Below are 91,495 nucleotides of genomic sequence, written 5' to 3'. Positions count from 1 at the left end.
TCACCCAAAACCACCCGACCGCCACTGACCAGCGGGGTGTACAACGCCGTCACCGTCAGATCGAACGCCACCGACGAATGCAGCAACGCCGTACCCGACGCATCCGGATACACCTCCCGCGCCCGCTCCAAATACGCCCCCACCGACCCATGCTCGACCACCACACCCTTCGGCCGACCCGTCGAACCCGACGTGTAAATCACGTACGCGGAGGTGTTGAGATCGGTGATCGCCGGTACCGGTTCAGCCTCATAGGCGTCAGCCGCCGCGAGGGCCGCCACATCGTCGATGACCAGCACCGGCCGCGCGTCGCCCAGGATGTGCGCTATCCGCTCCGCCGGATACTCCGGATCGACCGGCACATACGCACCACCCGCCTTCAGCACACCCAGCAGCGCCACCACCAGCTCCACCGACCGGGGCAACACCACCGCCACAAACGACTCAGGCCCCACCCCCTGCCCCACCAGCCACCGCGCCACCCGGTTCGACCACGCGTCCAGCTCCCGGTACGACAAGCCACGATCCCCGGCGACAACAGCCACCGCGTCCGGCGTCCGCTCCGCCTGCTCCCCGAAGAGCACGGGCAACGACACACCCCGCACACCCCGCGACTCACCATTCCACCCGACCAGCAACCGCTCCCGCTCCACCGCATCGAGCAACTCCACATCACCGATGCGGCGGTCCGGCTGTTCCACGACCCACTCCAGCACCCGCACCAGCCGTTCCTGGTGGGCGGCGATTTCTCGTTCGTCGTAGAGGGCCGGGTCGGCGTCGAACTCCACGCGGATCCCTGTGCCGGAGCCTGCCGCGCCATAGAAGTTGATCTTCAAGTCGTTGACGGGCCCGGTGGACAGGGGGTGGGGGGTGGCCGGGCTGTCGCCGAAGAGGAGCTCGTCGACGTAGGCCACCACGTTGAGCGTCGGGCCGAGGCGGGCCTGGCGGCCGCCTGAGAGCCCGAGTTCCCTGACCAGTTCCTCGCCCCGGAACCGCTGGTGCCTGACGACATCGGCCAGCGAGCCGGACACCGACGCGACCAACTCCGTGAACGTGGTCCCCTGGGTGGCGGCCACCCGGATGGGCAGGACGTTGACCATCGCACTCGGCGTGGTCAGCGACACCCGGCCGGTGCGGCCTGCCAGAGGCATCGAGAAGGTCAGGTCCGTCCGGCCGGTCAGGCGGTGATAGAGGACGGCGGTGGCCGCGATGGCGACGGCCGGCCACTGCGCGCGGAGCCGGCCGCCCAGCGCGGTGAGCCGATCGGCCAGGGCGGTCGGCAGCGTGAGGATGCGGCGCAGACTGCTGTGGGTGCTGCCGGCGGAACGTCCCGCGAGCGCCACCGGGTCGGGCATCTCCTCGAACAGGTCCAGCCAGTAGGCCCGGTCCTGGGCATAGCGGCGCGAGCCCGGATAGCCGGCCTCCTCGGCGATCACCCGGTCGAGAGTGGCGAAGCCGGTCGCGGGGGGCTCGGTACCGGCGATCAGGGCGGTGTAGAGGGCCGCGACCCGCGCGCCGTACACGGACTGGCCGAACGCGTCGAGGACGGCGTGGTGGTAGCGGTGGAAGTAGAAGGACCGGTCGTCGGCCAGAAGCAGCAGGGCCTGATCGCTCAGGGGGCCGCGGCCGAGGTCGAAGGGCCTCCGCATCTCCGCGTTCATCCACGCGTGCGCCGCGGCCTCCGGGTCCGCCGCGTCGCGCAGGTCGCGCACGCGCAGGGACGTCGGCTCGGCGGGCGCGACGAGCTGGCACAGCCGGGTGTCGTCGGTGTGGTCGGTGTCCTCGGTGAAGTACGACCGCAGCGCCTCGGTCTCGTCGACGGCCCGCCGTACCGCCTCGTGGAGGACGTCCGGATCGATCGGACCGTCGATCTCCAGATAGGCGCCGCAGTTGTAGAGGGGACTGTCCGGCTGCAGTTGCTGGGCGACCCACATGCCCAACTGGGCGGCGCTTACGGGTCGACGGAGCGTACGGGCGGCGTCGGACATGACGGAGCGGTCCTCTCGGTTCTGCGGAGTGGCGGACTGCGCGGGGTGGGATGCGGTGGCGGATGCGGCGGGGTGTGCCCGTCAGGCGTACTGGGCCAGCTCTTTGACGAGGGCCTCGCTGAGTGCGTCGATGGTGGGGTTGTCCCACAGGAGCGTCGGGTCGAGGGAGACGTCGAAGTGGTCCTCGAGCTCTCCGGCGACGGACAGGACGTACAGCGAGTCGAGTCCGTAGTCGGAGAGCCGCACGCTGGTGTCGATGGTGTCGGCGGGCCGTTCCAGATGGGAAGCGATGCAGTTGGTCAGCCATTCCCGCAGGCTCTCGACGGTGTGCTGCTCGGCGTGGGGGTTGGACATGGGTGTCTCCTCTGCATCGGTGGTCGGGTGTCCGGGCGCGGCGGCTAGGGACGGTCGGGGAGGGGGCGTTCGGCCAGGTCGAAGGAGTGGCCGGTGTCATAGCGGCGGTCGAGCTCCGCGTACAGGCGCTCCAGGGCGGCCTGCGACGGCCGCGGTGTCCCTCGCCCAGGTGTGATGAGTGCGGCACGGGTGATGAGTGCGTGGCCGGGCGCCGCGGCGAGCAGTTCGGGGTCGCACAGCGCGGTGACGGCCGGTGCGGTGGTGAGGTCGGCGACGGTCATGCCGCTGAGCGGAGCGGCGGCAACGGCGGGCTCCGGCGGGCGGCCCGGTCGGCCGCTCGCCGCGAAGAGCGCGCTCTGCATCTCGTTCAGCAGCAGGTGGAAGGCGGGGTGTTCAACCGCCCTGATGTAGAAGCGCGACCCCATGGCCAACGAGAGGCGGTCCATCGCGCCCTGGAGCACGCGCGGTACGAGGATCCGGACCACTCGGTCGTGGGCGTCCGGCCGGGCGGGGAAGGCATCGGTGTTCCGGACGGCGAGTGTGGTCAGCGTGTCGCACAGCAGCAGGTCGGCGTAGGCTCCCGCGAGTACCGCGCGCAACTGGGGGATGTCGATGGCCGCCGCACCGTACAGGCGCCGGGCCCGCAGGTGGCACAGTGTCATGCGCAGGCCGGAGTCCAGTGTGCCGACGGCCGTCGCGCCGACCGTCACGGCGCCGCTCCCCCGCTGGGCCCCACCGCCGCACCGGGTGAGCGTGGGCGATCTGCGGTACCCGGCGCGCAGGGCGTGCATCAGCGACTCCGGGTCCACGTCGCCGCTTTCGGCGCCGTCCACGCCGACGGCGCGGAAGGGCTCACCGGCCGGTGGCTGTCCGGCTTCCCGTGCGGCGAGGATCGCCCGGAAGCCGTTGGGGTTCGTGGTGTCGTAGGGGTCGCCGAGGCGCTTCTCCACGGTGGTGGCGAGGGCGACGGAGCCGGTGGTGGTGGTCACGAGACGGCCCCCTCCTGGGAGCTGGTCGGCTCCACGTGGTCGAGGAGCGAGTGGAAGAGGGCGGAGGGGCGGGCGAGGACCGCGTCGGCGAGGTCGTCGAAGACGGTGCGGTCGGCGTCGTCGACGGGCTCCTCCAGGTCGGTGAGCGCCTTGACGAGGCAGGCGAGCAGCGCGGTCTCCGGGAGGGAGCTACGGGCGCGGGCGGCGGCGCGCAGCCACAGGTGGAGCGCCGAGGCCGCCGCGAAGCACGACTCGAACCGCTCGGCGAGCCGGAACGCGTGGCCGGGGACGGCGCGGGGCGAGAACCGGATCGCCGCCAGGTCCTGGTGGAGCCGGTCGGACACGTCCAGGAGCCGCCCGGCCACAGTGGTGAGCGCCGTGGAGGCGTGGCCGCGTACGGCCAGGTCGCGCAGCTCGCCGACCGCGGCCGGCAGGCCGGCCATGACGGAGCAGCCGCCGCTGGAGACCAGGCCGAACTCGCGGGGCCGCATCGGGCGCAGGGGGGCGTGCGGATTCGTGGCCTCGGCGAGGCCCTCCGCGTCCCACCGGCCCTTCGCGTAGCCGCGGGCGATGCGGGGGAACTGTTCGATGAGGGCGCTGCGGTTGACCAGGCTGCTGCCGTCGAAGATGCCGATGATGCGGTGGTCGCGTTCCACCTTGGCGAATCCGGTGTGCGGGTCGTCGGGGCGGAGCAGTCCGTACGGGCCGAGGAGGTGCAGGAGGCGCGCGATGAGGGTGTCCACCTCGGTGGGCACATATGCCTTCGCGACGGCGGAGATGACGCTCGTCTCGCCGGCGAGGGCGTGCGGGGAGCGCGCCGCCACCAGGCCGGTGGCGTCGGCGAGCAGCAGGCCCGCGGCGGCCTCGCCCAGCTCCCGCCGCACGTACGGGTCCCGTGCGAGCCCTCCGCCGTCCTGAGCCACGAACTCGGCGGCGAGGGCGAGCGCATGGTCTCCCGCGCCCAGTGACATCGCGATGCAGCCGGTCCGGGAGAGGTGCAGTGCCTTGACGATGATCTCGATGCCCTCACCGAGCCGCCCGATGAGCGCCTCCTCGGGCAGTGGCGCGTCGTGGAACGCGATGCCGCTGATGTCCGCGCCCCGGATGCCGTAGGTGGGCACTTTGGGCAGGTGGGTGAAGCGTTCCGGGGCGAGGCGGGACTTGTCCACGAGGAAGAGGCTGAAGCCGCGCGGCCCGCCGTTGTCGTCGGTGCGGGCGAGGACGGTGACCAGGCCGGCCCGGGTGGCGAGGTTGATCGGCCACTTCTCGCCGGACAGCAGCCGGCCGCCGCCCGGGGCGGGCCTGGCGGTCAGCTCACCGCCCATCAGATCGCTGCCGTGGTGGCGTTCGGTCAGGGCGCAGGAGACGGGTGTCCCCTCCGCTATCCGCTCTCCCAGCCGGCGGGCGGCCTCCGGCTCTCCCGCGATCCAGGTGGCGGCGGCCCCGAGATAGGTCTTCCCGTGCGAGACGGCCACGGTCAGGTCGATCCGGGACACGGCCCGCAGCAGCCCCATGACGACGTCGAAGCTCTCCAGTGCGCCGCCGTGTTCGGCCGGTACGTAGTAGCGCCGCAGTCCGAACGCGTCGAGCGCCTGGCATGCCTCGGCGGGAAACGCTTCCGTCCGGTCGAGTTCGGCGAGCGCCTCGGGTGAGAAGGGCTGCCCCGGTCCGGTGAGCTCGCCGAGCAGACGGGTGAGCCGCTCGAGGGGCGCGGCGGAGGGGTTCTGGGTCGGGGTGGCCGGGGAGGCGGTGGTCGGGGAGGCTGTGGTCGGGGAGGCGGTGGTCATACGGCGGCTTCCTGAGGCTCGGGTAAGGGGCGCAGCAGGCTCTGCTCGTAGACCGCGTAGGTGGGCCGCAGCTCGCCGGCGCGGAACAGGTCGCGCATCGCACGCCGCTGGATCTTGCCGCTGGTGGTGCGGCGTACTCCGCCGGGGCGCAGCAGCAGGACCGCGCCGACGGGGGCGCCGAATTCGCGGGCGACGGTGAGCCGCATCTCGGCGGCGAGTTCGCGCAGCCGTTCCTCGTCCTTGATGCCGCGCACCTCGTGGGTGACCACGAGTACGTCATCGCCCTGCGGGCCTTCGCCCGGCACGGCGAAGCAGGCGCCGGCGAGGTTGCCCAGTTCGGGCCACTGGGTGCGCAGTTCCTGCTCGATGTCCTGCGGATAGAGGTTGCGGCCACGCAGGTTGAGGACGTCCTTGATGCGGCCGGTGATGTGAAGTTCGCCCTGGTACAGGACTCCGAGGTCTCCGGTGCGCAGCCAGTCGGTGTCGCCGTCCGCGGTCGTGGCGTGGAACTCGGCCTCGTTGGTGGCCTCGCGGTTCCAATAGCCCTGGCCGACGATGTCACCGCGGATCCAGATCTCGCCGACGCCGCCTTCGGGCAGGACCTGCCGGGTGTCGGGTTCGACGATGCGCACCTCGGCGCCGAGCGGCGGGCCGCAGCCGACGACGGCGCGGGCGGGCTCGTCGGGGGCCGCGGGCCGGAACTCGTGGCGTTCCAGGAGCTCGGCGGAGACCTGGCGCACCCGGGGGGCGGTGCCGGCGGCCCCGGCGATGAAGAGGGTCGCCTCGGCCATGCCGTAGCAGGGGGTCAGGGCGTCGGCACGCAGGCCGTGGCCGGCGAAGCGCCGCTGGAATCGTTCGAGCACGGCGGCACGTACGGGTTCGGAGCCGTCCAGCGCGTGCCGCCAGCGGGACAGGTCCAGGCCCTCGCTCTGGGCGTCGGTAACCCGTCGGCTGCACAGGTCGTAGGCGAAGTCCGGTGCCGCGGACGCCTCGATGCCATAGCGGTCGACCATGTGCAGCCACAGGTGGGGGCGTTTGAGGAAGGTGGTGGGGCTCATCAGGACGGTGGTCGACCCGAGCAGCAGTGGCGGGAGTATCGAGCCCATCAGCCCCATGTCGTGGAAGTGCGGGATCCACCCGCCGATGGGGGTGGTGTCGTTCAGTACCAGCGAGTCGGCGAGGTTGGCGGTGTTGTGCAGCACATTGCCGTGGCTGATCATCACGCCTTTGGGGTCGCCGGTGGAGCCGGAGGTGTACTGGAGCACGGCGAGCGTGTCGTGTCCGGCGGGCGCCATCGTCCATGCGTCGGGATCGGAGGCGTCGCCGTCATCGGTGACCAGGAGGGGAAGGGTGTCGAGTCCCTCCTCGGCGGCCCACGCCTCGATGTCGGCGCGGGTGGCGGTGTCGGTGAGGATCGCCACGGCGCCCGCGTCGTCCGCGATGCGCCTGACCCGGTAGCGCTCGTGCCGGTACCGGCCGGGCAGGGACGAGGGAACCGCGACGGCGCCCGCGTACAGGCAGCCGAGGAAGGCGATGAGGAAGGCCGGCCCGGCGGGGTACAGCAGGACGACGCGGCCCCCCGGCGGGACGTGGGCGCGGAGCCGTACGGCGACGCTCCTGGCCTGTGTGTCGAGTTCCGCATAAGTGAGCCGTTGCGCTCCGTCGGTGCGCAACGGGTCCGTCACGAATACGGCCGCCGTCTTTTCCGGACGATTTTCCGCATGCTCCCGGAGCACTGCGTCAACGGTGGGGGCGGTGACAATTCCCGCCATATCCGAGGCCCTGCCCTTCGTGTCCGCGAACTGAGTTTCCAGGTGCCGATCCGGCACTGTTGTGCATTTCTACCGAGGGGCCGCAACCGGGGAAAGGCACTGACAACAAATTGCACCGTGCACCCCATCCCCTCGGCACAAAACCGACCAAAACGCCCGCATCTCACCGCGATTCTGGGGCGCACCGGCCAGTACTGGCCACGAACCGCCCCGTCGGAGCCAATTCCGCGCGCTAGAGTCGAAGCGCATTCGTTCCACATGGACGACACAGCCATCCGATACCACCGCGCTCAGTCATCGCGTAGCCGGTCATGGCGGCGGATTCTTTGATCCTGCCTTTCTTCGACTACCGCTCCAGGAATTTGGCGCACCGTGCCACGCACCAGCGGGCGCACGACTCCCGGAGGAAATTCATGACCCGTAGCACGGCATTACCGGACGGCGGCGCCTTCGCTCCCGCCTGGCACGGCAGCAGCCCTTGGGCGCAACTGCTGATCCTCACCCAGCGGTCGCTCAAGGCCCATGTCGCACACCGTCGGACCCTGATCCTCGCCATGCTGCAGCCGGTCTTCATGCTGCTGCTGCTCAGCGAGGTCTTCGGCAGCATCGTCGACCTCGACCACCTGCCCGACGGTGTCTCCTACCTGGACTATCTGCTGCCCGCGCTGCTGGTGACCACGGGCATCGGTCCCGCGATCGCCTCCGGTATCGGCTTGGTCCGGGACATGGACAACGGCGCGGTGGCACGGCTGCGCACCCTGCCCATCCACGCGCCGCTGCTGTTGTTCGCCCGCAGCTTCGCCGACCTGCTGCGCACCACCGCACAGCTGGCGATCCTGCTCGTGGTGGCCGTGGTGTTCATGGACGCCGACCCGGCCGGCGGCGTCGTGGGCCTGGTGGCCGCGCTGCTGCTGACCTGCGTGGTGGTGTGGGCGATGACCTGGCTCTTCCTGGCGCTGGCGGCCTGGCTGCGCAGTGCGGAGGCGCTGCAGAGCATGGCCTATCTGGTGACGTTCCCGCTGATGTTCGCCTCCAGCGCCTTCGTCCCGGTGGACCGTATGCCGGGCTGGCTACAGGTCCTGGCGATCCTCAACCCGCTGTCGTACGCGATGGACGCCTCGCGCGCCCTCTGCCTCGACCAGCCGCTGGGCGCCCAGGTGTGGTCCGCTCTGGGCGCGAGCGCCCTGGTCGCGCTGTTCGGGGCGAGCGCGGCGGTGTGGGCGTTCCGGCGGCCCCTGGTCTGAACTCATCCTCCCCTTCTCACCCCCTCCCCCTCATGAGACGAAACGGAGAGCCCTCATGCCCGAGCAGCGAGATGCCCTGCGGCGGCTGGACGCCGCCCCCGGGCCCGGCACCGACGCCGCGGCCTGGGCCACCGAACACCGCGAGGAGATACGGGCCCTGGTGGCCCGGCACGGTGCCCTGCTGGTCCGCGGGCTGGAGCTGGACAGCCACGACCACGCCGCCTGCGTGGTCCGCGGGATCATCGGCGAAGGCATGGCCGAGCGCGAGGGGTTCGCTCCCCGCGAGGAGTTCGGGCCGGGACTGTACTCCTCCTCGCACTGGCCGGCCGACCAGCCCATGTGCATGCACCACGAGCTGAGCTACGCGGCCGAGGCGCCCCGGCTGATGGTCTTCGCCTGTGTCACCCCGCCCGCTGTCGGCGGAGTCACGGCCGTCGCCGACGCCCGTGCGGTGCTGCGTGACCTGCCGGACGAGCTCGTCGAGCGCTTCGAACGCCACGGCTGGGTGCTGACCCGCCACTACAACCCGTTCGTCGGGATCGGATGGGAGGACGCGTTCGGCGCCAAGAACCCCGACGAGGTGGAGCGTTACTGCGCCGACCACGGCATCGAGGTGCGCTGGGACGCCGAGGGCGGCCTGCGCACCCGGCAGACCCGCCCGGCCGTCATAGCGGATCCCGGATCGGGCGAACGGTGCTGGTTCAACCAGATCGCGTTCTTGAACGAGTGGACGATGGCTCCCGAGGTGCGTGAGTTCCTCACCGCGGAGTTCGGCCCCGACGGGCTGCCGTTCAACACCTTCTACGGCGACGGCTCACCTCTGGACAGCGCCACCGTCGACCTCATCAACGCGGTCTACGAGAAGCACACGGTGCGCGAGCCCTGGCAGCGGGGCGACCTGCTGGTCATCGACAACGTCCGCATGGCGCACAGCCGCGAGCCCTACCGCGGCGACCGCGAGATCGTCGTCGGCCTCGGCGAACCGTTCCGTCCCTAGTCCCTAGTCCCAGGTCCCAGGTCCCAGGCCGACGGGCCACGGATGAGGGGGCGTACCCGGCGGACCCGGGTACGCCCCCTTCGTCACTGGTCCTGCGGCGTGGACGGGGCGCAGCCGGACCGTACCAGCGCGGCGGTCTCGGCCGGCCGGGTGCGGACGAAGTAGTGGCCGCCCTCTGCCAGTTCGTGGCGGGTGATCCGGTCGGAGATCGCCTTCCAGCCGCCGTACTCCTCGGTGAGGGCCGCCGTGGCGGCATCGTCCCGTGCGACCACCACCTCCACCGGGGCATCGAGGCGGTACGCCTCCGGGTCCTCGCCCACCGCGCGCAGATGCCGGCCGGCGGTCAGGACGTCGTGCTGGTAGGCGCGGGCCACCACATCGGCGCGCTCCGTCCCCAGCTCCTCCAGCTCCGTGTACACCTCTCCGGCCCGCAGCCGGGACAGCAGGCTCTGGTCGTCCGCCGTGGCCGCCCGGGTCATCTCGGCGGCGAGCGTCTCGGTGTCCCCCAGCAGCAGCGCACCGATGTAGACGCGTTCGACGGGCCGGCCCGCCTCCGCCAGCAGCCGCGCCGTCTCCAACGCGGCGGCCACACCGGTGGAGTGTCCCCACACCGACACCGGCGTGGGGACGTGCGCGACGATCTCGTCCCGTACCCACTGGGCCAGGACGGGGACGTCCTCCATCGGCTCACCGTCGCCGGCGAAGTCGTGGCCGGGCGGCTCCACGCCGAGCACGGCGATGCCGTCGCGCTGGAGCTCGGCGGCCAGGGGCCGGAAGTTGACGGCGTTGCCCCCCGCGAAGGGGAAGCACACGAGCGTGTGGTGCGGGTCCGGCACGGCGGACAGCGGCTGGAGCAGCCGGGTCGCCACCGGGCGGGCGAAGGCGCCTGCGCTGCGGGGTTCGAGCAGCGCGGCGCAGTCGGCGAGCACCGGGTGGGCGGCCAGGTCCTTCAGCGACAGCGCCCGGTCGAGTCGGACCAGGAGCCGCACCGCGGCCAGCGAGGTGCCGCCGAGCTCGAAGAAGTCGTCGGACCGGCCGATGCGCTCTTGCGGTACGCCGAGGACGCCGGCCCACAGCTCGGCGAGGCGCCGTTCGGCGGGGGTGGCGGGCGGGATGTGGGCGTGGCGTCCGGCCGTCTCCGCGGCGGGCCGCGCCAGCGCCTTTTTGTCGATCTTCCCGTTCTCGGTGAGCGGCAGCCGGTCCACCCGGTGGATATGGGTGGGCACCATGTAGTCGGGCAGGACGGTGGCCAGGAAGTCGCGGACGCCCTCCGCGGTCACCTCCTCCGAGCCGCTGAAGAAGGCGACGAGGACGCGCTGTTCGCTGGTGTCGCCCTCGGTGACCACCGCCGCCTCGCGGACACCCTCCATGGTCAGCAGCTTGTTCTCGATCTCACCGATCTCGATGCGGAAGCCGCGGATCTTGACCTGCGCGTCGCGGCGCCCCAGGAATTCGAGGCGGTCCTCGGGGAGCCATCGGCCGAAGTCACCGGTCCGGTACATCCGGCTGCCCGGCCGGAACGGGTCCGGGACGAACGCCTCCCGGGTGCGCTCCTCGTCGTTGATGTAGCCACGGCCCACGCACACCCCGGAGAACGCGATCTCGCCGGGCGTGCCCAGCGGCACCAGCGCCAGGTTCTCGTCGAGCACATAGGTGTTGACGTTGCGCAGCGCGCGGCCGACCGTCACGAAGTCGCGCTCCGGCACGCCGTGCAGCACCTCGTGCATCGGGTCGTCGGAGGTCTCGGTGGCGCCGTAGGCGTTGACCAGTTGGACATCGGGGTAGGCGGCGAACCAGCGCTGCACCAGTTCGTAGGTGAGCGCCTCACCCGTCACCGACACCGAGCGCAGGGCGCCGAGCGGGCGGGGGTGCTGCTCCAGGTGGGTGAGGAGCACTTCCAGATAGGACGGGACGACCTGCATCACGGTGACCCGGCCCTCGGCGATCTCCTCGACGAAGGCGGCGACGTCGAGCTGGGTGCGGGTGTCCATGATCCGTACGCTGCCGCCGGTCAGCAGCGGCGCGGCGAACTGCCACAGGGAGATGTCGAAGCACTGCGAGGCGATCTGGGTGACCACGTCCCCGCCACCGGCTGTCATCCCGGTGTCCTCGATCTTCGCGTAGAGGTGGTTGAGGAAGCCGGCGTGCTCGCACAGGGCTCCCTTGGGGCTTCCGGTGGAGCCCGAGGTGAAGTAGATGTAGGCGGCCTGTCCGGGCGTCACCGACACGCTGGGCGGCTCCGTGTGGCCGCCGCGCGCCAGGACGCGCGTCACCGACAGCCGGGTGAGGGGGGCGGCCAGCCGGGCGGAGACCGCACGCACCAGCGCCTCGCTGCCCGGCTCGGTCAGCGCGACGACGCAGGCGCTGCGCTCGACCTGGGCGACCACCCGTTCGACCGGGAAGTCCGGCCGCACGGGCAGATAGACACCGCCCGCCGTGAAGACGCCGAGGGCGGCCGCGATCCACTCCGGGGTGCGGTCCATGACGACGGCGACCACGTCCTCGGTCCCCACCCCGGCCTCGATCAGCGCATGCGCGATCCGGTTGACCCGCCGCTCCAGCTCCCGATACGTCCACCGGACCGTGCCGTGCTCGACCGCGATGGCGTCCGGGCAGCCGCGGGCCCGCTCCTGGAACAGGTCGACGAAGGTTGCGTCGGGCAGTTCGACCGTGGGGCCGGCGAGCCCGTACAGCTGCTTCTCGGCCTCCTCGGGTGACAGCAGGCTCTGCGACTCATGCCTCCCCTGCGGGTCGGCCGCGAGATGCCGCAGCGCGGCGAGGTGGTATCCGGCGAGGCGCCGTGCGTAGCCGTCGTCGATCGCGGCACGGTCGTGCAGCAGCCGCAGCGACAGGCCGTGTTCGTCGCGCGTCCAGGCCACGCGCAGCACCACACCGACGTCCGGGGCGGCGGGCGAGCTGTCGTCGTGGGCCGGCGCCTGGGCCGGCCCGTCCTCGTGCTCGGCCAGTCCGGACAGGTCCAGCACGGCCTCGGGCCGTACGTCGGCCGCGGGCTCCAGGCCCTTCAGCGCCCCGTGTGCGTGTGCCGCCAACTCCGCCCAGGTGGTGTCGGTGACGGACAGGGCCAGGGGACGCGCGGGGCCCGGCCCGTCCTGCGGCACACAGCCGGTGAGCAGGTCCCGCTCGGCGGCCACGGTCGCCAGGACACGGGCGTGACCGGCGAGCAGCAGGGCGGACAGGGGGGTGCCCAGTTCCGCGGCCGTACGTTCCAGGGCGCCCGTGAGCTCCGCGTCCAGGCGGGTGCCGTGGACCCCGGTGCCCGTGTCCGTCGCGGACGGTGGGGTCCACCGGGGAACGCGGGTGAACGCCTCGGTCTTCGCGCCGTCTCTCATCAGCCTGCGACTCCTTCATCCGGCAGCGCCGGCTCCTCCAGCTCGATCCTGATCAGGCCCGCGGCGGCGGCCGCGCGGTCTCCGGCCTGCTCCCCGTCCGTCCCGGTGGCGACCACGCAGCCCAGCCGGTCCTGGAACGAGTTCGTCACGCGCACGGTCCGTCCGGGGGCGGTGCCGACCGCGACGGCCACCACACCGGGGGCCGCCTGGGCGGCCTCGACTCCGCCGATGCCCGTGACCCGCCCCTCGCGCTCGTTGCGCAGGAAGCGGACCGCGGCGTGTCCCCGGCCCGGCCGCGTGGGCGTCCGGCTCTGTCCCGCCGCGCGGGCGATCACGGCGTCGACGAGGTCGATGCCGAGGGCGGCCCGTACGGCGACGGGAATCATGCCGCCCGCGAGCCGCGGGTTGACCTCGATGACGACGGGGCCGTCCGCGGACATCCGCAGTTCGGTGTGGGCGGCTCCCCAGCCGAGGCCGAGCGCGGCCAGCGCCCGCAGGGCGGTGCCGCCGAGCGCGGTGGCGACGGCGTCGGGCACGGGTGCGGGCACCTCGTGTCCGGTCTCCACGAAGTACGGCCGGGGACCGATGTGTTTGGCGACGACGGTGACGACGGTGTTGTCGAAGGTCTCGACCGAGAACTCCGGCCCTTCGACGGCCCCTTGGACCAGGATCCGGGCCGGCACCGGGTTGCCGCGTTCGTCGGTGGAGCGGCTCAGCAGTTCCTCCGCCCACTGCCGGGTCTCCTCGCGGTCCCGGCACAGCCGGACGCCGACCGAGCCCGATCCGAGGACCGGCTTCAGCACGACCGGGTGGCCGATCCCGTCGGCGGCGCGCACCGCGTCGGCCACCTCGCCGACGGACGCGCTGGCGGGCACCGGGACCCCGGCCGCCGCCAGCGCGACGATCTGCGTCTCCTTGTCCCGGCACCGGGCGATGGCGTCCCCGTCCGCCGCGGGCAGGCCGAGCTTCGCCGCCGCGTGGGCCGCGGTGGACACGAAGTACTCGGAGCTGGAGGCGATTCCGGCGAGCCCCCCGTCCTCTACGAGCCCGGTGCAGCAGTCCACCACCGCGGCCAGGTCACCGGTGTCCAGCAGCCTGGTGTCGATGCCGTCCTGCTCGACGTACACATAGCGGCCCGGGTCCCGGGTCAGCAGCACCGGCGTCAAGCCTCGCGCCCGCGCCGCCGCGCAGAACTCCCGCCCCGTTCCCGTGGTGTTGCTCTCCACGAACGCGAGCCAGGGCCCGCTCGTCCTTTTCTGCCCGGTCACCGTTCTCCGTCCCTTTCCGCCGTGGATCCGTGGCCCGCCAGGAGCGCGTCGACCGCGGCGTCCAGCCTCCGCGCCGCGTCCCGCGTCCGGCCGCGGTGGTCGGCGAGCCGTCGCCCATGGGCGGCGAGCCGCTCCCGCAGGACGCCCACGGCGGCGTCGGACTCGCCGGGGCCGCCACCGCGGTCGTGTGCCGCGACGACGTCACGCAGGGAGGACAGTTCGGTGGCCGTACCGGTGGGGGCCCCGTCGGGCAGGGCGATCTTGGTGAGTTCCGTTGCCCCGCTCTCGATCGCCTCGCGCACGGCGGCGCCCACGATGTGGTGGGCGGTGCGGAACGGAACCCCTTGTGCGACCAGCCTGTTGGCGATCACGGTGGCGGTCACGAAGCTCTCCGCCGTACGCCGTTCCATCCGCTCCACGGCCGGGCGGGCGCCGCTGACGAGCACCTGGGCGAGGAGGACGGAGTCCCGTACGGCGGCCAGCGCGGGCCAGGCCGGAGCCACGGCCTCGGTGCCGACCTCGATGGAGTTCGTGAACGGCGCGGACTTCATGGCGGAGGCGGAGGCCGTCCAGGCGCCGATGGCCGCGCCCGCCTTGGCCTTGACGTGTTCCAGCAGGAACGCGTTGCGCTTCTGGGGCATGGCCGAGCTGCCGCCGACGAGCCGTTCGGGGAACTCGATCAGCCCGAACTCCTGAGTGCTCCACAACTGCAGGTCGGTGGCGAGCCGGCTCAGCGTCACCCCGGCCGAGGACGCGGCGGCCAGCGCGCGCAGCAGCGTGTCCCGTGCGGCCACCGCGTCGATAGCGTGCAACGGTGGGCCGGCGAACCCCAGCAGGGAGGCCGTGCGCGCCGGTTCGATGGGCAGGTCCGTCCCGGAGACCGCCCCGGCGCCGAGGGGACAGCGGTCCAGCTCGTCCAGCGTCTGGCGCAGCGCGGTGATATCGCGATCGAGCGCGGTGGCTATCCCGCACAGGTAGTAGCCGTAACTGACCGGCATGGCCGGCTGGAAGTGGGTGTAGATGGGCATCACCACATCGCGGTGGGCGCGTGCCCGGGAGAGCAGGACCGCCTGAAGCCTCAGCACCTCGCCGAGCAGGTCAATCAGTTCGGCGCGCAGCCGCATCGCGGTGACGGTCGCCTTGATGTCGTTGCGGGAGCGTCCGGTGTGCAGCTTTCCGCCCACGTCGGCGCCGAGTTCGGCCACGAGATGGCCTTCGTACATCAAGTACAGACCGCGCGGTGCCGGCAGCCCGTGCAGACTGCCGAAGCCTTCCGCGCGCAGCCGTGTGATGCGCTCCAGGAGCGCGGCGGCCGTGTCGGCGGGCAGCAGCCCGCACTCGGTGAGCATGACCACGTGTGCCATGTCGATGGTGCTGATGGGTTCCAGTTCCCCGCGTATGGCGCCGGGATCCGGTTCCCCGTAGACGACGCGGCGGGTGCGCGGGCCGAGGATGTGGGTGAGCCGTCCGGTGGAGCTCACGACAGGGCCCGCTCGGCGAGGGGGTGCGTCACCCTGGGCACGACGCCGGGCACCTCCTCGTAGGAGCGGCGGCCCCAGACGAGTCGGGTCCAGCGGTCACCGGCCTCGGCGGGGGACGCGACGGTCACCGGCTCGGTGGGACGCTCGGCGAGCAGCTCGCCGTTCGCGGCGAGCCACGCGTCGTCGTAGACGGTGGCCTGGTAGCGGTATCCCTCGTCGGGCAGGATCACCACACAGAGCCCATCCGGGTTCTTCGCCGCCCACCATTGGGCGACCAGATGGGCGGCGCCGCTGGTGGGGCCCTGGAAGAGGGCGGATTCGGCGTGCAGGGCCCGGGTCTGGGCGTACGCCTCGGCCGCGCTGCACCAGTGGATTTCGTCGAAGAGGGTGTGGTCGAGGTTGGCGGGCCACAGGCTGTTGCCCAGGCCGCGCAGCGAGCGGGGCCCGTCGGGCTGGCCGAACAGCACACTGCGGTGGCTGTCGACGCCGATGACCTGGGTGTGCGAGCTGTATTCGCGCAGGCCGCCCCCGGTGCCACACATCGATCCGGCGGTGCCGACCGTGCCGACCAGGCAGTCGACGGTCCCGAAGGTGCGCACGAGTTGATCGGCCACCACGTGGTACGAGCGGGCGTTGTCCGGGTTGTTGTACTGCTCGGGGCAGAAGGTGGACGGCAGCGAGGCGCGGATCTCCGCCAACTTGGTCAGCCGGGCTCCCTGATACCCGCCGACCGGCGCGGGCTCCAGGCACATCTCCACCTTGGCGCCGAGGTCGGTCAGTCTGCGGTGGAGGTTGTCGTCGATCGCGGGGTCGCTCACCAGGATCAGCTCACGCTCCATCAGCGCCGCCTGCATCGCGAGGGAGAGTCCGAAGGTGCCCGAGGTGGTCTCGACGATCACGGTGTCCTCGGTCAGCTCACCGCGTTGCAGCGCGCGACGCAGGATGTACTGGGCGGGCACGAGTTTCATCAGGGTGAAGACCGCGCCGTACAGATTGGGGCCGAGCCGGATGAGGCGTGGCAGCATCTGGGCCTCGGTGATGGAGCGGTAGGTCAGTGTGGACAGCGGCATGGAGACTCCTCGGAATCCGGGGGCGGGCCGCGGATCGGGGATCCGGCGGACGCCCCGCGGCGGTCATGGGGGCATGGCCTGTCGGCCGGGGCCCGGGGGTGGGAATCAGGAGAGGACCGGCAGGTCGGACAGCCCCTCGGCGAGGGCCACATAGACGTCGTCGAGGGTCGGCTCGGACAGCGAGATCCCGGTGATAGCCACTCCCGCGTCGTCCAGGGCCCGTACGACGGCGGCCAGGGCGGCGGACTCGCGCACGGGGACGCAGACCGTGCCCGCGGGCTCACCGGGCTGCGGCTCAAGACCCGCGTGGCGCAGCGCGGCCCGTGCGGTCGGTTCGGCCGCCGGTTCGGCGAGGGTGGCGCGGACCGAGCTGACGCCGAGTTGTTCCTTGAGCTGGGCCACCGAGCCGTCGGCGATGGTCCGGCCGCGGCCCAGCACGATGACCCGGTCCGCGAGTTGTTCGGCCTCTTCGAGGTACTGCGTGGTCAGCAGGACGGTGGTGCCGCCCGCCACCGCCGACCGGACCGAATCCCACAGCCCGCTGCGGCTGACCGGGTCGAGTCCGGTGGTGGGTTCGTCGAGGAACAGCACCTGGGGGCGGCTGACGAAGCTGCTGGCGAGGTCGAGGCGGCGGCGCATGCCTCCCGAGTACGTGGCCGCCGCCCGGTCGGCCGCGCCGGTCAGGGCGAAGGTCTGCAGGAGCTCATCCGCTCTCGCCCGCGCCTCGGTGCGGCTCGCACCGAGCAAACGGGCCACCAGGATGAGGTTGTCCCGGCCGGACAGGTTCTCGTCCACCGCGGCGAGCTGTCCCGTCAGGCCGATGCGCCGACGTACCTCACGGGCCTCGCGCACCACGTCGTATCCGGCCACCCGCGCCGTGCCCCGGCTGGGCGGCAGCGCGGTGGCCAGGATGCTCACCAGCGTGCTCTTGCCCGCTCCGTTGTGGCCGAGCAGGCACAGAACCTCGCCCTCCCCGATCCGGAAGCTGACACCGTCCAGCGCCCGTGTGCTGCCGTAGGACCGGCTTAAGTCCGTCACTTCAATCATCGCGCTATTCACCGGATGTCATTCCTCGCAGGAAGCGGATCGGACAATGCATGAGAGGCTGGGAAGTTCCTACATTCGCCGCTCATTACCCTGCAAGGCCCATACAACAAGTTGCCAGACGGTGCGGGGGAGTTCACGAGAGCCGACTCGTCCTGACAGGTTCTGACCGCTGCCGGGCGATTACGCAGGCTGCGAGTCCTCATCATCGACGGGGTCCACATACGGCAGCAGACCGAGCTCCACCGCGCGGGCCCCGGCCTGAAATCGTGAATTCGCACCGAGTTCACGAGTGATTTCGGCTACGTTCCTTCGATAAGTGCGGACCGACATGCCGATTTCCCGTGCCGCGGCTTCGTCCGTACGCCCCGAACTCAGCGCCATCAGTATCCGCCGGGCCATGACGCTTCGGGTCCGGACGCTGAGGCGGCGGTGGTCCTCGAGCGCCGCGCTGCCGTTCCAGGAGATCGTGAACAGGGTGCGCAGATTGCGCAGCACGGCCGGCGCCCGCACCAGCACCGCCTCGCGCGAGAGTTTGTCCGAACCGGACCACACCACGCTCACCGAGCCGTCGGCGAGCACCATTCCGTGCAGCGGCTCCCCGATGAGTCTGACGTCGACTCCGGATGCGTACTTCTCCAGACACTTCAGGAGGTACCGCTCGTCCATCAGCCCCACCCGCCCCAGCAGACGCACGTCGACCCCCCGGGCGACGGCCCTGCCCAGCAGCGCGACAAGCCGGGCGGCCCGCTGGTCGTCGCCGCCGGTGAACACGACGGAGAGGCTCTGCTGCGCCGACTCGATGACATGCTCGGCGGCGTCCACGCTCTCCTCCGGCTCCATCTCGGTCAGGAGCCGTTCCTCGCTGCGATGGCGGTCGACGGCCGACTTGACGAGTCGGCCGGCCTCCAGGAGCATGCGCTCCATCTCTCCGCTGAAGACCGCGCCCCGCGGTCTTAACAGCGCGATATCAGGGTCTGGTTCGGGTTCCGGACCGGTGGAATTCTTAGCGATGATGAACGCGTCATTGCAAGAGCTTGGCACAGCTCCCCCTGAAGCCTGGGATTAACGTCCTAAACCCGGCGTTGTCGCCGAAAGGAAGGGTTGCGACTCACGAGTGCACCATGGGATCAAGGCAGTTCAAGGAGAACAGGCAGCTCGCTGTTCGACCACACCGTCCGCGCTCGGAACGTGGCACGCACTTTCCATGGGCACCTTGTCCCCCGCGAGCAAAGACGCGACGATCTCACCTTGACCGACCATGGCGCTGGACTATACCCATCCGCTCCCAGCGCAGAGAATGGTTGAACCCCTAAAGACAATGGGGGAAACCTCATTGTAGAGTGCGGATTCTCGCCTCCAGGCAACGGGAAACCCACACTCGGCATCACCCCTGGGGGAAACCGGAGCCACTGCCACCGGCCGACGGGCTCCGGCGGCCCACTGCGGGGAACCGCCGGAACCCACTATTCCGATTCAGGACAACTGGCCGTCGTAGTCAGGCAGCTTGAACGTGCGCTCGGCGTGTCCCCCGACGAGATCGCTCTGGTTGTTTCCAATGTTGGCGATGATGGAGTAGCCCAGGGACTCGATCTCCGCCCGCTTGGCCGTCTTGTACTCGGTCGGGTCACCGAAGATGTCACCCAGTGACCGCTGGTACAGGCCGGTGATCGGGTAGCCGACGTGCACCAGGTTGCCGCGGGTCACCTGCTCGAGGATGTCCGGGCGCGCGGTGATGAAGAAGATGCCCACTCCACGCTCGTTCGCGTAGCGGGTGAGCTCCAGGACCCGCTCGACGGCGGGAGTCGGCGGGAACAGCTGGAAGTACGTCTCCAGCGAGGTGTTGTCCACGTCGAGGACGATCGCCTGCTTCTGTCCCCCGCCGTTCTCGATGCGCTCCTGTATGTAGGGAAGAGCCTGGTCCATCACCTTGTCGACGTCGTTCTTCCACGTCTGGTAATCGACGGCCGCGGCGGCGCTGGGGGCCGCGGCCACCGTGGTACGCGCCCGATCCGCCCCGAGGGCCTGCGCGTCCACCGTCCCCGCCAGCCCGAGCACCGCCGCCGTGGCGACAACCGCTCCCACCCGTGCCTTGCGTAAAACCGCTCTCATGGTCGCTTCCTCCGTTGCCTCAGCCGTGGCCGGCGGCCACGATCGGCTCGAAGCTAAGGCCGCCACCGATGCTTCGGCGAGCCCCTGGCCGCAACCGGAGCGAGCCACTCTGACCGCATACACCGGCCGTGGACGCAACCGCGTGCTTCTCGCCGGACCGGCCGAAATCATGGCAAGTAGCTGCCATCGGGCATGAGCCGTGGAGGTGGGATTAGGGTGGAAGTGTCATCGCGCGGATGTCCGTCACAGGCCGATGAACGGATCGAAGCAATGCCCAGAGCCACCAAGACACCACCTCCCACCAGCGCAGACTCCCGGGCACCGGCTCGGGCCGCGAGGAGAGGATCCCACGGGCCGCGCGCCGCGGCCGACCGCGCCTGCGCGCGTCATTCGGTGACCGTCCACTTCGGGGGGCGGCGGGTGGAGCTTCCGTCGGAGGAACAGCTCTGCTTTCTCGCGGGCGTCGGCCTTCTCGCCGCGGTCGAGATCATCGAATGGCCGGTCGCGGCGGCCATAGCGATCGGGCACGGGCTCGCCCACAGCCAGCACGGCAAGGCGCTGCGCGAGTTCGGAGAGGCCCTGGAAGAGGCATGACAGAGTACCCGCCGGACTACCCCGGGATGATCGTTCCGGTCGGGCAGGTGGAGCCCGTACCGCGCCGTATCCGCGGCTACGTCGGCGGTCGCCTCGTCTTCGACACCGTGCGGGCGCGCTATGTGTGGCTCTGGCCGGGCTATCCGCAGTACTGCGTTCCTCGCGACGACATCGGCGAGGGGGCGCTGGTCGACGAGGGCCGGAGCCTGACGCTGAAGGTCGGCGGAGCGCGCCGCCAGACCCTCCAACTGGGCTCGCTCACCCGCCCGGACGCGGCATGGGAGTGGGCCGAGGATGCGCCCTCCGGCATCGTCGGCCATGTCACCTTCCGGTGGGAGGCCATCGACGCCTGGTTCGAGGAGGACGAGCAGGTGTTCGTCCACCCCAGGAGCCCCTACACCCGCGTCGACGCACTCCGGTCGGGCCGCGGCGTCCGCGTCGAGCTGGACGGCACCGTGCTCGCCGACGCCCCGAACTCGGTGATGGTGCTGGAGACGGGGCTTCCGACGCGCTACTACCTGGACCGGGTGTATCTCGACTGGACGCGCATGGAGCCCACCGACACCGTCACCAGCTGTCCGTACAAAGGGACGACGAGCGGCTACTGGGCTGTCCGGACCGACACGGCCACCTACCCGGACCTCGCCTGGGCCTACGACTTCCCGACCCGGCAGGTGTCTCCCATCGCGGGGCTGGTCGCCTTCTACAACGAAAAGGTCGACCTCTACCTGGACGGACGGCCGCTCCCCCGCCCCGCCCCGGTCAACAGGGCGATCTGGGAGAAGGAACAGCGATAGGCGGCAACACCCCGATGACACGGTGGTTCCGTCCCCACGGCCGTGGGGACGGAACCACCGTGTCATCGGGGAGCGTCATTTGACGCCGATATGCGCTCCGGGACCGAGCGGCAGGTCCAGGCCGTAGAAGATGCCGAGGATCGCCAGCCACACCATCAGGAACGGCACCACGAAGATGGCGAGCCGGGAGATGAGCGTCCCCAGGCGGGCTTCCGGTTCGTATTCACGGACCATCGCCAGGATGAGGAGGAGATACGGGTTCATCGGGGTGATGGCGCCGGTCGCCGAGTCACCGATACGGAAGGCCGCCTGGCTGAGCGCCGGACTCATGCCCATCAGCATGAACGCCGGGATGAACACGGGACCGACCAGGGACCACAGGGCGGATCCGGAGAGGATCACCAGGTTGAGGCAGGAGGCCAGCAGGACGAACGCGATGATCGCCCAAAAGCCGGTCACACCGATGGCGTTGAACAGCGCGGCGGCCTTCACCGCCAGCAGCACCCCGAGGTTGGACCAGGTGAAGAGCGCGATGACCTGGGCCGCGAAGAACATCATCACGATGTAGCCGGACATGTTCTTCACCGAGTCCGTCATCGTGGTGACCACGTCCTCGGTGCCGGTGAGCTTCTTGACCGTGAAGCCGTAGGTGAGCCCGGCGAGCAGGAAGGCACCGAAGAGGACCGGGACGACACCGCTGAGCACGGGCGAGGGCACGAAGGCGCCGCCCTCTCCGCGCAGCGGGGCGCCCGGTGGCAGCCAGAGCGCGAGGACCGCCGCCAGGTACAGGCCGACGACCGCGCAGGTGTACGCGAGCCCCTTGCGCTGCACCGGGGTGAGCGTCAGGTCCTCCCGCGAGGTCTCGCCACTCTCGGCCGCCTGGTAGGGGGCAAGGCGTGGTTCGAGGACGCGGCTGATGAGGAATCCGCCGAGCAGCCCCAGGACGACACTGCTGGCGGCGGTGAAGAAGTAGTTGATGAGCACATGGATATGCAGGCCCTCGGCGGCCGGGAGCACCGAGGCCGCCTGCTGGGTGATGCCCACGTACAGGGCGTCGAGCGAGCCGATGGTGAATCCGGCCGCGTAGCCCGCGGTGACACAGGCGAAGCCGCCGATGAGGCCCGCCACGGGATGGCGTCCGGCGCTCTTGAACACCAGGGCCGCCAGCGGGGGCAGCACGATGGCGCCGACGTCGCTCATCATGTGCGCCTGGCTGGCGATGACCGCCACCGCGTACGGCAGCACGGCGCGGGGCACCCGGGCCAGCGAGGCCCGCATCGCGGTCTCCAGCAGGCCGGTCTTCTCCGCGAGTCCGACCACCATCATCAGCACCAGGACGGCGCCGATCGGCGGGAACGTGGCGAAGTTGGGGATCAGGTTCTCCAGCAGCCAGCGCAGCCCCTCACCGGTGAGCAGCCCGCCGATGTCCCTGGTGTCATCGGTGCCGGGGACGGTGACGGAGACGCCGATGAGGGCGAGGACGGTGGAGAGGACGGCCAGCAGCACGAAGAGCCCGGCGAACAGGACGATGGGGTTGGGCAGGGCGTTGCCGGCCCGTTCGATGAAGGAGAGGACACGGTCGAGGCCGCCGCGCCGCTCCTTGTCCGGGGAGGTGCCCTCGGGGGCGGGCAGTCCGGTCACCGCCGGCATCAGGGCCGCCTTCCGGCTGGCGTGGCCGACGGCAGGAGGCCCTTGGTGTCCTTGCGGACATGGCCGTCCTGCACGACGCACACGACGTTGGCGGGATCGCCGAGCACACCGATGTCCGCGAGCGGGTCTCCCTCGCAGACGATGAGGTCGGTGACGCGGCCGGGGGCCAGCGTGCCGAGGCGGTCGGCGACGCCGAGGAGTTCGGCGGCGGTCCGGGTGCCGGCCACGATGGCGTCCATCGGGTCCATGCCCAGGTCGACGAGGTAGCTGAGCTCCATCAGGTTCTGTCCGTGCGGGCAGACGGCGGCGTCGGTGCCGAGCGCGATCCGGGTCCCCTGCTCGATGGCGCGGGAGATGTTCTCCTTGGTGATGCCGGACCAGCGCACCTTCTTCTCGTAGTGATAGGGCTCCATGGTGGCCTTGTCGATGCCCGCGTAGACGGTGGAGAGGGTCGGGACGACGAAGACGCCGCGCTCCCCCGCCATCTCCCGGGCCCGGTCGTCCAGGCCGTAGCCGTGCTCGATGCTGGTGACCCCGCCGCGGATGGCGTTGAGGATACCCGCGTTCCCCTGGGCGTGCGCGGCCACCGGCTTGCCGCCGTGGCGCCGGCACTCGTCGACCACGGCGCGGATCTCCTCCTCCAGGAGCCCCTCGTCGTCCGGCTGGTCATACGGGCTTCCCATGCCACCGGTGGCGCAGATCTTGACCAGGTCGGCGCCAGCGCGCAGCACCTTGCGCACGGCCAGGCGCGCCTCGTCCTCGGTATCGGCCAGCTCGGACATCTCACCGCCGCTGAGGTCGGTGCCGTCGGGCAGGCGCACATCGGCGTGGCCACCGGTGTGGCTGATGATCCGTACGGCGGTGTGCACCCGGGGGCCCGTGATCCGCCCGGTCTCGACGGCGGTGCGGTACCCGGTGGCCAGGCCGCCCAGGTCCCGGACGGTGGTGACGCCCGCGTCGAGGGTCTGCCGCAGCCGGGTGGCGGTGTCGTAGGTCACCAGGACCGGGTCGAGTTCACCGCGGCGGGCGGGCGGTGTCGCATGGGCGTAGGCGAGGTGGGTGTGGCAGTCGAAGAAACCCGGCAGCACGGTGCGGCCGCCCGCGTCGATGACACGACCGGTGAAAGCGTCGCCGGAGGCCGGGGGCGCGGTCGCCGCCGGGCCCGCGTAGGTGATCGTTCCTTCGGCGTCGGCGATGACGACGGCGTCCGCGATCGGGGTCGCCCCAGTGCCGTCGATCAACGTGGCGTTCTCCACGCGCAGAGCGGTCCTGGTGGTCTCGGACGTGGTGGCATCCGTCATGAGCGAGATCTCACTCCTCGTTGGGGGAACTGGTGGGGAGGAGTGTCGATCCATCGCGTGTTTCGGGTGTTATCATGCAGCATTCCATCGAGATTCACATGCGATACGCAGAAAAGCGCCGCCCATGCAAACGCAGGATTACGCCGCGCATGACCTCGACGAGTTGGATCGTGGCCTCGTGCACGCGCTGCAGATCCATCCCAGAGCCCCGTGGACACTTGTCGGTGACGTCCTCGCGGTGAACCCGGTCACGGCCGCGCGACGCTGGCAGCGGCTCCAGGAGGCGGGGCTGGCCTGGGTCACCGCCTATCCCCAGCTCTCCGACTCCCGGATCGTGGTGACCGGCATCGTCGAGGTCGACACCGAGCCCGGGGTCGGGGAGGACGTGGCCGAGACCCTGGCGGCCGAACCCTCGGTGGCCAACGTCAAGCTCACGGCGGGAAGCCGGGATCTGGTGATCGCGCTGCAGGCTTCGGACCTGGGTGACCTCGCCCAGCTCAGCACGGTCCTCTTCCGGGGCGCGCCTGGGGTGCGGGCGACACGTACGCATGTGACGACGGCCCTGCCCTCCGAGGGCAGCAGGTGGCGGCTTCGCGCCCTGGACGCCGCGCAGTGTGCCCGGCTCGAGGCGGCGCTCCCGCCGATCGAGCCGCTCCCGCCGGGGGCGACCGGCTGGGACCCCCTGGATGTGCGGCTCCTGGAGCTGCTGAGCGTCGACGGCCGCATGGCGATCAGCGACCTGGCGGAGCGCGCCGGGGCGCCCTTGACCACGGTCCGCCGGAGGCTGCGGGCGCTGCTCGGCTCACGGGTGTGCCTGCGCTGCGACCTCGCCCGGCCCATGTCCGGGTGGCCGATGGCCGCGGTGTACTTCGCGTCCGTACCGGCCGAGCGGCTGGAGGAGACCAGCCGGGCGCTGGCCGGGGTGCGGGAGGTCCGGTCGTGTGCGATCACGGCGGGCCCGCACAACCTGGTGATCGACGTCTGGCTGCGCGCGGCCGGTGATGTGCACGCCTTCGAGGCGCATCTGTCGAGGCGGCTGCCGCAGCTGACCATCGACGACCGCTCGGTGGTGCTGCGCACCGTCAAGCACATGGGCCGACTGCTGGACCGAAGCGGCCACAGCGTGGGCATCGTCCCGCTGCGCCCCTTCGCCACCCCGGCTCCCGGGAGTGCCGCGGCCACCTGATGCGCGAGCGCCCGGTCCGTGTGGGCATCGGACCTGTCGGGACGGGTCGGGGCTGGTCGGGGGCACACCGGACGTGAAGGCGCTTTCCGCTGTTCGTGTGCGTGCCATCTGCCGGTACCTGCGGCCGGACACGCTGGGGCGCCATGGCACCTGTGCGCGCGACAGTCCAGGCCGTTCCGCTGGTGGCTACGGCCATCGTCATGCTCGACGCGGCCACCGACTTCTTCCCGGACGCCCCTCTGGTCGGCGTCATCACACCGGTGCGCCTTGCCGTGCTGGCGGGGCTGGTCGCGACGGCGGTGACGGCGCCGCGGCTCGCCACGTTCCGCACCCGGCTCGACCCCGCCATCGCGCTGCTCCTCCTCAGCGGCATCGCCACCACCTACGTCGGCGGGCACCCCGACGCGCCGCTGCGCGCCCTGATGACCGCCCTCGCCACCTTCTACCTGCTGGTCGGGGTGCGGCGGACGCAGCCCGAGTCCTGGCGGGCGGTCGCGCTGCTCGCGCTGGCCGCCGTGGCGGCCGCGGCCACCTCGGCGTTCGCCCAGGTGACCAACGAGGTGCCGACCGGCTTCTGCCGCACCGGTCTCTTCACCGACGTCGACTGCGACAGCGGCGGGCCCGGGTCGATGATCCGCGCCACCGGCACCTTCGCCAACCCCAACCTGCTCGCCGCGTTCCTGGTGCTGCTCACCCCGATCGCCCTGCTGGCCGCGGTGACGGTCGCCGAGCGCACGGCCCGCGTCGCGGTCGTGAGCGTGGAGCTCATCGGCTACGGCGCGGTGCTGACCACCTTCTCCCGGGCGGGCTGTGTCGCGGCGGCGGCGGGTCTGCTGGTGCTCGGCGGCACGTACTGGCTCGCCCCCCGCCTCGGCCGGTGGGGGGTGCGGACGCTGACGGTCGTGGGGCTGGCCGGGCTGGTGGCCGTGACGGTGGCGCTGTGGGTGGTGTCGCGGGCCGGGGACGCGCTCGGCGTCCGTGGCCAGGCGTGGAAGGCGGCCGTCGACCTCGCCGTGGACCAGCCGCTCGGTGTCGGGCTGGGGCGGGCCGGGGACGCGGTTTCCGCCGCCGTACCCGGCGGCAGGACCTTCGTCCACGCCCACAACATGTGGCTGAACTGGCTGGCCGAAGCGGGCGTGGCCGGTCTGCTCGGAATGGTGCTGGTGACCGTGATCGCCGTCGCCACGGCGGTCCGCGCCGCCCGGGAGAAGTCCGTGGCCGGAGTCGTCGGGCTCGCCGCCCTGACGGGGTTCTTCCTCGCGGCCACGGTGGACCACCCGGCCAACCTGGACCGGATCGCCATGCTCTTCTGGCTGGTCCTCGGCCTCGTCATGGCCGAGGTCCCGGGCCGGTGGCGGGACTCGGGGACACCCGCCCAAGCCCCCGCCCGCTCGGGCCGCCGCGCGCGGCGCCGCTAGGGTCCTTCTGACGGGCCCGCGAAGCCTGGCACGGCGCCCCCAGCTACCGCTGGGAGGTGCCCCTGCACCAGACGCCGCGGGCCCCGCGGCGGCAGCCGCTGATGTCACCGGCGCGAAGATCCACCGGACAGGGCCCAGGCGGCCACCGGCGCTCTGTCGCCTGCCGCGCCGGGAGGGGTCCGGACAGCGGACCGTTCGCCTGGTCCGGCCCGCTCGGCGGCGACGAGAGTGGGCGGGCGGTTCGTGTCAATCGGAAGGCGGCTCACAGCGATGGCGAACACGGTGCGGCGGGGCTATGTGCCCAGCCCCTTCGGGCAGTTGCACTACGCGGAGTGCGGGTCCGGCGAGGCGGTGCTGCTGCTGCATCAGACGCCGCGTTCCTGGACCGAGTACGCCGATGTGCTGCCCCTGGTGGGCCGGGCACACCGGGCCATCGCCATGGACACCGTGGGGTTCGGCGCCTCGGCCAAGCCCGAGGGGCCGCACTCGATCGAGCGGTTCGCCGACGGGGTGGAGGCGCTGGCCGACGGGCTCGGGCTGGAGGCGTTCCACCTGGTGGGCCATCACACGGGCGGTGTGGTCGCGGTGGAGGTGGCCGCCCGGCTGGGCGACCGCGTCAGCAGTCTGCTGCTCTCGGCCACGGCCTTCGTCGACGAGGCCAAACGCGAGGCGGCTCCCGGGCGCCCCCCGGTCGACCATGTCGATCCGAAGCCGGACGGCTCGCATCTGGTGGAGCTGTGGAACCGGCGCCGCGGCTTCTACCGGGCGGGCGAGGAGGCCGCGCTGACCCGCTATGTGATCGACGCGCTGACCGTGCTGGACCGGGTGGAGGAGGGACACCAGGCGGTGTACCGGTACCGGATGGAGGAGCGGCTGGCGCACATCACGGCCCCGGTACTCGCCGTGTGCGCGCCGGAGGACCACTACTCGCTGCCCGCGCTGGAGAAGTTCGCGGCGGCGCTCGGCTGCGAGACCGCGGTCCTGCCCGGCGGCCACGTACCGGCGCCCGAACAGCTGCCCGGGGAGTTCGCCGACGTCGTCACCGCATGGGTGGACCGGCCTCGGCGGTGACCCGGTCCCATGTCGTCTCCGTGACGCCACGCCGCCGCAGCGCCGCCTTGCGCACCTTGCCGGTCTCGGTGAGCGGCAGCTCGCGCAGGATGTCCACGTAGCGGGGGGCGGCGAACGGGGGCAGCTCGAGCTCGCAGTGGCGGATCAGGTCGGCCGGGTCGAGGGTGCTGCCCGCGCGGGGCAGCACGGCGACCATCACCTCGTCCTCCGCCAGCTCGGACGGCACGGGGAAGACGGCCGCGTCGGCCACCGCGGGATGGCTACGGACGACCGTCTCGACCTCGCAGGAGGAGATGTTCTCCCCGCGGCGGCGGATCACGTCCTTGATGCGGTCCACGAACCGGAACCAGCCGTCGGGCTCGCGCACCACCCGGTCCCCCGTCCGCCGCCACGCGTCCGCGGGCTCCGCCGGCTCGCCCAGGTAGCCGGTGGCGAAGGCGTACGGCCGGTGGCTGCGCACCAGGAGCTCGCCCGGGGTGCCGTCGGGGACGGGGGTGAGCAGTTCGTCCACGACGCGGGCGTCGAAGCCGTCGCGCAGGGTGCCGATGTAGCCGGGCCGCTGTTCCTCGGGCGTCGTGCCGATGACGAGGTTGGTCTCGGTGGAGCCGAATCCGTCGATCAGGGTGACGCCGAACCGCTCGCGGAACGGCTGCCAGTCGTGGGCCGGTGTCGCCGGGGAGAGTCCGCGTACGGTCCGGTGGGCACGGTCGTGCGGGCCCGGGGGCTGGGCCAGCAGCATCGGCACCATGGCGCCCAGCAGATAGACCACGGTGGCCCCGGCCCCGGCCGCCTCGGTCCAGTACCGGGAGGCCGAGAAGCGGGGGGCGAGGGTGTACGCCGCCCCCACGGTCATCGCCTGTGCCAGCGCGTTCAGGGCGTTGGTGTGGAACAGCGGGAGGCAGGTGTAGAGGACGTCGTCCGCGGTGAGGCGCAGCGCGCCGGAGACGTTGCGCCCCCACCAGACGAACTGGGCGTGGGGGCAGCGGACCCCGCGGGAGGTTCCGGTGGTCCCGGAGGTGAAGAGGACGCACGCGGTGTCGCCCGGGCGGACGGGGGCTGCCGGCAGGGCGGGGCCGTGGCCCGGCCGGGGCACGTCGTCCGCTCCCGCGAGCCACAGCGTCCCCCGGTACCCGGCCGCCCGCAGCCGCTCCGCCGTCTCGTCCTCCGCGAGCACATGGGTGGGGCGGGCCTGGTCCAGGACGTTCCGCAGCCCGCTGCCGCGCAGCCCCGTGTTCAGCGGGACCAGCTCGGCGCCGAGCCAGGCGGCGCCGAGGAACAGGTCGACGAGTTCGACCCGGTTGCCCGTCATCGCCGCGATGCGGTCGCCCGGGCGGCAGCCGCGGGCCGCGAGGGCCCCCGCCATGGTGGCGGCGGCCTCTCGCGCCTGGCGGTAGGTGCGAACGGTGTCCCCGATCCGCAGGAAGGGGCGGTCCCCGTGGTCCCGGGCCGCGGTGTGGAGCAGCCCGGGAATCGTCAGGGAGGTCACCGCAGCACCTCGCGCTCGCGCAGTTCGCGGATCCGCTCCGGTGGCAGCCCCGCGACATCGCGCAGCACGTCGTCGGTGTCGGCGCCTAGCACGGGTGCCGCCGTGCGGACGCCGCCCGGTGTGCGGGTGAGCCGGATGGGCGGCCCCTCGTGCAGGAAGGCCCCCGCCACCGGGTGTTCCGCGCGGACGTAGAAGCCCCTGGCCCGGAGCTGCGGGTCCTGTTCGACCAGGTCGCGGCCGTCCTGCACCGCGCCCGCGGGTATGCCCTGCTCCTGAAGGAGTTCGGCGGCGGCGTCGGCCGGCAGGGTCCTGGCCCAGGTGGCGAGGGCGTCGTCGACCAGGTCGGTGTGGTGTGCGCGGGCGGCCGAGGTGCGGGTGCGTTCGTCGGTGGCCAGGCCCGGGTGCCCGATCACCGTGCACAGCCGGGCCCATTCGGTGTCGTCGCGGACGCTGACGGCCAGCCAGCGGTCGGCGCCGAGGCAGCGGTACACGCCCTGCGGGCTCCATCGCGGATCGGTGTTCCCGGCGGGCTCGACGGGGTTGAGCAGGCTGGTGCCCATATGGGAGGCGATCGCCTCGAGCTGGGACAGGTCGATGTGCTGTCCGCGCCCGGTCTGCTCCCGGTGTTCCAGGGCGGCGGTGGTGGCGAGCGCGGCCTGCAGACCGGCGACGATGTCGCCGTGGCCGTAGATCACCCCGACCACGTCGTCCGGGCCCCATCCGGTCAGGCCGGTGAGCCCCGAGGAGGCCGACACGGTGTCCGCGTACGACACCCAGCCGCTGCGCGGGCCGCTGTGACCCATGCCGGACATGCTGACGTACACCAGGCGGGGATTGATCTCGCGGAGGGTGTCGTAGCCGAGGCCCAGTTTGGTCATGACGGTGGCGCTGAAGTTCTCCACCAGGACGTCGCAGGAGGCGATGAGGTCGCGCAGTATGGCGATGCCGTCCTCGGTGCGGGTGTCCAGGGCCAGGCTGCGCTTGTTGCGGTTGACCTCGTTGAAGTAGCCGTTGGTGTTCGGATCGGTGTGCGGGCCGCGGGACAGATGCATGAAGGGCGCGAACCGGGTGGGGTCGGGACGGCCCAGCGACTCGACCTTGATGACATCGGCGCCGTGGTCGGCGAGCACCTTGGTGCAGTAGGGCCCGGCGAGCACCCAGGTCAGGTCCAGGACGCGGATGCCCTGCAGGGCGGGCCGCGCGGGTTCCGCGGCCGCCGCGGGCACCCGCGGGGCCGGCCGGTGCTCCTGCAGCAGCCGCTGGTCCGCGCCCCGCTCCGGGACGTCCAGCTCCTTGATCCGGTGGCCGTCCGGGAACGCGAAGGGGAAGCCCAGGTCGGTGCGGCCACCGGCGCGGAGGAAGAAGTCACGGGCGGCGAGCTGCGGGTTGCCGGGCATCTCGTGCGGCAGGTCGACCGCCGCCCAGGGCAGCTTCCTGGACTGGGCGAGCTCGGCGAATTCGGCCTTCGGCCACCGGCCCGCGAAGTCCTGCACCACCTCGAAGACGTGCTCCTGGTACTTCTTGCGCTCCACCGGGTCCTGCCAGCGCGGCTCGGCGAGGTCGGCCTCGGCGCCCTCCTCGCGCAGCCAGACGAGGAGCGCGTCCCACATGCGGGGGCTGCCGCCGAGGCCACCGCCGAGATAGCCGTCGGCGGCCCGGAACAGTCCGTGCGGCACCAGCGGATGCACCCGGCCGGGGCGTCCCGGCACCCGGTCCTCGTGCAGATAGGCGAGGGTGCCGGCCTCCAGGGCGGCGGCCGCGCACGCCTGGGCGGACACGTCGGCGAGCTGGCCCGGCCCCGTGCGCCGCGCCCGCAGACCGAGCAGCGCGGCGATCGCGGCGTGCACACCGGCGAGCTGCTCCGCCTGGTTCTCCGGAAGGCGCAGCGGCGGGCCGTCCGGGTCGCCGACCTGCGCGAGCATGCCGCCGAGCGCGGCGACCACCAGATCGGTGCCCTGCCAGTGGCTGCGGGGGCCCACGGTCCCGAAGGGGGTGACGCGGACATGGACGAGGTGGTCCAGGCCCGCGACGGCCTCCGGCGCACCGTCCGGAGTCCCGTCGAGGAGGACGTCGGCTCCCTCCACCAGGCGCCGCAGCTCCTCCGGGGACGCGGGGGTCACGGACCGTTTACCGGCGTGCCAGTGGACAAACGCGTCGCCGTTCAGTTCCCGCCGGGTCGGATCCCCCTCCTCGGGCTCGACCAGGACGACCTCATATCCGAGGCCGACCAGGAGCCGGCCCGCGAACCGGGTGAAGGGGCTGGACAGTTCGACGACGCGTACGGCCGGGTTGCTCACATCTCCTCCGCGGGATGCTCAGGCGTGCTGCTGGTTCAGGAAGCCGGTGACCGCCGTGTAGTAATCGTGCGGCCGCTCCTCCTGAAGGTGGTGGGAGACCTGGTCCATGATGTGCAGATTGCCCTTGGGGACCATGCGGGCGAGCATCAGCGGATAGTCGGGGGTGAGGAACGCGTCGTACATGCCCCAGATGAAGAGGGTGGGGGCCTGGATGGCGCCGAGCTCCGCGGTGAGGTCCTGCCAGTCGCCGCGGGGGTTGTCGGAGGCGCCGGCGAGGGCGGTCTCCTCCGGGTCGAGGCTCTGCTCGTAGCGCAGGGTGACGGTGTCGTCGGGGATGGCGCCGCCGTCGTACCACTCCAGGCGGGCGATCAGGTCCCGCATCTTCTCCCAGGAGGGGCCGGTGCCGCCGTAGTACACGTCACGGGCGTTGCGGCCGCGCCGGCCGCCCTCGGGCAGCGGGGCCAGCGGGCCGTGGAACACGGGCATGCTGCCGGTGATCGTCAGCGACCGGACCCGCTCGGGGTACTTCGCGGCCAGGTTCAGCGCGATGGTTCCGCCCCAGGAATTGCACACGAAGTCGGCGCGCTCGATGCCCAGGGTGTCGAGCAGGGCGACCGTCTTGGCGGCGTGATAGTCCCACATGGGGCCTTCGATGACGGGCTTGGCCGACTTGCCGTACTGCAGGATGTCCACGAGGAAGCAGTGGCGGTCCTGGGCGAACAGCGGTGCCACCTGTCCGAAGTCGGACCAGCCCGTGCACCCGGGGCCACCGCCGTGGAGGAAGACCGTCGGGCTGCCGCCCGACGTGCCCAGCTCGATGTAGTGGTACGTGACGCCGTCCGCTTCCGCGTGGGCGCCCTCCGGCGGCTTCTGGATGTTCATGAGGTCCATGCCCCGATGGTGTGGTGCCGGTGATCTCCGCCCAAGCGGTCCGGTCCGCTGAGCGGGCCGGTCTCGTGGTGACCGCCTCCGGGCGGTGGCTAGCCTCCCGGTTCATCGTGGTCCGCGAAAGACGTGTCCGCGGTAGTCGTCCGCAGAAAGGCAGCATATGTCCGCGTGGGAAGTTGCCGAGGAACGGGCCAGGGCGGCGATCGGCCGCCCGGAACACCGCGACCTGGGTGTCGTACGGGCCGAGGACGCGGCGGAGTTCGCGCGCTCGGCCGGGGAGACCGGCCCGCATCTGGTCGACCCCGGCCGCCCGGACTTCACCGTCCACCCGATGTACCTGGTGAGCCTGTTGCGCGGCGCGGGAGGCGCCGGCCAGGACGAGTTCCGGCCGGACGGCATGTACCGCGACGAGGTCCCGGGCACCGACGGCCTGGATGTACGGCTCATGGCGGGCGGCCAGGAGGTCCGGTTCACCGGCGAGGTGAGGGCGGGCGACCGGATCCAGGTCCGCCGGGTCCTCACGGATGTCGAACGCAAGGGCAGCGGAACGCCGTTCCTGCTGCTGACCGTCGAGAAGACGTACACGGCGGAGCGGGGCACGCTCGTCCGGGTGCGGGAGAGGTTCATCGTCCGATGAGCGTTCACATGGGGCAGCCCGTACCACCGGTGGAGTTCACCCCGGATGCCGTCACCCTGCTGCGGTTCGGGGCGGTCACCCGCAATACCCATCGCATCCACTACGACACCGGGTTCGCGCGTTCCGAGGGGCTGGACGGGCCGGTCGTCATGGCGCAGTTGCACGGCTGTCTGATGCACCGGGCCGCCATGAGCTTCGCGGGTCCGGGCGGACAGGTCCTGGAGGTCGGATGGCAGAACCGGGCCCCGGCCCTCGCCGGGGAGCGGCTCGTGGTGAGCGGCACGGTCGGCGAGGTCGATCCGGAGACGGGGCGGGTCACCCTGGATCTGGTCGAGCACGGTGGGCAGGGTGATGTGGTGTGCTGCCGGGGCACGGCCGTGGTCCTGATGGGCTGACCGCGCCCCGCGCCGGGATGAGAGCGTCGGGATGAGAGCGCCCGGGCGAGATCATCGCTCAGGCGAGATCGAGGACCACGTTGCCGATCGCCTCCCCGGACCGCAGGCGTGCCACGGCTTCCGCCAGGCCGTCGATGCGATGGTGCTCGATGGGCAGGGTGAGCTCCCCGGAGGTGAGGTCGCCCAGCATCCGCTTGGTGTCGGCGGCGACCTCCTTCCCCCGGGACATCAGGTTCACGGGCAGCAGCGACACATCGGCGAGGAGGAAGTCCGCCAGGTCCACGGTGAACTCACGGCCCGCGGTGTAGCCGACGAGGGCGACCCGGCCGCGGGGGCGCACCAGCGGCAGGGAGTCGCGCAGGACCGGCCCGCCCACGGTGTCGATCACGACGTCCACCGGGCCTCCGACCGCGTCGGGGGACAGGTCGGCGGCGAGCACCACCTTGGCGGGGGCCGGTACATGCGGCAGCTTGGCGGGGCGGCCCACCACGCCGATCACCTCGGCTCCGGCCCGGGCCGCGACCTGCACGGTGAGCGCGCCCACCGCACCGGCCGCCCCGGTCACCAGGACCCGCTCCCCGGGCTGGACGCCCGCCACGGCATGCACCGAGGCCCACGCCGTCCCCGCCGGGGAGAAGTAACAGCAGGCCAGAGCGGGGTCCGTGCCCTCGGGTACGGCCTCCACGGCGGCGTCCGGGACCAGCGCGTGCTCGCTCCAGGCGCCGTCGCGGCGCATCCCGAGGGCCTTGCCGCGGAGGAGGACGAGGCTCCCCTCGGGGTGGACGTCGGAGGCGATGACGGTGCCGCTGCCGGCGGTGCCGGGAATCGACGGCAGGTCGGGGAGGATGCCGAACTTGCCGTCGACGACGTTCAGATCGAGGTGGCTGACGGCGGCCGACTTCATCCGCACCAGGGTGTGGCCGGGACGTGGCTCGGGTACCGGCCGCTCGACGAGCCGCGGCAGGGTGCCGAACTCCTCCAGCACCAGGGATTGTGACGTCGGGTGGCTCACGTTTTCGCTCCGTATCCACGGCCCACGGCCGCGTTCGGTGGTGGCGGACCCCGCGCACGCTAGACCGCGCCCCGCTGTCCGCGCACCGGGACGGGTCCGCTCAGCGGGACGCGCCGCCGCGGCCACCGTCCGGGCTTCCGCCGGGGAGGGAGCGGTCTGCTCAGCGGACCGGATCCCTTGGGTGGATCCACGCCGCGCCGGATGCTCGGGTCCACCGAAAACCGGCAGCAGGAGGACACGCACGATGACGGTCGAGGACTCTCCCGACACGGCCACCCCCGTCCGGAGCCGCCGCAGAAAACCCGCCGAGCCCGGTCGCCAGGACTGGTCGTCCTGGCCCCATTACGACGGTGCGGCAGCGGGCTTCCGCGGCTACTGGTATCCGGTCACCTGGTCCAGCCAGGTCACGGGGAAGCCGCTGCCCTTCACCATCTGCGGCGAGCGGATCGCGCTGATCCGCGACAACGGCACGGCGTACGCCCTGCACAACCGGTGCCCGCACCGCGGTGTGCCGCTGTCCGAGGGCAACCAGCAGTTCCCGGGCACGGTCAGCTGCCCGTATCACGGCTGGACCTTCGATCTGCCCACCGGGCGGCTGTCCGCGGTCATCACCGACGGCCCCGGGTGCCGGCTGACCGGCAAGCTGGGCGTGCGCACCTACCCGGTCGAGGAGCGCCTCGGCATGGTGTGGGTGTACATCCCGATCGCCGACGAGGAGCCGCACTCGATCGACTCCCAGCTTCCGGAGGAGCTCGTCTCCAACACGTTCGTGATGGGCGGACGGATCGAGCCGCGCGGTGGCAACTGGCGGTTCGCCTGCGAGAACGGCTTCGATGAGGGCCACGCCAAGTATCTGCACCGCACGGCCCTGTGGCGGCTGTTCAAGCCCATGCCGACCTGGAACATCACCCGGATCGTGCCGCGCGGCCGGTGGATCTTCCGGGTCCAGGACGAGGTCCACTGGGACGCCGAGTTCCCGGGGGTGGGCCGCTGGTCCAACAAGCGGTGGTGGAAGATGCAGCCGCCCAAGGAGACCTTCAACATCGGCAACACCGGCAAGGCCGACAGCGTCGATCCGACGATCGAGGCGCAGGACTTCCCCGGGTTCGCCTCCCTGTCGATGCCGGGCGTGCTGCGCATCGCCTACCCCAAGTTCATCCACTACGAGTTCTACGTCCCGGTGGACGAGGACAACCACCGCTATGTCGGTGTGATGGTCAACTTCACCGAGGGCTGGGACACCCTGCGCTTCTACGCCAAGTACCTCGGGGCGATCCGCTGGCTGTTCCACGGCCAGTTCTCCGGCCAGGACGCGTGGATGGTCGATGTCACGGACGCGCCGCCGGAGAAGCTCTACCGGCCCGATATCTCGCTCACCGCCTGGCGGAACCTGAGCGAGGAGGAGTACGGCAAGAAGCTGGCCCCGGTCGACGGCGCATCCGCACCCGAAGAGAAGGCATGACATGTTCCGTAAACTGTTCACCCTGCTGCTGGGCGCCGCGATCGCCGTCGGGATCCCGCTGGCCACAAAGCGCATCGCGCGGACCACGATGACGCAGGTCCACAGGATCAACCAGTGACCGCCGACGGCCTGGCGGGACTGGATGACCGGCGGCGCTCCTGGGCCCTCGACGCCGCCCGCCACATCAGCACCGACCGGCTCCGCGAGCTGATCACGGGCCTGGTGAACATTCCCAGCCCGACCGGTGACGAGGGCCCGCTGGCCACCCATATCGCCGGCACCCTGCGCACCGCCGGCTGCCACGCGGCCGTCCAGCCCCTCGACGACCGCCAGGCCAACGCCTGGGGGCGGCTGACCGGTGACGGCACCGGCCCCGACCTCATGCTGTACGCCCCCATCGACACGCTGACGGTGGGCGAGGAGAGCGAGGACGTGCCGTGGATCGGCCCGGAGCTGCGCGAGGACATGCGGCCCGCGGCCACGGTGTACGACGACCTGGTCACCGGGCTCGGCGCCTCCAACCCCAAGGGCCACGCGGCGTGCGTGATGATGGCCATCGAGGCGATCTCGCTGGCCGGTGTCCCGCTCACCGGTGACCTGGTCGCGGCGTTCGGCGCGGGCGGGATGCCCACCAACGCCCGGCCCGTGGGCACGCGCCTCAACACCGGCCAGGGCGCCGGGTGTTCGTTCCTGCTGGAGCAGGGCGTGTGGACCGACTACGCGGTCATCGCCAAGCCCGGCTGGACCGTCTCGTGGGACGAGGTCGGACTGGTCTGGTTCGAGGTGACGGTCGGCGGCACCCACACCTACGCGGGCTCCCGCCACCGGCTCCCGTACGACAACGCCATCGCCCGCGCCGGGGAGGTGTCCGCGTACCTGGAGAAGTGGTTCGAGGGGTACGCCGAGCGGCACACTTCGGGCACGGTGGCGCCGCAGGGCATCGTCTCCTCCATCCGCGGCGGCTGGCCGCGGATGGCGGCGGTCACCCCCGCCGTGTGCACCCTGATGGTGGACCTGCGGATCAGCCCGGACATCACACCGATGCGGGCCAAGCGCGAGTTCATGGACGCGCTCGCCGCGCTGCGGGCCGCCTCGCCCGGACTCGACGTCCGGGCGGAGATGGTGCTGGCGATCCCCGGCACCCGCACCCCGCGCGAATCGTGGATCCACCGCAGCGCCACGGCCGCCTGGGAGGCGCTGGAGGGGCGCGAGCACGAGGTGATCCCCGGGAACAGCGGCGCCACCGACGCCAACATCCTGCGCGGCCGTGGCATCCCCACGGTGCGGGTCGGCATGCCCAAGGTGGCGGAGGCGCCGTTCGAGATCGACTTCGCCCGAGGCATGAACACGGTGTCGCTGCGGGCCATGGAGAAGCTCACGCGCCATCTGATCCGCACGGCCGTGGACACCGTCACCCGGTCCCGCGACGAGCTGGAAGGAGCAGGGGCATGACCGAGATCGTCCTGGGGGTCGGAGCGTCGCACAGCACGCTGATGAACACCCACTGGGAGGAGACGTACCACAAGGACCGCGCCGAGCGGTTCCGGGACGCGCTCGGCCAGGCGCGGGACGCGCTGGCCGCGGCCCGTCCCGACACGGTGATCCTCATCGGCTCCAACCACTTCCGGGGGTTCTGGCTCGACCTGATCCCCAGCTTCACCATCGGGGTGGACGAGTGCATCGCCAGCGGCGAGTCCGGCACCCCGAAGGGCCCGCAGCCGGTGGACCGGGAGCTTGCCCTCTACCTCGCGGGTTCGCTCGTGGAGCGGTCCGGTTTCGACGTGGCGTTCTCCGCCCGGCTGCAGATCGACCACGGCCAGTCGCACGCCGTCCAGTACCTGCTCGACGGGCTCGACGTCGACCTCGTACCGCTCGTGGTGAACGTCTTCGCGCCGCCGCTGCCCACCCTGGACCGCTGCGAACAGCTGGGCCGGGCGATCCGGGAGGCGGTCCTGGCGTTCCCCGGCGACCGCCGGGTGGCGGTCATCGGCTCCGGCGGGCTGTCCCACCGGCTGCCCTGGCCGGACTGGCGCGACCCGAACGGCGAGGACGAGGAGTTCATGGTCGGGGCCTGGCTCAACGGCCGGGAGAACTGGCAGGACTACGACGTGCGCCGCCGCGAGATCATCCGGGCCGCCGAGGCGTCGCTCAACCCGGAGTTCGACGAGGAAATCCTGTCCTGGATGGAGCGGGGACAGGCGCACCGCATCACCGAGTACACCACCGCGGAACTGGAGAAGGTAGCCGGCAACGGCGCCCAGGAGCTGCGCACCTGGCTGTTGATGTCCGCGCTGCTCGATCACATCCCGGGCCGGCGCCTGGCCTATGAACCGATGCCCGAGTGGCTCACCGGCATGGGGGTCGCCGTCCTCGATCCCGCACAGGCCCCCGCACAGACCCCCGCGCAGACCAGCGAAAGGCAGTCATGAGCATCTGGAACGAGCTGTCGGGCATCGACTACCGGCACACCTACGTCGAGACCGGCGACTTCAAGACTCGCGCCCTGCAGGCCGGCCCCGAGGACGGCGAGCATGTGGTCTTCCTGCACGGGACGACCGGCCACCTGGAGGCGTTCGTACGGAACATCCCGGCGCACGCCGAGCGCTACCGCTGCCACTCCATCGACATGCTGGGCCACGGCTACACGGGCAAGCCCGACCGCCCGGCCGAGATCCCCCTGTACGTCGAGCACCTGATGGCCTACCTGGACGCCGTCGGCGCCGAGCGCGCCCATCTGGTCGGCGAGTCGCTGGGCGGCTGGGTGGGGTCGTGGGCCGCGAGCGAACACCCGGACCGGGTCGCCTCCCTCCAGCTGCTGTGCATGGGCGGCACGAAGATCAACCCGGCGATCATGGAGCGGCTGAAGACGTCCACCAGCGACGCGGCCCTCAAGGACGACATCGCCTTCACCCGGGAGCGGCTGCGGCTGCTGTGGGCCCACTGGGACGAGGACCTGGGCGAGGAGCTGACCCAGATCCGCTACGACATCTACCACCACCCCGACTTCCAGCGGAACCTGCACAATCTGCTCGCGCTCCAGGAGCCGGAGGCCCGCGAGCGCAACCTGCTGCGGCCCGACCGCATGGGCCGGATCAAGGCGCCGACCCTGGTGGTGTGGGGCAACAAGAACCCGCTCGGCGACGTGCCGGAGGCCGAGGCCATCGCGGCCGCGATCCCCGGGGCGCGGCTGGAGGTGTTCAACGAGTGCGGCCACTGGCCGCAGCACGAGAAGGCCGATCTGTACAACCCGCTCAGCCTGGAGTTCCTCGCCGCGTCCTCGGCCACCTGATCGTGAGGTTCCTGCCATGACCGTAGTCCCCATCGACCAAGCCGTCAGAGCCTGTCCCGACCCGATGAACTCCGTCCTCGGCAAGGTCCGGTCCATCCTGGAGGCGTTCACCGCCGACGACGACTCGCTCTCGCTCGCCGATCTGGTGCGCCGTTCGGGAGTGGCGAAGGCGACCGTCCACCGGCTGTCCCAGGAGCTGGTCGCATGGGGGCTGCTGGAGCGGGCGGGCTGCAACTACCGGCTCGGACTGCGCCTGTTCGAGATCGGGCAGCGGGTGCACCGGCAGCGCATCCTGCGGGAGGTGGCCCAGCCGTATATGGAGGATCTGCTGCTGGCCACGCGGGAGACCATCCACTTCGCCATCCATGACGGGCTGGACGTGGTGTACCTGGAGAAGATCCTCCCCCACCGGGGGCTGAGCGAGGAGTCGCGGGTGGCGGGGCGGCTTCCGCTGTACTGCACGGCGACCGGCAAGGCGATCCTCGCCCACTCCCCCGGCAGCCTGTTCGGCGAGGTGGTCAGGAGCGGCCTCAAGCCGTTCACCCGCCACACCATCACCTCGCCGGGCCGGCTGCGCACCCAGCTTGACCGGGTCCGCGACCAGGGCATCGCCACCGAGGCGGAGGAGGTCCGGCTCGGCTATATGAGCATGGCGGTCCCGGTCTTCGGCCGCCAGAACGCCCTCGCCGGAGCCCTGTCGATCACGGCGCCGACCTACCGGGTGGACGCGATCGCCCACGCCAGCGCGCTGCGTACGGCTGGTCTAGGCATCAGCCGCTCGCTGAGGTCGGCGCTGTGACGGCGCCCGTCGTGTCCTCCCCCGCTCTGGAAGAGGTGCTGGCGCGGGCGCGGGAGCTGATCGACCAGTGGCGGGACGAGGACTGCGGCACCCCGACGGTCAAGGACTTCTGCCGTTACGCCGCCGCCCTCAACGATGGCGAGTACATCCGCCGGGCCCGCGCCCTGGAAGCGGACGGCCGGCCCGTCGAGGCGCCCGACCTGTTCCTCGCGGCCACCATGAGCTGGGAGGACGGCCCGCCGGAGGACGAATTGCGGCCGGATGGCCTCGCCCAGCGTGAGTCGCCGTGCACCGAGGGTCTCGCGGTGCGCCAGGTGCACGGCGGCCAGTCGGTGCGCCTGGTCCGGCCCCCGGTGGCCGGAACACGGATCACGGCAGCCCGTGCGGTCGTCTCCGCGCGGCACAAGCGCGGACGGTCGGGTGAGTTCGTCCTCCTGGGCGTGCGGACCCGGTTCCTGGCCCCCGACGGAAGCGAGCTGACGTCCGTGGACGAGACGATCGTGGTGCTCGACGCCACCGGAGGTGACCGATGACGGCGCCCGCTGCCGGGACCGAGTGTCCGCCGCGCCGGTACGCCCACACCAGTGTGCAGCTCTTCCGCTTCAGCGCCGTGTCGTGGAACGCGCACCGGATCCATTACGACGCCGCGTTCGCGGCGTCGGAGGGGTTTCCCGACGCGGTCGTGCAGTCGACGCTGCACGGCGAGACGCTCAGCCGCAACGCCCTGGAGTGGGCCGGGCCGGGCGCCCGGCTGGAGTCGGTGGCGTGGCGCAACGTGGCCACGGCGGTGGCCGGTGAGCGGCTGACCTGGGCCGCGACGGTGTCCTCGGTCGAGGGCGCGCGGGTCCGTCTGGACGCGCGCATCCTCAAGGCCGACGGCTCCGAGTGCGTCACGGGGACGGTGGAGGTGACGCTCGCCGGGTGAAGGCCCGGCTCGACCGGGTGCGGGAGCGGTGGAACCCAAGGCTGACGGGGGCCTTGGGTTCCACCGCTCCCGCGTGTCCGGGCCACGGTGTCCCGGCGCGGTGTCCCGGCGCCACGGATTCCTCGCCGTGTCCCGGCCATGGTGTCCCGGCGCCAGTTCCTCGCCCTGTCCCGGCAGGCGGACCGATTCCATTGGACCGTGATCCGGACCTCCCTACGCTCCTTTTCCATGAGCGTTCTCAACGTTGAGCCGGTCGCCGCGGCGGACGCGGCGGTGGTCGAGACGGACATCCTGATCATCGGCGCCGGCCCGTCGGGCCTGTACGGCGCCTACTGCGCGGGCTTCCGCGGGCTGCGTGTCGCCGTGATGGATGTGCTGCCCCAGCGCGGCGGCCAGATCAGCGCGATGTACCCGGAGAAACCGATCTTCGACATCGCCGGATTCGCCTCGGTCCGCGGTCGCGACCTGGTCGACAACCTGGTCGCCCAGGCGGAGACACACGGCACCCGCTATCTCCTCGGCCACCGCGCGACGGAGCTGTCCTACGACGACGGCCTGCCTGTGGTCCGCAGCGACCGGGGGACGACCGTACGGGCCGGGGCGGTGGTGATCACCGGCGGCGTCGGGACCTTCACCCCCCGCCCGCTGCCGGCCGGGGAGGATTTCCTCGGCCGCGGCCAGGTGTACTTCGTACCCGACCCCACCGCCCACGCCGGCCATGACGTGGTGGTCGTCGGCGGTGGCGACAGCGCCTTCGACTGGGCGGCCCTGCTGGCCCCCATGGCGCGCTCGGTCCGGCTGGTGCACCGCACCGCCCGGTTCCGCGCCCACCGCGCGTCGGTGGAGAAGGTCCGGGCACTCGGCATCGAGATCCTCACCGACTCCGAGGTCAGCGGCCTGTACGGCGGCGCACTGCTGGAGGAGGTCGAGATCCGCCACCGCGTCACGAAGGACACCACGCGCCTCCCCGCGCAGACCGTGGTGGCGGCCCTCGGCTTCATCGCCGACCTCGGCCCGCTGCGGGACTGGGGCCTCACCCTGGAGGCACGCCGGATCGCCGTGGACACCCACATGGCCACCAACCTCCCCCGCGTCTTCGCGGCCGGCGACATCACCGACTACCCGGGCAAGGTGCGCCTGATCTCCGTCGGCTTCGGCGAGGCCGCCACGGCCGTCAACAACGCCGCCACGGTCATCGACCCGGAGGCGGCGCTGTTCCCCGGGCATTCCACCGAGAAGGAGAACTGACATGGCCTACGTCATCGGCGCGTCCTGCGTTGACATCATGGATCGGTCCTGCATGGAGGAGTGCCCGGTCGACTGCATCTACGAGGGCGAGCGCAAGCTCTACATCAACCCGGTGGAGTGCATCGACTGCGGCGCCTGCGAGGTCGCCTGCCCTGAGCAGGCGATCACCGTGGACCGGAAGGCGGATCCCGAGCACCGCGCGGACAACCGGCGGTTCTTCGAGGAGGTCCTGCCCGGCCGGGACGCCCCGCTGGGCACCCCCGGTGGCGCCGGGGCAGTCGGCCCGCTGGGCGCCGACACCGCCCTGGTGGGAGGCCGGTGAGCACACCGGACGTGGCTCTCCGTCCGGTGGCCCCCGCCGGATTCTGACCACTCACACCATTCCTACCAGGCAAAAAAATCTCTATATTGTCCATCCTCAGAACTAATGGTGTCCTTGGTCGAGGCACACCAGCGGGCGAGGAGGGCATGTCGTGACGACTGCAGCGGTACCTCGTGGCAACGGCGAGGAAGCCGGGCCGGACGGGCGGTCCCCCAGGTCCGTCCTCGGCAAGGTCGGGCTCATCCTGTCCGCCTTCGGCGACGGCGACCTCGCCCTCAGCCTCACGGAGCTGACGGCGCGCACCGGGGTCGCCAAGGCCACGGTGCACCGGCTGTGCCAGGACCTCGTCGCCTGCGAAATGCTGGAGCGGGACGGCTCGGACTACCGGCTCGGCCTGCTGCTGTACGCGATCGGCCTGCGCGCGCCCCGGCAGCGCACCCTGCGGCACGCCGCACGGCCGGCCCTGGAGAACCTCGCGCAGGCCCTCGACAGCCCGGTGAGCCTGTCCGTGCCGAACGGCAGCGACCTGCTGTGCATCGACAACGCGGGCCGCCACCGCAACCGGGCCGGAGCCTCGATCGGCGGACGGCTGCTCCAACTGCACAGCACGGCCCCGGGAAAACTCACCCTGGCCCTGCTGCCCGAGCAGTACCCGCTGGCGCGGCTGGCCCCGCATATGCGCCGGATGACCGCCCGCACCCTCACCGCCGACCGGCTCCCGGGCGAACTCGTCCGCATCCAGGAACAGGGCTACGCCACCGACTGCGAGGAACACCGGCTCGGCTATTCCGCCGTGGCCGTGCCCGTGCGCGGGCCGCGGGACGGCGCCTACCTGGGCGCGCTGTCGGTCGTCGCTCCCACGGCACGCCAGAACGTGCCCCGTACGCTCGCGGCGCTGCGGACCGCCTCGGAGACCGTCACCACCCGGCTTTCGGTGATCGAGGCATACCGCACCGAGCCGTAAGCCGTCAGTTCGTAGTCCTCGGTCCGTGGCCCTCGGTCCGTGGCCCTCAGTCGACGAGCAGCCGGGCTATCCCCCGTTCGCTGAAGACGTCCCCGGTGGCGAGGGCCACCGCACCGTGCAGGGCCGAGGCGGCGCCGAGCTGCGTGGTGGTGATGGTCAGCTTCCGCGTGGCCAGCGGCAGGGCGCGCTGGTACACCACGGCCCGCACCCCGGAGAGCAGGTCGTCGCGCAGTTCGCTGAGCGGCCCGCCGAGGACGAGGGTGCGGGGGTTGAACATGTAGACGAGCATGGCGGCGAGTTCGCCGATCTCGGTGGCCGCCTGGCGCAGGGCCCGGACGGCGGGCGGGTCGTTGTCCGCGACGCGCTCCGCGAGCTCGTGGACCCCGTGCAGCGGGTCCTCCTCGGTGGACTCGGGGATGCCCAGGTTCCGCAGTACGGCGCGGTGCGAGGCGATGGCGCGCACACAGCCGACGTTGCCGCAGGTGCACAGGGCGGTGCCGCCGCCGAGGGACCGGATGTGGCCGACATCGCCGGCCGCGCCGTCCGCGCCGCGGTAGATCCGGCCCTCCGCGGTGGCGAGCCCCGCCCCGATCCCGGTGGCGATCTTGAGGCAGAGCACCGGGGTTTCCGCCCGGGCGTGCACGGCCTCACCGAGGGCCATGAGGTTCGCGTCGTTGTCGACCTGGGCGGGGGCGCGGAACCGGGTCCGCAGCCGTTCGGCGACCGGGTAGCCGTCCCAGCCGGGCATGCCGTTGGGCCTGAGCGGGGAGCCGCGCCACGGGTCCACCGGGGCGGGCAGCCCCATCACCACCTGACGGACCCGGTCGGGATCGCACCCGGACCGCTCCAGCAGCGCGAACAGCCGGTCGCACACCAGCTCCAGGACCGTTTCCGGCCCCGCGTCGATCCGCACGAGCACCGTGTCCCGCGCGAGGATGCGTCCGCCGAGATCGGCCACCGCGATCCGCGTCTCCAGGTTGTCGACGTCGGCGACGGCGATGGTTCCCGCCCGCGGGCTCAGCGTCAGCAGCCGCGGGGGCCGCCCGCGCACCGATTCGCCGGACTCCAGCTCCTGCAGGATGTCGCGGCCGAGGAGTTGGTCCACCTGCTGGCCGACGGTGGAGCGGGCCAGACCACTGCGCCGCGCGATCTCGGCACGGTTCGTCGCCTCACCGGCCACCACGAGGTCCAGCACTCTGCGCAGTCCGACGGGGACCGCGGGCAGCAGTGCCCGGTCGGCGGAACGACCGTCATCTTCACGCATTTCCTCAACCTAGCCGTCGTGGATCACCGGCGACCAGCCTTACTTTAAGACGTTATTAGTTTGCAAGAAAAATTAACAACCGCCTCTTGTTCGAGGTAACCGAACTAAACGAAGGTGTTGGGCGAGGCGAACACGCCCCACTCAACCGTCAGAAGAGGGCCGTCCTCTAGCAACCCCAGTTCCCAAAGTCAACGGCGGTGGGCCGCTCGACGAGACGCGGCCCGCCTCCGCGGCACTCGTGCCGCGGCCGTACGCGACCCGCGTACACCGCTCTGACCTGCCCCTTTCTCAGTTGTGATCCGCGACAACGCACGTTGAGCACCGCGGAAAACACATCGGCCCGCGTTCCACTGAGCGGACTGTTCGTCTCGCCCCGGCCCCGCCGGGGCCCTTGAATACTCGCCAACCAGGCAAGACACCTACATTCCGCACAAAGTTGTCGATCACTCGCATACCTGAACGTCCCGCGCATGACCCCTTGGGAGAGGAACCCCGGCCATGGCCAAAGAGACCCATCGCATCGGCATCCTGGGCAGCGGCAACATCTTCGGCCGGTATGTGACCGGCCTCGCCCGCTACCCGGAGCTGGAGATCGTGCGAGTGGGCGACATCGATGTGGCACGAGCGAAGCAGGCGGCCGCCGACCATGCCATCCCGGCCTGGGGTGACGACTCGGAGCTGTACGCCGACGACTCGGTGGACATCGTCATCAACCTGACGCCGCCGGTCCACCACGCCCGCACCGTCATCACGGCCCTGGAAGCCGGCAAACACGTCTATGTCGAGAAGCCGTTGGCCACCACGGTCACCGACGGCGAAGCCGTCCTCGCGGCGGCCGCCCGCACCGGGCGCGTCCTCGGATCGGCGCCGGACACCTTCCTCGGCAGCGCCGCTCAGACCGCGCGCAAGGCCATCGACTCGGGCTCGATCGGCACGCCCATCGGCGCCACCGCCTTCATCGGGCACAGCAAGGCCGAGACCTGGCACCCCAACCCGGCCTTCCTGTTCCAGCCGGGAGGCGGCCCGGTGATGGACATGGGTCCGTACTACGTGGCCATCCTCGTCAACTGCCTCGGCCCCGTCTCCACCATCTCCGCGGCCGGCCGCATAGGCGTGCCCCAGCGCACGGTCACCGCACCCGAACGGACCGTCGAGACTATCGACGTCACCATCCCCACCCACACCGGCGCCGTGCTCACCTTCGCCTCCGGCGTCATCGCCACGACCCAGATGAGTTTCGACGTCTGGGACAGCGACCTGCCGTACATCGAGATCTATGGCAGCGAGGGCACCCTGTCGCTGGCCAACCCGAACCACTTCGACGGTGATGTGCGGGTCCGGCGGCACGGTGACGGCGAATGGACCGTCCTGGAACCGGCCCTGGAGCTCTTCGGTGCCGTCGGAACCCGCGAGCAGGCCCGCCGCGGGCTCGGCGTCCGCGATCTCGCCAACGCCGTCGAGGGCGGGCCGCACCGCGCCAACGCCGCCTTCGCCTTCCATGTCCTCGAGGCTCTCTGCTCATTGGAGGGCTCCGCCCAGCAGGGCCGGTCCGTGACGCTGACCAGTTCATGCGAGCGCCCTCAGGCCCTCTTCACCGTCTGACACCAGCCCGCCCCACCACACCCGAACCCCGAGAGAGGACCCGCATGACCATCCGCCACGACCGGATCGCGATCAACCCCCTGCAGTGGATCGCCACCGAAGACGGCTGGATCGACCCCGCCCTGGCACCGGCCCTGCCCGAGCGCCTCAAGGTCATCCGCGAGGCCGGTATCGCCGCCGTCCACGCGGACGTGCCCGCCGAGATGTCCGCCACCGAATACGGCCGGCTGCTCGGCGAGCACGGCCTGGCGCCCGCCCCGGGCTATATCTCGGGCCCCCTCCCCGAGGACGAGAGCAGCCTGCGCGAACTGCTCGACAAGACCGACCGCGTCAGCAGCCAGATGGCCGAACTGGGCTTGCCCACCGTCTTCGTGGCCACCGGGATGAACAAGCAGGCCCCCCGTGTGCACCGCCCGGCCGTGGGCGCCGAGGCGACTCCCGAACGGTTGGAGCGGGTGCGCGAGGTGTTCGCCCGCATGGGCGAGACCACCAAGGCCAACGGCGTCGCCGCCGCGTTCCACCCGCACATCGGCACCTGGGCGGAGACCGAGGAGGAGACCCGCTTCATCCTCGACGGCGTGGACGCGGACGTCCTCTCCTTCGGCCCGGACATCGGCCACCTCGGCTGGGCCGGTGCCGATGTCATCGGCCTCATCCGCGACTACGCCGACCGGGTCGCCGCCCTGCACATCAAGGACTTCCACGCCGACATCGCCGAACGAGGCCGCGCCGAGGCATGGACCTACCAGCAGACCGTGCTGGCCGGTCTGTGGGCCGAGCCCGGCCACGCCTCGGTCGACATCCCCGCCACCCTGGCCGCGCTGCCCGCCGCCTTCGACGGCTGGCTGGTGATCGAGGTCGACCGCGGCGCCCAGGCCACCCCCGAGGAGAGCGTCCGGCTCTGCGGCGAGTGGGCCAAGCGACAGCACTGAGCGCGGCACCCGAGAACAGAAGGACGACATGCGAAGAATGGTCATGGCAGGGGCGGCCCTCGCCCTCGTGGCCGTGCCGGCGTGCAGCGGTGGCACCGGCACCACGGCGTCCACCACCGGAGACGACACGCTGACGCTGTCCATCGGCAACGCCCACACCGGCTGGGACCTGGCGTCCGCGGCCCTGGGCGACAACATCCAGTACTACGAGCCCGTCTTCGACTCGCTGGTCCGGCTGGACTCCAAGGCCCGTCCCCGGCCGAACCTGGCGACCTCCTGGTCCTACGACAGCGCCCGCACCGTGCTGACCATGAAGCTCAGGAAGGACGTGCGGTTCACCGACGGTACGGCGCTGGACGCGACCGCGGTGCGGAAGAGCCTGCTCCACAACAAGGAAGGCACCAATGAGGCCGCCGGGAAACTGCGCGCCATCGACTCGGTGGCGGCCGTGGACCCCCGGACCGTGGCCATTCACCTGTCGGCGCCCGACCCCCAGCTCGTGGTGAACCTCGGCGACCCCTCAGGCATGATCGCCAGTCCCAAGGACCTGGCGGCGAAGGGCGGTCCGGTCGGCTCGGGCCCCTACGTCCTGGACAAGGACGCCACGACCAACGGCAGCACGTATGCCTTCACTCGCAACCCGGACTACTGGAACAGGAAGGCATACCCCTTCGACAGGATCGTCATCAAGAACATCAGCGACCCCACCGCACGCCTCAACGCCCTGCTCGGCGGGCAGGTCGACTGGGCCCGGATCACCCCGCAGACCGCTCAGCACGCCAAGAGCCGGGGCCTTGAGGTGCAGGGACACGCCGACAGCGTCGAGGGCCTGTACATCTGGGACCGCACCGGGAGGATCGTGCCGGCCCTGGGCAAGGTGAAGGTGCGCCAGGCACTGAACTACGCCTTCGACCGGGAGTCGATCGTCAAGAAGCTCAACCTCGGCTACGCCACGGCCACCTCGCAGATGGCGACCGCCGGCAGCACCTGGTACGACACATCCCTCGAGAGCAACTACGCCTACGACCCTGCCAAGGCCAGGAAGCTGCTCGCCGAGGCGGGCTATCCGGACGGTTTCACCGTCACCATGCCCGATGTCTCCTCCGTCGCGCCGGGCCAGCAGGTGGTCATGACGCAGGCCCTGGAGGACATCGGCATCAAGGTCAAGGTGGACAAGATCCCGTTCACCCGGCTGTTCACGGCCCTCCAATCCGGCCAGTACGCGATGTCGTGGTTCAAGCTGCAGTCCGGCCAGCCCTGGGACTTCATCCAGTCCGAGCTGGCCAAGGGCGCGGCCTGGAACCCCGCCAAGGACTTCGACCCCAAGCTCAACTCCATGATCGACAAGGCGCAGAAGGCCCGGGGCGCGGCGCAGTCCGCCACGTTCCGCGAGATCAACGCCTATCTGCAGGACCACGCCTTCAACGCGCCCTGGGATGTGCTGGACGCCGTCCAGGGCAACTCCAAGAAGATCAAGGTGACGCCCCGGGCGTTCGTCTCGGCGGTACCGATCTACGACATGGCCCCCGCCGGCTGACGCGACGGCGGAGCGGACCGCACACCGCCCCGCCCCGTCCGCGACAGATCCCGCATCCGCCGACGCAGAAGGAAAGAACGCGATGCTGACCTTTCTCGTGCGCCGCGTCGCGGCCGGCCTGGTGCTCCTCTATGTGCTCGCGACGACGGCGTTCGCGATGATGAGCCTCACCGGGACCGACGCCGCGCGCAACATCGCCGGCAATATGGCGACGCCCGCACAAATCGCCGCGAAGAAACACGAGTTGGGCCTGGACCGGCCGTGGATCGCCCAGTACGGACAGTGGCTGGGCCACGCGGTCCGGGGCGACTTCGGGACCTCCTGGTTCGGCGGTGACTCCGTCTCCGAAAGCCTGGTGCTCAAGGCACCGGTGTCCCTGTCCATCGTGGTCGGCGGACTCCTGCTGGCCACCGTCCTCAGTGTGGTGCTCGGCGTCGCCGCCGCCGTACGGCGCGGATGGCTCGACCGCGTGGTGCAGGCGACCGCGATCGTCGGCTACGCGGTACCGAGCTTCCTGATGGCGCTGATGCTCTCCGCCACCCTCGCCGTCCAGCTCCGCTGGCTCCCGGCGACCGGATACGTACCGCTGGCCGACTCCCCCTCCGGCTGGCTCCAGTCCATCACCCTCCCCGCCATCTCACTCGCCATCGGCGCCATCGCCGCCACCGCCCAGCAGGTCCGCGGCTCGGTCATCGACGTACTGCGCCAGGACTTCGTACGCACCCTGCGCAGCCGGGGCATGAGCGAGCGGCGGGTGCTCTTCCGGCACGTGCTCCGCAACGCGGCACCCCCGGCGCTGACCGTGCTCTCCCTGCAGTTCATCTCCCTGGTCGGCGGCGCCGTCGTCATCGAGAAGGTCTTCGGACTTCCCGGAGTGGGCTCCGCCGCGGTGACGGCGACCGTCAACGGCGACACGCCGCTGGTCATGGGCGTCGTGGTCTACCTCGTCCTCATCGTCGTGGCGGTCAACCTGCTGGTGGACCTCGCCTACGGCTGGCTCAATCCGAAGGTTCGTGTCCGATGACGCATACCGCACGCCGCGACACCCGCGGCACACCCGACTCCGCCCCGGGCACCGCCCGCCGACGCGGCCATCCGCTGAGACGTCTGCTGTACAACCGGGTGGCGGTGGTGTGCCTGGTCCTGCTGGCGCTCATCGTCGCGGCCAGTGTGTTCGCGCCCCTGCTCACCTCGGCCAGTCCCAGCCGCTCCACCCTGGACGACGCCTTCGCCCCGCCCGGCGGCGGTCACCTCCTCGGCGCCGACAGCGTCGGACGGGATGTGCTCGCACGGCTGCTCTACGGCGGCCGGGTCAGCCTGCTCGGCGGGTTCATCGCCGTGGCGGTCGCCCTGCTGATCGGTGTTCCGGCCGGGCTGCTCGCCGGCTACTACCGGGGCCGGCTCGACGCCGTCATGAGCTGGGTGGCGAGTCTCGTCATGGCCGCGCCCGCCATCATGGTGCTGCTGGTCTCCATCGCCGCGATCGGCCCCGACACCAACGCGACGATGGCGGTGCTCGGCCTCATCCTCGCCCCCGGTGTCTTCCGCCTCGTCCGGGCCTCCGTCACCTCGGTGCGCGAGGAGCTGTACGTCGACGCCGCCCGCGTCAGCGGACTCGGCGACGCCCGTATCGTGCGGCGGCACATCCTGCCGGTGGTGCAGGCACCCACCATCATCCAGTCGGCGCAGATGTTCGGCGTGGCCGTCGTCATCCAGGCGGGCATCGAATTCCTCGGCCTCGGCTCGGCCGGGCAGGCAAGCTGGGGCGCGATGCTCAACGAGGCGTTCGCCAATCTGTACACCAAGCCCACCTTGCTGGTGGCCCCGGGCCTGGCGATCGTGATCACCGTGGCGACGCTCGGCCTGCTCGCCAACGCCCTGCGCGACGCGCTCCTGGACACGCCCGGCCCGGCGGCCCGGCGGCGCCCGCGCCCCGCGGCGACCCCGGCGAGCACACCCGGTCCGGCCGACGACGACAGCCTCCTCGCTGTCGAGGACCTGCGGGTCACCTACGCCACTCGCGACGGCGAACGCACCGTGGTGGACGGGGTGTCCCTCACCGTGCGCCGCGGTGAAGTGGTCGGTCTGGTCGGCGAGTCGGGCTCCGGCAAGAGTCAGACGGCGTTCGCCATCCTTGGGCTGCTGCCCCCGGAAGGCCGGAGCGCGGCCGGCCGGCTCAGCTTCGACGGCCGCGATCTGCGGGGGCTCGGCCGCAAGGAGCGGAACGCGCTGCGCGGCCGCCGCATCGCCTACGTCCCCCAGGAGCCGATGTCCAACCTCGACCCGGCCTTCCGCATCGGCACCCAGCTCACCGACCCGATGCGGGCGCATCTGAAGCTGACCGCGCGGGAGGCGCGGGAGAAGGCCCTGGCGCTGCTGGAACGGGTCGGCATCGCCGAGCCGGAGCGCGTCTACCACGCCTATCCGCACCAGATCTCCGGCGGCATGGCCCAGCGGGTCCTCATCGCGGGCGCCGTCTCCTGCGACCCCGAGCTGCTGATCGCGGACGAGCCCACCACGGCGCTGGATGTCACCGTCCAGGCCGAAGTCCTGGATCTGCTGCGGGAGTTGCAGCGGGAGCGGGAGATGGGGCTCATCCTGGTGACGCACAACTTCGGGGTGGTCGCGGACATCTGCGACCGCGTGGTCGTCATGCGCACCGGCCAGGTCGTCGAAACCGCCCCGGCCGAGAAGCTGTTCGCCGAGCCGCGGCACGAGTACACCCGCATGCTGCTGGACTCGACGCTGGAGGACGCCCCGCCCCGCGCCCCCCTGCGAACTCCCGCGACGGGCGGCCCCCTCCAGGAGACGGTATGAGTACGACAGCGACACATACACCGGCACCGATGCCCGGCAACATGCTCGAAGTCGACGGCGTGGTGGTGGAGTACGCCGCCAAGAGCCGGCGCGGGCAGCCGTTCCGGGCCCTGCACGGCGTCTCCCTGGACATCCGGCCCGGCGAGACGGTCGGGCTGGTCGGCGAATCCGGCTCGGGCAAGACGACGCTCGGGCGTGCGGTGCTCGGACTCGCCCCGGTGGCCGAGGGCGAGATCCGCTATGCGGGCCGGGTGATCTCACGGCTGAGCGCGCGCGAGCGGCGTGCGCTCAGCGCCGAGATCCAGGTGGTCTTCCAGGACCCCTACACCTCACTGAACCCGGCGATGACCGTGGGCGACATCCTCGCCGAGCCCCTGCTGGTCTCGGGCACCTCCCGCGCCGCGGCCGAGGAGCGGGTCCGCGGACTGCTCGACCAGGTGCAGTTGCCGGCCGACGCCGCGCACCGGCTGCCACGGGAGTTCTCCGGCGGGCAGCGCCAGCGCGTCGCGATCGCCCGGGCCCTGTGCCGCGACCCGCGGCTGATCGTGTGCGACGAACCGGTCAGCGCGCTGGACCTGTCCACCCAGGCGCGGGTCCTGGAACTGTTCGTGGAGATCCAGGAGCGCACGGGTGTCGCCTATCTGTTCATCACCCACGATCTGTCGGTGGTGCGGTGTGTCAGTCATCGCGTGGCCGTGATGTACGGCGGCCGGATCGTGGAAACGGGGGAGGCCACTGCCGTGACCAGCGGCCCGCGGGACCCCTATACGCGGCGGCTCATGCTCGCCGCCCCCGTACCGGACCCGGCACGCCAGCGGGAACGCCGGGAGCAGCGCCGGAATCTCAAGTCCGTGGGGGCGGAATGACGACCGTGACGGACGCCTACGGATTCACGGCCTACGGCGGCCCGGACGTGGAGCGCTTCCTGGACCTTCCGCTCCCCTCCCCCGGGCCGGGGGAACTGCTGATCGAGGTCCACGCCGCAGGCGTCAATCCGGTCGACTGGAAGGTGCGCGAGGGAATGCACCGGTCGTTCCTTCCGCTCGGCCTCCCGGCGGTGTTCGGGCGTGAGGCGGCCGGGGTGGTGGTGGGCCTCGGCCCGGGAGTGGCGGGATTCGCCGTCGGGGACGCGGTGTTCGGCAGCAGTGCGCGCGGCTGCGGCGGCTACGCGACCCATGCCGTGCTGACCGCCGACTTCACGATCCCGAAACCGGAGGGGCTGTCCTTCACCGATGCGGCGGCCCTCCCCGTGGCGGCGGGGACCGCGTACGACTCCGTGCGCGGGCTCGACATGACCGCCGGGGAGACCCTGCTGATCCTTGGCGTCGGTGGCGGGGTGGGAGTGGCGGCGGCCCAACTCGCCGCGTCGGAGGGGGTGTCGGTGGTCGGAACCGCGTCCCGCGCGAAGCGGGAGTTCGTGGCGTCCCTGGGCGCCACACCCGTTCCGTACGACAGCGATGACACCGCGGACCGGCTGACCGCCGCGCTTCCGAACGGGGCCGACGCCGTACTGGATCTGGTGGGCGGCGACGCCCTGGACACGGTCTCGGCCCTGATGTCCCCTGACTGCCGTGTCCTTACCGTCGCCGGTCCGGACACCGCGGCCCGCTTCGGCGCCCGGTCGCTGTCCCGCGGCAACCGGGCGCAGACCCTCGGCGAGCTCGCCCGGCGGGTCCAGGACGGTCGGCTCCATCCCCACGTCCGGGAGATCTTCCCCTTCGCCGAGGCCCCGTCCGCCCTCCGGGCGGTCGAGACCGGCCACCCCTGGGGAAAGGTGGTGCTGGAGATGCGGACCGGGCCTCGATGACGTTCTCACCCAGCGCGCTGAAATGCGTCGCCGCGGCTCATAGACGTTCTGGCGGGATCCGCTGGGGCCGACACGGTGCCAGGTCTGTGCCGGGTGGGTGACGGGTGGGGTACGGCTGTGCCACGTGATCGGTAACCGGCTGTCATGTCACGCCGGTTACCGCTTAGCATCACGGCGGACGCATCGTGAGCTGGTGATTTCAAGGGGGGCTTGTGGTCGTGATCAGGGAAGCGGTGCGCTTCGGCTGCGCCGTCGCGGTGTGTGGCTTAGCGTTTGGGGGCTGTACCTCCGGTGGCGGCGGCGAGCCGTCCGTGTCGACGCCCGCGAAGAAGGCCGGTGCCGCGATGGCCGCCGGCCCGTCGGCGACCGCCGTCGTGGACATCGATCCCGCCACATTGCCGACGACCGGGGCCCAGGCCGCCGCTCTGATCCGGGACGTCATCGCGGAACCCTCCGCCTTCGGCCCTGGCGCCGTCCGCCGAACCCCGTACGAGGGCGACCCGCGGCGCTGGCCGGTCCTCGGTGACGACTGTGTCTGGCACCAGCAGGTGCTCCCGAAGGACGTCCTCGCGACCCTGACCCGCTCCTACGAAATACCGGCGAGCGGCGCCAAGGGCCCGCTCCGGCTGAGCGCCGTCGTCACGGTGCACCGCAATGCCGAGCAGGCGGACTGGGAGAACGCCGAGGTCCTGGAGGAGATGATGCGCTGCCCAGCGCAGCGGCTGCGCTCGGACGAGGTGATCACGTCGCTGAACGATGTCCCGAGCTCCTTGGGCGACTCCGGGAACGAGTACGCCGATGACGTTCTCACCGAGCTCGGCAGCTACACGAGCGCCGAAGTCGGCGGCCCCCACCCGTACCTCTGGGGGCAGACCCGTATCGGTCAGTTCACCCTCGCCGTCTCCGCCAAGGGCTCCAAGGGCTGGTCCCGGGCAGACCTGTTCGAGCGGCTGCGGGATCCGCACGCCGGCATGCGCGCCCGTCTCAAAGCCTCGATCGAGCGGGACACGCCGAAGCCTGGCGGCAGCACGAAGGGCGACGGCTGATGACCGACAAGCTCACCCCCTCCGACCCGGCCCGCATCGGCGGGCACCGGCTGCTCGCCCGGCTCGGCGCCGGGGGCATGGGGGTCGTCTATCTCGGCCGTGCCGAGTCGGGGGAGCTGGCCGCCGTCAAGGTGATCCTGCCCGAGTACGCCGACCAGCCCGAGTTCCGCGCGCGCTTCCGCCGTGAGGTCGCTGCCGCCCGGCGCGTGGACAGTCCCTGGGCCGTGCCGGTCACCGGCGCCGATCCGGACGCGCCCGCGCCCTGGCTCGCCACCGTCTTCGTCGCCGGCCCCTCGCTCGCCGAGGCCGTCGCCACCTGCGGTCCGCTGCCGCCGCGCGGTGTGCGGATCCTCGGCCGGATGCTGGCCCGCGCCCTGACCGCCGTACACGACGCGGGACTTGTGCACCGCGACGTCAAGCCCGGCAATGTGCTGATCGCCGTCGACGGCCCCCGCCTCATCGACTTCGGCATCGCCCGAGCCACCGAGGAGACCGCGCTCACCTCGGCCGATATGGTCATCGGCACACCCGGCTTCCTCGCCCCGGAGCAGGCCCGGGCGCAGCCCGCCTCGCCCGCCAGTGATGTCTTCGCCCTCGGTTGTCTCCTCTCCTACGCCGCCACCGGCCGCCCGCCCTTCGGCACCGGTGCCGTGGACGCCCTCCTTTACCGCACCGTGCACGACGAGCCCCACCTCGACGGTGTCCCCGACGACACGCGCGACCTCCTGGAGCGCTGTCTCGCCAAGGATCCGGCCGCCCGGCCCACCGCCCGCGAGGTGGACGAGACGCTGGTCGAGGACACGCCCCAGGACAGCGTCGACTGGCTGCCCGACGCCGTCGTACGGCTCATCGCGGACCGCTCCGCCGCGATGCTCGCCCTCCCGGACATCGAGGCCACGGCCCTCGACGCGGGGGCGGACGGGCAGCCGGCACAAGGTCCGGCGGACACACCGGTGACGCCGAGCCCCTCCGGCCGCCGCCGCTTCCTGCTGCTCGGCGGCGCGGCCCTGATCGCGGCCGGTGGCGGTGCCGCCCTCTGGGCCGCCCGGCGCGACGACGACACCGCGCCGAGCGCCTCGTCCCGTGCCAACCGCTGGATTCTCGGTGTCCAGGCCGACCTGACGGGCCCGCAGAAAACCGTCGGGCAGGCCCAGGAACGTGGCATACGGCTGGCCGTCGAGCAGTTCAACTCCCGCGAGGACACACCCTTCACCCTCACCCTCAAGACAGCCGACGACCGGGGCGACGCGACGCGCGCCGCCAAGGTGGCCCGCGCCCTCACCGCCGACCGCGACCTGCTCGCCGTGATCGGCTCGACCGGCGACGAGACCACCGGGGCGAGCCTCGACAGCTACGACGAACAGCTGGTCCCCCAGCTCACGGCCTCCTCCGCGCAGTCCGTGTACGGCGTCTCCGAGCCTCGCCACTTCCTTCAGGCCGTCCCCGGCTACACGAGCCTGCCCGCCACGGCCGCCCTCTCCCTGCGGGCCCAGGGCGCCCGGCGCGTGGCCGTGCTGATCGACCGCGACGGCGGCATCCCGGCCTGGCAGCTCGGCCGCACGATGTTCCAGAACCTCGGTGTCCTCAAGATCGCCGGCCAACCGCGCGTCGTACCGCGGCTGGCCGAGGACCTCGCCGCGGTGGCCGCCGAGATGGTCGCGCACAAGCCGGACGGCTTCGTCTACATGGGCACCCCCGCCCGCGCGGCGGCCGTGGCACGGGCCCTCGCGGGGACGGACTTCAACGGCCCGCGCGTGCTCGGCTATCCGGCCGCCGGCCCGGAGTTCCTGACCGCCGCGGGCACCACCGCCGACGGCTGGCAGATCTTCGCCCCGTACATCGACCCGTCGGCCGCCCCCGTCCGCGCCTTCGCCACCGCCTACCGGAAGCGCTACGGCTCCGCACCCCCGTACTGGGCGGCCGAGGCGTACGACGTGGCCCGAATGGTCATCACCCGCCTCACCGGGGCCGGCCGCAGGCCCTCCAGGAACAAGCTGTACGACCTGCTGGCGAAGGGCACGTACAAGGGACTCGTCCGGACGTACGCGTTCGACGAGGAGAACCGGTCGTGGCTCAAGGGGGACGAGGTCTTCCGCTATGAGGTGAAGGGCGGCCGGTACTCCTACGCGGGCAAGGTCGACTTCTGATGCGGTCCCTGACCGCCGACGACCCCGAGGACATCGGCGGGCACCGGCTGCTGGCCCGGCTCGGCGCGGGCGGCATGGGCGTCGTCTACCTCGCCCGTACGGCGGGCGGGGCGCTCGTCGCGCTCAAGACGATCCGCGCCGAACACGCGGCGGACCCGGCCTTCCGCGCCCGGTTCCGGCGCGAGGTGACGGCCGTCCGCGGCCTGACCGGGCACGGGCTGGTGCCGGTCGTGGCCGCCGACACGGAGGCCCGGGAGCCCTGGCTGGCCACGGAGTTCATCCCCGGACCCTCGCTGGCCGAGGCGGTCGACGGCTTCGGCGCGCTGCCCGTCGCCGCCGTACGGACCCTGGGATTCCGGCTGGCCGATGCGCTGGCCGCCGTACACGCGGCGGGAGTGGTGCACCGCGATGTGAAACCGGGCAATGTCCTGCTCGCCCTGGACGGCCCCCGCCTCATCGACTTCGGCATCGCCCACGCCACGGGCGCCACCGCGCTCACCGCACCCGACGCCGTCGTCGGCACGCCCGGCTTCCTCGCGCCGGAACAGGCACAGGCCCGCGCCGGGGAGGTCGGCCCGCCCAGCGACGTCTTCGCGCTGGGCTGCGTCCTTGCCTACACGGCCACGGGCCGGCGCCCGTTCGGCACCGGATACGCGGCGGGCGTCCTCTTCCGCACGGTGCACGAGGAGCCGGACCTGGCAGAGGTCCCCGGCGAGCTACGGGCCCTGATCGGGGCTTGCCTGGCCAAGGACCCGGCCAAGCGGCCGACGGCCGCCCAGGTCGCCGCGGCGCTCCGTGACCCGCGGATCTCACTCGCGCGGGAAAGCCCCGAGGCCGAAGAGCGGCACTGGCTGCCGCCCGCGGTCCTGCGCATGGTCGCCGAACGCTCCGCACGAGCGCTGGACATGCCCACTCCCAAGCGCCCCACACGGCAAGGGACCGGCGACGACCCGGCCGCCGACCCGTCGCCATCGCGCCCGCGGGACACCCGCCCGCCGACCCGGCGGCGCGTGCTGCTGATGGGGAGCGCGGCGGCGTCCGTGGTCGCCGTCGGCGGCGGGGCCACCGCCTATCTGGCGGCCGGGCGAGGGGGCACCGGCGGCTCGGGCCGCGCCCTTCCCGTGCACACCCTCGGCTTCCAGGCCGACCTCAGCGGCCCGGACAAGGCGGACGGCGTGGCGCAGGAGCGCGGAGCGCGGCTCGCCGTGGAGCGGCACAACGCGCGCGCCGGCATCACGTTCCGCCTCGCCCTCGACACCTTCGACGACCGCGGCGAGAAGACCCGCGCCCGGCAGGCGGCCCGGCAATTCACCGAAGCCAGGGTGAGCGCGGTCCTCGGCCCCGGCACGGCCCCCGCGGCGCAGGCCGCCGGCTCGCTCTACCAGGACGCCCGCACGGCCATGGTGCTGATCTCCGTCGACGAGGACAGTCTCGCGCAGTCGAATCTGCGCAACCTGCGCGTCACCCGGGCGCCCGAGTCCTTCCTGGCCTTGCCGCTGGCCTCGTATCTGAACTCCGTACGACCGGTCGACCGCACCGCCGTCATCGACGACCGGGCGGCGGGCCAGGCGGGATCGGCTCTCACCAACTGGCTCTCGCGGACGCCGCCCCATCAGGGCACGACCAGCGTCCACCCCGTGGCGGCCGACAGCGACGACTTCGCGCCCGCCGTCCGCGCCGCCCTCGCCGCCAAGGCGCAGGCCGTCGTCTTCACCGGCATATCGCCCGAGCGCGCCGCACGCTGCGCCCGCGCACTCGCCGACGCGGGCTTCACCGGACCGCGCCTGGGCACCTGGCACACCATGCGCCCGGGCTTCCTCCAGCAGGCCGGAGCCGCGGGCCAGGACTGGCTTTTCGGCGCCCCCTTCACCGACCCCGGCAGCGTGTCCCGCACCTTCGGGACCGCCTACCGCGCAAGGTACGGCACGGCCCCCGGACGCTGGTCCCCGGAGGCGTACGACGCCGTGGGGCTGGTCGCACGCGCCCTGGAAAAGCTGGGCGGAACGCGCGACATCGAACCCGGGGCCGTGGCCCAGCGCCTGCTCAACGTCACCTACCGGGGACTCGCCAAAACCCTCCGCTTCACCACCGACGGCACCCAAGCCGTGGATCGGGGCGCGGGGTACTTCCTGTTCCAGGCGAAGGGGAACACCTTCCGCTTCCTGGGACGCAACGACCAGGTCAAATGAGCTGGTTGATCATTTCGTCACCGGGCGTGAACGGTGAACGTCCACGTTCCGGAGCCGACCCGGTACGAGACCGCTTCGCCGGTCGCCCGGATCTTCCGCACGTCGGTCGGGGCCTGGACCCGGTCATCCTTGTGCGTCAGGGGCACCCGTACCACCGCGCGGCTGTTGGCCGGGATGGTGACGGTCAGTCGCAGGGTGTCCCCTGTCTTCTTCCACCCGGCGGCGACGCGACCACGCACGGTCTCCTGTGAGGCGGACACCTGGTCGAGGGAGCCGGGGATCCGTGGCTCGACAGCGATCGTACGGTACCCGGGCTCGGTGGGCCGGATCCCCGACAGAACGGTGTACAGCGAGGCGTTGATACCGGCGAACATCGCGTGATCGTGGGTTTCCATCGAAGAGCGGTAGAGCCACTGTTCCCAGGTGGTGGTGGCCCCCTTGGCGAGCTGGAAGCCGAAGCCGGGATACGTGCGTTGGTGAAGCATGGTCATCGCCAAGTCGATCCTCCCGATAGGGGCCAGCGCGTCGACCAGGTAGCGGGTGCCGAAGATGCCGGTGTCCAGGTGCCGGGCGTCGTGCTCGACGATGGTCCGGGCGAGCTGGTCGCCGACATCGGCGACCTTGTCGGCGGGCACCAGCCCGAACGCCAGCGGGAGGATGCTGGTCACCTGGCGTCCGCTGCCGTACGTGTCACCGGCTTCGTTGAGGAAGTGCGCGTTGAACGCGTTCTTGATGCGGCCTGCCAGGGACTCGAAGTGGCGCGCGTCCCGCCGGTGCCCGAGGACTCCCGCGGCCTTCGCCGCGGCCCGAGCCTGCTGGTAGGAGAGGGCGGTGTTGACCAGGGAGACCTCGCTGGTGCAGTCCCCGGCGGTGGGGCTGCCCATGCCGTCGTTGGCCTGCGGCCCGTGATCGGGCGGGCACCAGTCGCCGAAGCCCTTGTCCGCGGGCCAGATGAGGCCGGGGACCTCGGTGGCATTGCGGTCCACGAACCGCTTCATGTCCGGATAGGCCGTCTCCAGCACGTCCCGGTCGCGGTACTGCTCGTACAGCGTCCAGGCCAAGGTGACCTGACCACCTGCCATGTCGGGGTACTGCGCCTTGACGTCGTCGGAAGGCAGCGCGGTGCCCGGCGGCAGGTCCTGAAGATACTTCGCGTAGAAGCCACCCATGCCGAATTCGCGCGTCGCCGCGTCCCGGTATGCCTGGACGTCCATCGCCGGAGGGGTGCGCTCGTCGCGCACCGGCGTATCGGTGGGCGTGCTCATGGAGTTGTTGAGAATGCTCCAGCGGTTGTTCTTCCAGATGCGGTTGAGATCCTCGCTGGAGGAGGTGAAGGCGCCGGTGGAAGCCACATCCGCGTGGACGACGCGTGCGCGCACGTCCCCGAAGTCCGCCGTCCCGGGAGATCCGGCGACCTCCAGGTAGCGGAAGCCGTGATAGGTGAAGCGCGGTTCATAGGTCTCGCGGCGGCCCGTCCCCGCGAGGGTGAAGGTGTCGGTCGCCGCGGCATCCCGATTGGTGGCGGTGTCCAGCGAGCCATCGGCATTGAGCTCCTCGGCCGTACGCATGGTGATGCGCGTACCGCTCTCGCCCTTGGCGCTCAGGCGCGCCCAGCCGGCGATGTTCTGGCCGAAGTCGTAGACGTAGATGCCCGGTCGGATCTCGGTCACCTTCCTCGGCCTCAGGGTGTTCACCACTCGGACGGGCGGCATGGTGTTGGACCGCAGTGCGCCCTGCGGCGCATCGACCATCGACACGCTGTCCCAGGAACGGTCGTCGAAGCCCGGCTCGTCCCAGCCGTCCTGTTCCTTCCGGGCGTCGTAGGACTCACCGTCGTACAGGTCGTCCGCGGTGATCGGCCCGATGGACCACGTCCAGGACGGGTCGGTGGTGAGGCGACGCCGAGTACCGTCGGTGAAGGTGACGTCGAGCAGCATGACCGCCTGCCGCCGGCCGTTCCAACGGAAGCCGTACCGGCTGAAGTTCTCCCCGTAGCCGTGGCCCAGCCACAGCCCCACGGTGTTGCCGCCCTTGCGCAGCGCGTTGGTCACGTCGTACGTGTCGTACAGCACCCGCCGGTCATAGGGCGTGTTCGCCGGGGCGAGGACGCGGTCGCCGACCTTCGCACCGTTGAGCCGCAGCTCGTGGAAGCCGAGACCGGCCACGTAGGCACGCGCGCCGGCCACCTTCTTGTCCAGGGAGAACTCCTTGCGCAGCAGGGGAGCCCCGGCCTTCGGATCAGACGGGCCGATCCATCGCGCACCCGCCCAGTCCTCGGGGGCGCGCAGCGCCGTCTGCCACGAGGAGGGGGCACTCCACGTCGACGCCCTGCCCTGGCCGTCCCAGACGCGAACCTTCCAGTAGTAGCGGGTGCGGGGCGCGAGCCGCCGACCGCCGTAGGGCACCCCCACGGACTCGTCGGAGTGTCGTCTGCCGCTGTCCCAGACGTTGCCGTGGTTGTGCGCCAACTGCCCGGCGGACGTGGAGACCAGGATCCGGTAGGCCGACTGCACGACGTTGCGCGACTCGGTGTCCAGCTTCCATCCCAGCAGAGGGCGAGCGGCGTCGACTCCGAGCGGATCAGCCCGGCCATCGACGGTGGCGCCACGGACATGGAGTCCGCTGTCCACGGCGGCAGCCGGGTTGCCGGTGACCAGCGCCGTGGCCAGGAGCGCGGCGGCGCCAAGGAGTGCGAGGACGCCTTGGGCCGGTGCGGAACTGCTGCGTCGGAGCACGTCGAGCACCTCTCGCCATGGGCATCGCCCGATTGCCACCACCAGGGAGTAAAACGATTCAAGACGCCATTGGTTATAGCAGCGCCGACAAGGCGCGGCTAGTGGCCCACCGCGCGCCCGACTCCGGACGAGGCGGACGAGGCGGTGGCGGTGGCGATGGCGATGGCGATGGCGATGTGGCGACGGAGAATCCGTAAGGATCCCATCGTCGGCTCCTTGCTCACCCTTGGGTGTGTTCGGGCGGGTTGATCCGCGACGCGTCGATCGCGGAGGCGCTGGTGCCCCACTTCTTGAGGATCCGGGCGTACATGCCGTTCTCGATCAACTCGTTGACGGCGGCCTGGAAGGCGCGGGTGAGCGGAGAGCCCTTCTTGAAGGCGAAACCGACGTCGAGGCGGTGGTACTCGCCGAGAAAGGAGGTATGGGCGGCGGACTGGGCGGCTTGGTAGCGCAGTCCGTTGATGGTGGACATGACGACGTCGATGCGGCCTTGCTGCAGGGCCGTGAGGACGGCTCCGTTTTCCGCGTAGACCTTCACGTCGTACGGCTTCTTCCCGGCCTTGGCGCACACCCCCTTCTGCCGGGTGAGGGTCGCCTCGAAGGTGGTGCCGGCCCCGGTGCCGATGGTCAGCCCGCACAGCTCGGTCAGATCGGTGACCTTCCGGCTGAGCGCCGTGCCGCCCTTCTTGACCGCGAAGCCCTGGCCGTCGTTGATATAGGTGACGAAGTCGATGGTCTTCAGACGCTCGGCGGTCACGCCGAAGTTGCCGGTGCCCACGTCGAACTTGCCGCTGCCGAGGGCGGGCAGGATCGTCTCGAAGGAGGCGTCCTGGCGTTCCAGCCTGACGCCGAGCACCTTGGCCACCGCGTCGGCGATGTCGATGTCCTGGCCCGCGGGCTTCTTGTCCGGGCCGTTCGGGTAGTACGCGCCCGGCGGGAACCCGATCGAGCTGCCTATCCTCAGGGTGCCGGACCTGGCGACGTCGGCGGGCAGCAGGGCGGCGACGGAGTCCACCTTCCGTACGGCGGCGACCGGGTCGTCGGTGGGCGCGGGAGAGGCCTGGGCTCCCGCCGGCGTTGTGCCGTCCGTGCCACCGGAGCCACCGCAGGCGGTCAGCGCCAGGAGTGACAGCAGCGTCAGCGCGGCGATGCGCGGCCGGGTTCTGGTCCCGGGGTTGTTCACAGCTGGGGGCCTTTCCGTTCTGCGCCGTGGTGACGGCGATGGGAATACATGTGTGGCTGTGCGACGGAGGTCATCCGCGCACGGCGGCCAGGCTCTGCGCGCCACGCGCCGCACGCTCGGCATCACGCTTGGCGACCTCCTCACGGACGACCGGGATCACGTGCCGGCCGAAATCGATGGCGTCGCCCAGGAGGTCGTAGCCGCGGGCGGAGAGGATGTCGACGCCGAGGTCGTAGTAGTCGAGGAGGGCCTGGGCGACCGTCTCGGGGGTGCCGACCAGGGCGTTGGAGTTGCCCGCCCCACCGGTCGCCGCGGCGGTCGGGGTCCACAGCGCGCGGTCGTAGCGCTCCCCCGCCTCGGCGATGGCGATCAGCCGCTGTGAGCCGGAGTTCTGCGGGTGTGCTTGCCCGGTGTGGCGCCTGGTGACCGACTCGCCGCTCGCCTTGCGGGTCTCGATCGCGCCCACCGTGCGGCGGGCCTTCTCCCAGGCCAGTTCCTCGGTCGGGGCGATGATGGGACGGAACGCCACCTGGATGCGCGGGACGTCGGTACGGCCCGCGGCCTTCGCGGCGGCCTTCACCGCCTCGATCTGCTCGGCGGTCTTCTCCAGGGGCTCGCCCCACAGGCAGTAGATGTCGGCCTCGGCGCCTCCCGCGGCGTACGCGGCGGGGGACGATCCGCCGAACGAGATGTCCGGGCGGGGCTGTTGGGCCGGGAACACGTCACTGACGAAGTCATGGAAGCGGTAGTGCTCGCCCTCGTGGTCGAAGGGCTCGTGAGTGGTCCAGATCTTCCTGACGATCTGGATGTACTCGCGGGTGCGGGCGTAGCGCTGGTCCTTGGTGAGCGTGTCGCCCTCACGGCCCTGCTCGTGGTCGTTGCCGCCGGTGATGAAGTGCACGGTCAGCCGCCCCTCGCTGATCTGGTCGAGAGTGGCGAAGGTCTTGGCCGCGAAGGTCGGATACGAAACGTTGGGCCGGTGGGCGAGCAGGATCTGGAGCCTGTCCAGCCTGCTCGCGATATACGCGGCGGCCGGCGCGGGGTCGGGCGATCCGGATCCGTAGGCGAACAGCACCCGGTCCCAGCCATGGTCCTCGTGGGCCCTGGCAAGCCGGAGCGTGTACTCCTTGTCGAATGCGCCGGCGGAGCGCGCGGTGGTCTCGGAACCGTCATGGGTCGCGGCGATGCCGAGGAATTCCACGGGCATGGGAATGGCCTTTCGGGAGGACAGGGGGGAGCACGCGGACAGGCCGGAACGGCCTTCGCATGGCCGTACGTGACGGCAGCGGGGAAATGCCACTGGCTGGAGCAGGCGTGACGACGCCGGGGCGTCGGGAGAAGGGGTGGCGGCAGCGTGTGTCCGGGCGCTCGCAGGGCCGTGTCCGTACGCGGGTCAGCGCCCGCGTACGGCGGTGATACGACGAGAGAGCTCGGCCCGCGACGGGGTCACCGAGGGAGGGAAGGGCCGGTCAGACAGCCCGCTGCCGAGTCAGGCGCAACAAGCGGCCGACCACACCCGGCCGAAGTCGATGTGGCCACGGGTGACCAGGCGCTGCTCGGTATTCATGGGAGCAATTAGGCAGTACACAACGCTTCTCGTCAACCACCGCCCGCATACCGGACCGGCGTTGACCGGCTCCCACGTGTTCACCGGTTCCCACGTGTTCTTGACAGATGCATGCGCTGGGTACTTACGATCGATGACGGACGGGCCCGCCGCGCGCGGAGCCCCGTCCGGCCGCGTTGAGGGACGCGGTGAGCGTGATGACGCCGAGCCCGGCCGCACCGTACCCGCGTACCGCCTTCTCGGGTGCCCGTGTGCGCGTGCCACCGGGCTGTCGCCGACGCCCGTGCCCCCTCACCCGGAGAGCCTCCCGATGGCCACGCCTTCCCGTACCACCGCTCCCGACGCGGTGCCCGTTCCCGTCGACAAACGCCCCGAGACGGGCGCCCCCGGTCCCGGCGACCTGCCGCGGATCGTGCCGCGCCGACGCATCGGCCGCTGGCTGACCGCCACCGCCGCGCTGCTGGTCTTCGCGATGGTGGTCAACTCCGTTGTGCGCAATGACGCTTTCCAGTGGGACGTGGTGGGCCGGTACTTCACCACCAGCGCCGTGCTCGACGGACTGCTGCTGACCCTGTGGCTGACCGGCGCGGTGATGGTGCTCGGTTTCCTGCTCGGCATCCCGCTGGCGGTGATGCGGCTGTCCACCAACCCCGTGCTGTCCACCCTGAGTTGGGGCTATGTGTGGATCTTCCGCTCCACGCCGCTGCTGGTGCAGCTGCTGTTCTGGTTCAACATCGGCGCTCTGTACCCGACACTCGGCCTCGGCGTCCCCTTCGGCCCGCAGTTCGTCACCGTCAAGACGGTCAACCTGCTCGGCCCCACCCTCACCGCCGTCATCGGGCTGACCCTGCACGAGGCCGCCTACGCCACCGAGGTGATACGCGGCGGCATCCTGTCCGTGGACTCCGGCCAGACCGAGGCCGCCCAGGCACTCGGGCTCAGCAAACGGCGCACACTGCGCCGGATCGTCATTCCGCAGGCGATGCGTTCCATCGTGCCGACCGCCGGAAACATGCTGATCGGCACGCTCAAGGGCACCAGCATCGTCAGCGTGCTGGCCGTGCACGACCTGCTGTACTCGGTGCAGCTGGTCTACAACCAGACCTACCAGGTCATCCCGCTGCTCATGGTGGCCACCCTCTGGTACATCGCGGTCACCACCGTGCTGAGCGCGGGACAGTTCTACGTCGAGCGGTACTACGCGCGGGGGGCCGCGCGGGCACTGCCGCCCACCCCGCTGCAACGGCTGCGCGCCCGTGCGGCCGCCGTCCCGCGCGCCCGGTCGCGCGCGACGACAGCCAAGACCGGCGTCTGACGCCGTGGGCCCGTCCGGCCACGAGGGCTGGACGGGCCCATGCGGCACCCCACCGCGTCGCCCGGTTCAGGACCGGTGCCTTCCGGCACCAGGGGTGTGGCGTCGAGACGGTGGAACGCGCGGTTGAAGTAGACGAGGCTCTGCCCGCCCGAGTGGGTGCGGATCCGCTCGATGTCGACGAAGAGCACGCTGTGGGAGCCCATCGGGACGGCATGCGTGATCGTGCCGATGGCTCTCACCCGGGCGTCCCGGATCACGTCGAGCTCCGGGAAGCGGCAAGCGGTCGTCAGGCGACGATCAGCGGGCGCAGGGTGCGGTGGGCGATCTCCAGGCCGGTCTTGACCTTCTCCTCGGTGCCGCCCCACACCGGGTCCTCGTGCTCGACCGAGAGGGTCCCGGTGAATCCGTGCTCGTAGAGGGCGTCCACGACGGCGCTCCAGTCGACCTGGCCCCGGCCGGGCACGCGGTAGCGCCACCAGCCGGTGTCCCACGGGTCCTCCCGCTGGACCGCCTTGCCGAAGAACCCGTAGCGGTCCACCTTTCCGGGGAGGATCTGGAGGTCCTTGGCCTGGGCGTGCACGATCCGGTCCGCGTAGGGTGCGATGGTCCGCACCGGATCGACACCGATCCACGTCAGATGCGACGGATCCCAGTTCAGATACAGCCCGAGGGAGAACATCCACTCCCACAGCTCGGGCGAATAGGCGAGGTTGCCCGGATAGCCGTCCGGGTGCCAGCCCTCCATCACACAGTTCTCGATGATGAGGCGGACGTCCCTCTCCCCCGCGTACTCGACGAGTTCGGGGAAGACCTGCTCGGCCTCTTCCAGATTGGGCGCCACCGGCCGGGTCCAGTCGCGGCCCACGAAGGTGCCCACGTACGGGACGTCGAGGGCCGCCGCGGTGTCGATGACCGCCTTGAGATGGGCGTGGATCTCCGCGCGGCGCGCAGGGTCGGGGTGGAGGTTGTTCTCGTAGTACGCCAGGGCCGAGAGGTCGAGGCGGTGGCGCTCGAACAGGCCCCGGATCTCGTCGGCCTCGCGTTCGCCGAAACCGGCCACGGGCAGGTGGGCGGCCTCGAAGTCCCGGCCTCCGGTGCGTGGCCAGGCCGCGACCTCCAGGGCCTGGTATCCCGCCTCGCTCGCCCATGCGGCGATCTCGGCGAGGGAGAGCTGGGGCAGACAGGCGGTGAGCATGCCGAGTTTCATGCGGTGGCCTCCAGGGCTATGGCTGTGGGGTCGACATCGGTCCAGGTCAATGACGCGGAGGAGGTCAGCACGGCCTCGACGATCCGTGCCGAGCGGACACCGTCCGCTCCGGTGGGCAATCCCTCGGGCGCATCCCCGCGGATCGCCGCATAGGCGTCGGCGACAAAGGAGTTGAAGCATTCGGCGTAGCCCTGGGCGTGGCCGGCGGGAAGCCGTGAGAGCCGTCGCTGCTCGGCCGATCCCTGGTCCGGGTCCCGGAACAGCACCCGCGCTCCGTCCGGCGCGCCGAGCCATACGGTCTCGGGATTCTCCTGGTCGAAGACCGCGCTGCCGAGCGCGCCGTCCAGCTCGAACCACAGCCGGTTCTTGCGGCCGGCCGACACCTGGGAAACCGTGAGCGTGGCCAGGGCGCCGCCGTCGGTGCGCAGCAGTACGGTCGCCACATCCTCGGTACGCACCCGCACCCGTGGGCCCCCACCCCTGGTCGCGAAGCTCGCGCCCGTGCCGGCGGGCCGGGTGGGAACGGTGGTGCCGAGCCTCGCGGTGAGTTCGGTGAAGCGGACTCCGGCGACCCACTCCACGAGGTCGCACCAATGGGATCCGATGTCCGCGAACGCCCGGGACGGGCCGCCGTCGGCCGGATCGACCCGCCAGGACATGGCCTCCTCGGACAGCATCCAGTCCTGCAGATAGCTGCCGTGGAGCAGCTGCCAGGCACCGAATTCGCCACGCAGCCGCCGGTCCCTGAGCTCCCGGACGAGCGGGTGATAGCGGTAGACGAAGGGGACCGCGAGCACCAGCCCCGTCTCCTGCGCCAGGCTCGTCAGCCGCTGCGCGTCGGCGGCCGAGGTGGCGAGCGGCTTCTCGCAGATCACATGCTTGCCCGCGCGCAGCGCCGCCTCGGCCTGGCCGATATGCAGTGCGTTCGGGGTGCACACATGGACGACCGATACGCTGTCGTCGGCGAGCACCGCCTCGAAGCCGGGGTAGCGGCCGGGCACGTTCCACTCCTCGGCGACTCGCGCACTGCGCTCGGGAGTCGAGGCCACCACTCCGGCGAGCTCTCCGCCGCTCGCACGGATCGCGGCCGCGTGCACGGCACCGATCATCCCGGCACCTGAAACCACCGCTCGAAGCGGACCATTCATCTGATGCACCTCCGTCGTCCAACCGCCGATCGCGGTCCGACGCCGCGCTGTGCATCACCTTGGTTTAGTTCTGGCAGCAAGCACAAGACAGCATATTTAATTTTTTTCAAGACCTAAAAATGGCCAAATTTTCTGCGCACGCACCGCTGGAAACACCTGAAGAACAAGGCGTGAGGGGAGAATCGTTGACGGACCCAAGGGAGCAACATTACGGTCACTCGAATGCATAAAGACGACGGCTGGGCGGAGGAATCAGGTGCCCCCGCATCGGTCCCCCTCGCGCTGCGCCGGGTGCTGGGGCTTGTGATCTCCGGGGATGCGACCAACCGCGCGGAACTCGCGCGGCGCAGCGGCCTGGCCCGGTCGACCGTGGGCCAGCAGGTGGAGAATCTCGTCGGCAACGGCATCCTGCAGGAGGTCGAGTCCAGACGGTCCGTCCGCGGACGACCGCCCCGGGTGCTGACGATCAGCCCACAGGCCGGCACCGTCGTCGCCGTGGACGTCGACACCACCGCCTCCCACCTGGCCATCGCCGATCTCAGCAGGCGGCTGATCGCACAGGACACGGTCGCCGTCCGGATCGACGCGGGCCCGCGGATCGTGCTGGACGCGGTCTCCGAACTGCTGCGAGGGCTGCTGGCGGAGTACGACCGCGAGCCCGGCCGGGTGCGTGAGGTGGTCGTCGGCCTGCCCGGTCCGGTGGACTTCCAGCAGGGTTGCGCGGTACAGCCGACCGGCATGCCCGGCTGGGACGGCTACCCCGTCGCCGAGCACCTCCGGGAACGCTTCCGCGCCCCGGTCGTGGTGGACAACGACGTCAATCTGATGGCCCTGGGCGAGGCCGAACAGGGCGGGGCGGAGACTCCCCTGCTCTGCATCAAGATCGCAAGCGGTATCGGGGCGGGCCTCGTCACCGCGGGCGGCGATGTGTACCGCGGCGCCGACGGAGCCGCCGGCGACATCGGCCACACCCGGGCCGTCAGCGGGGGCAACGTCCTGTGTGTCTGCGGCAACGTCGGCTGCGTCGGGGCGATCGCCTCGCACCGCGCCGTCCTGCGCGGCCTCGGCATCCCCGAGTCGACCGACGACGACCCTCTGCACGGCACCCGGGTGCTCGCCCAGCGCGTCGCCGACAGCGACCCGGCCGCACTGCATGCCGTACGCCAGGCGGCCACGGAGGTCGGGGAGGTGGTCGCCGTACTGGTCCACCTGTTCAATCCGCGCAGCATCATCCTGGCCGGTCCGCTGAGCGAACTCCGCGACGACCTCGTCTCCGCCGTACGAGCCGCCGTGTACCAGCGCGCCCTCCCCCTGGCCACCCGCAAGCTGACCATCACCGCGACACAGCTCAAGGGCCGCTCCGGGCTCCACGGTGGGATCGCCCTCGCCACGCGGGACGTCTTCGGACCGGCGGGCGTCGCACGGCTGCTGGCCGACGAGCCCGGAGCGGGGGGATAGGCGGGCCGGCGGGAAGCCCGCCGACCCCGCCGAGGCCGTCGCCGGCCGGGCGTCAGACCACCGGGGCCGGGTAGGTCGGGTACTCCACCCCGGAGACGTACTGGACGACGCGGATGACCTGGCAGGAGTAGCCGAACTCGTTGTCGTACCAGAGGTAGAGGATCGCGTTGTCGCCCTCGACCTTGGTGGCACCGGCGTCGACGATCGAGGCGTGGCGCGAGCCGATGAAGTCGTTGGAGACCGCGTCGGGAGCGCTGGTGAAGTCGATCTGGCGCTTGAGCGGCGAGGTCAGGGACACATCGCGCAGATAGTCCAGGACCTCCTCGCGGCTGGTCTCGCGCGCGAGTTGCAGGTTGAGGATGGCGATCGAGACGTCCGGCACCGGGACGCGGATCGAGCTGCCGGTGATCTTCGCCTCGAGATCGGGCAGAGCCTTCGCGACGGCGGAGGCGGCACCGGTCTCGGTGATGACCATGTTGAGCGGCGCCGAGCGGCCACGGCGGTCGGACTTGTGGTAATTGTCCAGCAGGTTCTGGTCGTTGGTGAACGAGTGGACGGTCTCCACGTGGCCGCGCAGGACGCCGTACTCGTCCGCCATCGCCTTCAGCGGCGGGACGATCGCGTTGGTGGTGCAGGACGCGCAGGAGAGGATCTGCTCGTCCGGCTTGATCGTGTCGTGGTTGACGCCATGGACGACGTTGGGCACATCGCCCTTGCCCGGCGCGGTCAGCACCACCTTGTCGATACCGGGGCGCAGATGCTTCGACAGCCCTTCGCGATCGCGCCACTTGCCGGTGTTGTCGATGAGGATGGCGTCCTTGATGCCGTACGCCGTGTAGTCCACCGACGTCGGGTCGTCGGCGTAGATCACCTTGATCTCGTTGCCATTGGCGATGATCGTGCTGTTCGCCTCGTCAACGGTGATCGTGCCCTGGAACTGGCCGTGGATGGAGTCGCGGCGCAGCAGCGAGGCGCGCTTGACGAGATCCTCACCGGCCCGGCCGCCGCTCCCGCGGACGACGATGGCGCGCAGCCGCAGGCCGTTGCCGGACCCGGCCTTCTCGATGAGCAGGCGGGCGACGAGGCGGCCGATGCGGCCGAACCCGTAGAGGACGACATCGCGCCCCTCACGGCACTCGATCTTGTTGGCACCCGTGGCACCGGCGACGGCCTCGGCGGTGAACTCCTCCACCGACAGACCGCGGTCATCGGCCCGGTGCGTCTCGGCGAGCATGCCGATGTCGATCTGGGAGGGCCCGAGGTCGAGCGCGGTGAGCGCCTGCAGGAAGGGCAGGGTGTCGGTGACCGAGAGTTCCGCACCGGCGATCTGGCGGGCGAATCGGTGGGTCTTGAGGATGCTGACGACCGACTTGTTCACCAAGGAGCGGCTGTGCAGCAGGACCGTGACGTCCCGCTCCCGATGCAGCTTCCCGATGACGGGGATCATCGACTCCGCGATCTCCTCGCGGTGCTTCCAGTTGGTGAACGAGTCCTCGTTGAGAGTCACAAATCCATCTTTCGAGCTAGGTGGCGCTCATATGGTAACCCCCCAGGTCACGGAGGTACCCGGCACCCCCGACGGCGACCAGGGAGGAGCCCGCAGAGGAACGGCCGCGAGTGACGGTGCCTCAGCTCACCGGGCCCGGACTCTTTCGTATACGGCCGGTGTTTCGCTTATGAATTGCGACGTGGATATCGGCTGTAAAATGGGAATTTAGTGGGCGACGCTTTTCGGCCAGCGGCCATCGCGAAACTTACCATTAACAGGAATTTACCAGTGAGAAATACCACTCCCCCAGGGAACAGCGCCCGGTAGCGGTCCGCCTCCGGAGAGGTAGATGGTTTTCACAGGCAACCATCTCTGCTGAGTGAAAGGGATGATCACTGTGTGCGGCATCACCGGCTGGGTTTCCTACCGCCGCGATCTGACCTCCCATCGCCAGGTCCTCGACGCCATGACGGAGACGATGGCCTGCCGAGGCCCGGACGCGGCCGGAGCGTGGGTGACCGGCAAGGCTGCGCTCGGCCACCGCAGGCTGGCCGTCATCGACCTGCCCGGCGGGGCACAGCCCATGACCGTCGACACCGCCGACGGTCCCGTGAGCATGGTCTACTCCGGTGAGGCGTACAACTTCACCGAGCTGCGCGACGAACTGCGCCGCAGGGGCCATGGCTTCACCACCGACTCCGACACCGAGGTCGTCCTGCGCGGCTACGTGGAGTGGGGCGAATCCCTCACCGAGAAGCTGAACGGCATGTACGCCTTCGCCATCTGGGACTCCCGCACCGAGAAACTGGTGATGGTCCGGGACCGGATGGGCATCAAGCCGTTCTACTACTACGAGACCGACGACGGCGTCCTCTTCGGATCCGAGCCCAAGGCCATCCTCGCCAACCCGCTCGCCGCCCCCGAGGTCGGCGTCGACGGGCTGCGGGAGATCTTCTCGTTCGCCAAGACACCGGGGCATGCGATCTGGAAGGGCATGAAGGAGCTGCGCCCCGGCCACATCGCCGTCGTCGACCGCAATGGACTTCGCGAGCAGGCGTACTGGCGCCTGGAGGTCTCCGAGCACACCGATGACCAGGACGCGACCGTCGCCCATGTGCGGGAGCTGCTGGAGGACATCATCGCCCGGCAGCTCGTCGCCGACGTGCCCCGCTGCACCTTGCTCTCCGGGGGGCTCGACTCCTCGGCGATGACCTCGCTGGCCGCCCGCAAGCTCGGCGAACACGGCGAGACCGTCCGCAGCTTCGCCGTGGACTTCCCCGGGCAGGCGGAGAACTTCCGCGCGATCGACGTGGCGCCCAGCGTGGACACCCCGTATGTGCACGCCGTGGCCGAGCATGTGAAATGCGACCACCGGGACATCATGCTCGACGGCTCCGCCCTGTCCGATCCTGCCGTGCGGCAGGCGGCCATCGCGGCCAGGGATCTGCCCACCGGGCTCGGCGACCGGGACAACTCGCTCTACCTGCTGTTCAAGGCCGTTCGTGAACAGTCGACCGTGGCCCTGTCGGGCGAGTCGGCGGACGAGGTCTTCGGCGGCTACCCGTGGTTCCACGACGAGCGGCGCGAGGCCGACACCTTCCCGTGGCTCGCCGGAGGACTGACGCTCGGCGACACCAAGAGCCTGCTGTCCCAGGACCTCACCGAGAAGCTCGACCTGGACACCTACCTCCGTGACCACTACCTCAGCGCCCTGGACGAAGTCCCCCTCAAGGACGGTGAGACCGGCCTGGAGAAGCGCATGCGCCAGGTCTGCTACCTGCATCTCACCCGCATGGTCAACACCCTGCTCGACCGCAAGGACCGGATGAGCATGGCCGTCGGCCTGGAGGTCAGGGTGCCGTTCTGCGACCACCGCCTGGTCTCCTACGTCTTCAACACCCCCTGGTCGCTGAAGACATTCGACGGGCGGGAGAAGAGCATCCTGCGCGAGGCCACCCGCGATGTGCTGCCCGAGTCCGTGGCCAACCGCAAGAAGAGCGGTTACCCCGGCAGCTTCGACCCCGCCTATCTCTCCGCCATCAAGCAGCAGGCGGGCGACCTCATCACCTCGGGGCACCAGGCCCTCGAACTGTGCCGGGCCGAGACGCTGAAGGAGGCGATCGCCGCACCGGCGGAGGACATCACCACCCAGCAGCGCGCCATCATCGAACGCGCCCTCGACCTGGCGACGTGGATGGACCTGCGCAAGCCCACCATCACGCTCGACTGACACCCGCGGTTCGACCGCACCGGGAGAGACGGACGGGGACCTGGCCCACCAGGTCCCCGTCCGTCGTCCCGGTGGCCTCGCATCAGACGCCCTTGCGCGCCGGAGGTTCCGTGGCCCCGGACGGCGCGGCCGTGAGATAGCGGGTGAGCATCGCGACGAGTTCGTTCTCCAGCCGGGTGGTGTCGATCGACTCGGGCGCCGCGATGAGCACATGGACGACGAGCTCGATCGTGGACACGGTGAGCCGGGCGGCGACGTAGGTGTCCTCGACCCGGACCTCGGGATGGCGCTCGAGCAAGTCCTGGGTGTAGGCGACCCGCTCCCGCTCCTGGCGGGCGACCTTCTCGAACAACTCCGGGGAGCGGGGGGCCTGTTCGCCCATGACGCGGAGCAGCTGAGGGTCGTCGAGGTGGTTCTCGATCACGGTGCGCGCGAAACCACGGAGGATCTCCTCGAGGGAATCGGGCTCCTCCTCGTCCTGGCGGTCGCGGATGGCGGCCGCCCCGGCATCGAGGTGACGGGTCACCAGCTCGGCCAGGATCGCATCCTTGTTCGGGTAGTACTGGTACAGCGAGCCGATCGAGATCCGTGCGTGCTCGGCGATGCGGTTGGTGGTCCCGGCGGCGTAGCCGTATTCGGCGAAAACGTGAGCAGCCGCCGTGAGGATGCGCTGCCGGGTGAGCTCGGCGCGGGCCTGGCGTGGCTGTTTACGTGGCTGAAGTCCGCGACGGCCTGTCGTCATGACACCTCCTGGACGGCGCCTGGAAAGCGAGTGGCGCAAGACCTGAGTAATTACTCACAATGGTGCCATGAACTGCGGCGGAGCGGTGAACCACCGTCGTCGGCAGGGAGCGGGAGGCGACCGGCACGGCCCTCGCGCGCCCGCCGCTCCACCCCTCCCGGAAGGAGTCATCGTGACGCAGACCAGCACCCGCCCCCGGCGGGTGTCGCCGGCCGAGGTCCACGCCCTGCTCGGGGAGCCCGAAGCCATGGTCAAGGGCAAGAAGCTGGACCATATCGACGAGCACTTCCGCTTCTTCATCGCGCATTCCCCCTTCCTGACCCTGGCCACGGCGGACGCGGCGGGGCGCGCCGACTGCTCGCCCCGTGGCGACTACCCGGGCTTCGTGAAGGTCCTCGACGGCCATACGCTCGCGATTCCCGACCGCCCCGGCAACAAGATCGCCGACTCCTTCCGCAATCTCGCCGAGAACGACGGGGTCGGGCTGCTCTTCCTCATCCCCGGGCTGCGGGAGACCTTGCGGGTCAACGGCCGCGCCTACCCCACCGACGACCCCGATGTGCTCGCCCGGATGCAGACCGAAGCCAAGGATCCGGTGCTGGCGATCGTCGTCGAGGTGGCGGAGGCGTACTTCCACTGTGGTCGCGCGCTCATCCGCTCCCGGCTGTGGGACCCCGCGAGCCAGGCCCTGGCCGACGAGATGCCGTCGGCCGGTGAGGTCGCCGCCGCCCAATTCGGGGTGGACATCGATCCGATGGCGCTCACACACGCTCTCGAAGAGGGCTACCGGAAACTCTACTGACCACGGCACAAGGTGAATCACGATGCAACAGACCATCGTCGGCGCCATCGAGCAGGTCGCCGAAGACGTCGTATCCCTCGTCCTGCGAGGCGCCACCGGTCCGCTGGCGCCCTGGGAGCCGGGGGCCCATATCGACCTGGCCCTGCCGAACTGGCTGACCCGGCAGTATTCGCTGTGCGGCGACCCGGCGGACCGGGAGTCGTATCGCGTCGCGGTGCGGCACGACCGCCTCAGCCGGGGCGGTTCGGAGTACATCCACCGGTTTCTGCGCCAGGGCCGCGGTCTCGACGTGTCGCTGCCGCGGAACCATTTCCCGCTCCTCCCCGCGCCGGAGTATCTCTTCCTCGCCGGCGGGATCGGCATCACCCCGATCCTGCCGATGCTGCGGGCGGCGGTCGCCTCGGGCGTCCCGGCGTCGCTCGTGTACGTGGGACAGTCGGTCGCGTCCATGCCCTTCGCCGATGAACTGCGCTCCTCCTACGGCGATCGGGTACGGATCGTCGCCACCCGAGAGCGGGGCAGGCCGGACTTCGCCGCACTGGGAGCCGCGCTGAGCCCCGGCGCCGTGGTCTATGCCTGCGGCCCCGGACCGATGCTCGCCGCGGCCGAGGCCGCGTTCCCGGCCGGACGGCTGCACGCGGAGCGGTTCCGCCCGGTGCCCAGGTCGTTCGCCCCCAACACGGCGTTCGAGGCGGTGTGCGCGCGGTCGGGGCAGACGGTTCAGGTGCCGCCCGACGAGTCGCTGCTGGACGCCCTGACCCACGCCGGATATCCCGTGGCGTCCGGATGCCGCGAAGGGGTCTGCGGCAGTTGCGAACTCGCCGTCGTCGACGGCGAGCCCGAGCACCGCGACGACATCGGCGCCCCCGCGGGCCGGATGTACGCCTGTGTGTCCCGCGCCCTGTCCCCGCGGCTCGTCGTGGACCTGTGACCCCACGGCGAGCGGACTCGAACGGAAGGCGAGGAAAGACGTGCTGCCCAAGGTGCGCACACCCGAATCACGGCGAATGATCACGCTGGAGGTACGCGGGAACACCAAGCTGACACCCGGATTCTCGACCATCACGCTCGGCGGCCCGGAGCTGGAGCATCTGAAGCCCACCGGCTTCGACCAGACCGTGCGGCTGTTCTTTCCCCGCGAGGGGCAGGACAGGCTGAGAATGCCGAAGCTCTCCAGCGAGGCGTGGATGGCGGAGATTCTCCTGCTGCCGAAGTCACGCAGGCCCTGGGTACGCAATTTCACCATCCGCCGCGCCCGGCCCGAACTCGGCGAAGTGGACATCGAGTTCGCCCTGCACGGCGACACCCCGGCCTCCGCATGGGCCCGGCGCGCCCGGCCCGGAGATCCGGCGGGCATCTTCGACATGGGCGTGACCTACCTGCCGCCCGCTCATGCCGAATGGCAGCTGCTCGCCGGGGACGAGAGTGCCGTGCCGGCGATCCTCGCCATCCTCGAGCACGCTCCGGCGTCACTGGCCGCGGAGGTCTTCCTGGAGGTGTCGGGGACCGCCGACATCCGCGCGGACATCACCACTCCCGAAGGCGTACGGGTGCGGTGGCTGGCCCGGAACGGCTCGGACGCGCTGCCCGGCAGACTGGCCCTCGACGCGGTCAGGAAGTCGTCGCTGCGGCCGGGCCGGTTCTACACCTGGGTCGCCGGGGAGGCCGGGCTGGCCACCGGGGTGCGCCGCCATCTGGTGCGGGAACGCGGCGTACCGAAGCCGGACATCGCGTTCTTCGGGTACTGGCGGCACGGCCGCTCGAGCCCCGGCTGACCCCTGCCGCTCCGCCGGTGTGGTGTGCTCACACCGGTGGTTGCGGGTCGTACTGGATGCCACGTCGCACCTGACGTGCGCGCTCCGGCGAGGCCAGCCGGGCGACCAGGTGGAGAGCCATGTCGATACCGGCCGAGACCCCCGCGGAGGTGATCACGTCACCGTCGTCGACGAACCGCTCATCGGGCCGTACGTCGATCGTCGGGTCGAGCTCCGCGAGCAGGTCCAGCGACCCCCAATGCGTGGTCGCGGGCCGCCCGGCCAGCAGCCCGGCCGCCGCGTAGACCAGCGACCCCGTGCACACGCTGGTCATCAGGGGAACCGATCGCCGCTGGGACCGGACCCACTCCAGGTGCTGGTCATCCTCGAGCTGGGGCCGGGTCCCCCGGCCGCCGGGGTGCAGCAGCACATCCAGTGCGGGCAGGTCGGCCATCGCCTGATGTGCCTCGACGGTGAGCCCCTTCGCGCAGGTCACGGGGTTGCCGTCGGCGGAGAGGCAGAACACCTGCCACCCGTCCTCGGCGAAGGTGTGCGTCCAGTACGACAGCACCTCCCATGGACCGATGGCGTCGAGCTCTTCCACATCCGGGAACAGCAGGATCCCGATCTTCCGCGTATCCGCATGGGCCATACCGTGATCCAACCAGACCCGCCCCCGCTCGGCCATGGGATCTCCCACGAGGCCGCCGATCGCCGTCGGCGGCCTCGCGCTGCCGTGGTGCGGTCACGGTCGGCCGGTCAGTACGGCAGCGGCCGGTTCTCACGCGCCCAGACCTGTTCCGCTTCGCTGCGCGGGGGCGGAGGCGCCATCCCGTCGATCATCCAGAGATCCCGGGGTGTCTCGTCGATGTGGAACTCGCAGTACAGCCCGCGGTCCCGGGTGTGAGGGGCCAGCACGCGGTCCAGCCCCTCGACGGACCTCTTCCTCGTCTCGGGGTCCGACAAATGGCGGGCGATGTGCTCGACCACGACCCGGACGGTGCGGTACGACGGCTCGCCGCCGACCAGGAACGAGGACTCCGGGATGTCATGGAAGAGGGTGACGACGTAGAACTTCGGCAGACCGACCTGGGTGTAGTAGTCCGTGACGTCCGCGGCGAATTTCCGCTTCTGCTCGGCGGAATAGGCGTCGACCGGATGGTAGATGTGCCACAGGGGCATGGCTCTCTCTCCTTCGAAGGCAATGATGGTGGCAATGGGCGACGGTGGTGACCGGTGGATGTCGCCGTGGCCGGTCAGTGACCGAGGTGAACGGTGAGGCCCTCCACCGGTCCGGCGAGTGCCGCCTTCATCTGCCGGGTCACCGCGTCGACGAGCACCTCGCTGGCGCCGTCCTCGATGCCGTCCAGAACCGTCCCGGCCACTTCGGCGGGTGAGAGCTTCTGGCCCGGAATTCCGGCGACCATGTCGGTGTCGGCGAAACCGAGGTGCACGCCGACGACCTGGGTCCCCTGCGGCGCCAGCTCGACTCGGAGGGAGTTCGTCATCGACCACAGCGCGGCCTTCGAGGCGCCGTAGGCGGCCGCGCCGGCGCCCCAGGACAGCACGGAGTGCATGTCGACCAGCGCGCCACCGCCGTTCGCCCGCAGGACCGGGGCGAAGCCACGTGCCACCCGCAGAGCCCCGAAGACGTTCGTTTCGAACGTGGCCACCACATCGGTCATGTCCGCCGTCAGCAGCGGCGAGGGCAGCAGCACTCCCGCGTTGTTGATGACGATGTTCACATCCGCGGCCCGGTCGGCGAGGGCCGCGACCGCGTCCGCGTCGGTGACGTCCAGGGAAACGGCCTCGACCCGCGGGTCCTCGCTGGGGCTGGGCTTCCGCGCGGTCGCGTAGACCTTCGCCGCTCCACGCTCGAGCAATGCCTCCACGAATGCCTTGCCGATGCCACGTTGACCTCCGGTCACCAGCACCACGGAACCATCGATCGCAACCATGTCGGACCCTCCTTGTCTCAGAGCGCGCTCGAACCGGCAGGGGCGGCGGACCGTGGCCGCCGTCCCTGTGGCGCGCTAAAATAGATTACTAGCATCATCTATAACGGGTCGCAAATATCATCGGTGCGGTACCGGCATCCCGTACCCGAGTCCGGCAACCTACGCAGAAGGAAGTAGCGACCATGCCCCGAGCATCCCGAGCCGAGGCCGAGCGCCACCGCGAGCAGGTCATCGCGGCCACCGCGAAGCTGGTGCGCACCCACGGCGCCGACAAGGTGAGCGTTCCCCAGGCGATGGCGGCGGCGGGTCTGACCCACGGCGGGTTCTACCGCCACTTCGCCTCGAAGGACGATCTGATCGCCCAGGCGTGCTCGGCAGCGTTCGCCGAACGCCTCGCGGCCATGAATGACCTCGCCGAGGGCGAGGACGCGGGCGCTGACACGGGCCAGGGCACGGACGAGGGCACGGGCGAGGACCGCGGCCGGGGCGCCCGGGCAGCCTTCCTGGCGACCTATCTGTCGACCCTGCACCGCGACAACCCCGCGCTGGGATGCGCCGCCGCGGCGCTGGCGGTGGACGCCGCGCGCGCGGAGCCCGGCGACCCGCTGCGGCGTGCCTACGCCGATGGCATGCGCAACCTGGTCGACGGAATGGAGCGACTCACGAGAAAGTCCGGCGACACCTCGCCGGACGAAGGGACGATTCTGGTCGAACTGTCCACCATGATCGGGGCATTGGTCCTGTCACGGGCCTGCGCGGGCGACGACCTGTCGGACCGCATCCTGACCGCGGTACGCGACCACGTCCTCGGCGACGATGAGTACTCCCCCGGCGGGAAGGGCACTTCGGAGACCGCCGGGTGAAACGCGCGCTCGCGTCACGGGGGCGGGCCTCCGTGACGCGAGCGCGCGCCGACTACCGCCCGAGCGCCGAGGACAGCCGCGCCGCGAGGGGCTCGCCGTCGAGGAAGTCCAGCAGCTCGCCGAGGGTCGGTCCGGTGGCGGGGCCGTGCCGGGTGACCGCGAAGGCGGCCGCGGCGTTGGCGCCTCGTACGGCGGTGCTCGGGTCAAGCCCGTGGCCGAGGAGGGCCAGGAACGCTCCCGTATGGGCGTCGCCCGCGCCGTTGCTGTCGACCGCGGTCACCCGGCGGCCGGGGATGTGCAGGGCCTCTCCGCCGGGCGGGACCAGCCAGCAGCCGGCCGCGTCGGCCCGCAGAAGCACACCGGTGCGCGGGCCCAGCCGGGCGGCGAGCGCCGCCGCGGCCTCCTGGGCGTCGTCCCGGCCGGTCAGCAGCCGCCCCTCACGCTGGTTGCAGCTGACCCAGTCGCAGCGCCCCAGAACGGGTGCCAGCACCTCGTCCGGGATCTGGTCGGCCAGGGGACCCGGATCGAGGAAGACCCGGATGTGTTCCGGCAGCCGCGCGACGAGCGAGGCCAGAACCGGGCCGTTGACCGGGTAGGCGAGCCCGTAGCCGGAGATCTGCACCATGTCGCCGGGGCGCAGCGTGGCGAGCACGGACGTCGCGTGGGCCTCGGTCAGCCGGGCCTCGGCTCCGAGGCTGGTGGCGAAGGTGCGCTCGCCGCCGCCGTCGACGAAGGCGACGCAGAACCCGGTGTCCTCCTCCGCGACCGGAGCCAGCACCATCTCGATGCCTTCCCGGGCGAGGTCGGCCCGCACCCGGTCGCCGAACGGCCCGGTGCCGTGGGCGCCCGCGTACACAGCCGGCAGGCCCAGCCGGCGGGCGGCGGTGAGGACGTTGAATCCGCCGCCCGTGGTGAGGGTGGTGTCCGTGGAGACGATGTCGCCGCCGCGTTCGGGCAGTGCGGGCACCCGCATCACGAGGTCGACGATGGCGTTGCCGAGCAGGACCAGTCGGCCGCCCGTGACCTCGCCGGGAGCGCCGCCGAGGACGACGTCGTAGCCGCTCATGAGACCTCCCGCGCGGCCGGGGCGGGCAGCACCTGCTGCTGGGAACGCTGCCCGGACGCCTCCTCGCGGACGGTGCCGTCGAACCTGCGCAGCACGGTGTAGATGGCGGCGGCGAGCAGCAGGGTCACCACCCACCCCAGCCCGTTGGACCCGATCCAGCTATGGGACAGCGGCCCGGAGAACCACACGTCGGTCGCGCTGGTGCTCGCCTCGGTGAACAGCAGGCCCACCACGATGGCCGCCGCCCAGGCGATCATCGCGGCCCAGGCGATACCGCCCCGGAACCAGTAGCGGCTGGACCGGCCGACGTCCATCAGCGCCGCGCCGTCATAGGACCGGCGGAGTATCAGGTCGACCGCGAAGACGCCCACCCAGGCGTTGATGGGGACGGCGAGGAGCGTGAGGAAGGTGATGAACGGGCCGTAGAAGTCCTTGGCGATCAGGATGAAGTAGATCCCGCCCGCGAAGGTGACGACCACGTCCAGGCCGACGGCGAGGGTGCGCCGGACCCGTATGCCCAGGGTGATCATGGTGAGTCCGGCCGAGTAGACGGACAGGTGGTTGGAGAGCAGCAGTCCGCCGAACGCGGCGATCAGATACGGGATGGACATCCACGACGGCAGCATCGTGTTGATCGCCGAGACGGGGTCGGAGGCGGAGGCGAGATTCGGTTCTCCCGCCGCGAGGAGTGAACCCAGCGAGATCAGCACGACCAGCGGGATACCGGCGCCGAAGGCGGAAGCGGCCACCAGCCTGCCACCCGGAATCCGCCGGGGCAGGTAACGGGCGTAGTCGGCGCCCGTGTTGGCCCAGCCGATCCCGGTACCGGCGGCGATCATGCCGACGCCCACGACCATCGAACTCACCGACCCGACCGGGGCGTGGAAGACCTTGTCCCAGTCCACGGTGGTCGCGAGGAAGATGATCACGACCAGGTTGAGCAGACCGAAGATATAGCTGGCCCACCTGTTGATCCACATGATGGTGGCGTGGCCCAGGCCGCTGATCAGCAGCGTGCAGCCGATGAAGACCAGCAGACACACCACGGTGAGGACGGTGTTCCGCCGGATGCCGAAGGCGGCGTCGAGCAGCGCCAGCAGGGCGAAGGCGGCCGTGGTGGTGTTGATGGTCTCCCAGCCGAGCCTGCTCATCCAGGTGACCAGCGTGGGGCCGGCGTTGCCGCGGACCCCGAACACCGCGCGGGAGAGGGTGAGGGCGGGCGCTCCGCCCCGCTTCCCCGCGATGCTGAGGGCGCCTACCAGGGCGAAGGAGCCGAAGGCCCCGAGAATGGCCACGACGGCCGCCTGCCATATGTTCAGGCCGCGGAAGCTGACCAGGGCCGCGCCGAGCGGCAGACCGAGGATGCTGATGTTCGCGGCGAACCAGGTCCAGAACATCTGGCTCGCGTGGCCGTGGCGCTCGGCGTCCGGAACCGGCTCGATGCCTCGGGTCTCCACGGAGCCGACGCGGTCGTTCTCTGAAGCCGCCATGGTGGTACCTGTCTTTCTGTCCGGGGGCGCTCCGGTGCGGATGTGAGGGCGGGCGTGGGGGTCACTCGGCCGTGCCGGCGCGCAGCGCGAGCAGGGCCGTGGCCAGCGGTTCCAGATCGAGACCGTTGACCGAGCGCAGAGTGGCGAGGGCTTCGTCGGGCAGGCCCGAGGCCCCGCTGACGGCACCGGCTATGGCACCGGCTATGGCGCCGATGGTGTCGCAGTCACCGCCGAGGTTGGCCGCCAGCAGACAGGCCCGCCACGGCTCACCCTCGGCGAGGGCCAGTACGGCGAAGGCGGCCGGGACCGACTCCTGGCTGGCGACGCTGGTGCCGACCAGGTCGCAGACGCGGTCCAGGGCCTGCCGCTCGGGCAGACCGCGGACCAGGTCCACGGCCCAGCCGATGCGGGCGGCGATATCGGCGCCGGCGACCCAGTGGCCGCGCTCGGCCCCTGCCGCGGCCGCCGTGACCGCCGCGCCGACGGCGTCCTCCAGATCGCCGCCGTCGATGCCACGGCTCACCGCGGCGGCCACGGCGGCGGCGGAGGCGATGCCGATGGAGGTGTCATGGGTGACCTGGCACGCCTCCGCGACCCGGTCGAGGAAGGGCGCCAGCGGGGTATCGGGGAAGGCGACGCCGACGGGGGTGATCCGCATCGCCGCACCGTTGGTGGCACCGGACTTGCCTGCCTCCTCCGGCGGTACGCCGCGGGACACGGCCTCCAGGGCCGCCTTGGTGGAGGGGCCGAGCAGGTCGAAGGAGCCCTTGGCCTTCATGGCGCGCTCCCACTCCAGGAGCTCGTGCGCGAGCCGCAGCGGTTCGATCCGCCCGCCGGACCCGGTCAGCAGCCGGCCGACGATGACGGCCTGATCGGTGTCGTCCGTGACCGAACCGGCGGGCATTCCGGCGCTCACCGGGTTGTCTTCGGGTCCGGGCTCGAAACCGGTGACGGTGCCGAACCGGGCGACGATGGACGGCCGGGACATGATCTGGGTGGGCATACCGAGGGCGTCGCCCATCGCCAGGCCGTAGAGGGCGCCGAGCGCGCGGTCGTGCTGGTGGTTCATTCGGGATTCCTGTCGGTGCGCGGAGGCGTTACGTCGGGGAGGGCGGGCGCCGCGTGCGATCCCATCAGGGGCCTCGTGGAGAGCCTCATTGGGGACCTCATTGGCGGCCTCATTGGGGCTGCTCGCCGAAGCCGAGGTGCAGTTGGAAGCGGGCGGGGTCCAGCAGGCTGGTCACCTGCTCGACGATCTGGCCATCGGCTCCGCGGCTGACCCGGCGGGTGTTGAGCCACACCTCGCCCTCCCGGCGGCGGAGCAGTGTCGCCTCGTCGGTGGCCAGTTGCCGTACGGAGGCCCACTCGTCCCCGTGGGTGGCGCGGATACCGACCGCGGCGAGGGTCTTGGTCAGCGAGCCGTCGAGGAGCCCGCCGAGCGGGACGTCGGCCAGGGCCGGGGCCATCGGAACCCTGCTGCGCTCCAGCGCGACCGCGGTGCCCTCCGGCAGCACGCGCAACCGGTCCAGCGCCATGAACTCGACGCCCTCGATGCCCAGTTCCCCGGCCAGCCGGGCATCGCGCACCGCTTCGAGGCGGAGGACCTCGGTGGTGACGCGGGCGCCCTGGTCGGCCAGCGCCCTGGTCCAGCCCAGGCGGTTGTCCAGCAGGCCGCCGTCGAAGGTGACGAACGAGCCGACGCCCGCGTGGGTGGAGATCAGCCCTTGCTTGCTGAGCTCGTCCAGCGCCTGGCGAACGGTGGCCCTGCTGACCGCGAAGCGCCGGGTGAGCGCGTGCTCGCCGGGCAGCCTGCTGCCCGGCTCCAGGGCGCCGCTGTGGATCTCACGGGCCAGAACGCGGGCGATGCGCTGATGCTTGAGGACCTGTTTAGGCATGTCCGGTAGTTAGCCATACATGTCCAGTCCTGTCTAGAGTCGCAAGACATACATCCTGCCGACGGTCGTCCGCCACGAGGCGGGCCGTGTGATCAGCGATGGGCAGGCGGAGTGCTCATCACCCCGCGGCAGGCTCCTGGGCCTGCCGCTTGCGGGCACGGTAGGCGGCCGCCTTGAGCTTGTTGCCACAGGACTCCATGCCGCACCACTGCCGGCGCCCGCCGCGCGACCGGTCGATGTAGACACGGGTGCATTCGGGGTTGCCGCACTCCTTGAGGAGCGGCACATCCGGACCGCTGAGAAGCTCGACGGCATGCCGCGCCACCGTGGAGAGCGCCTCTTGCGATGTCGCGTCCGTCCGCCGCCCGCTCGCGGTGAGTTGCGGCGCCGCGGGGGGCTTGCGGGCCGTGTCGTTCACCACGGCGAGTGCCTCGCCGTCGTAGGGATCCCCCGCGACGCGGGCGGTGACCAGCTCGTAGACGGCCTCCCGTAGGGCCACCGCGCGCTCGACGTCGGCATGCTGACTGGCGGAGACGGTATCGACGATTCCGGACTCCAGGTACCAGGCGTCCAGCCGGTCCGGTGACACGAACATCTCGAACCGCACCGAGCGGCGAGCGCGCAACGTCGCGGCGAAGTCGAGAGCGGGGTTCCCGCACAGAAAGACATGCTCCAGATTCACGTCACCATCCTGACAGGTGACTTTCATCTTTCGCAAGGCTGGCCACCGGCGCCAGGCGGCGAGCCGCACCAAGGGTGGGTCGGGCCGGTCAGGCCGCCTCGTGCAGGATGTCCGCCAGTTCGCCGGGCCGGTCGAACATCGGCCAGTGCCAGCCGAGCAGCTCCCGGTACGCCGAACTCTCGGTCGCCATGTGCCGGAAGGCCGGAACGGTGGCGATCCGCGCCCGGACCTGCTCCACCGGGAAGCCGCACAGCACATGCAGCCGCGGCAGCTTCTCCCACGCCTCGGTCAGCCGGACCGGGGTGGTGGCGGTGGCCCACGGCTGCGGCACCGACAGCCGCACCAGCCGTTCGAGCGTGCCGTCCGGCAGCCCGGGCACCCCGGACGCCAGTTGCTGCCACGGCGGTGGCGGCAGCTGCCGGCCGTGTCCCTCCTCGCGGACCAGCTCGGCGTTGCGCCTCTGCTCCTCCGGCGGGGCGAACTCCGCGTGGCACATCCCGTCCGGCAGCGGACCGCTGTCGACGAAGACCATCCGCTTGATCCGGTCCGGCATCCGGTCCGCCACGCTCGGGACCACCACCGCACCGGCATAGCTGTGCCCGACCAGGACCACGTCGTACAGGTCCTGGTAGCGGATCAGGTTGAGCACATCGGTGATGTGCGTCTCCACATCGGTGTCGGGCCGGGCCAGATGCGCCCGCTCGCCCATCCCGGTCAGGCTGAGCGGATGGACGTCGTGTCCACGGCCGCGCAGGTCGGCCGCCACGGCGCGCCAGGCCCAGGCCCCGAGCCAGAACCCGGGAAGAAGTACATAGGCTGCCATGGCCCGCACGCTAGGCGGGATAACGGACAGGAGCCGCCCGGTATCCACGCCATACTTCCGGGCATGACCCGACCGACCGCCCGCGTGCTCGCCCTGCTGGAAATCCTGCAGGCCGGTGGCACCCGCACCGTCGCCGACCTGGCCGACCGGCTCGGCGTGGACGAGCGCACCGTACGGCGCTACATCGGCCACCTGATCGACCTGGACGTCCCGGTCCGTTCGGTGCGCGGCCGCTACGGCGGCTACCGGCTCGCCCCCGGCTACCGGATGCCCCCGCTGATGCTCACCGACGAGGAGGCGCTGGCGGTGCTGCTCGGCCTGGTCGCCGGGCGCCGGGCCGGGCTGGTGACCACGTCCGTCGCGGCGGCGGAGAGCGCCGCCGCCAAGGTGCGCCGGGTGCTGCCCGAGGCGCTCGGCCGTCGGCTGGACGCGCTGCTGACCACCGCCGACTTCACCGCCCCCGCCCGTCCCGTGGTCATCCCGGAGACGAGCGTGCTGCTGATGCTCGCGGAGGCCGCGCGGGACCGCCGGCCGGTCGCCGTCAGCTACACCGCCTGGAAGGGGCGGCGCAGCGAACGCACCGTGCACCCGTACGGGATCGTCGCGCACTCCGGGCGCTGGTATGTGACAGGGGCGGACTCGGCCAGCGGCGAGGTACGCACGTTCCGGCTGGACCGGATCGAAACCGCGACGGTGCTGCCCGGGTCGTTCGAGGTGCCCGTGGGGTTCGATCCGGCCGCCCGGGTGCTGTCGGGGCTCGCCGGGGTGCCCTACCTGCACGAGGTGTCACTGCGGGTCCAGGGCACGGTCGAGCAGGTCCGCCACCGGCTCCCGCCCGGGCTCGCCACGGTGCGGGAGCTTCCGGCCGACCCGGCGCAGGGTGGCGCCGGTGATACGGCGGAGGAGGCGGATCGTACGTCGGAGGCGACCAGCGATGCGGCGGGGGCGACCGGATCCCCGGCTGCCTCCGGGGAGGGGGAAGACAGCGGATGGGTGCGGGTCCAATGGCGGGCCGAGCGGCTGGAGTGGGTGCCCTCCGTGCTCGCCTGGCTGGACCTTCCGTTCGTGATCGAGTACCCGGACGCCCTGCGCGACCATGTGCGCGCCCTGGCCCGCCGACTCGCCACCTGCGCCGACGCGGCCGCCGGTCCCGCCGAGGGTGCGGAGTCGGACCGTCCGGCGGCCACTCCCCCGCCGCCGCCCTCCCCCGCGGAGTAGCACCGGCCCGTCCCTGCAGGGCACGGCCCTCCAGGACCGCGCGGCTCTCCAGGACCGTGCGGGCCGATGGGCCGGGGCCGAGCCGGTGCGACGCTCAGCCGCGGGGCCACCGTACGGCGGTGTCGGCCACGGCGGAACGCGCCCGACGCAGCGCCTCGGTGTGCCCGAACAGACCGGGCAGACCGCCGGTGTGCAGGAAGACCGTGCGCTGCCCGGGGCGCACCTGCCCGTCGTGGACGGCCGCGATGAGACCGGCCAGGGCACGGCCGGTGTAGACGGGGTCGAGGACGATGCCTTCGGTGCGGGCCGCGGTGGTGATGGCGTCCATGACCGGTTCGGTGAGCGCGGAGTAGCCGGGACCGACCTGATCCAGGCGCAGCCGCAGGGACGTGGCCGCGGGCTGTCCGGCCAGCCCGTCGACCAGGTGGCCGACGGTGTGCTCGGGATCGGCGATGGCTCCGCAGTGCACCCCCAGCACCCGCTCGGCTCCGAGGGCGTGGACGAGACCGGCCATGGTGCCGCCCGATCCGACCGCCACGACCGCCGTGGCCAGGTCGGGGGCCTGTTCCAGGAGTTCCGTCCCCGCCTCGGCATAACCCCGGGCACCCAGCACACTGGATCCGCCGAAGGGGATCACGGCAGGGCGGGCGCCCCGCTCGCGCAGGTCCGCGGCCACGTCCTCCACGGCCGCCGCGAGTTCGGCCTCGCTCACCTCCCCCGCCCATACGACGCGGGCGCCGAAGAGACCGTCGAGCACGATGTTGCCGGTCATCCCCTCGCTCGGCGCACCGGCGAGGACAAGGACCACGTCCATGCCCAGCCGTGCCCCGGCCGCGGCCGTCAGGCGGGCGTGGTTGCTCTGCGCGGCCCCGCTGGTCACCAGCGTGGTGGCGCCCTCGGCGCGGGCGGCCCCGGCCGTCCACTCCAGCTTGCGGACCTTGTTGCCCCCGCCGCCCAGCCCGATCAGATCGTCACGCTTGACCCATAGATCACCGGGCTCCAGTCCGATCGCACGGGCCAGCCGCGGCGCGGCCTCCAGCGGTGTGGGCCGGCTCATCAGCTCGACCCGCGTGGTTTCCTGACGCCACGTGGTTTCCTGACGCTCTTCTGACACGATCGCCGCCTTCGCTCGCTGCGCTGAGGGATATCCGGGTGGGAGAAACGGCCGTTGGACGGACGCGGGAACACAATCGCCGACGCGCGGCCGGTGCGACACATCACCTACCGGGTTCGGCGTGAAGAGGTTGCGACAAGGCGGCCTTGGCCTGCCTGGTCTCGTCGTCGGCGAGAACTTCCCACCAGTCGTTCGCCAGGGCTTCCATGGTCTGTTCCGCCACGTCGGCCGCGGTGATCTTCGGCGCGTCCACCCAGGAGCTGAGGTCCGTGTCCACGAAACTGGAGTGGACCCCCACCACGAGCGTGCGCTGTTCCTGAAGTCCCTTGCGCAGCGCGTCCGTCAACGACCACTGCGCCGCCTTGGAGGCCGCGTATCCGGGGAAGCCGGGCTGCCCGACCCAGGACGCCAGCCCACCGCCGTTGCGGGCGAGGATCGGGGCGAACGCCCGGGAAACGGCCCAGGTGCCGAAGTAGTTGACCTCCATCGCCTGATGGGCGGCCTCGAAGTCGCCCTCCAGGAGTCCCGTGCCGGAGCCTCCGACGCCCGCGTTGTTGATCACGATGCTGACATCGTCCGCGATGGCAGCGGCCTCGGCGATCTGCTGCGGCTTGGTGACGTCCAGACGCAGCGGAGTGAGGTCCTGGTCGACCACGCGGGCCGGATCGCGGACACCGGCGTAGACCTTCGCGGCGCCGTGCTCAAGCAGCGCCCGGGCGAACGCGCGGCCGATACCGCGATTGGCTCCCGTGACCAGGGCGACTGATCCTTTGATGTCCATCGCGTTCTCTCTTTCCTCGGGCTATGCATATAGAACCTGGACCGCGCCGGCTCGCTCACGGCCCCGCTACTGAAGCGCGGCCAGTACAAGGCGCGATTCCCATTGCGTCACCTACTTGACCGGTGACGCATGCGGCTGCGACCATCGTTGGACCATCGAAACGACAAGGAACGATGCGATGTCGGATAAGCGGGAAGTGCCGGATGCCGCGGAGACGGCGCGCCGTGCCCGGTTCAGCAAGCTGCCGGAGCGGATCCGTCTGGAGGACACTGTGGAGGAGAGGGCGGCCATAGCGCCGGACCCCGCGAAGGACACGTACAACCCCGACGAGTGGCTCGTTCGCTACTGTCTGTGAGCCCAGCCGCTCGCGCGAGGAAGGATTCCCGTGCTGACAGCGAGAGTTTTGAGGGCGACCGCAGTGGCCGTGGCCATCGTGGCCATCGCGCTCGGCTGCTTCGTCCAGGTCTTCTGATCCGCGTTTCGTTCCCATCCGCCGGGTAGCACCTCACCTCGGCGAGACGCCCGATCAGCCGGGCAGGCCCCCGTCGCGCGCCTCCGGGGCGTGCGCGGGACGCTGCCGGTCGAGTTCGACGTACCGGGCACGCATCGCGTCGCTGGCGGCCGGCCCCGCGGTGAAGACGAAGGTCTCGCCGTCGTCGAGGCTTCGGCCGGTGCGCGCGTCCACCACGACGGGCTCCACCTCCTCGCCGGTCCGGGCGTCGACCAGGATCATGGCGCGCTCCTCCGGCGCGAGGTGCTGATTGCCCCAGGCGGCCAGGGCGACGACCACGGGCCGCAGGGAACGGCCGCGTTCGGTCAGCACGTATTCATGGCGCACCGGGTTGGTCTGGTAGGGGCGCCGCTCCAGGAGGCCGTCCGCCACCAGGGTCTTCAGGCGCGTGGTGAGCATGCTGGTGGAGATGTTCAGACTCTGCTGGAACTGGTCGAAGCGCGTGTAGCCGTCGAAGGCGTCGTGGAGGATCAGCAGCGTCCACCACTCCCCCACGTGCTGAACCGTGGTCGACAGCGGACACTCACGGTCCTCCAGCCTGATCCGGCTTGCCATCGCGACACCCTCCCGAGTTACTGCTAAAGTGAAAGTTACTTGCTTCTATTTTAGCAGTCGCAAGGGACGCGCTCGCGTGCGTCCCGGAACGGACAGCCTTGCCCACCTACCTCGATGACTCTCTCGCCGGCCGTCGCGCACTCGTCACCGGTGGCACCAAGGGTGCCGGAGCGGCGATCGCGGCCCGGCTGCGTACGGCCGGTGCGACCGTGCTGGTCACCGCCCGCTCCAAGCCCGAGGACGTCCCCGACGAAGACTTCATCGGCGCCGACCTGACCACACCGGAAGGCGTCGAACACGTCGTACGGGAGACGAATCGGCGCCTCGGCCGCACGGACATCCTGGTCCATACTCTCGGCGGCTCGGCCGCGCCCGCCGGCGGCTTCGAGGCGATGTCCGAGGAGATCTGGCAGCAGGAGCTCAACCACAACCTGCTCGCCGCCGTCCGCCTGGACCGCGCCCTGATCCCGGGCATGATCGAACGTGGCCGGGGTGCGGTGGTCCACGTCTCCTCGATCCAGCGCCGGATGCCACTGTGGAACGGCACGCTGGCCTACGCCTCCGCCAAGGCGGCTCTCAGCACCTACAGCAAGGGCCTGGCGAACCAAGTGGCACCGCTCGGTGTGCGGGTGAACACGGTCTCCCCCGGCTTCATCCAGACCAGTGCGGCGGACGCGCTCATCGACCGCATCGCCCAGAAGACCGGCGACCGGGAAACCGCTCTGGCGTCGCTCATGGATTCCCTCGGCGGCATCCCCCTCGGGCGCCCCAACCGGCCTGAAGAAGTCGCCGAGCTCGTCGCCTTCCTCGTCTCCGACCGGGCTTCCGCCATCGTCGGCGCCGAACATGTCATCGACGGCGGCACCGTTCCCGCGCTCTGAGAGCCGTCCCGTCCGGGAACGGCCCGAGCACCATCCCTCAGAAAACCATCAGCGAGGCAGCCATGACCGACGACACCACGCCCTTCGATGCCACCGACCTGCCCGACGTCGTCAAGCGGTATCTGACGGCACACAACGAGCACGACGTGCCCGCGGCCTCAGCCACCCTGACGCCGGGCGCGACCGTCACCGACGACGGCCGCACCTACGAGGGGATCCCGGCCATCGAGCGGTGGCTGGACCGTGCCACCTCCGAGTACACGTACACCACCACGCTCATCGGGACCGAGCACGACGGCCCGGACCGCTACACCGTCACCCAGCATCTCGAGGGCGACTTCCCCGGCGGCACCGTCGACCTTCACTATCGCTTCACCCTGGACCAGGGCCTGATCAGCCACCTCACCATCGCCCCCTGACGCACCGCGCCGTGGCGGCGCCTGATGCCGCCCGTGGCGGCTCACGGTGGCTCAGAAGCCGTCCACATCGACGACGGCTCGGGCGAATGCCTCGGGCGCTTCCTGCGGCACGTTGTGGCCGATGCCCTTCAGCGTGCGGTGCTCGTACGTGCCCGTGAACTTGTCGCGGTAGGCGGCGCCGTCCCCGGCGGGGGTGAAGGGGTCCAGCTCGCCGTCGAGGGTGATGGTCGGCACCCCGATGCCGGGGGCCGCGGCAAGCCGCTTCTCCAGGCCGTCGTATCGCGGATCACCATCGGCCAGGCTCTGCCGCCAGCGGTAGTTGTGGAGCACGATGTCGGCGTAGTCGGGGTTGTCGAAGACCGCCGCGGTGCGGTCGAAGGTCGCGTCGTCGAACTCCCATGACGGCGAGTTGAACTCCCAGATGAGCCTGGCCAGATCGCGCCCGTTCGCCCGCAGTCCGAGCTCGCCCCGCTCCGTGGCGAAGTAGTACTGGTACCACCATGCCCATTCGGCCTTCGGGGGCAGCGGCTTCTTATTGGCCTCGCGGTTGGTGATCAGGTAACCGGTCACGGAAACCAGGGCCTTGCAGCGATGCGGCCAGAGAGCGGCGATGATGTCAGCCGTCCGGGATCCCCAGTCGTAACCGGCGAGGAGCGCCCTCTCGATCCCCAGAGCGTCCATCAGGGCGATGATGTCGAGGGCGATCACGGACTGCTGGGCGTTCCGGAACGTCGACGCGGAGAGAAAGCGCGTCGTGCCGTGTCCGCGCAGATGCGGGACGATCACCCGGTAGCCCTCCGCCGCCAGCAGGGGCGCGACGTCGACATAGCTTTGGATGCTGTACGGATAGCCGTGCAGGAGGATGACCGCGGGGCCGTGTTCGGGCCCGGCTTCGGCGTAACCGACGTCCAGCACACCTGCCTTGATCTGCTTGATCGACGTGAAGGACGTGTTCGTCCCCGGTGTGGCCGCGGGCGCGGCCATCCCCTTCTTCGCGTCGGGCCCTGCTGTCGAGGCCGACGCCGTGAAGGCGCCGAACAGACCGGCCAGGGAAGCCACGCCCGCCCCCGC

79 protein-coding genes (1 of these 79 only partly in view) are annotated in these 91,495 nt (G+C 71.1%); 40 read left to right on the top strand and 39 right to left on the bottom strand.

Translation table 11 applies throughout. The features are described from left to right. From J5X86_RS32465 to J5X86_RS32445, 5 genes are all read right to left on the bottom strand, one after another. Positions 1-1,988, bottom strand: a 1,988-nt coding sequence (locus tag J5X86_RS32465) for a condensation domain-containing protein (protein ID WP_208520272.1), incomplete at its 3' end; no start/stop codon positions are given. An 81-nt stretch (positions 1,989-2,069) separates the two neighbouring features. Beyond that, positions 2,070-2,342, bottom strand: a complete 273-nt coding sequence (locus J5X86_RS32460) for an acyl carrier protein (protein ID WP_208520271.1) — start codon at positions 2,340-2,342, stop codon at positions 2,070-2,072. A 44-nt stretch (positions 2,343-2,386) separates the two neighbouring features. After that, the gene (locus tag J5X86_RS32455; RefSeq protein ID WP_208520270.1) at positions 2,387-3,331 is read right to left on the bottom strand and encodes a hypothetical protein; all 945 of its coding nucleotides are present in this window, start codon (positions 3,329-3,331) and stop codon (positions 2,387-2,389) included. Beyond that, a complete protein-coding gene (locus J5X86_RS32450) occupies positions 3,328-5,118 on the bottom strand; it encodes an acyl-CoA dehydrogenase family protein (RefSeq protein ID WP_208520269.1) in 1,791 nt (596 codons plus the stop codon). The genes J5X86_RS32455 and J5X86_RS32450 overlap by 4 nt, the downstream gene beginning before the upstream one ends. Continuing rightward, positions 5,115-6,890, bottom strand: coding sequence for a fatty acyl-AMP ligase (locus J5X86_RS32445; RefSeq protein ID WP_243981963.1), 1,776 nt, complete (start codon positions 6,888-6,890; stop codon positions 5,115-5,117). Before J5X86_RS32445 ends, J5X86_RS32450 begins: the two co-directional genes overlap by 4 nt. A gap of 413 nt (positions 6,891-7,303) precedes the next feature. Between J5X86_RS32445 and J5X86_RS32440 the strand changes: the two genes are divergently transcribed. After that, the gene (locus J5X86_RS32440) at positions 7,304-8,134 is read left to right on the top strand and encodes an ABC transporter permease (protein WP_208520267.1); all 831 of its coding nucleotides are present in this window, start codon (positions 7,304-7,306) and stop codon (positions 8,132-8,134) included. 55 nt (positions 8,135-8,189) lie between these two features. Beyond that, entirely contained in the window at positions 8,190-9,131 is a 942-nt protein-coding gene (locus J5X86_RS32435; RefSeq protein ID WP_208520266.1) for a TauD/TfdA family dioxygenase, read from the top strand. 83 nt (positions 9,132-9,214) lie between these two features. Here the strand turns inward: J5X86_RS32435 and J5X86_RS32430 are convergent, their stop codons facing one another. From J5X86_RS32430 to J5X86_RS32400, 7 genes are all read right to left on the bottom strand, one after another. Continuing rightward, a complete protein-coding gene (locus J5X86_RS32430; protein ID WP_208520265.1) occupies positions 9,215-12,481 on the bottom strand; it encodes an amino acid adenylation domain-containing protein in 3,267 nt (1,088 codons plus the stop codon). Continuing rightward, positions 12,481-13,749, bottom strand: a complete 1,269-nt coding sequence (locus J5X86_RS32425; RefSeq protein ID WP_208520264.1) for an ATP-grasp domain-containing protein — start codon at positions 13,747-13,749, stop codon at positions 12,481-12,483. Before J5X86_RS32425 ends, J5X86_RS32430 begins: the two co-directional genes overlap by 1 nt. Beyond that, on the bottom strand, positions 13,746-15,230 hold the full coding sequence (gene argH / locus J5X86_RS32420; RefSeq protein WP_208520263.1) for an argininosuccinate lyase: 1,485 nt from the start codon (positions 15,228-15,230) through the stop codon (positions 13,746-13,748). Before argH ends, J5X86_RS32425 begins: the two co-directional genes overlap by 4 nt. Continuing rightward, complete coding sequence (locus J5X86_RS32415; protein ID WP_243981961.1) at positions 15,227-16,300, bottom strand: pyridoxal-phosphate dependent enzyme; 1,074 nt, start codon at positions 16,298-16,300, stop codon at positions 15,227-15,229. Before J5X86_RS32415 ends, argH begins: the two co-directional genes overlap by 4 nt. Positions 16,301-16,405: 105 nt before the next feature. Continuing rightward, positions 16,406-17,347 (bottom strand): ATP-binding cassette domain-containing protein, encoded by a 942-nt coding sequence (locus J5X86_RS32410; RefSeq protein WP_208520262.1) that lies wholly within the window; start codon positions 17,345-17,347, stop codon positions 16,406-16,408. A 180-nt stretch (positions 17,348-17,527) separates the two neighbouring features. Beyond that, on the bottom strand, positions 17,528-18,271 hold the full coding sequence (locus J5X86_RS32405; RefSeq protein WP_208520261.1) for a TrmB family transcriptional regulator sugar-binding domain-containing protein: 744 nt from the start codon (positions 18,269-18,271) through the stop codon (positions 17,528-17,530). A gap of 549 nt (positions 18,272-18,820) precedes the next feature. Further along, complete coding sequence (locus J5X86_RS32400; RefSeq protein ID WP_208520260.1) at positions 18,821-19,456, bottom strand: HAD family acid phosphatase; 636 nt, start codon at positions 19,454-19,456, stop codon at positions 18,821-18,823. A 420-nt stretch (positions 19,457-19,876) separates the two neighbouring features. Between J5X86_RS32400 and J5X86_RS32395 the strand changes: the two genes are divergently transcribed. Together J5X86_RS32395 and J5X86_RS32390 are read left to right on the top strand one after the other, a co-directional pair. Continuing rightward, complete coding sequence (locus J5X86_RS32395; protein ID WP_208520259.1) at positions 19,877-20,050, top strand: hypothetical protein; 174 nt, start codon at positions 19,877-19,879, stop codon at positions 20,048-20,050. Next, positions 20,047-20,847: a DUF427 domain-containing protein gene (locus tag J5X86_RS32390; protein ID WP_208520258.1), complete on the top strand. Its 801-nt coding sequence runs from the start codon at positions 20,047-20,049 to the stop codon at positions 20,845-20,847. The genes J5X86_RS32395 and J5X86_RS32390 overlap by 4 nt, the downstream gene beginning before the upstream one ends. 75 nt (positions 20,848-20,922) lie before the next feature. On the opposite strand, the gene J5X86_RS32385 is transcribed toward J5X86_RS32390, so the two are convergent. Next, entirely contained in the window at positions 20,923-22,497 is a 1,575-nt protein-coding gene (locus J5X86_RS32385) for an AbgT family transporter (protein ID WP_208520257.1), read from the bottom strand. Continuing rightward, positions 22,497-23,798 (bottom strand): amidohydrolase family protein, encoded by a 1,302-nt coding sequence (locus J5X86_RS32380; protein ID WP_208520256.1) that lies wholly within the window; start codon positions 23,796-23,798, stop codon positions 22,497-22,499. The genes J5X86_RS32385 and J5X86_RS32380 overlap by 1 nt, the downstream gene beginning before the upstream one ends. Before the next feature lie 124 nt (positions 23,799-23,922). Here J5X86_RS32380 and J5X86_RS32375 point away from each other — a divergent pair, with 124 nt between their 5' ends. The 3 genes from J5X86_RS32375 to J5X86_RS32365 all read left to right on the top strand — a co-directional run bounded on the left by J5X86_RS32375 (position 23,923) and on the right by J5X86_RS32365 (position 27,473). Beyond that, positions 23,923-24,984, top strand: coding sequence for an Lrp/AsnC family transcriptional regulator (locus J5X86_RS32375; protein WP_208520255.1), 1,062 nt, complete (start codon positions 23,923-23,925; stop codon positions 24,982-24,984). A gap of 143 nt (positions 24,985-25,127) precedes the next feature. Further along, positions 25,128-26,402, top strand: a complete 1,275-nt coding sequence (locus tag J5X86_RS32370) for an O-antigen ligase (RefSeq protein ID WP_208520254.1) — start codon at positions 25,128-25,130, stop codon at positions 26,400-26,402. Positions 26,403-26,672: 270 nt separating this feature from the next. Beyond that, entirely contained in the window at positions 26,673-27,473 is an 801-nt protein-coding gene (locus J5X86_RS32365; protein ID WP_208520253.1) for an alpha/beta fold hydrolase, read from the top strand. On the opposite strand, the gene J5X86_RS32360 is transcribed toward J5X86_RS32365, so the two are convergent. Genes J5X86_RS32360 through J5X86_RS32350 form a run of 3 tightly spaced genes read right to left on the bottom strand, consistent with a single transcriptional unit; the run spans position 27,442 to position 32,147 of the window. Further along, positions 27,442-28,959: an AMP-binding protein gene (locus tag J5X86_RS32360; RefSeq protein ID WP_208520252.1), complete on the bottom strand. Its 1,518-nt coding sequence runs from the start codon at positions 28,957-28,959 to the stop codon at positions 27,442-27,444. The two genes, J5X86_RS32365 and J5X86_RS32360, sit on opposite strands and share 32 nt — an antisense overlap. Beyond that, on the bottom strand, positions 28,956-31,256 hold the full coding sequence (locus J5X86_RS52585; protein WP_208520251.1) for a CoA transferase: 2,301 nt from the start codon (positions 31,254-31,256) through the stop codon (positions 28,956-28,958). The genes J5X86_RS32360 and J5X86_RS52585 overlap by 4 nt, the downstream gene beginning before the upstream one ends. Positions 31,257-31,274: 18 nt before the next feature. After that, positions 31,275-32,147, bottom strand: a complete 873-nt coding sequence (locus J5X86_RS32350; RefSeq protein ID WP_208520250.1) for an alpha/beta fold hydrolase — start codon at positions 32,145-32,147, stop codon at positions 31,275-31,277. 157 nt (positions 32,148-32,304) lie between these two features. Here J5X86_RS32350 and J5X86_RS32345 point away from each other — a divergent pair, with 157 nt between their 5' ends. Continuing rightward, positions 32,305-32,781 carry a MaoC family dehydratase N-terminal domain-containing protein gene (locus tag J5X86_RS32345; RefSeq protein WP_208520249.1) on the top strand — a complete coding sequence of 159 codons (477 nt, stop codon included), beginning with the start codon at positions 32,305-32,307 and terminating at the stop codon, positions 32,779-32,781. Positions 32,782-32,789: 8 nt separating this feature from the next. Then, positions 32,790-33,176 carry an acyl dehydratase gene (locus J5X86_RS32340; RefSeq protein ID WP_243981959.1) on the top strand — a complete coding sequence of 129 codons (387 nt, stop codon included), beginning with the start codon at positions 32,790-32,792 and terminating at the stop codon, positions 33,174-33,176. Positions 33,177-33,234: 58 nt separating this feature from the next. Here the strand turns inward: J5X86_RS32340 and J5X86_RS32335 are convergent, their stop codons facing one another. Next, complete coding sequence (locus J5X86_RS32335) at positions 33,235-34,188, bottom strand: zinc-binding alcohol dehydrogenase family protein (RefSeq protein WP_208520247.1); 954 nt, start codon at positions 34,186-34,188, stop codon at positions 33,235-33,237. Positions 34,189-34,432: 244 nt separating this feature from the next. On the opposite strand from J5X86_RS32335, the gene J5X86_RS32330 reads away from it, so the two are divergent. The 10 genes from J5X86_RS32330 to J5X86_RS32285 all read left to right on the top strand — a co-directional run bounded on the left by J5X86_RS32330 (position 34,433) and on the right by J5X86_RS32285 (position 43,197). Next, positions 34,433-35,650: a Rieske 2Fe-2S domain-containing protein gene (locus tag J5X86_RS32330; protein ID WP_208520246.1), complete on the top strand. Its 1,218-nt coding sequence runs from the start codon at positions 34,433-34,435 to the stop codon at positions 35,648-35,650. A gap of 114 nt (positions 35,651-35,764) precedes the next feature. Further along, positions 35,765-37,102, top strand: a complete 1,338-nt coding sequence (locus J5X86_RS32325) for a M20 family metallopeptidase (RefSeq protein ID WP_208520245.1) — start codon at positions 35,765-35,767, stop codon at positions 37,100-37,102. Beyond that, entirely contained in the window at positions 37,099-38,079 is a 981-nt protein-coding gene (locus J5X86_RS32320; RefSeq protein WP_208520244.1) for a catechol 1,2-dioxygenase, read from the top strand. Before J5X86_RS32325 ends, J5X86_RS32320 begins: the two co-directional genes overlap by 4 nt. Further along, positions 38,076-38,939, top strand: coding sequence for an alpha/beta fold hydrolase (locus tag J5X86_RS32315; RefSeq protein WP_208520243.1), 864 nt, complete (start codon positions 38,076-38,078; stop codon positions 38,937-38,939). The genes J5X86_RS32320 and J5X86_RS32315 overlap by 4 nt, the downstream gene beginning before the upstream one ends. Before the next feature lie 16 nt (positions 38,940-38,955). Then, positions 38,956-39,738: an IclR family transcriptional regulator gene (locus J5X86_RS32310; RefSeq protein ID WP_208520242.1), complete on the top strand. Its 783-nt coding sequence runs from the start codon at positions 38,956-38,958 to the stop codon at positions 39,736-39,738. Further along, positions 39,735-40,271 (top strand): MaoC family dehydratase N-terminal domain-containing protein, encoded by a 537-nt coding sequence (locus J5X86_RS32305; RefSeq protein ID WP_208520241.1) that lies wholly within the window; start codon positions 39,735-39,737, stop codon positions 40,269-40,271. Before J5X86_RS32310 ends, J5X86_RS32305 begins: the two co-directional genes overlap by 4 nt. After that, positions 40,268-40,663 (top strand): MaoC/PaaZ C-terminal domain-containing protein, encoded by a 396-nt coding sequence (locus J5X86_RS32300; protein ID WP_208520240.1) that lies wholly within the window; start codon positions 40,268-40,270, stop codon positions 40,661-40,663. The genes J5X86_RS32305 and J5X86_RS32300 overlap by 4 nt, the downstream gene beginning before the upstream one ends. Before the next feature lie 228 nt (positions 40,664-40,891). Further along, the gene (locus J5X86_RS32295) at positions 40,892-41,911 is read left to right on the top strand and encodes an NAD(P)/FAD-dependent oxidoreductase (protein WP_208520239.1); all 1,020 of its coding nucleotides are present in this window, start codon (positions 40,892-40,894) and stop codon (positions 41,909-41,911) included. Between the two features lies 1 nt (position 41,912). Further along, complete coding sequence (locus J5X86_RS32290; RefSeq protein ID WP_014057389.1) at positions 41,913-42,233, top strand: ferredoxin family protein; 321 nt, start codon at positions 41,913-41,915, stop codon at positions 42,231-42,233. A 151-nt stretch (positions 42,234-42,384) separates the two neighbouring features. Next, the gene (locus J5X86_RS32285) at positions 42,385-43,197 is read left to right on the top strand and encodes an IclR family transcriptional regulator (RefSeq protein ID WP_208520238.1); all 813 of its coding nucleotides are present in this window, start codon (positions 42,385-42,387) and stop codon (positions 43,195-43,197) included. A 46-nt stretch (positions 43,198-43,243) separates the two neighbouring features. Here the strand turns inward: J5X86_RS32285 and J5X86_RS32280 are convergent, their stop codons facing one another. Further along, a complete protein-coding gene (locus J5X86_RS32280; RefSeq protein ID WP_208520237.1) occupies positions 43,244-44,461 on the bottom strand; it encodes an ROK family protein in 1,218 nt (405 codons plus the stop codon). A gap of 498 nt (positions 44,462-44,959) precedes the next feature. On the opposite strand from J5X86_RS32280, the gene J5X86_RS32275 reads away from it, so the two are divergent. The 10 genes from J5X86_RS32275 to J5X86_RS32230 all read left to right on the top strand — a co-directional run bounded on the left by J5X86_RS32275 (position 44,960) and on the right by J5X86_RS32230 (position 58,538). Further along, positions 44,960-46,063 carry a Gfo/Idh/MocA family protein gene (locus tag J5X86_RS32275; protein WP_208520236.1) on the top strand — a complete coding sequence of 368 codons (1,104 nt, stop codon included), beginning with the start codon at positions 44,960-44,962 and terminating at the stop codon, positions 46,061-46,063. 44 nt (positions 46,064-46,107) lie between these two features. Further along, complete coding sequence (locus J5X86_RS32270) at positions 46,108-46,995, top strand: sugar phosphate isomerase/epimerase (protein ID WP_208520235.1); 888 nt, start codon at positions 46,108-46,110, stop codon at positions 46,993-46,995. A 28-nt stretch (positions 46,996-47,023) separates the two neighbouring features. After that, positions 47,024-48,532, top strand: coding sequence for an ABC transporter substrate-binding protein (locus J5X86_RS32265; protein ID WP_208520234.1), 1,509 nt, complete (start codon positions 47,024-47,026; stop codon positions 48,530-48,532). 82 nt (positions 48,533-48,614) lie between these two features. Next, the gene (locus J5X86_RS32260; protein ID WP_208520233.1) at positions 48,615-49,556 is read left to right on the top strand and encodes an ABC transporter permease; all 942 of its coding nucleotides are present in this window, start codon (positions 48,615-48,617) and stop codon (positions 49,554-49,556) included. Further along, a complete protein-coding gene (locus J5X86_RS32255) occupies positions 49,553-51,349 on the top strand; it encodes a dipeptide/oligopeptide/nickel ABC transporter permease/ATP-binding protein (protein WP_208520232.1) in 1,797 nt (598 codons plus the stop codon). Before J5X86_RS32260 ends, J5X86_RS32255 begins: the two co-directional genes overlap by 4 nt. A 29-nt stretch (positions 51,350-51,378) precedes the next feature. Then, the gene (locus tag J5X86_RS32250; protein ID WP_243981957.1) at positions 51,379-52,215 is read left to right on the top strand and encodes an ATP-binding cassette domain-containing protein; all 837 of its coding nucleotides are present in this window, start codon (positions 51,379-51,381) and stop codon (positions 52,213-52,215) included. Next, positions 52,212-53,156, top strand: a complete 945-nt coding sequence (locus J5X86_RS32245; protein WP_208520230.1) for an NADP-dependent oxidoreductase — start codon at positions 52,212-52,214, stop codon at positions 53,154-53,156. Before J5X86_RS32250 ends, J5X86_RS32245 begins: the two co-directional genes overlap by 4 nt. A gap of 311 nt (positions 53,157-53,467) precedes the next feature. Further along, positions 53,468-54,202, top strand: coding sequence for a hypothetical protein (locus tag J5X86_RS32240; protein WP_308124790.1), 735 nt, complete (start codon positions 53,468-53,470; stop codon positions 54,200-54,202). After that, the gene (locus J5X86_RS32235; protein WP_208520229.1) at positions 54,202-56,349 is read left to right on the top strand and encodes a bifunctional serine/threonine-protein kinase/ABC transporter substrate-binding protein; all 2,148 of its coding nucleotides are present in this window, start codon (positions 54,202-54,204) and stop codon (positions 56,347-56,349) included. Before J5X86_RS32240 ends, J5X86_RS32235 begins: the two co-directional genes overlap by 1 nt. Beyond that, entirely contained in the window at positions 56,349-58,538 is a 2,190-nt protein-coding gene (locus J5X86_RS32230) for a bifunctional serine/threonine-protein kinase/ABC transporter substrate-binding protein (protein WP_208520228.1), read from the top strand. Before J5X86_RS32235 ends, J5X86_RS32230 begins: the two co-directional genes overlap by 1 nt. A 17-nt stretch (positions 58,539-58,555) precedes the next feature. Here the strand turns inward: J5X86_RS32230 and J5X86_RS32225 are convergent, their stop codons facing one another. The 3 genes from J5X86_RS32225 to J5X86_RS32215 form a co-directional block, all read right to left on the bottom strand. Further along, positions 58,556-61,273, bottom strand: a complete 2,718-nt coding sequence (locus J5X86_RS32225; protein WP_208520227.1) for a family 78 glycoside hydrolase catalytic domain — start codon at positions 61,271-61,273, stop codon at positions 58,556-58,558. 220 nt (positions 61,274-61,493) lie between these two features. Next, positions 61,494-62,456, bottom strand: coding sequence for an ABC transporter substrate-binding protein (locus J5X86_RS32220; RefSeq protein WP_208520226.1), 963 nt, complete (start codon positions 62,454-62,456; stop codon positions 61,494-61,496). Positions 62,457-62,526: 70 nt separating this feature from the next. After that, on the bottom strand, positions 62,527-63,663 hold the full coding sequence (locus J5X86_RS32215; protein WP_208520225.1) for an LLM class flavin-dependent oxidoreductase: 1,137 nt from the start codon (positions 63,661-63,663) through the stop codon (positions 62,527-62,529). Positions 63,664-64,333: 670 nt separating this feature from the next. Between J5X86_RS32215 and J5X86_RS32210 the strand changes: the two genes are divergently transcribed. Then, complete coding sequence (locus J5X86_RS32210) at positions 64,334-65,338, top strand: amino acid ABC transporter permease (protein WP_208520224.1); 1,005 nt, start codon at positions 64,334-64,336, stop codon at positions 65,336-65,338. 286 nt (positions 65,339-65,624) lie between these two features. On the opposite strand, the gene J5X86_RS32205 is transcribed toward J5X86_RS32210, so the two are convergent. After that, on the bottom strand, positions 65,625-66,545 hold the full coding sequence (locus tag J5X86_RS32205; protein ID WP_208520223.1) for a sugar phosphate isomerase/epimerase: 921 nt from the start codon (positions 66,543-66,545) through the stop codon (positions 65,625-65,627). Further along, the gene (locus tag J5X86_RS32200) at positions 66,542-67,693 is read right to left on the bottom strand and encodes a Gfo/Idh/MocA family protein (RefSeq protein ID WP_208520222.1); all 1,152 of its coding nucleotides are present in this window, start codon (positions 67,691-67,693) and stop codon (positions 66,542-66,544) included. Before J5X86_RS32200 ends, J5X86_RS32205 begins: the two co-directional genes overlap by 4 nt. A 222-nt stretch (positions 67,694-67,915) precedes the next feature. Between J5X86_RS32200 and J5X86_RS32195 the strand changes: the two genes are divergently transcribed. Continuing rightward, positions 67,916-69,151 carry an ROK family protein gene (locus J5X86_RS32195; RefSeq protein ID WP_208520221.1) on the top strand — a complete coding sequence of 412 codons (1,236 nt, stop codon included), beginning with the start codon at positions 67,916-67,918 and terminating at the stop codon, positions 69,149-69,151. Positions 69,152-69,203: 52 nt separating this feature from the next. Here the strand turns inward: J5X86_RS32195 and J5X86_RS32190 are convergent, their stop codons facing one another. Then, positions 69,204-70,658 (bottom strand): glyceraldehyde-3-phosphate dehydrogenase, encoded by a 1,455-nt coding sequence (locus J5X86_RS32190; RefSeq protein ID WP_208520220.1) that lies wholly within the window; start codon positions 70,656-70,658, stop codon positions 69,204-69,206. A gap of 379 nt (positions 70,659-71,037) precedes the next feature. Here J5X86_RS32190 and asnB point away from each other — a divergent pair, with 379 nt between their 5' ends. Next, a complete protein-coding gene (asnB, locus tag J5X86_RS32185; protein ID WP_208520278.1) occupies positions 71,038-72,870 on the top strand; it encodes an asparagine synthase (glutamine-hydrolyzing) in 1,833 nt (610 codons plus the stop codon). Positions 72,871-72,952: 82 nt separating this feature from the next. Here asnB and J5X86_RS32180 read toward each other — a convergent pair whose 3' ends face one another. Continuing rightward, positions 72,953-73,612 carry a TetR/AcrR family transcriptional regulator gene (locus J5X86_RS32180; protein ID WP_208520219.1) on the bottom strand — a complete coding sequence of 220 codons (660 nt, stop codon included), beginning with the start codon at positions 73,610-73,612 and terminating at the stop codon, positions 72,953-72,955. A gap of 172 nt (positions 73,613-73,784) precedes the next feature. Between J5X86_RS32180 and J5X86_RS32175 the strand changes: the two genes are divergently transcribed. The 3 genes from J5X86_RS32175 to J5X86_RS32165 all read left to right on the top strand — a co-directional run bounded on the left by J5X86_RS32175 (position 73,785) and on the right by J5X86_RS32165 (position 76,189). Continuing rightward, entirely contained in the window at positions 73,785-74,414 is a 630-nt protein-coding gene (locus tag J5X86_RS32175) for an MSMEG_1061 family FMN-dependent PPOX-type flavoprotein (protein WP_208520218.1), read from the top strand. 22 nt (positions 74,415-74,436) lie between these two features. Beyond that, positions 74,437-75,345, top strand: a complete 909-nt coding sequence (locus J5X86_RS32170; protein WP_208520217.1) for a PDR/VanB family oxidoreductase — start codon at positions 74,437-74,439, stop codon at positions 75,343-75,345. Between the two features lie 76 nt (positions 75,346-75,421). After that, on the top strand, positions 75,422-76,189 hold the full coding sequence (locus J5X86_RS32165) for a siderophore-interacting protein (RefSeq protein ID WP_208520216.1): 768 nt from the start codon (positions 75,422-75,424) through the stop codon (positions 76,187-76,189). Positions 76,190-76,217: 28 nt separating this feature from the next. Here J5X86_RS32165 and J5X86_RS32160 read toward each other — a convergent pair whose 3' ends face one another. The 3 genes from J5X86_RS32160 to J5X86_RS32150 all read right to left on the bottom strand — a co-directional run bounded on the left by J5X86_RS32160 (position 76,218) and on the right by J5X86_RS32150 (position 78,126). Continuing rightward, positions 76,218-76,820: a DJ-1/PfpI family protein gene (locus tag J5X86_RS32160; protein ID WP_240450869.1), complete on the bottom strand. Its 603-nt coding sequence runs from the start codon at positions 76,818-76,820 to the stop codon at positions 76,218-76,220. 107 nt (positions 76,821-76,927) lie between these two features. Then, a complete protein-coding gene (locus J5X86_RS32155; RefSeq protein WP_208520214.1) occupies positions 76,928-77,350 on the bottom strand; it encodes a tautomerase family protein in 423 nt (140 codons plus the stop codon). Between the two features lie 74 nt (positions 77,351-77,424). Next, entirely contained in the window at positions 77,425-78,126 is a 702-nt protein-coding gene (locus J5X86_RS32150) for an SDR family oxidoreductase (protein WP_208520213.1), read from the bottom strand. A gap of 182 nt (positions 78,127-78,308) precedes the next feature. On the opposite strand from J5X86_RS32150, the gene J5X86_RS32145 reads away from it, so the two are divergent. Further along, on the top strand, positions 78,309-78,989 hold the full coding sequence (locus J5X86_RS32145) for a TetR/AcrR family transcriptional regulator (RefSeq protein ID WP_208520212.1): 681 nt from the start codon (positions 78,309-78,311) through the stop codon (positions 78,987-78,989). Between the two features lie 52 nt (positions 78,990-79,041). Here the strand turns inward: J5X86_RS32145 and J5X86_RS32140 are convergent, their stop codons facing one another. The 6 genes from J5X86_RS32140 to J5X86_RS32115 all read right to left on the bottom strand — a co-directional run bounded on the left by J5X86_RS32140 (position 79,042) and on the right by J5X86_RS32115 (position 84,945). Next, positions 79,042-80,055 (bottom strand): PfkB family carbohydrate kinase, encoded by a 1,014-nt coding sequence (locus tag J5X86_RS32140; protein WP_208520211.1) that lies wholly within the window; start codon positions 80,053-80,055, stop codon positions 79,042-79,044. Further along, complete coding sequence (locus tag J5X86_RS32135) at positions 80,052-81,545, bottom strand: cytosine permease (protein WP_208520210.1); 1,494 nt, start codon at positions 81,543-81,545, stop codon at positions 80,052-80,054. The genes J5X86_RS32140 and J5X86_RS32135 overlap by 4 nt, the downstream gene beginning before the upstream one ends. Positions 81,546-81,606: 61 nt before the next feature. After that, positions 81,607-82,614, bottom strand: a complete 1,008-nt coding sequence (locus J5X86_RS32130; protein WP_208520209.1) for an ADP-ribosylglycohydrolase family protein — start codon at positions 82,612-82,614, stop codon at positions 81,607-81,609. A gap of 109 nt (positions 82,615-82,723) precedes the next feature. After that, positions 82,724-83,440: a GntR family transcriptional regulator gene (locus J5X86_RS32125; RefSeq protein ID WP_208520208.1), complete on the bottom strand. Its 717-nt coding sequence runs from the start codon at positions 83,438-83,440 to the stop codon at positions 82,724-82,726. A 118-nt stretch (positions 83,441-83,558) separates the two neighbouring features. Beyond that, entirely contained in the window at positions 83,559-84,122 is a 564-nt protein-coding gene (locus J5X86_RS32120; RefSeq protein WP_208520207.1) for an ABATE domain-containing protein, read from the bottom strand. A gap of 88 nt (positions 84,123-84,210) precedes the next feature. Continuing rightward, positions 84,211-84,945: an alpha/beta fold hydrolase gene (locus tag J5X86_RS32115; RefSeq protein ID WP_208520206.1), complete on the bottom strand. Its 735-nt coding sequence runs from the start codon at positions 84,943-84,945 to the stop codon at positions 84,211-84,213. A gap of 63 nt (positions 84,946-85,008) precedes the next feature. Here J5X86_RS32115 and J5X86_RS32110 point away from each other — a divergent pair, with 63 nt between their 5' ends. Further along, the gene (locus J5X86_RS32110) at positions 85,009-86,163 is read left to right on the top strand and encodes a YafY family protein (RefSeq protein WP_208520205.1); all 1,155 of its coding nucleotides are present in this window, start codon (positions 85,009-85,011) and stop codon (positions 86,161-86,163) included. Between the two features lie 94 nt (positions 86,164-86,257). Here J5X86_RS32110 and J5X86_RS32105 read toward each other — a convergent pair whose 3' ends face one another. Both J5X86_RS32105 and J5X86_RS32100 read right to left on the bottom strand, forming a co-directional pair. Then, positions 86,258-87,277, bottom strand: coding sequence for a D-cysteine desulfhydrase family protein (locus J5X86_RS32105; RefSeq protein ID WP_308124789.1), 1,020 nt, complete (start codon positions 87,275-87,277; stop codon positions 86,258-86,260). 103 nt (positions 87,278-87,380) lie between these two features. Then, positions 87,381-88,058: an SDR family oxidoreductase gene (locus J5X86_RS32100; protein WP_208520204.1), complete on the bottom strand. Its 678-nt coding sequence runs from the start codon at positions 88,056-88,058 to the stop codon at positions 87,381-87,383. A 178-nt stretch (positions 88,059-88,236) separates the two neighbouring features. Here J5X86_RS32100 and J5X86_RS32095 point away from each other — a divergent pair, with 178 nt between their 5' ends. After that, positions 88,237-88,413, top strand: coding sequence for a hypothetical protein (locus tag J5X86_RS32095; protein ID WP_208520203.1), 177 nt, complete (start codon positions 88,237-88,239; stop codon positions 88,411-88,413). A gap of 171 nt (positions 88,414-88,584) precedes the next feature. Here the strand turns inward: J5X86_RS32095 and J5X86_RS32090 are convergent, their stop codons facing one another. Next, the gene (locus J5X86_RS32090) at positions 88,585-89,124 is read right to left on the bottom strand and encodes a helix-turn-helix domain-containing protein (protein ID WP_208520202.1); all 540 of its coding nucleotides are present in this window, start codon (positions 89,122-89,124) and stop codon (positions 88,585-88,587) included. Positions 89,125-89,222: 98 nt separating this feature from the next. On the opposite strand from J5X86_RS32090, the gene J5X86_RS32085 reads away from it, so the two are divergent. After that, positions 89,223-90,005, top strand: coding sequence for an SDR family oxidoreductase (locus tag J5X86_RS32085; RefSeq protein WP_208520201.1), 783 nt, complete (start codon positions 89,223-89,225; stop codon positions 90,003-90,005). Between the two features lie 62 nt (positions 90,006-90,067). Further along, the gene (locus J5X86_RS32080; RefSeq protein WP_208520200.1) at positions 90,068-90,424 is read left to right on the top strand and encodes a nuclear transport factor 2 family protein; all 357 of its coding nucleotides are present in this window, start codon (positions 90,068-90,070) and stop codon (positions 90,422-90,424) included. A gap of 51 nt (positions 90,425-90,475) precedes the next feature. Here J5X86_RS32080 and J5X86_RS32075 read toward each other — a convergent pair whose 3' ends face one another. Next, a protein-coding gene (locus J5X86_RS32075) for an alpha/beta fold hydrolase (protein WP_208520199.1) crosses the window boundary here: on the bottom strand, positions 90,476-91,495 show its 3' portion. 36 nt of this gene lie beyond the right edge of the window; 1,020 of the gene's 1,056 nt are visible here — the last part of the coding sequence; its start codon lies off the right edge, out of view — the gene reads right to left on this strand; the stop codon is at positions 90,476-90,478.

This window comes from Streptomyces sp. NEAU-YJ-81, from assembly GCF_017592595.1.
GTDB classification, from domain to species: Bacteria; Actinomycetota; Actinomycetes; order Streptomycetales; family Streptomycetaceae; genus Streptomyces; species Streptomyces hygroscopicus_B.
Note: the sequence above shows the minus strand (reverse complement) of the source record. Positions and strands in the feature narration are given on the sequence as shown.

Excerpts from the sequence above, each read along its gene's own strand:
- J5X86_RS32350 (WP_208520250.1), bottom strand. The coding sequence starts at position 32,147 with ATGGACCTCATGAACATCCAGAAGCCGCCGGAGGGCGCCCACGCGGAA.
- J5X86_RS32130 (WP_208520209.1), bottom strand. The coding sequence starts at position 82,614 with ATGAACCACCAGCACGACCGCGCGCTCGGCGCCCTCTACGGCCTGGCG.
- J5X86_RS32095 (WP_208520203.1), top strand. The coding sequence starts at position 88,237 with ATGTCGGATAAGCGGGAAGTGCCGGATGCCGCGGAGACGGCGCGCCGT.
- J5X86_RS32300 (WP_208520240.1), top strand. The coding sequence starts at position 40,268 with ATGACGGCGCCCGCTGCCGGGACCGAGTGTCCGCCGCGCCGGTACGCC.
- J5X86_RS32365 (WP_208520253.1), top strand. The coding sequence starts at position 26,673 with ATGGCGAACACGGTGCGGCGGGGCTATGTGCCCAGCCCCTTCGGGCAG.
- J5X86_RS32450 (WP_208520269.1), bottom strand. The coding sequence starts at position 5,118 with ATGACCACCGCCTCCCCGACCACAGCCTCCCCGACCACCGCCTCCCCG.
- J5X86_RS32460 (WP_208520271.1), bottom strand. The coding sequence starts at position 2,342 with ATGTCCAACCCCCACGCCGAGCAGCACACCGTCGAGAGCCTGCGGGAA.
- J5X86_RS32215 (WP_208520225.1), bottom strand. The coding sequence starts at position 63,663 with ATGCCCGTGGAATTCCTCGGCATCGCCGCGACCCATGACGGTTCCGAG.
- J5X86_RS32210 (WP_208520224.1), top strand. The coding sequence starts at position 64,334 with ATGGCCACGCCTTCCCGTACCACCGCTCCCGACGCGGTGCCCGTTCCC.
- J5X86_RS32345 (WP_208520249.1), top strand. The coding sequence starts at position 32,305 with ATGTCCGCGTGGGAAGTTGCCGAGGAACGGGCCAGGGCGGCGATCGGC.
- J5X86_RS32155 (WP_208520214.1), bottom strand. The coding sequence starts at position 77,350 with ATGCCCCTGTGGCACATCTACCATCCGGTCGACGCCTATTCCGCCGAG.
- J5X86_RS32290 (WP_014057389.1), top strand. The coding sequence starts at position 41,913 with ATGGCCTACGTCATCGGCGCGTCCTGCGTTGACATCATGGATCGGTCC.
- J5X86_RS32310 (WP_208520242.1), top strand. The coding sequence starts at position 38,956 with ATGACCGTAGTCCCCATCGACCAAGCCGTCAGAGCCTGTCCCGACCCG.
- J5X86_RS32410 (WP_208520262.1), bottom strand. The coding sequence starts at position 17,347 with ATGATTGAAGTGACGGACTTAAGCCGGTCCTACGGCAGCACACGGGCG.
- J5X86_RS32405 (WP_208520261.1), bottom strand. The coding sequence starts at position 18,271 with ATGGAGCGCATGCTCCTGGAGGCCGGCCGACTCGTCAAGTCGGCCGTC.
- J5X86_RS32415 (WP_243981961.1), bottom strand. The coding sequence starts at position 16,300 with ATGCCGCTGTCCACACTGACCTACCGCTCCATCACCGAGGCCCAGATG.
- J5X86_RS32200 (WP_208520222.1), bottom strand. The coding sequence starts at position 67,693 with ATGAATGGTCCGCTTCGAGCGGTGGTTTCAGGTGCCGGGATGATCGGT.
- J5X86_RS32100 (WP_208520204.1), bottom strand. The coding sequence starts at position 88,058 with ATGGACATCAAAGGATCAGTCGCCCTGGTCACGGGAGCCAATCGCGGT.
- J5X86_RS32315 (WP_208520243.1), top strand. The coding sequence starts at position 38,076 with ATGAGCATCTGGAACGAGCTGTCGGGCATCGACTACCGGCACACCTAC.
- J5X86_RS32125 (WP_208520208.1), bottom strand. The coding sequence starts at position 83,440 with ATGCCTAAACAGGTCCTCAAGCATCAGCGCATCGCCCGCGTTCTGGCC.
- J5X86_RS32400 (WP_208520260.1), bottom strand. The coding sequence starts at position 19,456 with ATGAGAGCGGTTTTACGCAAGGCACGGGTGGGAGCGGTTGTCGCCACG.
- J5X86_RS32265 (WP_208520234.1), top strand. The coding sequence starts at position 47,024 with ATGCGAAGAATGGTCATGGCAGGGGCGGCCCTCGCCCTCGTGGCCGTG.
- J5X86_RS32340 (WP_243981959.1), top strand. The coding sequence starts at position 32,790 with ATGGGGCAGCCCGTACCACCGGTGGAGTTCACCCCGGATGCCGTCACC.
- J5X86_RS32135 (WP_208520210.1), bottom strand. The coding sequence starts at position 81,545 with ATGGCGGCTTCAGAGAACGACCGCGTCGGCTCCGTGGAGACCCGAGGC.
- J5X86_RS32165 (WP_208520216.1), top strand. The coding sequence starts at position 75,422 with ATGATCACGCTGGAGGTACGCGGGAACACCAAGCTGACACCCGGATTC.
- J5X86_RS32245 (WP_208520230.1), top strand. The coding sequence starts at position 52,212 with ATGACGACCGTGACGGACGCCTACGGATTCACGGCCTACGGCGGCCCG.
- J5X86_RS32390 (WP_208520258.1), top strand. The coding sequence starts at position 20,047 with ATGACAGAGTACCCGCCGGACTACCCCGGGATGATCGTTCCGGTCGGG.
- J5X86_RS32295 (WP_208520239.1), top strand. The coding sequence starts at position 40,892 with ATGAGCGTTCTCAACGTTGAGCCGGTCGCCGCGGCGGACGCGGCGGTG.
- J5X86_RS32090 (WP_208520202.1), bottom strand. The coding sequence starts at position 89,124 with ATGGCAAGCCGGATCAGGCTGGAGGACCGTGAGTGTCCGCTGTCGACC.
- J5X86_RS32145 (WP_208520212.1), top strand. The coding sequence starts at position 78,309 with ATGCCCCGAGCATCCCGAGCCGAGGCCGAGCGCCACCGCGAGCAGGTC.
- J5X86_RS32445 (WP_243981963.1), bottom strand. The coding sequence starts at position 6,890 with ATGGCGGGAATTGTCACCGCCCCCACCGTTGACGCAGTGCTCCGGGAG.
- J5X86_RS32440 (WP_208520267.1), top strand. The coding sequence starts at position 7,304 with ATGACCCGTAGCACGGCATTACCGGACGGCGGCGCCTTCGCTCCCGCC.
- J5X86_RS32170 (WP_208520217.1), top strand. The coding sequence starts at position 74,437 with ATGCAACAGACCATCGTCGGCGCCATCGAGCAGGTCGCCGAAGACGTC.
- J5X86_RS32430 (WP_208520265.1), bottom strand. The coding sequence starts at position 12,481 with ATGAGAGACGGCGCGAAGACCGAGGCGTTCACCCGCGTTCCCCGGTGG.
- J5X86_RS32205 (WP_208520223.1), bottom strand. The coding sequence starts at position 66,545 with ATGAAACTCGGCATGCTCACCGCCTGTCTGCCCCAGCTCTCCCTCGCC.
- J5X86_RS32385 (WP_208520257.1), bottom strand. The coding sequence starts at position 22,497 with ATGCCGGCGGTGACCGGACTGCCCGCCCCCGAGGGCACCTCCCCGGAC.
- J5X86_RS32115 (WP_208520206.1), bottom strand. The coding sequence starts at position 84,945 with ATGGCAGCCTATGTACTTCTTCCCGGGTTCTGGCTCGGGGCCTGGGCC.
- J5X86_RS32375 (WP_208520255.1), top strand. The coding sequence starts at position 23,923 with ATGCAAACGCAGGATTACGCCGCGCATGACCTCGACGAGTTGGATCGT.
- J5X86_RS32435 (WP_208520266.1), top strand. The coding sequence starts at position 8,190 with ATGCCCGAGCAGCGAGATGCCCTGCGGCGGCTGGACGCCGCCCCCGGG.
- J5X86_RS32250 (WP_243981957.1), top strand. The coding sequence starts at position 51,379 with ATGCCCGGCAACATGCTCGAAGTCGACGGCGTGGTGGTGGAGTACGCC.
- J5X86_RS32110 (WP_208520205.1), top strand. The coding sequence starts at position 85,009 with ATGACCCGACCGACCGCCCGCGTGCTCGCCCTGCTGGAAATCCTGCAG.
- J5X86_RS32280 (WP_208520237.1), bottom strand. The coding sequence starts at position 44,461 with ATGCGTGAAGATGACGGTCGTTCCGCCGACCGGGCACTGCTGCCCGCG.
- J5X86_RS32380 (WP_208520256.1), bottom strand. The coding sequence starts at position 23,798 with ATGACGGATGCCACCACGTCCGAGACCACCAGGACCGCTCTGCGCGTG.
- J5X86_RS32260 (WP_208520233.1), top strand. The coding sequence starts at position 48,615 with ATGCTGACCTTTCTCGTGCGCCGCGTCGCGGCCGGCCTGGTGCTCCTC.
- J5X86_RS32370 (WP_208520254.1), top strand. The coding sequence starts at position 25,128 with ATGGCACCTGTGCGCGCGACAGTCCAGGCCGTTCCGCTGGTGGCTACG.
- J5X86_RS32255 (WP_208520232.1), top strand. The coding sequence starts at position 49,553 with ATGACGCATACCGCACGCCGCGACACCCGCGGCACACCCGACTCCGCC.
- J5X86_RS32330 (WP_208520246.1), top strand. The coding sequence starts at position 34,433 with ATGACGGTCGAGGACTCTCCCGACACGGCCACCCCCGTCCGGAGCCGC.
- J5X86_RS32320 (WP_208520244.1), top strand. The coding sequence starts at position 37,099 with ATGACCGAGATCGTCCTGGGGGTCGGAGCGTCGCACAGCACGCTGATG.
- J5X86_RS32160 (WP_240450869.1), bottom strand. The coding sequence starts at position 76,820 with ATGGCCCATGCGGATACGCGGAAGATCGGGATCCTGCTGTTCCCGGAT.
- J5X86_RS32275 (WP_208520236.1), top strand. The coding sequence starts at position 44,960 with ATGGCCAAAGAGACCCATCGCATCGGCATCCTGGGCAGCGGCAACATC.
- J5X86_RS32140 (WP_208520211.1), bottom strand. The coding sequence starts at position 80,055 with ATGAGCGGCTACGACGTCGTCCTCGGCGGCGCTCCCGGCGAGGTCACG.
- J5X86_RS32195 (WP_208520221.1), top strand. The coding sequence starts at position 67,916 with ATGCATAAAGACGACGGCTGGGCGGAGGAATCAGGTGCCCCCGCATCG.
- J5X86_RS32270 (WP_208520235.1), top strand. The coding sequence starts at position 46,108 with ATGACCATCCGCCACGACCGGATCGCGATCAACCCCCTGCAGTGGATC.
- J5X86_RS32080 (WP_208520200.1), top strand. The coding sequence starts at position 90,068 with ATGACCGACGACACCACGCCCTTCGATGCCACCGACCTGCCCGACGTC.
- J5X86_RS32230 (WP_208520228.1), top strand. The coding sequence starts at position 56,349 with ATGCGGTCCCTGACCGCCGACGACCCCGAGGACATCGGCGGGCACCGG.
- J5X86_RS32235 (WP_208520229.1), top strand. The coding sequence starts at position 54,202 with ATGACCGACAAGCTCACCCCCTCCGACCCGGCCCGCATCGGCGGGCAC.
- J5X86_RS32180 (WP_208520219.1), bottom strand. The coding sequence starts at position 73,612 with ATGACGACAGGCCGTCGCGGACTTCAGCCACGTAAACAGCCACGCCAG.
- J5X86_RS32150 (WP_208520213.1), bottom strand. The coding sequence starts at position 78,126 with ATGGTTGCGATCGATGGTTCCGTGGTGCTGGTGACCGGAGGTCAACGT.